The sequence below is a fragment of the Emticicia sp. GW821-FHT11C11 genome (assembly GCF_058808615.1).
Genome location: NZ_JBXARV010000001.1, coordinates 1 through 115,343, shown reverse-complemented (window position 1 = coordinate 115,343; position 115,343 = coordinate 1). Strand labels below are relative to the sequence as shown.

The following is a 115,343-nucleotide window of genomic DNA, read 5'->3' as shown; positions in this document are numbered from 1 at the left end:
GGGCATCAGGCCTACGGCCATAAGATTCTTACCGGACGAAGAAAACAATTTCATACTAACCGCTTTTATGGCGGTATATCTGGTTTCCCTAAACGCAAAGAGAGTATCTACGATACTTTTGGCGTTGGGCATTCTTCTACTTCTATTTCTGCTGCTTTGGGCATGGCTGTTGGCTCTTTGCAAAACGGTAATAAAAAACGCCAGCATATTGCAGTAATCGGTGACGGCTCCATGACAGCCGGAATGGCTTTTGAAGCGATGAATCACGCCGGGGATTTAAAAGATGCTAATCTTTTGATAATCCTGAACGACAACTGCATGGCCATTGATCCCAATGTTGGGGCGCTGAAGCAGTATCTGACCGATATTACCACTTCGCAGACCTATAACAGAGCCAAAGACGATATCTGGAACCTGTTAGGCAAAATGAGCACCTTTGGCAAAAGTGCAAGAGAAATTGTGCAAAAGGTAGAGAACGCCATGAAGGGCGCTTTACTGAGCCAGAGTAATTTATTTGAAGCACTGAATCTCCGTTATTTCGGCCCCATTGATGGTCATGACCTTGACCACATGGTGAGTGTAATGGAAGATTTAAAGAATATTCCTGGCCCTAAAATCCTGCACTGCCTTACAGTAAAAGGCAAAGGATACGGCCCTGCCGAAAAAGATCAGACCAAATGGCACGCCCCCGGTCTTTTTGATAAAGTAACCGGTGAAATAAAGAAAAAAGTTTATGACAGACCCATGCCTCCTAAGTATCAGGATGTATTCGGGCATACCATAGTTGAGTTGGCCGAAGTCAATTCTAAAATTGTAGGGGTTACTCCTGCCATGCCGTCGGGTTCATCATTAAATATCATGATGAAAGCCATGCCGGAGAGGGCCTTTGATGTGGGTATTGCTGAGCAACACGCCGTAACTTTTTCAGCCGGAATGGCCACACAGGGCATGGTGGTTTATTGCAATATCTATTCTACATTTATGCAACGTGCGTACGACCAGGTGATTCATGATGTGTGTATTCAGGAACTACCGGTTATCTTCTGCCTTGACCGGGCCGGATTTGCAGGTGCCGACGGGCCTACGCATCATGGCGCTTATGACATTGCTTATATGCGGTGCATACCGAATATGGTGATAGCTTCGCCGATGAATGAAGAGGAACTGCGCAATATGATGTATACCTTCCAGTTGGATGAATCACAAAAGCTGAAAACCGCTTTTACGATTCGCTACCCGCGCGGTGAAGGCGTTTTGCCCGACTGGAGGCGATCACTAAGAAAAATAACTATCGGCCAGGGCCGGAAGATAAAAGACGGAAACGATGTTGCCATTCTGACTATCGGGCACATAGGCAACTATGCCATAGAAGCCTGCGAAATGCTGAAGAGAGAGGGCATCAGTGCAGCACATTACGACCTCAGATTCATAAAGCCATTAGACGAAGCCCTCTTACATGAGGTATTCCAACAATTCGATAAAGTAATTACGGTAGAAGATGGCTGCGTGAAAGGTGGTATGGGGAGCGCCGTGCTTGAATTTATGGCCGATCACGAATACACTTCTAAAGTAAAACGCCTGGGCATACCTGACCGGATAGTAGAACACGGCGAACAGATTGAGCTACACCGTGAGTGTGGCTTTGACCCTGAAGGCATTGCCGAAGCCGCCAGAGAAATGATAAGCAATAAGGTTCTGGTGTATTAAGATTCTGATTATTTAAATATTGAAATTAAGCGGCTATAGCCGCTTAATTCGTTTTAAACAGGAACCACAAGCCCCTATTTTTCGTTAAATCTAAATAATCTGCTTTATAATTGTGAGCGAAAAACAACTGAATGACATCGACCTGACTGGCTTTGACCAAATAGAGGTTTTAGGTGCCCGAGAACACAATCTTAAAAATATTGACGTCAACATTCCCCGCAATAAGCTCGTGGTTATCACGGGTATTTCGGGTAGCGGTAAATCTTCCCTGGCTTTCGACACCATCTATGCCGAAGGACAAAGGCGCTATATGGAAAGTTTCTCTGCCTACGCCCGTAGTTTTATAGGTGATATGGAACGGCCCGATGTTGATAAAATCAACGGGTTGTCGCCGGTAATCTCAATTGAGCAGAAAACCACTTCCAAAAACCCGCGCTCTACTGTTGGTACTACCACAGAAATATATGATTTCCTTCGTCTGCTCTTTGCGCGTGCCAGCGAGGCATTCAGCTATGTATCTGGCGATAAAATGGTGAAGCAAACGCAGGATCAGATTATCGACCAGATTTTGCAGCAATTCGAAAATCAGAAAATCACTCTGCTTGCACCTCTTGTCAAAGGGAGAAAAGGGCATTACCGTGAGCTGTTCGTTCAGATAGCTAAGCTGGGTTATAATAAAGTGCGTGTGGATGGAGAGATAATGGAGATAACTCCGAAGATGCAACTCGACCGCTACAAAATTCATGACATTGAAGTAGTGGTAGACCGGATTATTCCGAAGTCGGACGACAGGTATCGCCTGAACCAATCGGTAAGTACTGCCTTAAAACAAGGCAAAGGCTCTATGATGTTGGTAGATGTACAGGATAAAGCTCAGTATTTTTCACAGAATCTGACCGATCCGAAATCGGGTATTTCTTATGAAGATCCTTCACCCAACAGCTTTTCATTTAATTCCCCCTACGGCGCCTGCCCTACCTGCAACGGTTTAGGCACCATTGAAGAAATAACTGAAGACTCGATCATTCCTGATAAATCACTAAGTATTAGTCGCGGGGGGATTGCTCCTTTAGGCGAATACCGTGATTTATGGATTTTCAAACAGATAGAAATTATTCTGAAAGGCCTTAAAGCCAATATTTCCACCCCGATAGATAAGCTTCCGCCAGAGGCGCTGAAAACTATTTTATATGGGAGCGACGAACCCGTAGCGGTGCCTTCAAAAAAATACCCGGGTACCGATTGGAACACTACCTTTGAAGGAGTCATTACTTTTCTGAAACGTCAGCAGGACTCCGACAACGACAAAATTCAGGATTGGGTGCGCGACTTTCTGGTAATCAGAACGTGTCCTGATTGTAATGGCTTGCGTCTGAAAAAAGAATCGCTGCACTTCAAGATTGACCATAAAAATGTTGCCGAACTGGCAGAGATGGATATCCGCGAAATTGCGGATTGGTTTGAAAATCTGGAAAGCAGGATATCAGACCGCCAGAATACCATTGCCCGTGAGATACTGAAAGAAATCCGCAAGAGACTAGGCTTCCTTTTGGGAATAGGATTGGATTACCTGACACTGAACAGGCCGTTGAGAACCCTTTCAGGCGGTGAGTCGCAACGGATTCGTCTGGCCACTCAGATAGGTACTCAATTGGTTGGTGTGTTGTATATTATGGATGAACCCAGCATTGGCCTGCACCAAAGAGATAATGTAAAGTTGATTCAGGCATTAAAAGACCTGCGTGACCTGGGCAATACGATATTGGTAGTAGAACACGACAAAGACATGATGCTGGAGTCGGACTATATTCTGGACATCGGCCCCGGAGCCGGCAGACATGGCGGAAACATTGTAGGCCAAGGCACTCCCCAGGAGTTTCTTGAAAACAGAAGTACAACATCTGACTACCTCAGCGGTCGGACAAGCATTGAGATTCCGAAAGAAAGAAGAAAAGGAAACGACAAAGCACTGGTAATTAAAGGCGCTACAGGGCACAATCTGAAAAACGTTACGTTGAGAATACCATTAGGCAAAATGGTATCTATTACCGGCGTAAGTGGTAGTGGTAAGTCGTCGCTGATTCATGAAACTTTGTTTCCGATTCTGAATCGCCATTTTTATAACTCGAAAAGAGAACCTCTTCCTTATAAATCAGTCGAGGGGCTTGAGTTCATCGATAAAGTAATTGAGGTAGACCAAAGTCCGATCGGACGGACACCGAGAAGTAATCCTGCAACCTATACCGGGATGTTTTCAGACATCCGGGTTTTATTTGCCGAATTGCCCGAAGCGAAAATCAGAGGTTATAAACCGGGGCGTTTTTCGTTCAATGTGAAAGGCGGGCGTTGTGAAGACTGTGAAGGTGCCGGTATGAAAAAGATTGAGATGGAGTTTCTGCCTGATGTGCACGTAGCCTGCGAAACCTGCAAGGGCAAACGTTTTAACCGTGAAACACTGGAAGTGCGCTTCAAAGGTAAATCAATTGCCGATGTACTCGACATGACCGTAGAACAGGCATTGGATTTCTTCGAGTTTCAACCTAAAATTTTCAGAAAAGTACAAACGCTTTTCGATGTAGGGCTTGGTTATATTACTCTGGGGCAACATGCCACTACGCTTTCAGGCGGTGAGGCACAAAGGGTGAAGCTGGCTGAAGAACTATCTAAAAAAGATACGGGAAAAACCCTCTATATATTAGACGAACCCACTACGGGTCTACATTTTCAGGACATCCGGAAACTATTAGAGGTATTGCAGAAGCTGGCCGACAAAGGTAACTCGGTATTGATTATTGAGCATAATCTGGATGTAATCAAGGTATCAGACCATTTGATTGATCTCGGGCCTGAAGGAGGCACCAAAGGAGGACAGATTATTGCAGAGGGCACGCCTGAGCAAATTGCCAAAGTAAAAGGAAGCTACACCGGGTATTTCCTGAAAGAAGAGTTAAAATAAAACTTGTAAAGCAAAAAGAGCAATAAACGGGGTTTATTGCTCTTTTTATGAACGAAATCTAATATTCATCTTCATTGAAGAAAAAGTCATCTTTGGTCGGATAATCCGGCCAAATCTCTTCGATGCTTTCATACGGTTGCCCGTCGTCTTCTAATTCTTGTAAATTTTCAATAACTTCAATGGGTGCTCCTGAACGAATCGAAAAATCTATCAACTCATCTTTTGTAGCGGGCCACGGAGCGTCTTCCAGATACGACGCAAGTTCGAGTGTCCAATACATAGTTTATTCCTTATTTAATGTTACAAAAAATTTGTGGCTGCAAAAGTATAACAATTTTTAATTTGTCAAGTATTTTGTTCCGGAAATGTACTAATTGTCAAACGTTTTTTTTAGAAAATATTATATACTCTTTAAAAAAACATGAATTCAGCAATTCAATATTGTGATTATCAACTGGTTACAAAAATAAAAAAAACTCCTTTTTTTCAAAATAAAAAGGAGTTTTTTTTATATCGACTCACCTAAAAGTATTTCTACTCTCTGGTAATCTTGCTGGCGCCGTTCGTATGAGAAGAGTTCAGATTTTTCACTCTTCCTAAACGCACCTGGCTGGCTCCTGATGCCTCAGCATTTACCTGATCAATGATCATATTGCGGGCATTAATCTGGCAGGCTCCTGTGGCATCAATATCCACTTTTTCAGCATAGCCGCGTAAATCTACATTCGAAGCGCCGGTAGCGTCCAGATCTATCTTTCGGGCATCCACATCTAGTGCCAGTTTCACTGCTCCTGATAATTCAATATTAATATCCTGATTCTTATCCTTGAATCCGAGTACTTTTACGGTTGAAGCACCTGATAAATCCAGTCCATCCAGTTTTGGCATGGTAATGTTAATCCGGGTTCTTTCACGTCTGCCATTGAAAGAAAACTTATCTCTGTATTCTATTTCAAGTGTTCCGCCTTTCAGGTTCACATCAAGGTCATCAATGTTATCCCGGCTATCAGAATTAGCGTCAACACTAAATACATCTCCCTGGCGCACGGTTACTATAAAGGCTCCTCCTACTTCAATTTCTTTGAAATTTTTCACATCAAACTTCTTCTCAAACTCACCTTTTCCGTCAAAAACCTCCGTGTCAAAAGAAACCTCATCATCACCATAATCATGTCTGTCTCTTAGTGCCTCACGCTCCTGATCGCTCAGCTTAGGGCAATCGCGACAAATCATTCCTGAATCAGCGTTCATCACAAAGGTATATTTGTCAATATCCTCATCGTTCACATCAAAGTTGGTGTTCCAGCGATTGAAAACTTCATAATAGAACCGTCTGGTTAGTTTAAACGCTTTGTTGTAAGGAATGTAAAGGGTCATGTCGAGGTCCTGGGCACGGAAACGCGCGCCATCAGCCAGTAGCATTTCTTCGTCGAAAATCAAGACCGAGTCTTTCTGTTTTACATCATACACTACTTTTCTGGCATTGGCTTCTGCATCTGCTCTATTGCGCCCCTGTGCTTCAAATCTTTGTTCCAGTTTCAGGTCTGTTCCTTCATAACCTTTCAATTCTACACTTACCTGATCTTTTACTTCAAGTCCGTCAAACTCATCATCATGGTTATCATACGAATCAATCACCAGTGTCTGGGTAGGTAGCGTGTAGTTTTTAATTACTTCCACTCTTCCTTTTTTCTTGAAGTTCATGGCATATTTAGTAGCCAGAATACCGGTTCCCATCAATCCGGCCACCCATAGGCCAAGCAATGAAATCCAGAAATTGCGGGTGCCGATTCTACGATTGGTAATGAATATCAAACCGGCCAGCAACAGAGCAAGGAATGGTGTAAACATGGCAAGGAATGCAAATAATCCTGTTACAGGGTGGATATCTTCTGCAAATACCCTGAAAGGACTGTTGTCAAAAAAGTCATTACCTTCCATGCCGCTCATCACTCCGAAAAACGCTGCAATAGAACCTATAACTGCTACCAGCGCTGACAAAGCAAAAATCATCAGTACAATACCTGCCAACACGCGCACCACCGGCCCTAAATTCTTCAGTATTTCGCCTACGCCTTTAATAACCACCGCTATTAACCGGAAAGGGAACAGCAATATCTTGGTTATTACATTTTCAGGGGCGCTCTTATCCACTTTCAATCCTTCTTTTATATTGGTTTCAATATTTGAAAGCGTAACCGGTTCGCCTTTCATTTCCATTTTCTGGGTGAGGGTCTGTGCCTTAGGAGCAACAATCCAGAGAATAATATAGGTTATACCACCAATAAATACGATAGGCACTCCAATAACGAACAATAATCGGATAACCGTAACATCAACCCCAAAATAAGCTGCCAGACCACTGGCCACACCACCTAATACCTTGTTGTCATTGTCGCGATAAAACTTCTTGATTTTCTCGTCTTCCACAAGACTGGCATTGGGTGGAAACACAATCCAGCATATAAAATAGCCCAGAAATACAAAGCCTGAAATCGGAGCCAGATCATCGATCAATGGAGGTATACCCAGAAAAAGGAATAGAAAGATGATGCGCATCCAGACTACATCAATATTGAAATAATGTGCAAGCCCGGCCAGAACCCCTCCTAATGCTTTGCGTTTTACGTCGCGATACAAGCGTTTCGGGCCTGATGACGCTGTTTGCTGGCTGCCAAAAGCTGGTCCTTCTTTTGATGCATCAGGTTGACTAAAGGCTGAACCTTCTGCTTTTTCGCTGGCAGCTCTTTTCAGGTCTTCGTCTTCCTGAAAAGCTTCAAAGTCAGCTACGCTACCCATTGATTGTATGAGGTCATTTACACCTTCAAGTGTTATTACCTGAGCGGCATTATCTGATTTCCCTTTGATCCAGAATTTCTCTGCAATACGGGCTTCAATATCAGAGACAATCTCCTGACTGCCCTCATACGATGAGAAGTATTGCTGGATGGAACGCAGATAGCTACTTAATTTGTCGTAGGCGTCTTCTTCTATATTGAAAACCACACCCGCTATATTTATCTGTATTGTCTTTTTCATTGTCTTAAACTGTAAATACCACAGGGAATTGCCTCAGTGGCTTATATGAATGAAAGGTAAGTCTTCAGTATTTTAAGTTTATTTGGTTTTCTTGCTGATAATGGTGCTTACTGATTCCGATAATTCATTCCAGGTACCATTCAGGCTATCTAAAAACAATTGCCCCGTTTCGGTTAATACATAGTATTTTCTTGGCGGGCCGGAAGTGGACTCAACCCACTTATAATCTAAAAGACCGGAGTTTTTCAGGCGTGTCAGTAATGGATAGAGCGTACCTTCAACTACCATGATTCTGGCATTGATAAGTTCGTCTAGAATTTCAGAGGCATAAATCTCGCCCCTCGAAATTATGTGTAAGATGCAGTACTCCAATATCCCTTTCCGCATCTGCACTTGGGCGTTTTCTAAATCCATATTATCTTATCGTTTAAAGCAGTATCTGCTCGAATTAATGATACAAAGTTAATAAAAGGTACTATGCAATGCAAGATACTTGGTCTAAAAAATTATACAATTATTATGAACGGTAAAAAACCATGAGCAGATCCGGATTTTTAAGGACGAATTTTATTCTTTTTTAAGTATCAGATTATTATTTTCATTCGTACTTTTGAATTCTTAATGATTTTTTGTGAAAACGCCGGATTTTGAAGTTTTTATTGGCATCACAAAACTGATGCAAGCACTTGGCTTACCGGATCCGTATTCGTCCGATTTTCAGCTTTACAGGTTTGAAGAAGCCATGAAGACCAGGCCTGCCATTAGCCCTGTATACAGAAGCGACAGCTATATCTTTGCGCTTGTTACAGGTGGGAAACTTTCTTTCAAAGTAGGTATTTCTGATTTCCTGATGCAGCCCGGCACTTTGTATTTTCTTAGCCCCTGGCATTTGCAGCAGTATCATCGGCTGGAAGACTTAACGGGCTACATCTGCTTTTTTAATGAGAACTTTTTCTCTGCTACACCTGAAGGCTTGCAGACGATCCGTGATTTACCCATGTATCAACTGGAAGGCCGGGCGGTATTTGACCTGATGCCCGACCAGCAACAACCCTTTATAGACTTATTTGAGCTGATGCTGAGAGAAGCCCGCAACCCTGCAGCTTCCCGTTGGGAAATCATACGTCATCTGATACACATCTTTTTTATAAAAGCCCAGGAAACCTGCCAGAGCCATGTAAAAAGCAATGCTGATTCCTCTAAGAACATAAGACTGACCAGCGCTTTTGAACGCCTGCTGGAAGAACATTTTCTATTGCTGTCAAAAGGACGGACGGGGAAAGTGTTTTCGGTCAATGAATTTGCCGAGCAACTGAACGTGCATCCGAATCACCTCAGCAATATGCTGCGCAAAGAGTTGGGTAAATCGGCTAAACAACTGATTAACGAACGATTGGTTTTCGAGGCCAAATCTCTGCTACATACTTCTGAACTTTCCGTAACCGAAATCGCGTATCGCCTACGCTTTGATGAACCTACCAATTTTACCAAATTCTTCAAAAAATCTACAGGCATGCTACCGCGTGAATACCGTACACAAACTATGTAGGTATTACCGATGCTGTTCATTGAATCCGGTTTTTCAGCTCAACATTCCGGTCGGTTATAGTTAATCTCAGTATAATTATATAATTATTCCCTTTTTAATCCCTGTATCTTTGATTTTTACCATTCTTCGTTCAAAACTTACCGTGACTAACCTCCTTTACAATCAGAACTTTGTAGGGTATTTTCTTTTAAAGCCTTCATGGAAATTTTTAATAAACAATTTACTATAGGTGATTCCCTAGTAATTAACCGCGTCGGTCTAGGTACTATGCGGGCTACTACAGGGGCAGGTTCATGGGGTGAACCAACCGACCGGCAGGCGGTGGTTAGACTGATACGAAAAGCCTATGAGCTGGGTGTCAATTTTTTCGACACTTCAGATGCCTACGGTCCGGGTTGCTCAGAGCTGATTCTTGCCGAAGCCATAGAGCCTTTTAAACATAAGGTAATAGTGGCTACCAAGGGCGGTTCTGTTAAATATGCACCCGGAAAAATATTTGCCAGCGGCAAGCCGGGGTATCTGAAAACCGCGGTTGAAGCCAGCCTGCGCCGCCTAAATGTAGGAACCATTGATTTATACCAGCTTGACCACGTAGATCCGGAAGTACCCATTGAAGAGTCGATATGGATGCTTGCTACTTTAAAGAAACAGGGGAAAATCAGAGAAATCGGTCTTTCGAATGTTACAGCCGGGCAATTGCGGTTGGCACAGAGCATTACCAACATTGTATCGGTTCAGAACTCACTGAGCATTGCTAACCAGACACATCTGAAATTTGCTCAAACCTGTGCCAGCGAAAACATTGCTTTTATTGCGTATTGCCCGACGGCTATGATAGATACCGAAAAAACACCCAAGTATCAACAAAAAGCTATAGAAATGGGCATCACGCTACCACAATTATCGTTGTTGTGGCTGCTGGAAAAATTGCCAAATATTATTCCGATTCCGGGTACGTCGTCGGAAAAACATTTGCAGGAAAATTTAGCTGTGTGGGAAATCGGCCCGTCTGTGCTGAACTAAGCAGCTATTGTATTACTTATTATTAAAACCTAAATATTTCTTATGTGGATTGTTCGATTAGCACTCAATCGCCCCTATACCATTGCAGTCATGGCTTTTTTGATGATGCTCGGAGGTGTTATGGCAATCCGTTCCATGCAAACGGATATTTTTCCAAAAATTGATATACCTGTAGTAAATATAGTATGGGCGTATCCGGGTCTTTCGGCTCAGGATATGGAGCGCCGGGTTGTGATTAATAACGAACGCGGTATCTCTTCTCAGGTGCAGGGGGTATCACGTATTGAGTCAAGCTCTATTCCGGGTATTGGTCTGTTACGTGTGTATTTTCAGCCCGGTACAGACTTAGGTCAGGCATTGGCGCAGATTTCGGCGGTATCTTCTACTGCCCTTCGTCAGATGCCCCCAGGTATGCAGCCACCCGTTTTGCTGCCCTATAATGCTTCTAACCTCCCGGTGTTACACATGATTATTTCGAGTGAAACCATGGGAGAAGATGCCGTAGCCGACTACACCAACAATTTCCTGCGCCTTCGTCTATTCACCATTCCGGGTCTTCAGACACCCGGTGTCTATGGGGGTAAACAACGCCAGATTAACATTGACATTGACCCCGCGCAATTGATTGCGAAGGGCCTGTCGGCGGCTGATGTTATCTCTGCCCTGCAAAGCTCAAACGTTATCCTCCCTGCCGGCACAGCCCGCATGGGAGAAACCGAATACAACATTGCCCTGAATGCCAGTCCCAGTACGGTTGAGCAGTTCTATGATATACCCGTAAAGGTAATTAACGGTCAGACTATTAAGATTGAAGACATCGGCAAAATATCCGACTCATTTGCAGACCCAACCAATATTGTAAGGATTAACGGCAAACATGCCAGTTATCTGACTATCCTACGGAAATCAAGTGCTTCTACCCTTACTATTGTGGAATCATCAAAAAACATGATTCCCAAAATAAAAGAAGTAGCACCGGAGGGGCTGGAAATAACAACTGATTTCGACCAGAGTTTCTTTGTGAGTGCCGCAATAGATAACGTATTACATGAAATGGTTCTGGCCATATTTCTGGTAGGTTTGATGATTTTCGGCTTCCTGGGCAACTGGAGAAACGTGTTTATCGTTATCACTTCTATTCCTTTGGCTATTCTGACAGCCATCGTTGTATTAGACCTGACAGGTAACTCGCTCAACATCATGACCCTCGGAGGTTTATCATTAGCCGTAGGTATGTTGGTCGATGACGCCACGGTGGCCATTGAGAGTATCCACCGCCAATTAGGCATGGGTAAATCACTCGTACGAGCCATATTAGACGGTGCCGCCGAAATTGCCACACCGGCATTGGTTGCCACCTTGTCTATCTGTATCGTGTTTATTCCGGTATTGTTCATTACCGGCCCGGCCGGATTTCTGTTTGTGCCGATGGCACTATCAGTAGTGGTAGCCATGCTTACATCTTATGTGCTGTCAAGAACGCTTGTTCCTTTGCTATCAAGATTGATGCTTTCGGCAGATTCGCATGAAGCGCATGCTACCAGATTCGACCGTTGGAGAGATGTGCAGTTTGAACGCTTACAGAATACCTATGCAAGCCGTTTAGGCAAAATGCTTAAACATAAAGGCTTCTTATTAATTGTTTCGTTGGTATTGGTGGTGCTTACGGTTGTATTAATTACACCAAAGGTGGGTACTGACTTTTTCCCGACTACCGATACAGGATTCATGAAACTGCATTTCAGGGCACCATTTGGCACCCGAATTGAAGAGACAGAAAAATATGTAGAAAGAATTGAAGAGGCTGTGCGGAAGATTGTTCCGCCGGAAGAATTAAGTACGATCAGTGCTAATATAGGTGTGCCGATATTCTTTAACCTCGCCTACGTTCAGTCGGACAACGTGAACGGCATGGATGCTGAAATCATGATTGCCCTGAAGAAAGACCACAAACCGACAGAAATTTACCGCAATAAAATAAGAGAAGTATTAAATAACGAATTCCCCGGAACGCAGTCATATTTCCAGACTGCCGATATGGTGGGTCAGGTACTGAACTTCGGATTAAGCTCACCTATTGATGTGCAGGTTGAAGTAACTGATTATAACAAAGGTTATGAAATGGCCAAAGTGTTGAGAGATTCGCTCAAAAAAGTAGCAGGATTAAAAGATGTTACCATTAAGCAGGTTCTGGATTACCCTACGTTAAAAGTAGACGTTGACCGTATCAGGGCAGCACAGGTTGGACTGAGCCAGAGAGATGTAGCCAGCAACCTGTTGGTGAATCTTTCGTCGAGTGGTTTGTTTGCTCCTTCTTATTTCCTGAACCCTGCCAATAATGTTAACTACACGGTGGTAGTAAAAACCCCATTGAGCAAGATTCAGTCAATCAGTGATTTGATGAATCTGCCGCTGACTACTAATTCGGCGGCCAGTGCGTTGAATAGTAATTCGACCTTGCAGCCTACAGATGTACCGCGACAAATTGCACAGACCGTACGAAATGTTTCTGACATAAAACCAAGTGTGATGCCCAGCCAGATTAACCATGAGAATATCCAGCGGGTACTCAATGTGTCTGCCAATGTGGAAGACCGGGATTTAGGTTCGGTGTCGGCAGATATCGAGCGTATCGTGAAAAACATGGGTCAACTGCCTAAAGGATTCAGTATCAATGTACGCGGACAGGGACAGGTAATGAATGAATCATTCACAAATATGGCACAGGGCCTTGTTTTGGCTATTCTGTTGGTATATGTGCTAATGGTGGTATTGTTCCAGTCATTAAAAGACCCGCTTATCGTACTGGTGTCTATCCCCGGAGCATTAATGGGTATTATTCTGTTCCTTTTTGCTACAAGTACTACTATCAACGTAGTATCGCTGATGGGTTCTATCATGGCAGTAGGTATCGCTGCTTCCAACGCAACGCTGTTGGTAAGTTATGCCAACGATTTACGGGCAGAAGGATATCCGGTGCTGAAAGCTGTTATAGAGGCCGGGAAAGTACGTATGCGCCCTATCCTGATGACAGCCCTTGCTATGGTGCTCGGTATGATTCCGATGGCTATTGGTTTGGGAGAAGGCTCAGAGCAAAACGCCCCCTTGGCTCGTGCCGTAATCGGCGGCTTGATTATTGCCACGCTCTTTACGCTCTTTATAGTACCAGCGGTTTATGCAGGTTTATATAGAGGTAAGGCAAAAGCTAGAGTGAGCCTTCTGGAAGATCAGGAAGATAAAGCTGAAGCAGTAGCATAACCTATTGAACAACGAAATAAAACAGACATTCAAAAACAATACATCAAATGAAAAATCAACAAAATCTTCGCCGGATAGGATTATTGACTATAATCCTGATTACCATCGGAGTTGGGTTTTTTGTGATTAACCGGGCTGATTCTGCCGAACCACCAGTTGCAAAGTCAAATGAGGCTACCTCGGTAACCACTATTACTATCAGCCAGCAAAAGTCAGGAAAAACCCTTATGCTATCGGCTGAGGCACGCCCGTATCAGTCGGTAACACTTTTTGCCAAAATAAGCGGTTACCTGCAAAAACTATATGTAGATAAGGGACAAAATGTAAAGGCAGGCCAAACGATTGCTGTCATCGAGTCGCCTGATTTAGAACAAGAAAAACTGGCTCTTGAAGCTGATTTGAAACAGAAGCAAAGCTACTTGCACAGGGTTGAGTCTTTACTGGCTAAAAAATATGTAACCGAACAGGAAACCGACAAAGCACGTGCTGATGTTGAAATGGCCAAAGCACGTCTGGACGCACAAAAGGAGAAACTCTCTTATACCACCATTAAAGCTCCGTTTGCCGGTAATGTTTCAGCGCGTTATGCTGACGTCGGCGCTTTGCTACAGGCGGCTACCTCATCACAAACCAGTGCCTTGCCTGTAGTTACGATTTCACAGGTCAATCGTCTGAGAATCACCATTTTTGTAGAACAGGCTGATGCCGGAACTGTCCGTCCCGGTACTCCTGTCGATATTCTTGTACCGGGGTCAGCAGATACCCTGCATGCGAACATTACTCGAATGACACACGAGCTTGATGCCCGCACACGCATGATGCTGGCCGAGATTGAATACAACAATGCCAATAATCAGATATTGGCCGGCAGCTTTCTGAAAGTATTGATTCGTTTGCCTGTTCAGGAGTTCCTGAGTATTCCGGCACAGGCATTGGTAGTAAAAGGAGATAAATACTTCGCACCTGTTATTAAAGATAACCGTATTTTCTACCGACCTATAAAAATCGGTACGGGAGACGGGCTGCAATATCGTGTTTACTCCGGCTTGAACGAAGGAGATGTAGTGGCTCTGAATATCGGGAATTCATTAATAGACAGCTCACTGGTAAAAGTGGTTAACAAACCTGCAATGAAATAATGAACAAAGTCATATTGTTTTTAGGTATATGGTGCTGTGGGTTTACACTTTCGGCACAGGTTAAAACATTAAGTTTTCAGGAGGCTCTTCAAACAGCCATGCAACAGAATGTTGGTATTAAAAAGGCTCAGAATAATGTAGAAACTGCCAAGTGGGATGTTTACGGCAGCAAGAATCTGTTTCTGCCCAATGCAACATTCAATGGGGGTTTCAATTTTCAATCCGGTAGCAACCTGCTTACCGTGGCTACACCATCATTGGTAGCAAGTACTTACACTGGGTTAACCCTACAGGCTAACAGTAATTATGTTTTAGCCGATGGAGCTGCCCGTAAGCATCAGGTGCTGGTATCTGAAAAAACAGAAGAAGCGGCTAATTCTCAGCTTAAGTTTACGCGCCAGCAACTGACGAACGATTTAAGTCTGGCTTTTCTGCAATTGTCGCTGGACAGACGACTGATTGAGATTACCACTCAGAACTGGCACCTTTCTAAAGAACGTGACACTGTACTGACAGATTTGGTGAAAGCTGGTTTAAGATTATCTAACGAACTTTACCAACAGCAAGCCCAGACACGTCTGGATGAACAACAGGTAATAGCTGCCAGAAACTTATTGCAAAGCCATAAGATTTTCCTGATTCGTCGATTGAATCTTCCGGCTGGAGAATATGATTTTCAGGAATTACCTGAAGAAAGTCTGCCAGACCATTCATCGCAGGAATTATTAAGTTCTGCTTATAGCAGACGAAACGATCTATTAACGCTGAAACAACAAAGAGAGGCTATTGCCCTGAGAACACCGATTATTCAGGCCAATTTAAAACCTCAGCTGGTTGCTTCCGGTGGATTGACCACCGCAGGCCGCCATCTGTTCCAACAGAATATCAATGGCAATGATGTGCTCAGCACCATTGAGCAGCGCAATATACTGCGCCAGTTAGGCAATCAGGTGAACGTATATGCGGGCTTAAGTCTGGTCTGGAATATTTTTGACCGCAACCAGACCAAAACGGCTGTAGCCAAAAACCGCATAGAAGAAACTAATCGCCTACTGGATATTCAGGACAGACAAGACCAGATCAGAGCCGAAATAAACCAAGCCTTGACCGACTACGAAACCGCACAACAACAACACACAACCGCACAGGCACAGCTATCTGCTGCACAAGCCGCCTTCGAATTACAGGAAGGTCGCTTTCAGAATGGGCTCGCCACTTTAATTGATTTATTCACCGCACAAAACTCTCTGGCATCTGCCAAAGTGAATGTAGCCCGGGCCACCATACAGGTGCGCTACCAGCAGAAATTGCTCCAATTCTATTCGGGTGATGTGCAGGAATAAACGCCAACAAAAAGAGAAACACCGGGTGTTTCTCTTTTTGTTTATTTAGTATCTGCTATTTGTCAGAGTTACCAATTTTTGGTACTTTTGTTTAAGTAACAATTTGAACCATGAGCAAAAATACATCCATATCTATAGGGCCTCATTTTGACTCCTTTATTCAGAGACAGATTGAAGCAGGTCGTTACGCCTCAACAAGTGAAGTGGTTAGAGCCGGGTTACGTTTGCTGGAACAGGAAGAAGAGAAGCTTAAGCTATTGAGACAAGCATTGATTGAAGGCGAGCAAAGCGGATTTATTGAAGATTTTAACCCAAAGGTATTTCAGGAAAAATTAAGACAAAAATCCCTGGGTTGATATGCCGGAATACAGAATTTCACAACTTGCTCAACAGGACTTAGAGGATATTTGGGAATATACGATTCGCGAATGGTCTATTGAACAGGCAGAAAAATATATCGAAGGCATATTATCTTGCTTCGAATTGATAGCCAATAGAAACATAATTGGAAAAACTATTGACCATGTGCTGCCTGGTTATAGAAAAACACTTTATGGCAAGCACTATATTTTTTATAGAATGGCCTCTGACAATATAATAGAAATCATCCGTATACTGCATGTACGCATGGATATAGAGAACCGCCTTCACTAAATTTCTATTATCTACCAGACATTCTAATCCCTGTAAGAAGTCCGCACTACACAAAAATTCTTAATAACTTTGAATTCCCCACTTTCCGATTTAGCTTTAAATCAGAATATTGATACTCCCTGACAGTTCCGCAATCCCAAACTGCCTTTTCAAAAGAAACTATTCAACCTTATAAAACAATGAAAAGAATTTTCTTTGTCCTGATGTTATTATCGGCAGGCGCAATGGCACAAAATGTTGCCTCTTCTGCCAGCGGTTTAACACCTCCGGTAACTTTTACCGATCAGCAAGACCGTGAAAACATGATGCAGCAATTGGGCATTAAACGCTTAAGACCCGGCCCTAGCGGCAATGAATCTGCTCCGAACCGTGCTAATTATGATGAGGCGTTGGCGAATCCATGTCCTGTGCTACCTGATGCGCTTACCCTCAAAAGCGGCAAAAAAGTAACTACTCCTGAGGACTGGTGGAATAAACGCCGTCCGGAACTGATAGAAGATATTGAAAGGGAAGTGTATGGCCGCTTACCGAAAAAAATACCTACTATAACCTGGACGGTGAAAATAACTGACAAAGAAGTAGTGAGCCGTATACCCGTGATAGCCAAGCAGATAATTGGCCATGTGGATAACAGCGAATACCCGCTCATCAATGTAGATATCAACATGATGCTGGTGGTACCGACCAATGTAAAAGGCCCGGTACCTGTATTGATGATGTTTGGCCGGCCGTCATTCCCTGCTCCGGCACAACCGGGCCCTGAGCACATGGAAAAGCTCAATGCCGTTTTTAAAGACATGATGATCAAGCATGACCCCTCTCTGAAAGCCATTTTTGACCAGTATCCTGCTTATACTCCTGTTACCCGGCTACCCGGCCCTAATTTCTTTGCACCGCCTATATCGGGTGAGTCGCCATCTACTGAACAATTGCTTGCAGCAGGCTGGGGATATGTAACCATTGACCCTGCAAGTATTCAGGCTGATAACGGAGCAGGAATGACCAGAGGTATCATCGGACTAGTCAATAAGGGGCAACCGCGGAAACCTGACGAGTGGGGAGCCTTGCGAGCTTGGGCATGGGGCGCAGCCCGCGGGCTCGATTATCTGGAAACTGACCCGGCCGTTGATGCCAAACGGGTAGGTATTGAAGGGGTTTCACGCTATGGCAAGGCCGCTTTAGTTACATTGGCTTTTGAGCCACGCTTTGCCATTGGGCTCATTGGCTCTTCGGGCAAAGGCGGTTCTACCCTGCACCGCCGGGTATTTGGGGAAGCCGTTGAAAACCTTACCGGAGGCTTCTACTACTGGATGGCCGGTAACTATATGAAATACGGAGCTGATGAAGCCTCTTCCGGTAAAAAAACGGGTTGTGATTTACCAGTAGATTCTCACGAATTAATTGCGCTTTGTGCACCAAGACCTACCTTTATCAGCTACGGAATACCCGAAAAAGGAGATGCCAAATGGCTCGACCAACAGGGCAGTTATATGGCAACCGTAGCCGCAGGTACTGTATTTAAACTATTAGGAGCCAAAGATATGAGTGTTTCGAATGACTACCAGAAGGAAAAAATGCCCCCGGTTAATACGGATATGCTGGAAGGACACCTGGCTTGGCGACAACACGACGGAGGGCACACCGATTGGCCGAATATGCAACATTTCATTCCCTGGGCTAACAGAGTACTGAAATATGAAAAGTAAAACAATGTGACACTAACTTATTAAGCTACCGGTCAGTTAAAATTGCAATAAATTTACAGCCCGCTGCATGTAATTGAGTATAAATTCTTTACATTAGCGAAGCAAAATTGGCGTGTACATTTAAACCGCATCTGCCGATACAAAGCGTAATTATTCAATCCTAAATACGGAATTCTAAAAATGAAAGAGAAATCAAATGAATCCCGGAGAGAATTTATTAAAAAAGGAGCTATTGCCTCTTCTTTTTTTATAGTTCCCCGGAATGTACTTGGTGGAATCGGGTTTATCTCCCCTAGTGACCAGCTTAATATTGCGGCTATCGGCGCCGGTGGCAAAGGCCGAAGCGACATCACCAATGCTTCTGTGAAAGGCAGAGAAAGAATTGTTGCCTTATGCGATGTTGACTTTTCAGGTTCTGCCAAAGAAACTGTCAAGCAATTCCCCAATGCCAAACTTTATGCTGACTACCGCGAAATGTTTGACAAACAAAAAGACATTGATGCAGTTACCATTTCTACACCAGACCACGTGCATGGCCCGGCAGCATCTTTTGCTATGGAGCGCGGCAAACATGTGTATGTGCAGAAACCTATGACGCATAACATCCGTGAGGCGAGGTTACTGACCGAAATGGCCAGAAAATATAAAATTGTAAGCCAGATGGGTAATCAGGGGGCATCGAATCCTTTGCTGAAAACTGTACAAGCCTGGGTGGATTCAGGTAAATTAGGTAAAATAGCTAAAGTACAAATCTGGACAAACCGACCTGTATGGCCACAAGGTAATGCTATGCCTAAACCAGACGACAGCCTGAAACCAAAAGATTTAGACTGGAACCTGTGGCTCGGGCCAAATGAATACAAACCTTATATACCGAATCTGCACCCTTTCGGCTGGAGAGGCTGGTGGGATTACGGTACAGGAGCTTTGGGCGATGTGGGTTGCCACTTAATAGACATTCCGTTCAGAACGTTGGGTTTAAAATATCCGACTGATGCTGAATGTAGCGTAGCCGCAGTTTATACAAAAATGTGGGCACCGGAGTATAATCCTGAGGGTTGCCCTGCTTCTTCGTTTATCACCCTTCATTTTGGTGCTACTGCTAAAAGCAAGTCGCCCATTGAAATGACCTGGAGCGATGGAGGTATCAAACCTGCTCACCCGGACATTATTCCGGCTAATGAAGACATAGGAGGAACCAATAGCAGCAACGGTGTAATGATTATTGGTGAGAAGGGTATCATAACTACTAACATTAATGATAGCTCTCCGATGATGCCGAAATTGTTTCTGAACGATGGTACCAGAGAATTGGGTCCTGACTTACCGAAAGATATTGAACCTGAATACGGCCACCAACGCAGATGGGTAGATGCTTGTAAAGCAGGATTTAACAGTACAGAACACAAAGGCTTAACTTCTTCTTTTGACTATGCCGGACCTATGACCGAAACAGTTTTGATGGGTAACTTAGCCATCAGAAGCTATATGCTCAAAAGAGAAAACAGTAAGGGACAAGCCGAGTTCTATGCACGCAAAAAACTGCTTTGGGATGGTGAAAACACAAGAATCACTAACCTGGAAGAAGCTAATCAGTTTGTAGGCAGAACCACCTACCGCGAAGGCTGGAAAGTTTAGTGTTATTTTTATGTTATATAGGAGGAGTAGCTTTCATTGGCTACTCCTCTTTTTTAATTGCTTTTTTGGCCGATCAGGGATTATTCCTCATTTTTAATTTTTTCCAGAAAATCTAATCTTGTTTTTTCCTTTTTGATAACATCCAGATTTTCTTTTGTAAATTTCACGATCAGTTTAGGAGAAATACTTGCTGCAGAGGATATAAAACGTCTGATTTTTTGTAAATTATCCTTAATATTATCTTCATAGTTTCCGATATTCAGAACAAACGACTGATTAGAAAAATCCGGGTCATTATACCCGACAATCATTGGTAATCCTTGTGACAAATATTGTCTTGATTTCAATGGACAGGCCTCCTTCATACTCTTCCTGTGCAAAGCCAAAGTAGATATACCTATTTGGCATTCCCGGATAATTTTTCTCGCAGCTATTTCATCTAAATACCCATAGACTTTCACGTTTATCTGATTTTTGTATTCGCCCAATGTTTCAAGATTCTGAAGGGGTGGGCCAATGATATGAAATACATAATCCTGGCATTTGGTTGCTAAATAAAGTATCTTATCCAGTCCATGCCATGTCTGATTTGGTGAACCAATAAATACGATATTCTTTGGGTTTAATTTATCATCATTTTGCCTGACGGCATCAATAAATTTAGTTGTATCTATCCCATTTCCAATAACACATCTAGCCTTTTTGAACTTCCGGAAAGAAGCATGAGATAGTATTTCATTTGTAACAGATATAAACGCCGAAGCATTTTGCAGAAAGAAATGTCTGGTAAGTAAATTGTAATAATAAGCAATTAAATTACGAATTTTGAGTTCTTCAACGTCAATTGTATTTAACTCAACTACATACCTGCACCTAGACTTTAAAGCACTGACAAGAAAAGGCCTGTAAAAAATAAATCTTGAATATATGATATCGGGACAAAATTCATCAATTTCAGCTTGAAGTAATTTCGCAACTTTAAAAAAATTAACTATTTTATTGAATACCTTTCTTTCAAAAAGAGACAAGACTTTTCCTTTAGGTATTGCACAATCCCAGCTTTCTGATCTCAACGATATTAATTTGACGGCGTGTCCTTCTTTTTCCCAAAAATCAATTTTAGATTTTATCTTTTGAACCACCCCCGAACTCGTTGAAATATTTTCATCGACAACATATAAAATTCTCATAAACCAACTCTTCAGTATTTTCCTTTTCAATAGCAATGTCTAAAAACTTTACTATAGCAAAGAAATTTTGTTGTGTTTTTTTAAATAACCGATATCTAATTTATCCGTACTGTGAAACTATTTCTTTTATATCCTGATCCAGGTTATAATAACAACAGACTTTGAAATTGTGGTTTTACACTTGCAACTTCTTTATTCTCATTTTGTTTCTCTTACCCGATTATTTTTATTGAATTTTAAAGACAATCATTAGTTATCCCGCCCAGTTTTCCCTATCCAGACTTCTGAACTGGATAGCCTCTGCCAGATGTTCTATACGGATTTCCTCAGAATCTGCCAGGTCAGCAATAGTACGTGATACTTTCAGAATTCTGTCATAAGCTCTGGCAGACAGACCGAGACGCTCCATAGCTTTTTTCAAAAGGGCTTTTCCTGCGTCTCCTATTTCACATATTTCTTTCACCATTTCAGGCGGCATCATTGCATTCGAATAGATGTCCGGGTATTTTTCAAATCTAAGTGTTTGTATCTCTCTCGCCCTGATTACTCTTTCTCTGATAACCGCTGATGACTCATTCTTACGGGTTGACGAAATCTGGTCAAAACTTACGGGTGTAACTTCAACATGTAAATCTATTCTATCCAGTAGCGGTCCGGAAATTTTGTTCAGGTATTTACCGACAGTTCCGGGAGGGCAGGTACATTCTTTTTCGGGATGATTATAAAAGCCACAGGGGCAAGGATTCATACTTGCTATCAACATAAAATTCGCCGGAAACTCAACCGCCTGCCGCGTTCGGGAAATCACCACTTTTCTTTCCTCCAGTGGTTGTCGCATTACTTCAAGTACTGTGCGCTTAAACTCGGGCAGTTCATCCAGAAATAAAACACCGTTATGTGCTAACGAAATTTCTCCTGGTTGAGGGAATCCTCCCCCTCCTACCAAAGCCGCATCTGAAATAGTATGATGCGGCGCACGAAAAGGGCGACGGGCAATCAGTGATGCTTTTACGCCCAGTTTTCCTGCTACAGAATGAATCTTGGTGGTTTCAAGCGCTTCATGAAGCGTCAATGGAGGTAATATAGATGGAATACGCTTGGCAAGCATAGTTTTACCTGCTCCGGGTGGGCCTATCATAATTACATTATGCCCACCGGCAGCCGCAATCTCCATAGCTCTTTTGATATTCTCCTGCCCTTGTACATGAGAAAAATCAGCTTCGTATTCATTCAACGAATTATAAAAAATATCGCGGGTATCGGTTATTAAAGGCTCTATTTCTTTTACACCCGTTATGAAATCTATGGCTTCTGTCAGGGTTTGTACACCGATAATATCCAGATTATTAACGATTGATGCCTCTATGGCATTTTCAACAGGCAGAATAAATCCTTTGAGTTTATCCCTACGGGCTTCTATAGCTATAGGCAGCACTCCCTTAATAGGCCTCAGTGTACCATCAAGAGCCAGCTCTCCCAGAATTACGTATTCTTCCAAATTTATAACAGGACTAATTAGCTCTCCGGCTGTCAGGATGCCTATCGCCATAGGTAAATCATACGCTGAGCCCTCCTTCCGGATATCGGCAGGTGCAAGGTTAATGACAGTTTTTTGTCTGGAAATCTGATAATTGCAGTTTTTTAGCGCAGCATCAATACGTTGTTGACTTTCTTTCACAGCTCCATCGGGAAGCCCTACTATTGACATACCGATGCCTTGTACTACACTTACTTCAACTGTTATCAAGGTAGCATTTACTCCATATACCGCTGCCCCAAAGGTTTTTGATAACATATTCTGGTTTTTTCTATCAAATTAAAACATCATTTTAATACTAAACAAATTCTGTTTCCAATCAGGCAAATATCTTCTGTCAGAGCATGTCCAATTGTCTATCTCAGAAAACTATTTCAATCAGAATGAGATTTTACTTAAGTAAAAATTGTTATTGCATTATTAAGATACAAAAGTAACAATATCTTTGCAGCTAAAATCTGGAAAGGTTTTATGTTTTATTGACAGTTATACGCAATTGAATCAAGATGGTAAAGGAAAATATTGATTATGTAGCTGAAATAGCACGATTGAAGAAAGAGAAGAACGCTGTTATTTTAGTGCATTATTATCAGGTAGCCGAAATTCAGGATATTGCCGATTATATTGGCGATAGCCTGGGGCTTTCGCAGCAGGCAGCTAAAACAGATGCCGACATGATTGTTTTTGCCGGTGTAAGATTCATGGCAGAAACAGCCAAGATATTATCTCCGCAAAAGAAAGTGATTCTACCTGACATGAACGCAGGTTGTTCTTTGGAGGAGTCTGCTCCTGCAGATGAATTTGCTGCGTTTAAAGCACAACACCCCGACCATATCGTGATCTCTTATGTGAACTGTTCTGCAGCGTTGAAAACATTGACCGATGTGGTTTGTACCAGTAGCAATGCGGTTAAGATTGTAGAGAGTTTCCCGAAAGACCAGAAGATAATCTTTGCACCTGACAAAAATCTGGGTGGATACATTAATCGGGTTACAGGGAGAGACATGGTTTTGTGGGATGGAGCCTGTATGGTGCATGAGACGTTCTCAGGCAAAATGATTCAGGATTTGAAAGCCAAACACCCAAATGCCAAAGTTGTAGCTCACCCGGAAAGCGAGCAATCGGTTTTGCAGCTGGCTGATTATATCGGGTCTACCACCGGCTTATTAAAGCACGTAATTACGAGCCCTGAAAAAGAGTTTATCGTAGCAACGGAATCGGGCATTTTGCATCAGATGAGAAAGGCCGCGCCCGACAAGAAATTCATTGTAGCGCCCACATCAAAAAATGGACATGCCTGCCAGGCTTGTTCTGATTGCCCGCACATGAAGCTTAACACCCTGGAGAAACTCTATTTGTGCCTGAGAGACGAAACGCCTGAAATAACTTTATCGCCTGAAATTATTGAAGAAGCCAGAAAACCTATTGAAAGGATGCTGGAGTTATCGGCCAGGTTTGGGTTGTAAGATTGCTCTTTGTCAAAAATGAAATTGGTTATACTTTTTCTAACATAACTGAGAGAAAGTAGGGAACAAGAAATAACAATATTATTCCGGATACAAAGAAAATAATAACCGTTCTCTTTTTATCATTTGTGCTTGATTCTTCAATATCAATAGTATCTAAAGGAGGAAGCAATCTATGAATGATATTAAGTAAAATCAAAAGTGGAGCAAATAGTATAATTCCATTGAAAATCAATGAATAGAAGTCTTTTCCCATCAATACAAACTTCAATTTCAGTTTGAATTGCAGCATAGCCACAATTGTTAAGAAAGTCATGTAATGCAAAAACAGAATTCCTCCAAACACATATTTGTATTCTCTTTTGGCATAGGTTTCACCGTGTTTTTTAAGCAAAAAACTGTAGAGGAAATTACGTAGAAGTAATAGGAATTTCAAATGTCGTTTAATTAAAGTGAATGGCTATTCAGCCGAATAATTCATTATACTATGTACACTAATTTATTGCCTGCTTAAAATAGATTCTATCTCTGATTTTCAATATAAATGACAGCATACCGGTTTATATGAAAAATGAATATATTGAATTTTAATTTTTAAGATAAAGTTAAAAAATTTATAACGATATTAAAATCGGCGCTTAATTTCTGACAGACTACTTTTGTACATTAAACCATTAATTATCTACTGATTTGGGTCTCACTTATCCTCTATACTCGCACGAATACTTTATGGCTAAAGCTCTTGATTTGGCCATACAATCAGGCGAAGCCGGAGAAATCCCGGTTGGCGCAGTAATAGTTGCAGGCGGCAGTAAAATTATAGGTAAAGGCACTAACCAGACAGAACAACTGAACGATGTTACGGCCCATGCCGAAATTATTGCCATTACGGCTGCTGCGCAATTTCTGGGTGCCAAATACCTGAAAGACTGCACTTTGTATGTAACACTAGAACCTTGCGTGATGTGTGCCGGAGCCTTGAATTGGTCTCAGATAGACAGAATAGTCTTTGGTGCTTCCGACCCCAAGCGTGGTTTTTCAAAGGTCACTCCAAATATATTACATCCGAAAACCAGTATTGTAAAAGGCGTTTTAGAAAAAGATTGTGAGGTTATGCTGAAGAATTTTTTCAGAGATTTGCGAACATAATTTATGTCGTTCGCGTTTAGCCAGTATACTTTAGTGTAATATTCAACACTAATTCATCAGGACATTCAATAATTAAAACTTAATTTAAGATATGGCATACACACTCGATCCTCTCCCTTATGCAAGTGATGCACTGGAGCCTCATTTTGATAAAGCAACAATGGAAATCCACCATGACCGTCATCACCAGGCTTATGTAACTAATCTCAATAATGCCATTGCAGGTACCGATTTAGAGGGTTTAAGCCTAAAAGAACTTCTGGCAGATATCAGCAAATATCCGGCTGCAGTAAGAAACAACGGTGGCGGACACTTCAATCATGACTTATTCTGGAATATTCTTTCTCCAAACGGCGGTGGTATTCCTCAAAGCACTTTAGGTAAAGCAATAGATGAGGCCTGGGGCTCATTTGATGCCTTCAAAGATGAATTCAAAAAAGCGGCTATCAGCCGTTTCGGTTCTGGTTGGGCATGGTTGGTTACAGATGGAGAAGGCAAACTTTTCATTACCTCTACTCCTAACCAAGACAACCCGTTGATGGATGTGGCAGAGAAGAAAGGCACGCCAATTCTGGGTCTTGATGTATGGGAGCACGCTTATTATCTGAAATTTCAGAATAAACGTCCGGACTATATTGATACTTTCTGGAACGTAGTTGATTGGGATGCCGTACAAAAACGTTACTCAAATACTAAGTAAAAATATTCAGAATTCGGTTCTTAAAGAGATGCTTACAGGCATCTCTTTTTGTTTAATAAAATATCTCCTTTTACGAAGCGCATAAGTAGTTGTCGGTTCTGTTCTTTTTTAGTTCAATCTTAACTACTTTTGTAGCGTAAATTGCTACTTAAACAACGAGCGGTACCTTAAAAATATCCTGAGTATAATGCGGCTGATTATATCTTTGGTATTTTTTGAATCAAAAAAACAGATTCTATGTCATTTACTTTAAAAGATAAATCAATCCTTATTACAGGAGGCACAGGCTCGTTAGGGAAAGCCCTTACGAAACATATCTTGTCTAAGCATCCTGAAATAAAGAAATTAATCATTTTTTCAAGAGACGAGCAGAAGCAATTTCAGATGGCTCAGGAGTATCCTGACAGCAAGTATCCTCAGATGAGATATTTCATTGGAGATGTGCGAGATTTTGAACGTTTGAAAAGAGCCTTGAGGGGTGTTGATTACGTAATACATGCTGCTGCCATGAAACACGTTCATATTGCAGAGTATAACCCAATGGAATGTGTAAAAACAAATGTTTTAGGTGCTGAGAATATCATTAATGCTTGCCTTGAAACAGATGTGGAAAGAGTAGTGGCCTTATCGACCGATAAAGCCTGCGCCCCTATCAATCTATATGGTGCTACCAAACTGGCATCTGACAAGTTGTTTGTAGCTGCCAATAATATTAAGGGATGGAATCCTATCAGATTCTCGGTAGTACGATACGGCAACGTAATGGGCTCTAACGGATCTGTAATTCCGTTCTTTATTAATAAAAGAAAAGAGGGGATCATTCCGATAACCGACCCGGATATGACTCGCTTCAATATTTCTTTGCAGGGAGGTGTAGACATGGTGATGCACGCATTGGAACACGCCTGGGGAGGAGAATTGTTTATTCCTAAAATTCCTTCCTACCGGATTCTGGATGTTGCCAAAGCAATAGCCCCTGAATGCGAAATTAAGATTGTAGGTATAAGGCCCGGTGAAAAAATTCATGAAGAAATGATTACCGAGTCAGACTCTTATCTGACCTACGATTTAGGTAAGTATTTTACCATTCTGCCGTCAACACATAAATGGAAAATCGAAGATTTCATTGCGCAGTTCAATGCAGTAAAAGTACCTATCGGATTTAAGTATACGTCTGCTGAAAACACCGATTGGGAAACTGTTGAAAGCCTGAGAGGATTAATTAAAGAACATGTCGACCCAAACTTTGAAGTTTAGATGAACGCTATTCCATATGGAAAACAACATATAACAGAAGAAGATATAGCTGTTGTTATTGAAACACTTAAAAGCCCTAATTTGACACAAGGGCCAAAAATAAAAGAGTTTGAAGACAATTTCGCTAAATACATTGGTGCTAAATATGCCGTTGCTGTTTCAAACGGTACCGCTGCTTTACACTTATGTGCTTTAGCTCTGAATGTAAAGGAAGGAGATAAAGTAATTACTACTCCCATCACTTTTGTTGCATCCGCCAATTGTGTGCGTTATTGTGGCGGAGAAGTAGTGTTTGGAGAAATAGACCCGGAGACCTATCTGTTAGATATCAATTCCGTAAAAAAGCTCCTAGAAGAGGCTCCTAAAGGCACTTACAAAGGAATTATTCCGGTTGATTTTGCCGGAAGAGCCGTAGATCTGGAAGAATATCGCAAACTGGCAGATGAATATAATCTTTGGATTGTTGAAGATGCCTGCCATGCACCGGGAGGATACTTTATTGACTCCAACAACACAAGGCAAAATTGCGGTAATGGTAATTTTGCTGATTTAGTGGTTTTTTCTTTTCATCCGGTCAAGCACATTGCGTGTGGCGAAGGTGGTATGATAACCACTAACGATGAAAACATGTATCAGCGGTTGCTTCAACTGAGAACTCACGGCATTGTAAAAGCTAACGATCTGTATTTAAACAGTATAGAGCAAGCAGAAGGACAGGATGCCTACCCCGGCTGGTATATGGAAATGCAAACTTTAGGATATAACTATAGGCTTACCGATTTCCAGGCAGCACTGGGCAATAGTCAGTTAACAAGAATAGACGATAACCTTGCTAAAAGAAGACAAATTGCTGCCCGTTATTTTAATGCATTTAAAGACGCTGAATTTATTAAGGGCCAGTCAGGAATAGTAGATGGCCACGCGTATCATTTATATATAATTGAAGTAGACAACAGGTTGGGTCTTTACAAATATTTGCATGAAAAGGGAATTCTGGCGCAAGTACATTATATACCTTCACACATTATGCCTTATTATCGTAATCTTGGCTGGAAAGAAGGTGACAGACCATTAGCAGAGCATTATTATAAAGGCTGTATTAGTATACCGATGTATCCGACCTTGTCGGAAGAAGAACAAGCGTACGTTATTAATTCAATTCTTGGATTTTTTGAATAGAAATTAATAAAGCAGCAACCGGTGAATTCAGTGAAATGATTGATTCATAAAAAAGGTTGATTCAACAATGAGCAATATCGCGATTATTCCGGCACGTGGTGGCAGCAAGAGGATTCCCCGAAAAAACATAAAAGATTTTTGCGGTAACCCTATCATTGCCTATTCAATAAAAGCCGCGCTTGCCAGTCAATTGTTCGATGAAGTAATGGTTTCTACCGATGATGCCGAAATTGCTGATATCAGCCTGCAATATGGTGCAAGTGTACCTTTTTTTCGATCAAGTGAAAACGCGGGCGACTATGCAACAACGGCCGCTGTCATTACCGAAGTGCTGAACAATTATTCAAATCTTGGTAAAAACTATCAATATGCCTGCTGTATTTATCCTACAGCGCCGTTTGTAACTGCAGAAAAAATAACAGAGGCTTACAAGCTATTACATAGCAATAATTTTGACACGGTACTGACCATTCAGCCTTTCTCATTCCCTATTCAACGGGCGTTTTATAAAGAACATAACACGATCAGATGGGTTGATTCTGAACACGCACTGACCCGTTCTCAGGATTTACCCAAAACATTTCATGATGTAGGCCAATTTTACTTCTTTAATACCCATACATTTCTTCAATCCGGGCAATTAATATCGGCTAACACCGGCGCTATTGAAATAAATGAATTAGAGGCTCAAGACATTGACAATGAAACAGATTGGAAACTCGCTGAACTGAAATTTAGATTGATGAATCCATGAGAAAATACGCTTGCTTGAGTAGACAAACTTATAGTTCAGACAAATATTCCATCGTTCCTATCAGAGACGAGGATAAATATGCTATTATGCAATGGCGCAATGAGCAGATTTATCATTTAAGACAGCCTGAGCCCCTCACAGCCGAGCAACAGGATTGGTATTTCAGCCATGTGGTAAGTAAATTATTCAGTACAGATAAACCCACCCAATTGCTTTTCTCGTATCTTGAAAACGGCACTTGCATTGGTTATGGTGGTCTGGTTCATATTAACTGGACTGACAAGCATGCCGAGATTTCGTTTATCATGCAGACTGCTCTGGAAACAGATTCTTTTGAATTTCACTGGCAAACCTACCTGTCGTTAATAGAGAAAATTGCTTTTGAAGAACTAAATTTGCATAAGATATTTACTTACGCATTTAATATAAGACCCCATCTGTATGAGGCTATTGAAAAAAGTAACTATCGGTTAGAAGCAAGATTACCCGGGCACTGTTTATTTGAGGGCAAATTTATTGATGTACTGATTCACTCTAAGTTTAATTCTGTTAACATAAGAAAAGCCAACGAAAACGACCTTGAGCTCTATTATGAATGGGCAAATGAAGAGGAAGTCCGAAAGCAATCATTCAATAGCGAGGCCATTGCTTTTGATAATCATTCGAAATGGTTTCAGAAAAAATTAGCAGATAATAATACCTTAATGCTTGTTTTTGAAGATGAACAACAAAATCCAATCGGTCAGGTAAGGTTTGATAATAATGATGGTCAAAGAAAAAGTATCATAGGTATATCGATAGATAAACAATACAGAGGCAAAGGCTTTGCGGGTAAAATACTAAAATTAGCAACCGGTTATTTCTTTCAGGTAAACTCTGATTACACCATTGAGGCTTATATTAAAACAGAAAACAAAGGTTCAATTGAGGCATTTAAGTACGCTGGTTTTTCGTTCAGCAAAAACTTAGAGTATCAGGGTTATACAACCGTATTATATACAAAGGATCACAGATGAAAATTGGAAATTATCATATTGGGCAGAATTATAAGCCATTTATCATAGCAGAAATGAGTGGTAATCACAACCAGTCATTAGAAAAAGCGTTGAAAATTATTGAAACGGCTGCTCAATGCGGTGCTGATGCCGTTAAGTTGCAAACTTATACTGCAGATACCATTACGATTAACCAGAGAGGCGGTCTTTTTGATATTAAAGATGATACCTCTCTATGGAAAAACCGGAATCTATATGAGCTGTATCAGGAGGCACACACTCCTTGGGAATGGCATGAAGCTATGTATAAATGTGCGGCAGATAATAATATTATCTGTTTCTCTACTCCTTTTGATGATACTGCCGTAGATTTTCTTGAAAACTTAGGTACTCCTGCCCATAAGATAGCCTCTTTTGAGAATAATCATTTTCCTTTATTGAAAAAGGTTGCTCAAACTGGCAAGCCCGTGATTATGTCGACAGGTGCAAGTACACTGGCTAACCTTGACGAAGCCGTAAATGTATTGCGGGAAAACGGCTGTAAAGATCTGGTGCTGCTTAAATGCACCAGCAATTACCCGGCAAGCCCGGAGAATTCGAATGTGCGTACTATTCCTCATTTACGAGATTTATTTCAATGCGAAGTTGGTTTGAGCGATCATACAATGGGTATCGGAGTACCATGTGCCGCAGTTACCCTCGGTGCCACAGTAATAGAAAAACATTTTTGTCTCAGCCGTGCCGAAGGAGGTGTGGATTCTGCATTCTCGCTAGAACCCGATGAGCTGAAATCGCTGGTTATTGAAACTGAAAGAGCCTGGCAATCAATAGGACAAATCCAGTACGGAGTGCAAGAGTCAGAAAAGAAAAGTCTTTTATTCAAGCGATCAATCTATGTTGTAAAAGATATCAAAGCAGGTGAAATATTTACAGAGCAGAACATCCGGGTAATCAGACCGGGAGACGGAATGGCACCTAAGTATTATGAGTCCTTACTCGGGAAGACTGCCTATGTTGATCTGAAGGCCGGCAATCCATTAAATCTGTAAAGTATCAGGAAAACCTAATGCTTTCTCCGCATTGTAAACATATTATCCGATAATTAGGATAACTGACCTGAACATAAATAATTCGGAAATTTTATACAGTTTTGTTATATCATTACGTTTGAAAGATTTAACTTGCAACGGAAAACTGTTTTTGAATTATTTTTTGAGATAGTGCAGTCTTGTTGTGGCTTCTTAAAGTATAATTTCGGGTTAAAAATTTAATTTAAAAAATTCATTTTGTTGTTCTATTTACCTTGTTATGAAAGGAATTATTCTCGCCGGAGGTTCTGGAACTCGCCTACACCCTCTCACCCTAGCTGTTAGCAAACAATTAATGCCGGTATATGATAAACCAATGATTTATTATCCTTTATCAATACTTATGCTGGCAGGAATCCGGGAAATATTGATTATTTCTACTCCTCATGATTTGCCTCATTTTAAAAAACTGTTAGGCGACGGAAGCAGAATAGGATGTACCTTTAGCTATGCAGAACAACCAAACCCTGACGGGCTTGCACAAGCTTTTATAATAGGAGCCGATTTTATAGGTAATGACAACGTGGCATTGGTGCTGGGAGATAATATTTTTTATGGCAGTGGCCTGAGTAAACTATTGCAAAGCAGCACAGAGCCTGAGGGCGGCATAGTATTTGCCTACCAAGTTCATGACCCTGAAAGATACGGTGTGATAGAGTTCGATGAAAACCGCAAAGCGATTTCTATTGAGGAGAAACCTCAACAACCTAAATCTAATTTTGCTGTACCCGGTCTATATTTCTATGATAACAATGTTGTAGAAATTGCCAAAAATATTAAACCCTCGCCACGTGGTGAGCTGGAAATAACCGACATCAACAGAGTATATCTTGAAAACGGGAAACTAAGTGTAGGCATTATGAACAGAGGCACTGCCTGGCTGGATACCGGCACCTTTGTTTCTCTGATGCAGGCTGCCCAGTTTGTACAGGTTATAGAAGAAAGGCAAGGTCTTAAAATAGGTTGTATAGAAGAAGTAGCTTACCGAATGGGCTTTATTGATTCTGCAAAATTAGAAATAATTGCTCAACCTCTGGTTAAAAGTGGATACGGCCAATACCTGCTAAACCTGATATAATTTCTGAATTACTATCGGTCTTTTCAAATCCGCCATTTTATAATTTCTCTAATGTTTATAAAACTTCTGTATTTTAAATCAGATTATGACTTCTCTTAAAACTATCCTAACGATTACTGTACTATTTTTAATAGGCTTTTTCGAAACAGGTTATTCGCAACAACCTCAGCTTCCCAGTAACCTACCATCAAATGTTGATAAACTTACAGACAAACAGCTGGAAGCGTTTTTGAAAGCCGCAGAGTCGAGAGGTTTAAATGAAACCCAGATTCAAACGCTGGCTATGTCAAGAGGTTACACCAGTGAAGACATTGCTAAAGTAAGAGAAAGAATAAATCGTTTAAAAACCGGAACCGCGGAAGTTAAACTTACGAGTGATAGTGGAACAGTGGTTAAAACTGATAATGTAACCCGTGAACAAATAGGTGAAGTTGCTAAAAGAACATCTACGGAGGTGTCAGACGAAACTGAAGTTGGGAAGAAATCGGAAATTTTTGGAAGTCAATTATTCAATAACAAGAATCTTACTTTTGAGCCTAATCTTAAGCTGCCCACACCAAAAAATTATATTTTAGGGCCAGATGATGAACTTAGAATTGATATAACAGGCTACGCTTATCAGCACTATGAGACGAAGGTTACGCCAGAGGGAACGATAAGAATTGAGAATCTTGCTCCGATCTATGTAAATGGAAATACAATTGAACAGGCTAAAATAAAAATTGTCGATCGTTTGAAAGTTATTTTTGCGGGCTTACGAAATGGCTCTTTAAATGCCGATGTAACCCTCGGGAATGTTAGGACGATTAAAGTTACAATAATAGGCGAAGTTCAGAACCCGGGTACTTATTCTATTTCATCTTTAGCTTCGGCATTCAACGCACTTTATTTGTCAGGGGGGCCGAATAACAGTGGTTCATTCAGAAATATTCAGGTTTTACGGAATAATTCGGTCGTCAAGACAATAGACGTTTATGATTTCTTATTAAGTGGGAAACGTGAAAATGACATAATTTTAGTGGATCAGGATGTAATATTAGTACCTGTTTTCCAAAAGAAAGTAAAAGTCGAAGGGGAAGTTAAAAAGGCAGGAGTTTTTGAATTGAAAGCCGATGACAATTTCAAAAAGTTAATGGAATATGCGGGTGGTTATACTGAACAAGCTTATACTGCATCGGTAAATGTTAGAAGAAATACACTGACAGAAAAAAAGATTATAACGTTTGATCCGCAATCTACTGATGACTTTACAGTTCAGAATGGCGACCAGTTTATTATTGGCGCTATCATAGATCGTTTTGAGAATAAAGTCGAGATCAGAGGGGCCGTATTCAGACCCGGTGAATTTGCATTAGGAGAAAACATAAAAACTGTAAAACAGCTAATACAAAATGCACAAGGTTTGAGAGAAGATGCCTATTTAGAACGGGCATTTTTAATCAGAAAAAAAGAAAACCTTGATATTGAATACATAGCGATTGACCTGAAAAAACTTTTAAATGGTGAGGTTAATGACATAGAGTTGAAAAGAGAAGACCAGTTACTTGTGAAATCAATAGTTGAGATTCGTCAGCAAAGGCTCGTTTATATTGAAGGAGCCGTTAATAATCCGGGATTTTATGACTATGCCGATAACATGGAAGTGAAAGACTTAGTTGTACTGGCCGGAGGATTTAGTGACGGAGCTGCAATGAAAAGGATTGAAATTGCCAGAAGATTACATAATGATGAGTCTAACAACAAATCGACTGAAATCATATCTGTTAACCTGAACAGTGAGTTAACTTCAAATCAAGACGTTCCGAAACTTAGGGCGTTTGATAATATTTTTATTCGTAGCCTTCCTAATTATGACGATCAACAAATTGTTCAGGTTAACGGCGAGGTAAATTACCCTGGTTCATATGCTATAGAGAATAAAGGTGATAAGCTTTCGGATATTCTTACCAGAGCCGGAGGGCTCCGTAAAGAGGCTGATATTACCGGCGCGAAATTATTCAGAAATAACCAATTGATTTTTGTTGATTGGGAAAAAGCATTGAAAAATAAAAATACCCCGTCTAACATTTTTATCGAAAAGGGCGACAGAATAGAGATTCCTAAAAAAAGACAAACAGTTACCATTATAGGACAAGTACTTAACCCAACTACTGTTGCTTTTCAACCGGATTTTTCTTTCAAAAGCTATATAGCACAGGCCGGTGGTTTTACAGATAGTGCTTTTATAAGAAAAACTTATGTAAGATATGCCAATGGAAGTACCGATAGAACCCGTAGCTTTTTGGGGATGAAGTCTTATCCCAAAGTTAAATCGGGTATGACGGTCCTTGTTCCCAAAAAGAACAGAGTCCGGATGAGCCCTACAGAAAAAATTGCATTAAGTACAAGTTTTGCCTCATTGTCTGCCATAATATTAACAATTATCAGACTTATCTAAATTAGTTTATTTAAGGTTAAAAGATTTTAAAAGCGGCGAAGCCAAAATTGAAAATATATAGAATTGCTTTGTTTTATAGATTCTGGGCTCTGCTGTAGCCCTGAAAAAAACAGGTAATTCACAAACTAAAATTATGTTATGAGCGAATCGAAAAGTGAAGTTGTTAGTATCAATTTCAAAGCTTTTTTTCAGATTATATGGAAAGAGAAATTGGTAATTCTACTTATTTTAACGGCTGCTGCAGGTCTTGGATTCTGGAAAAATTATTCCAGCCCGGACGAATTTACTTCTTCCGGCAGAATATTGCCTGAGTTTGTTGGCAGATCCAACAGATTTGGTGGTTTAGCAGGACTGGCCAATATAGCTGGTTTAGAAATGTCTGGTGTTGATGGCGTTGAAGCCATCAGGCCCGATTTATATCCTGATGTACTGTGGAGCGCTCCGTTCTTTTTAGAATTATTCAAACAAACGGTTACCACAAAAAATAACAAAAAAATTCTTTTTAAAGAATTTTATATTAACTCAGTTTTAGAAGGTGATACATCTATTGTTAAAATTGCAGAAACTGTTGTTAAAGCCCCGGGGTATTTAGTCTTGAATCCCCAGGATATGCATATGATTAACGCGTTAAAATATAGAATTGCAGCAAATATTGATAAAAAAAGCATGGTTATTGACATTACTGTTACAATGCCAGACCCCGTTGTAGCTGCCGAAGTGGCAAGTTTTTCTATGAAATACCTTACGAACTATGTTACGGGTTATAGAATAGATAAAGCCAAAAGAGATTTAACTTTTCTCGAAGAAAGACTTGACGCCGCCAAGGGAAAATTTTATACCACTCAGAACAAAAAAGCGCAATACAGTGATCAGTTTCAAATATCTACTATGCGTTCGCAATCTGCTGACGTTCAAAGAGAGCGGCTTGAATCTGATTACCGCATGTCTTCTACGTTTTATAGTGAGCTTTTAAGAAAATACGAAGAAGCCAAAATAAAAGTGCAACAGGAAACTCCTGTTTTTAAGGTTCTTGAACCACCAGTAGTTCCGATCATGAGAAGTTCGCCCGTTACACTGATAATCTTAATAACCCATCTGTTTTTTGGAGGGTTAATTGCACTGATCGTTGCCATATCAAAAAGTGGTAACTATAAAAAAATTCTTACAAGCTAATTTCATGATGATCCTGCTATGAAAGCTTAATTAAAGCACAGGATGATTCATCTCTATTTCAATACCTTATAAGTTATTTATTACAACTTCTTACTACCCATTTGAAACAGTAATAAATAACTTATATTATTTAAAGGCCGGTTAATCCTGAATCAATACCCATTCATATTAAGTTATGTGCAATTGTTTTTCTGAGTATATCATCAAAGCAGCACTTAATTAATGATTATTTTCGAATAAATGTCTAAGAAAATTGCATACGTCGGAGAGTTTGTTTTCCCGTATGGTGCTGCAACTACTAAGAGGGCTCTTGGGCTGGCACGCTTATTCTCTGCTTGCGGTTATGAAGTTTCATTTTATGGCTTAATTACAGAAGCCGAGAGCAAGAATTTAGCAAGCGGAAAATTCGAGAATTTCTCTTTTTCTAATCAGATTCTGAAAGATGGAGAACGGAATATTCTATTGAAGCTTTTTAACTGGTTAGTTAGCGGCTATAGAATGATCAAACTGTTTGCTCCTACAAAGCCTGACTATATAATCTTAACAGAGGGATACTCCAGATATTTACTGCCATTGCTTCTTTACTCTAAAAAACATAAAACTAAAGTTATTGTTGACATAGAAGACTGGCACGAGTACCAGCATCTACCATTTGGAAGATTTGGGCCTTTTGCATTGGATTGCCATTTGGCTATAACCAAACTGATAAAAAAATGTGATGGCGTCATAGCCATAAGTTCATTTTTTGAAAACTATTATAGGCGTTCAGATGTAAAAGTAATAAGGATTCCGGTTCTGATTGACAAAGAAAAACATCACGCCAATTCTGAAAAAATTGATTGCTTCGACAAAGATCATTTGCATTTAATTTATATAGGTAACCATAACAACAGAGATATACTTGATACGGCCATCATTGGAATACACTCACTTGTAATGGATGGTGTTAAAGTTAAACTCCATTTGGTTGGCCCTTCAAAGCAATCAATCGAAGAGCTTCTTGGTAATAAAAGCTATTTATTGGAAGAATTACCAGAGTCTATTGTTTTTCATGGTTGGGTAGACTCAGAAAGGGTTTCTTTATTACTTGCTAATGCCGATTTCTCCTTTTTTATACGACCAGACAAAAGATATGCGAATGCCTGTTTTCCAACTAAATTTGTGGAGAGTATGAGTGCCGGTTTACCGATTATTTGTAATCTGACAAGTGACCTTGGTATGCATGTGAAAGACGGAGAAAATGGATTTATTATGAAAGACGAATCTGTTCAAAGTTTTATAGAATGTGTAAAAAAGGCAAGTCGAATTTCTGAAGAAAAGAAAAAACAGATGAAATTGGCAGCAAAAGCTGAAGCTCATAAATCGTTTGACTACAGAGATTTTATGGCTCCGGTTAAAGAGTTTTTCCGGGAGATTGACTCCCGGTCTTAAATTGCCTGCGTGCGGTTTAGTAATAAAGTATGATTCGCAGATAGAATGAATAATTCCGTCAATCATTCTGAAATATTCATTACTTTATAAAAATATAAACCGACTTATATTAAGTTAAATGTTATATTAACTAAATTTAGATCGTCAGAGGACTAAGTCGCTTTCTGTTTGGATTAGGAAAATACCGCAAGCAACTATTGAAATATCCATAACTTTTGTATTACTATTCTTCAAAAATATAAAGCAAAACTTAAGACTACTGTCTCTATAATCTATTAAACTTTTGATCTGAAAATCGCTATTGATTCGTTTATAAAAGAGTTATAATCATTGAGAATTTTACTATTATGAATAATCATAACTATAAATAAATCTTAGCGCACTCGTTTAATAATGATCATAAACAATATACAAATTACTATTATCGGGCTTGGGTATGTTGGTTTGCCACTTGCAGTAGAGTTTGGAAAAAAATATCCAACTCTAGGTTTTGATATTAATGAAAGTCGTATAACAGAGCTTACAAAAGGGCATGACAGAACTAAAGAACTAACCGAAGAAAAACTGAAGGAAGCTGATTTTCTCACTTTTACTACCGAACTGAATTCTACTTCAAGGTCATCGACCGCTACGAATATATACATTATTACAGTTCCGACACCAATAGACCAGTTTAAGAAACCCAATCTAAAACCATTGTTAAGTGCGTCACAATTGGTTGGGCAGGTTTTAAAAAAAGGCGATATTGTTATTTACGAAAGCACCGTTTATCCAGGGTGTACAGAAGAAGACTGTGTTCCGGTATTAGAACAATACAGCCAACTAAAATTCAATTATGATTTTTACTGCGGCTATTCTCCTGAGAGAATTAATCCCGGAGATAAATTACATACTGTAACCAAAATCAAGAAGGTTACTTCAGGAAGTACTGAAGAAGTGGCCGAATTTATTGATTCTTTGTATTCGTCTATAATTGAAGCCGGTACTTTTAAAGCATCGTCTATTAAAGTTGCTGAAGCTGCCAAGGTGATTGAAAACTGTCAAAGAGATATCAATATTGCTTTTGTTAACGAATTGGCTCTAATTTTTGATAAAATGGCGATAGACACCTTATCAGTTCTGGAAGCAGCCGGCACCAAATGGAATTTTTTACCGTTTAAACCGGGTTTGGTCGGCGGCCACTGCATAGGTGTAGACCCGTATTATCTGACATATAAGGCAGAGTCGCTGGGATATCATCCTCAGGTAATATTAGCCGGTAGAAGAATCAACGACAATATGGGGAAACACGTAGCCGCTGAGACTGTCAAATTGTTAATAAAAAATAATATTGTTCTTAACAAGGCTAAAATACTAGTGTTAGGTATTACTTTTAAAGAAAATTGTCCGGATATCCGAAACTCTCGTGTTATTGATATTATTTGCGAGCTAAAAGATTACGGTATTGATGTTGATGTTTTTGATCCGTGGGCGTCTCACGAGGAGGTAAAAGAAGAGTACCAGATAGAGATAAAAAGGGAATTGGACTTTAATGATTACGTAGGTGTTATTTTAGCCGTGAATCATTATCAGTTTTCAGAATCTTCTATTCTGGAATCTTTGGGCGATTTTAAAGGAATAGTTTTTGATGTGAAAGGGCAGTTAGAGCCTCATCTGGTTTCTAAAAGACTATAATGTACGAAATTGCATATCATAACGTAGATTTAAACTCTTTTTCTGTCTTAGTTACGGGAGGAGCCGGGTTTATTGGTTCAAATATTGTTGAGTATCTGATAAAATATAATATCGGTAAAGTCAGAATCCTAGACAACCTGTCAACAGGATATTTGCTTAACATTGAAAAATACCTGGCCTTACCGAATGTGGAATTTATCCATGGTGATATACGGGATCCTGAAATTTGTGAAAGAGCCTGCGATGGTATAGATTATGTGCTTCATCAGGCCGCTTTAGGCTCAGTCCCGCGGTCAGTAATTGATCCTTTTACTACAAATGAAGTAAATATTACCGGCTTTCTGAACATACTCATAGCTGTTAAAAACAGTTCGGTAAAGCGAATGGTATATGCTGCTTCTTCATCTACTTATGGTGATAGTAGCGAATTGCCTAAGATAGAAGCACGCATTGGCAAACCACTGTCGCCCTATGCAGTTACAAAGTATGTCAACGAGTTGTATGCTGATGTTTTCAGCAAAACCTATGGTGTAGAGCTAATCGGATTACGATATTTCAATGTATTTGGCCCTCGTCAAAATGTAAAAGGTCCGTATGCTGCTGTGATTCCTTTATTTATTGAAGCGGCCTTAAAAGCAGAAGCTCCGACTATTAACGGCGATGGAGAAACAAGCCGTGATTTTACATTTATAGAAAACGTTGTTCAGGCTAACATTAAAGCTATGTTAGCACCCGATTTAAAAAAACATGAGGTATGTAACATTGCTTTCGGAGAACGAACGACTCTGAATATGCTTTGGGAATACATCACCAGAATTGCAGGAATCGATATTAAACCTAATTATCTGAAAGAAAGAGTTGGGGATATTAAGCATAGCCATGCCAGTATTACCAAGGCGCATGAGCTTTTTTCCTATTCTCCCTCAATAGACATCTATAATGGCGTAAGTATCACTTTCTCCTGGTATAAGAATCACTTGAATTACGGACCATAATTCACACAAACCATTATAATAAACATGACATCATTTCTGATCATGTCAGTATAACCTATTATTTCATTATCCGACAATACGAAATGTACAGTGCGTTTTTTAAGCGATTGGCTGACTTTATAATCTCTCTTGCAGGATTTATCGTTTTGTCTCCAATATTCTTGCTTGTTGTTATCTTATTGCTTATTCTGAATCAAGGAAAAACTTTCTTTTTTCAGAATAGACCAGGGGAAAATGAAAAGATTTTTAAAGTAACCAAGTTCAAAACTATGAAAGATAAGCGTGATGCCCGGGGAAATCTGCTACCTGACGCCACACGTTTAACGATAATCGGCACATTTATCCGAAAAACCTCATTAGATGAACTACCGCAACTCATTAATGTAATAAAAGGTGACATGAGTCTTATTGGCCCCAGGCCTCTCTTGGTTGAGTATCTACCCATTTATAATGAAAATCAACGAAAAAGGCATAATATACGGCCAGGTATAACCGGCTGGGCGCAAGTGAATGGCAGAAATTCTATCAGTTGGCAACAAAAGTTTGAGTATGATATTTGGTACGTTAATAACCTTTCTTTAATATTGGATATAAAGATTGCTTTGCTAACTATAAAAAAAGTTTTGGTTTCTGAAGGTATAAATCAAGATAGTAACATAACAATGGAAGAATTTAAAGGCAATAAAAATGAATAATTTATTAATCACTTCTGCTGGTAGACGAGTATCTCTTGTTCGTGCTTTTAAGAAGGAATTAGCTTTGGTTTTTCCTGATAGTAAAGTTTTTACTACAGATTTAAATCCGGAGTTATCAGCAGCTTGCCATGTTGCAGATTCTTATTTTAAAATTGGCAAAGTAACTGATGTAAATTATGTAAGTCAGCTATTAGAACTGTGTCTGAATCACCAGATTAAACTTGTTATACCAACCATTGATACAGAATTAAAAGTACTAGCTCAAAATAAGCACTTATTTCAAGAAAATGGTATCTCTATCATTATCTCTGATTTAAGTTTTATCAATAAATGTAGGGATAAACGGATAACTAATGATTTTTTCAATAACGTCGGGATTTTAACTCCAAAACCGATTGATAAATCTAGCCCAACTTTTCCTTTGTTTATTAAACCTTATGATGGTAGTTTAAGTAAAGACATTTTTATTATTAACAAACCCGAAGAACTGACCCCGTATCATCTTTCAAATCCTAAGTTTTTGTTTATGGATTATATTGACCCGAAACTCCATGAAGAATATACTATAGATATGTATTATGATAGACATAATCTTTTAAAGTGTTTGGTTCCCAGAAAAAGAATTGAGGTAAGAGGAGGCGAAATAAGTAAGGGTATAACGGTAAAAAATGAAATTATTAAACTCGTAAAAGAAAAATTAAATTACATTAAGGGTGCCATTGGTTGTTTAACTTTTCAAGTCTTTTTCAATTTGAAACAAAAAGAAATTATAGCCATTGAGATAAATCCTCGTTTCGGTGGGGGTTACCCTTTAAGCTACCTGGCTGAAGCTAATTACCCTAAATTTCTGATTCAAGAATACTTACTGAATGAATATATAACTTACTTTGAGGACTGGAAAGAGAATATTCTGATGCTACGATATGATCATGAAATAATTGTTCAACTATGAATCCGAAAGTTATAATATTCGACTTGGATGATACTTTATATAAAGAAATTGATTATTTAAAATCTGCGTATTTTACAATTGCCCATTCATTTTTTGTTTCGGATGAAGCCGATAAGGTTTATCTTGAAATGATTGAATGGTATTATGCCAGAGATAACGTCTTTGCTAATCTTATTGATAGATACACCCTTGATATTGAAATACCTGCTCTTATCAATAATTACAGATCTCATTTCCCTGATATAAGGCTTGACGATGAATTAAACGATTTATTGTATAATCTCAAAAACGAAGGACACAAAATGGGTTTAATTACCGATGGGTTTTCAATAACTCAAAGGAACAAAATTAAAGCATTGGGGTTGGAATCATTTTTCGATTTAATAGTTATTTCAGAAGAATTTGGTTCTGAAAAACCCCATCCGAACAATTTCGAGCATTTTCATCAGTTTGGTTCTGCTGATTATTTCTATATTGCTGACAACCTCACGAAAGATTTCATCGTTCCTAATCAATTAGGCTGGCATTCTATCTGCTTACTGGACAACGGACAGAATATTCATAAACAAAGCTTCAATCAGGATACCGCATATCTGCCCAAATACACCATATCTTCAATCAAAGAATTGCTGCCTTTAATCAACTCATAATTTAAACTTAGAGGTAGCTTCTAATTTCCAAGAAAAAAGTCTCGGCTATTATTACTCTTAAGACGTTTTATTAACCTGATAAATCAGATTAATAAAATTTCAATCTTTTATCGTCTAGATAAATACCAGTCTTATTCGTAATTTTGAAAGTTTCCTTACAACAAACAATTCTTATTGATATCCGGAAGGGGTATTAAGGTTAAAAAATACAAACCAACTTTCAAGGTTATAATGGATAGTAAAATATGGCTCTCTTCGCCTCATATGGGCAGCAAAGAATTTGAATTTGTAAAATCCGCTTTTGACTCAAACTGGATAGCCCCCCTGGGGCCAAATGTAGATGGATTTGAACAAGATATTTGTGATTTTACCAGCACCCCAAACACCGCAGCATTAAGCTCGGGCACGGCTGCTATTCATTTAGCACTGATATTGCTAAATGTAAAAGCAGGAGATGAGGTTCTTTGTTCAAGTTTTACTTTTTCAGCTACTTGTAATCCCATTGCGTATCTGGGAGCAACCCCTGTTTTTATTGATTCTGAAGAAAAAACCTGGAATATGGACCCGGAAGCTTTAGAAACGGCCATTAAGGATAGAATAGTTAAAGGGAAAAAACCTAAAGCCATTATCTTAGTACACCTTTATGGTATGCCTGCGCAATTAGATGAAATAGTATCGATAGCCAATAAATACGATATTCCCCTCATTGAAGATGCTGCTGAGGCCTTAGGCTCTGCTTATAAGGGAAAAAGCCTGGGTATATTCGGCCAGTTTGGTATTTATTCATTTAACGGCAACAAAATTATAACTACTTCCGGTGGGGGAGCGTTGATATCTGCCGACAAAGAATTGATTGAGAAAGCCCGCTTTTTAGCGACACAGGCGCGCGATAAAGCCCCTCACTATCAACACTCTGAAATAGGATACAATTATCGGATGAGCAATATCTGTGCAGGCATTGGCCGTGGGCAGATGCTGGTGTTAAATGAACGAGTAGCTCAAAGGAGAAACAACTATAATTACTACAAGACATCCTTAGAAAAGTTTGATCAACTGGAGTTCTTAGAAGAGCCTTCTTCTGATTTTTTCTCAAACAGATGGTTGACTTGTGTTCTTATCAAAAGCTACGAAAAAAGGGAGTCCATACGATTGGCTTTAGAAAAAAGGAACATCGAATCCCGTCCGTTGTGGAAACCCATGCACCTTCAGCCTGTTTTCAAAGATGCTCCTTTTTATGGCTCAGGCATATCTGAAGCACTGTTCGATCGTGGGTTATGTTTACCTTCAGGCTCAAATCTGGAAGAAAATGATCTAGAAAAAGTTGTTGAAGTTTTACAAGAAAATTTGAACGCAAACGCAGTTTAGGCATTTACAAACGGGTCATAATCACAGATTCAATATCTTATAAAATGAGCCGACAATGACTCTCACTATGTTGTTCTCATCTGGTAGTCAATGTTATATGTAAAAATTAAAAGTGTATCAGTAAAAAGTTATATGAATGTACTTTTAAGTACATGAGCTACAACCATTAAATAAAAATTTAGTTTAATAGTTTTGTTTGACACAAAAACCTGTTTAATTTAGCAGATAATCATCGATTCCATTACTATTAAATTCTCCGCGGAATGAAAACAATCTTTACCAGATCGTTCTATATACTTTCTCTCTTTTCAGCAACCACTCTAGCCGGCTTTGCTCAAAAAGAAAGAGCCAATGTGGGTATAGGTACTTTGCAACCACATGAATCAGCAGTACTGGATATTAAATCTTCTACGCAGGGGCTCTTAATACCCCGTATGTCTTTGCAACAACGTAACGCTATACAAAACCCGGCTAACGGGCTAATGGTCTATCAAACCGATTTGATCTCGGGCTTTTACTTTTATAGTGGCAATGAGTGGAAAGCATTGAATGCAGGCTCTGATTATCTGAGCCCACTTATTAAAGGAGAATTTGATAATAAAAACGTTAGAATTAATCTGGGGTCTTCAAAATCAAGTTCGTTAGGATTCCTTGCCGTTGGTAATTTTGATGAGACGTTCCCTATGCCGACCAACAACGAATATAGGCTGATTGTGCAGGATGGTATCATTACAGAGAAGGTAAAAGTGGCTTTAAAGAGCTCAAAAGACTGGGCAGATTATGTTTTTGATCCTTCCTATCAATTAATGCCTTTAGATAAGGTTGAGTCTTTTGTGAAAGAAAACAAGCATCTTCCGAACGTGCCTTCTGCCGAAGACATGCACAAAAATGGCTTGGATGTTTCTCAGACAAGTGCCAAATTAATGGAGAAGATTGAAGAGCTTACATTATATTTAATAGAGCTAAATAAAGAGGTAAAAGCATTAAAAGCAGAAAATGAGAAGCTGAAATCTTCACGTTCTGAAAAACCTATTAAGTAATTATTTAAACGAATCTGTTTTTATTAAACAGATTCGTTTACGCTTTAACCAAAGCTATACCCGGTATTTCGTCATTTAACATACTGCATTCTTCAGGTAATTAATCTTCTACTTACTATTTCATACATACTTATGAGAAAACATTATTCAATATAAGATTATATACTTTTTGAATAATAGTATAAAAAGAGAAGATTCGTTTTTATTAACCAGACCTCACCTATGCAGCCATTAAAGGCGTAATTTCTTATCTGATATTTATTAATCTTAAACCAAAGCTTCATAATTCTGTATTTCGTTAGCATTCCATTTAATTATTTAACTATTGCTTTATTTGGAAGACCGTTTTAACTTGCTAGCATTTGATTTTACGCGAATAGTAAATTTTTTCCGCCCGAATCCCACCACTGTAATTGTATCTTGATCAATAAATTCTATATTTGTTTTGCTTTTTGCTTTCCAACTAATGACACTAAACATTCTGTTATGATTACCTCTCCTCGTAAATATACTGAGAAGTTTGCTTCTAAGTGGTTGATTTTTTTGGTTGACTTTATTACATGTTCAGTAGCATTTACGCTTGCAATTTTTGTTCATTTCAATTTTGAATTAACGTACGTTGAACCTCAATTTTACAAATATCACTTACTCTTTGTCCTGTCTGTTCACGCTTTCTTTTTTATTCTTTTCAAATCTTATGAAGGTATTATCAGACACACCAGTACTGAAGATGCTACCTTGTTATTGAAAGTTGTATCATTGAGTAGTGCTTTAATATTCCTGCTTTCAAATTTTGGTTGTTATCATAATATCTTCTATCTCTGTATTCCTCCAAGAATTACATTGATCAGCTATTTTATAACGCTTTTTGCACTGATATTCAGCAGATTTCTTGTTAAAGGTTTATATGATTCATTCTTCAGGAAAATTAAACTAACAAGCCCTATAATTATATATGGAACAGGTAATCTGGGCCGAATTACAAAGAATAGCTTGTTGAACGATAAAGCAAAAAGCTATAAACTTCTGTGCTTTATTGACGATAACCCCCAAAAGATTAACAAAACCATTGAGGGGATAAGAGTATTATCAAGAAGAGATGCGATAGAGAAATACATTACGAATCCGAATTCAAAGGAAGAAAATCTGGAAGTTATTTTCGCTATACAAAAAATCAGTCCTTTGGCTAAAGCCAAAATTGCAGAGGTTTTTCTAACAAAAGGTATAGTTCTAAAGTCAATTCCGCCGATTAATAAATGGATAAAAGGTGAATTAACTACCAAACAAATTCAAAGTATTGAAATTGACGATCTTCTGGAAAGAGACCCCATCACAATTAATAACAGATTTGTAGAACGATTCATAAACGATAAAAAGGTTTTGGTTACCGGAGCTGCCGGTTCAATAGGCAGCGAACTAGTAAGACAGCTGATAAGATTTTCTCCTAAAAGAATCGTTTTAGTAGACCAGGCAGAATCGGCACTTTATGACCTGGAAAGTGAAATTCTGAGAACCTCGAATTCAGAAAAAGATAAACTACCGGATATAAGAGTTGAAGTTTATGATGTAACTAATGAGGGGTTGATGGAAACATTATTTACTGAAGAGTTTCCTGAAGTAATTTTCCATGCTGCTGCCTATAAGCATGTGCCGCTAATGGAAAAAAATCCTTATCAGGCGGTAAGAGTAAATGTATTAGGTACTAAAATCGTTTCAAACCTTGCATCAAAATATGGCGCAGAGAAATTTGTTATGATTTCGACCGATAAGGCGGTGAATCCTACAAATGTAATGGGGGCTTCTAAACGTTTGGCAGAAATGTACGTACAAGCCCTGGATAGCCATCATCTGAACAGAACAAGATTTATTATAACCAGATTTGGGAATGTCCTTGGGTCTAACGGGTCTGTGATACCTCTATTCAAAAGACAAATAGAAAACGGTGGCCCGCTTACGGTTACTCATAAAGATATTATTCGGTATTTCATGACAATTCCTGAAGCCTGTCAGCTGGTTTTGGAAGCAGGTACGATGGGAAAAGGTGGTGAAATCTATGTTTTTGATATGGGTAAGCCTGTAAAAATCTTCGATTTGGCGGTAAAAATGGTTCAATTGTCTGGTTTAGAGTTAAACAAAGATATCGAGATTGTATTCACGGGGCTAAGACCTGGAGAAAAGCTTTATGAAGAGTTACTGAATAGTAATGAAAACACGCAACCGACTTATCATAACAAAATCATGATTGCTAAGGTTATAGCGGAAGACTATGATTTATTCAATACTGCCGTTAAAAATCTTGAATCTACCATAAACAGTATGGATAGCAATCATATTGTATTGGAATTGAAAAAATTAATTCCTGAATACATCAGTAATAATTCAGTATTTGAGGGTCTTGATGAGTTAGAAGAAAGTTCTTTGAATCCCTAAATAAGCACCAATACTTGTGGGGAAAAGTGTTCCTTCATCAAAAGCTAAAGAGGACACCAAAGAAAACTTAGGTAATTTATATCTCGCCTTGAACAAAAAGCCAAATTGTCTTAGATTAGTCTCAGCTCCATAAAATCCTAAACCAATCTGAGCTCCATAAGTTCCTAAATTAGTGTTTATCAATATTTTCGTATAATAGTCCAGGTTCTTTGCTTTCCCTTCAAATGCCAGAGAAAAGGCCTGCACTCTGCTCAGAATAAAAGTAGATAATTTGTCAGGTAAAACTCCCGGTATGTTTTTACTGCTGATTGTCCAGGCCGGCACTAATAATGGTGTTCCTATCGTATTCTTTTGGTAAGTCCACCCATTAGTATAAAGGTTATTTTGAAAATAATTATCAGTTCCTCTCAATTCAGGAATTGTATTTTCGCTACTGTAAGGTCCCCCCTGGCTTCTGGTGTCAAGATATTCTACTGAAACTCTGACCAACCCGCGGTCAACAAATTTTCTCTTCAATGAAATACCCAGTAAACCGTCAGTTATATTATTTAAGTAAAACAAAGAGCCATCATCATATATACTTTGTCTGTAAATGAAAATGCTATAATTCTTAGAATCAATTTCAGTAGCAAAATCAATAGTTCCGAGGTGATTCCCTGGTCTATTCCAGGCTTCAGTAAGGGGGAGAGTCGTATTTAAGTCACCTCTATTAATGCTTATTCCGGCAATAATTTTGAGATACGAAATCAAATCGGCTGGATATCTTGTTATTAATACTTTTGTAGCTTTATCTATATAGGGTTCAGCGGGCCTACCTCCCCATTGAACCTGGTGGTTAGCGCCTGCATACAATTTGATTCTCCAATTGGGTCTTCCGATTCTTACATATAAATTCTTCTGATGAAGATAGAAATTTTTTACCTGCCCATTATCAAACCAACCGTGTGCATACGCTCCTTTAGCTGATATCAGACCCTTGCCAAGTATCGGAAAATAATTTGGAATCGCAATTTGTATTTTCGGAATTGGAAGGGCATTTCCTGACCAAACATATGAACCTGAGCTTAAAACAGTATCTACTAAGCCTACTATCTCTTTTCTGCGGCCTCCATAAAGCTCAAATACACCATATCTTACTTTAAAATAACCTTCAGGAAGCAATACTTCATTTGATTTGCCCACATTACCCACCACATTCACCCCGTATCCGACCGAAAATCTATTCAATTTATGGTTATCGGCACTATAAGTAGAGTCATACTCTTTATAAAGACCACCACTGATTGCAAAAATCGGATTTTCTAAAGGTACCGTTCCATATTGATTTGAGCGCAGTAAAAACGGTGTTTTACCGGATGTTGAAATATATGCACCACTTTCGGCCTGATATTTTATACCATCGAATAGTTTTTGCCCGAAAGTAAATGACAAGGAAAGAAAGTATAAAATACCGGTTCTGTATAAAAAACTCATATCGTTTTTTTTGCAAATTTAGCGCATTTAAGAAAATAAAAACTGGCTCAATTAATTGTCAGACGTTATTTCATTTCTGACAATCCCTCAATATCATTAATACCATTTTGACCAATTTTTTAATGGATGCAATATAAGAAAGTTACGGTCTCTAACAAAGCCTCAGTAGCATGGTTTTATATTCTACAATTAGATAGATACTCTGTTCCTTCAGCATTTTCAAACAATTATCTGATAGAAAATCATCGTTTATGCTTTAATGTTAACCGGCTTGTCAGAAGATATTTAATTCATAAATACCATACAAACCCTTAATTAGCTAAAACTCTTTATTCAATTATTTCTATGGGTTAAAAATCCTTATCTTTGCACTCTATTTCAGGCAGTGTATCAAAACCTGCCATTTCCGCTTATTGATATGCATTACAAAGAGTATAAATCGGTCAACTACGCAGCTATTGCTGACGAGATTCTTGAGTTCTGGAAAGAGAATAAGATATTCGAACAATCGATTGAAGTGAGAGAGGGTTCACCTGCTTTTACTTTTTACGAAGGCCCGCCATCGGCTAACGGCACACCGGGTATTCACCATGTAATGGCGCGAACCATTAAAGATATTTTCTGTAGATATAAAACCCTGAAAGGGTTTCAGGTAAAACGTAAAGGTGGTTGGGATACCCACGGCCTGCCGGTAGAATTGCAGGTGGAGAAAGAACTGGGCATTACCAAAGAAGACATAGGTACTAAGATTTCGGTGGAAGAGTATAACCGGAAGTGCCGTGAAACAGTAATGCGTTTTACTGACCAATGGAATGACCTGACTGAAAAAATGGGTTATTGGGTTGATCTGGGTGACCCCTACATTACCTATAAAAATGAATACATTGAGAGCATCTGGTATCTGATTAAGGAGTTCTACAAAAAAGGTCTGCTTTATAAAGGTTATACCATTCAGCCATACTCGCCTGCAGCCGGAACGGGACTCTCGTCACACGAGCTTAACATGCCGGGTACTTATAAGGAAGTGAAGGATACTTCGCTCACAGCTCAGTTTCAAGTGAAAAAATCTGAGAAATCGGCCTTTTTATTTGAAGCTGCCAAAAGTAGTGAAGTATTTATATTGGCATGGACGACAACCCCCTGGACACTTCCTGCCAATTCGGCGCTTACAGTGGGCAAAAACATAGATTATGTATTGGTAAAGACATTTAACCCATACACCTATTTACCTGTAAATGTGGTGCTGGCTAAAGTGTTGGTCAATAAATACCTTTCGGACAAAGGCCAGGACGGAGATTTTGATGGCTTTGAAGCCTCAGATAAAAAGGTAATTCCGTGGAGCATCCTTACCGAATTTAAAGGGGCTACATTAGAAGGCATTGAATACGAACAATTGCTGCCTTATGTGCAACCAGATGTAGCTGCTTTCAGAGTAATTATCGGTGATTTTGTAACAACTGAAGACGGTACAGGAGTTGTACACACCTCTCCTACTTTCGGTGCTGACGACTTCCGGGTTGCCCAGCAGAATGGTATCCCTCCGATAATGGTGAAAGATGAAAACGGCAGAGAAGTGCCAATCGTTGATAAACGCGGCCGCTTTGTTAAAGAGATTTCTGATTTTGCGTTAGAATATGTAAAAGAGGCATACCTGACTGACGAGGAAAAAGAAACAGAGCGCCAGAAACAGGGACGAGATAAATATTTATCAGTCGATGAGCGCATCAGTATCAAACTGAAAACAGAGAATAAAGCTTTTAATGTTCAGAAGTTTGACCACCCTTATCCGCATTGCTGGCGTACTGACAAGCCTGTATTATATTACCCGCTGGACAGCTGGTTTATCCGTACCACTGCCATGAAAGACCGCCTGGTGGCTTTAAACAAGACCATCAACTGGCAGCCTGAAAGTACCGGTACCGGTCGCTTTGGCAACTGGCTTGAAAATGCCGTAGACTGGAACTTGTCACGCAGCCGTTATTGGGGAACTCCACTGCCTATCTGGAGAAGTGAAGACGGAGAAGAGGTCTGTATAGGCTCGTTGGAAGAACTTAAAAACGGTATTCTGCATGCATTAAAAGATGAGGCACTGTCTGCCGAACAGAAACAGAAAAACGAGTATTTCCTTGAATTGCTTGCCGATAATAAAGAAGACTTACATCGTCCTTATGTAGATGAGGTATATCTGGTTTCGACCAGCGGAAAGGTAATGCAGCGTGAAACTGACCTGATAGATGTGTGGTTTGATTCGGGCGCGATGCCATTTGCACAATGGCATTACCCGTTTGAAAACAAGGAGATTTTCGACAATAACTATCCTGCTGATTTCATTTCGGAAGGTGTTGACCAGACCCGTGGATGGTTCTTTACACTACATGCCATATCGGGCATGCTATATGACTCTATTGCCTTTAAAAACGTAGTATCGACTGGATTAGTGCTTGACAAAAACGGCAATAAAATGTCGAAACGTTTAGGCAATGCTGTCAATCCGTTTGAAACACTTGGACAATATGGTGCCGACCCAACCCGCTGGTACATGATTACCAATGCCGAGCCGTGGGATAATCTCAAGTTTAATATTGATGGTATCACCGAAGTGCAACGTAAGTTTTTTGGTACATTAACCAATACTTACAATTTCTTTGCACTATATGCCAATCTTGACAATTATAAAATGACGGAGTCTGACCGTGTTCCATACGAGCGCCTGCCGGAAATGGACCGCTGGATTTTGTCTAAGTTATATACGCTTATCAAAGAAGTTGAAGAACAATACGAGACCTACAACCCTACCAAAGCAGGACGCTTGATACAAGATTTTGTATGTGATCAACTTTCTAACTGGTATGTGCGCTTGTGTCGCCGTCGTTTCTGGCAAGGGGAAATGACCGAAAACAAGAAGGCTGCTTATGAGACACTACAACACTGTCTGGTTGCGGTTTCGCAGTTGATGTCGCCGATTGCTCCTTTCTATGGCGATTGGTTATACAGGAACATGACTGACTGTATTCGTGAGGAAGCTAAAGCCAACAAAACCCGCTTCTTGCATGAGTCGGTACACTTTACTGAATGGCATAAATATGACGAAACACTGGTAGATACAGAACTGGAAGAGTCAATGGATCTGGCACAGAGAATTTCTTCTCTGGTGCACTCGTTGCGTAAAATCCATAAAATTAAGGTTCGCCAGCCACTACAAAGAATCCTGATTCCGGTATTGTCTGAAAGTACACGTGAAAAGATCCGTCATGTAGAAGAAATCATTAAGTCGGAAGTAAATATCAAAGCGGTTGAATATCTGGATGACGACTCGGGTATCCTGAAAAAGAAGGTGAAGCCCAACTTTAAAGTACTTGGCCCGAAATACGGCAAAGATATGAAAGAAGTTGGCAGCTTTATTAATGCCATAACCCCTGAACAGCTGAAAGAACTGGAGAAGAGTGGAGAATTAGCTACGCAATCAGCATTAACTGCGTTTACCCATCTGAAACTGGAAGATGTGGAGATTCTGACTGAAGACGTACCGGGCTGGTTGGTAGCCAGCGAAGGCGGCCTTACTGTTGCCCTAGATATGACTATTTCTGACGAACTGCGCTACGAGGGTATTGCACGCGATTTCGTGAATCGTATCCAGAATTACAGAAAAGATAATGGATTTGAGGTAACTGATAAAATCAGCATTTTGTTAACCAACAACAACGAAATACTGGTTGAAGCAGTGCAGGCTAATAAAGATTACATTTGCCAGGAAGTACAGGCACTTTCGCTAGATATAACTGATTCTATTGAACAGGCCAGTGAAATTGAAATGGATGAGTTCCTGCTGGTTGTTAAGGTTGAAATAGTGAAATAAAACATATCAGACTTATAGCAAAAAAGGTGGAGAAATCTCCACCTTTTTCATTTATGTTTTGGCTATATGCTTTATACCGTCAAGCAGCCTGTCAAGGTCATTCAGCGTAGTATAAACATGAGGAGTTACACGGACCCCATCCAGCTTTTCCCATTTAACAGGCGAGGTATGAATCTTAAATTTACCCAGCAATTCACCTTCTATTTTACCTGCCTCCATGCCTTCAATACCAAAATGTGCCAGTGCTCCTGAATAGTCAGGCTTTAATGAAGTATTCAATTTAAACTTCGGAATCCCCAACGCTTCTTTCGCCCAGTAGTTTTTAAGGTATCTCAAACGTGCTTCCTTGCGGGCATTGCCTATTGCCAACTGGAAATTAAGCGCTTGTCCGATGGCCTGCTCAATCATAAACGGTCTGGTACCGAGGTTTTCGAATTTACGGATATTGTCGGAAGCAGGCTTGTCGTTGGGAATCAACGGAAACACTTTACTGATTTTCTCTTTCTTTATCCATAGCATTCCGGAACCAATAGGCGCCGACAGCCATTTGTGCAGGCTGGTTCCGTAATAATCACCTCCCAGGTCAGGTATTTTATATTCCAAATGAGCAAAAGAGTGCGCTCCGTCTATCAGTACTTCAATTCCTCTTTTGTGGGCTTCATCGGCTATGCGTCTGGCAGGTAAAATCTGTCCGTTCCAGTTAACAATATGCGTGATATGTACCACTTTGGTTCGGGGAGTCATTTTCTCCACAAATTTCTTTACAATGAAATCGTTATCTTCTGACGGCAGGTCTAAATCAACATAATTGATTTTCAGGCCGTCTCGTAGCTCCCGCATCCGCCAGGCATGCAGCATATTCGGGTAGTCATAGCGTGTCATTACTATCTCGTCTCCTTTTTGTAGCGGTAAGCCTAGAATCACCGTATCTATTGCCTCCGTTGCATTGCGGTTAATGGCTATTTCTTCAGCTGAAACACCTGCATATTTTGCCAGATTCTCTCTCAGAGGTTCTCTCCCCTGATCTAATATGCGCCACATGAAATAGCTCGGCGCTTCGTTGGCAAACTTGCCATAACGCTCTACCGCATTTTGTACTACTAATGGTGCCGGGCTTACGCCTCCGTTGTTCAGATTAATAATCTGAGGTGACACAGTATATGCCTGCTGAATCTGATACCAGTAGTCTTCATCAGACGCCAGATCCAACGGTGATTTAGTAGGATTTAACGATCCAATGGTTAAAAGTTCGCCAGCCGAGAGCGCTTTTAACGACGGGATGAGCGATGCTCCGGTAAAGGCAGATAGTTTCCGGATGAAGTGTCGGCGAGAGTCCATTGATTCAGTAGTTTAGGAATTGAGTGCTTGCGAATATAGGAAAAAGCAGTAGGTATACAAATGCCTGACAAACAATTATTATATACATACAACAGAATGTATAAATGTTACTATTCGGCAAAAAAAATCCCGGTCGAATGGCCGGGATTTTCAATTACGCTATTTCTGCGTCACTCACTATTCCAAAGTTACACCATAACAAGTTGTACGTGAAGCACTCTGATAGATACCACAAATCAATACGCCCTCATCTCCATTTTCTTTAGATTGCTTAATGGCAGCTTTAAATTCACTTACCGTATTTACTTTGCGTTCACCTACTTTAAACACTACAAATCCTTCACGCATTTCAGTATAGTCTGCAATGTCTCCATCATAGATTTTTTTCACTATCACACCACCTGAAACACCTAGCTTTTGCTTATCTGCAGCCGAGAGATCAGACAATTCCACACCTAGTTTTTCGAAAGTTCTGTTCGATTCTACTACTTCTTTCTTCACTATGTCTTTACCGCCATCTCTGTTACGCAACACTACATCGAAATCTTTTAGTTTGCCATCTCGGGTTATAGTAACTAAAGTTGACTCACCCGGGCGTTTACGACCAATCATTTCCTGTAATCTTGGGCCGCTTTTTGTTTCAACACCGTCTACTTTCACAATTACATCGCCTTTTTTGATACCGGCAGCTTTAGCGGCTCCATTTTCAAGTACATCGGCTACATAAATACCAGAGGTTTCTTTCGATCCTACTTCTTCTGCTCTTTTGCCATCCAGTTCTACCAGGTTGATACCCAAATAGCCACGTTGCACATTACCGTATTTCACAATATCGGCAGTTACTTTTTTTACAATGCTCGACGGCACCGCAAAGGCATAACCTGCATAGGCACCATTAGGGCTGGCAATTGCTGTATTAATACCTATCAATTCTCCTTTCAGATTCACTAAAGCACCACCACTGTTACCCGGATTTACGGCTGCGTCAGTCTGAATGAATGACTCGATGGCATCAGATGTTCTTTGTTGACGGTCATCGCCGTAACGTCTGAACATTTGTTGTTTCTGAGCTAAAATACCAATATTACGCCCTTTCGCACTTACAATACCAGCTGTTACGGTCGACTCCAGATTAAAAGGATTACCCACTGCCAATACCCACTCCCCTACTTTTACGTTGTCTGAGTTAGCAAAAGACATTGCCGGAAAATTTGCACCCTCTATTTTGATAACCGCGATATCGGTTGATGGATCTGTGCCCAATACTTTTGCCTTAAAGGTTTTGTGGTCAGAAGTAATAACTTCCAACTCATCGGCGCCTTCTACCACGTGGTTGTTAGTGGCAATGTATCCATCATTAGAAATGATTACACCAGAACCCGAAGACTCCTGTTGTTGGCTTCCGCCTCGCGGATTACCAAATCCGAACGGAGAGTCGTCTCCGAATAAATCATCAAACATTGAACGTTGCTGACGCACCGTACGTGATGATTTAGCTTTAATGTGCACTACAGATGGGGTAGAGATTTCTGCGGCGTAGGTAAAATCACCGGGTACCGCTGCTCCTCCTGTATAGTTGGCCAAACGATTAATAGCAGGTGTTGAGGCTTCGCTAAAAATAACATCTTTTCCTTCAAGGCCCAGCATTCGGTAACCACCTATGGTAACGATACTACTGGCAAGAGCAATACCGATTGTTTTTAATGTGTTGTTCATAGTTTGTAAAGCTAATTTAAAACTGAATTATTCTGATTACACTGATTGAATACCAATCATTAGTAAAATATTCTCAAATAGGGGTCCTCACTCTTTTTAGGGTACAAATAATATTATCTTATCGTAATGTACAAATTTAACGCAAAAGTATTTATGAAAATTCGTGTATATATGGATTTTTAACAAATTTTAACTACGCTTGTTTCGGGTATCAAATAAAAGGCAAGAAACCTTTCAGAATCTTGCCTTTCAATGATTTATCCCGTGATTACGCGATTTCTATCAAGCGTGGTTCTTTTGGTTTTGCTTCCTCTTTTTTAGGTAATTCTAATCCCAGAACACCCTCATTATAAGCAGCTGCAATTTTTTCGCTATCTACGGTTTTTGGTAATGTAAACGAACGCTTAAATGAAGAGTAATTGAACTCTTTGCGTGTATATTTATCATTGCTTTTAGTTTCTTCACTTTCGCTCTTTTGTTCAACTGAAATTGTCAGTACGTTTTCGTGAACGTTTATTTTGAAATCATCTTTCTTCAATCCCGGAGCTGCCAATTCAATTTTAAATGAGTTTTCGTTTTCCAATACGTTTACGGCAGGAAATGAATGGTGATGTGTTGGCGCAACGCGCTCGAAATCATTGAAAAAGTTTTCTAATAATGAAGGAAATGCCGGTGCGAAACTTCTAACTAATGTTGCCATGGTTTTATTAAATTAATATTGTTTAACATTTTATTCGCCACGTCGTTGTGGCTACGCATTCACAATTATCAATTTGTGTACCAGCACAAAAATAATGACAATTTGTCTTATTTTCATTTCGAAGCTTTTTTAGAATAAGACAAATTGTCACCTTTGTTTCGACTAACTGTTAAAACGTCATAAAATAAAACGGGTGAATGGATTCGAGAGCCATTCACCCGCGCCAATGCAGAAGGAGTTAACCTATCATCATTCTAACATAATCATTAAAAAAGGCTGGTCTGCATAAACTCCGGATAAGTATACGGCTTAAGTACGCCTGGCATATCTGAGTTTTTTTCTGAAATTAAGCGGCTGATGGTATAGGCATCCATCCGATGCTCATCGAAGGGTTTTATAAATGCCTCTATCGTTGTTGAATCAAATCCTTTCTGAAGCCAGTCCTGTTCGGTTTCTTTAGGTAGTATAACCGGCATTCTTTGTTTTAAATTGTGGATTCGCACCATAAGAGGGTTCGCTTCCGTTGTAAGAACCGAAAAGGTCTCTTTTGTTACACCACTTTGCTTGTCTGTCCACTGTTCCCATATTCCGGCCATACTGAAAATCTCTTCACCTTTCAGATGAATATAGTACGGGTATTTTTTGCCTTTTACTGTTTGCCATTCAAAGTAACCCGTTGCCGGAATCAGGCAATGCCTTTTGCTTGCTGCTTCTTTAAAAGATGGCTTCTCAAAAACACTCTCAATACGCGCATTGACCGTGTTTTTTTTCATCTCCTCAGCATCTTTCACACTTCTTGTCCAGGAAGGTATAAATCCCCAATGCATTAATTGTACAGCCTCGGGTTGGGTATTGGTAATGACAGGCCAGGTTTGATAATTAAAAGCATTGCTATGATATACTGCCGGACGATCTTTTATATTATCCCATTGTTTTAATCTATATCGTTCGGCAAGCCTTTCTGCTTTTTCTTTTAGTGATAAATGATGACACATCTTTAAACTCGGGTAAAAATAAACGATTCATGAAAAGCTACCTAAAGGTAAAACATTCCTGCGTCATGTCATCTCGTTGGCATAAAAAAAGACACCTATAAAGGTGTCTTTTCAATTCTTGTTCCTGACAAATTTTAAGAAATTATTCTGGTATTCCAAAGGCTTTAGCAACAGCTTCGAAGTCTGTGTAGTCGATGTTTGCTCTTGCCTGCACACCACCCGGAATAATCACGTATCGCAATTGTAAATTATCTATCGGCTTACCTGACGGTTCAAGCAACTCCAGAAAATTGAATATTACTTTTCCTGCACTTGCCCCAACATTATAATTACTAATGCTTGAATTGGTTGTTAGTGTGAGAGGCAACAAATAACTTGCTCCACTGGCACTTTGCCGGCCATATGCCAATACAACCCCTTTATCGACAACATCCTGAGTTATTTTAGATTCAGTTATAGTGAAAGTATAATTGATATCTGATACTTTTTGCCAATCGCCGGCACTTGGCGTAACCCACGCCGAATAAATAACATTGGCAGTTCCTGGGTCTCCTTTTTCCCCCGTATTCCCGGTAGCTCCGGTTGGACCGGTTGCACCAGTCGGGCCGGCAGAACCAGAAGGACCGGTCGGTCCTGTGGGGCCGGTTGCGCCTACGGGTCCGGTATCTCCTTTTTCTCCCTGAAGCCCCGGTGCCTCCTTACAAGAGACGAACATGAAAGAGCCTAAAGCGATAATAAATGATAGTCTTTTTATCATAATGTGTTTCAAAGGTTAGAAAATCAACAAAAATTTATTCTCTGAATTTTACTCCTTACCTGTAATACAAAAAAACCTCCAGGTTTCTTCTCTCAGAGGGTTTCTGTCTTAAATGCTTTTATATCGGCTTGGGGGTCTGAGAAAATTTCACCTCCAATCCACGATCCAGTTTATTCTTAACTAATTTAATACTTACTTGTCCTGATGGTTTAATTTCCCAAATAAGAATCGGGTTTTCTGACACAGGTTTTCCATAACGTACCGTAAACATATTGACCAATTCTTGTTTCAGGCTTTCATTGGTTGCATCAGTGTTCATGTATATATCCAGCCCTATACCCGAAACACGGTTCTGGCTATTTCTTTCATAAAGGATGTCAACTGTTTCAAGATTTTCTGTATCAAAAGAGTATCCGATATGAGAATCGTCTTCTTCAAAAAGCTCGCTGGTCTCTTTCTTTTTAACTTCTTCTATTGAGTCGCCGAATTTTACACCTCTTAGAAGTCCTTCTCCTGTACCCATAATTGACCGTGCCAGATTTTGAACATTAGTAGTTGATGGCGCTGTGGATGGTGGCAGATCATTAGATTCCACTTTTTGATTTTCTTTTGGATTACTGCAAGCAAGGATAAACAAAAATAGTACGAAAATGTAGCTTTTCATGGTTATGAGCGAATTATGTCAATATTTAGCTTAAAAATCTCTTGTTACTGCAAAAAATACACGCCTTTCTCCTAAACCGTTTAATGAGTAATTAATCCTGCCAACAAGGTTATAAAACGTGACGACATCAAGACCCAGACCTGTGCCGGCAATGATTTCATTGGCTAGCCGGCTGTTATTTAAAGTCGGAAAATAGTTTCTAACGTACCCAACGTCAATAAATGAATTTAAGTATGCTGTTAACGGAAAAGTATTGAACTGTCTTATTTTAAGGTATTTTTGTAAATCAAATGTCCGGTTAAAAAACCTATACTTCAGGTTGGTTTTTAAAAGTCCATACCTTTGTCCGTCAATCACATAAAGCTCGTAGCCTCTCACTAAATCGTTTCGATAGCCCAATCCTAACGTTTGCAAAAACGGTTGTTTATTGGGGAACGAGATTCTTCCTCTTACACTGTAATTGGCATAGAACCTTTTACCCAACGGGAAATATTGCGTATACCCTGCTGAAAGGCTAAACAAATTAACGTTATCGCTTGGTAATAAACCATATTTAGTAGCCTGAAAGCTCAGATAATATCCATCGAGTGCATATTGGCGGTTATCCCGTTTGTCGTAAACATAGGCATAACTGGCAAGGAAATAACTCTGTTTTTGCCGGGCATCCAGAAAATAATCCGGATTCAGCACCGCAATCGTATCACCTATTTGTGTTTGTGTATAGCTGAATTCCAATTGCTGACTCTGATAAAAGCCCTTTCGCTGGCTAAACACCGAATACACATAAAGCCGCTCCCTCTGTTTGGCTTCACTCTGCACAAATTGCAGCTTGTCCTGCCAGGTTCGGTATGCCATGGTTTTGTTTAATACATACAAAGCACCTACCGAAATTCGTTTCGTGAGTTTTTTATCAAGATAAGGCGTTGAATAAGCGATTTCAAAATTAGGAACAAACCCAAACTCTGCTCTTAGTTTAAGCTGGTCGTTGTTTCCGGTCAGGTTTGAATGCTTCGTGTATATTCCGTAAATTGTTCTTCGCAAATCTCTTTTTCGTTCATACCACCATTCATTAATATTGCGATCGGCAAGATAAAAAACCGGATAAGCTAAAAAATAAAGCCTCTCTTTCACTTCAATTTCAATATCAATTACTGACTCGCTCACATCTGCCACCGCTATATTTACTGCAATAAACAGGTTGGTATTCACAATTTTTCTGCGGTCTGTTTCAAGCACATCTGTTAAGGTAGATTTTTTTAAGCTGTCGCCCTCTTTTACGGCTACTTCCCTCAGAATGATTTTGTCTTTGGTACGAATATTCCCTTTTATTATCAGCTGCCGTACATAGACCGAGTCACTCTCAAAACCAAGACAGCAGAGATGTTGCAACAAACAAAACAGAAAAAAAAGGCTGAATTTATTCATTCAATGGGGGCAGATAGGAAATTTCGTTTCAGAACAGACAGGTGGATTCTCATTCCGAAACTCAAAATTAAGGTATTTTCTATGAAAAATCTTAAAATTTCAGAAATCAATACAGAAAAACTAAATTATTACCATATTTACGAATTCAACCTAAAAACCATACTTCATGGAGCGTCTGTTTATTACCGAAAAAATCAGCACACTACTGCCTAAAATCAAAGAATTTGTTGTCAACGAATTATATCCGCTTGAAACTACTGAAAATCTGACACACAATTTCTCTTATATAGAACCTGTTTTGCAACAAAAAAGAGCACTTGTAAAAAAAGCAGGACTCTGGGGCTTGCATCTGCCTAAGGAGGACGGAGGACTAGATTTGAGCCTTTGTGAATTCGGGCAGATCAGTGAAATACTTGCCATGACGCCTTTCGGACATTTTGCGTTCAATACTCAGGCACCAGACATCGGAAATACAGAGCTGATGCATAAGTATGCCCCCAAGCACTTGAAAGACCAATATTTAAAACCCTTAATGGATGGGGCTATCAGGAGTTGTTTTTCTATGACAGAACCTGAATTTGCGGGGTCTAACCCAACCCGTCTGGGTACAACTGCGGTAAAAGATGGGGACGATTATGTGATCAATGGACACAAGTGGTTTACATCTTCAGCAGATGGGTCGGCTTTTGCCATAGTGATGGCGGTTACCAGTCCGGATGCTGCTCCGCATAAAAGAGCCAGCCAGATATTGGTACCTACCGATGCGCCGGGGTTCAGACTTGTAAGAAATATTCCTATTATGGGCCATGCAGGCGACAGCTGGGCAAGCCATGCAGAAGTAACCTACGACAACGTGCGGGTGCCACAGGCCAATCTGATAGGCGTTGAGGGAAGCGGTTTTCTATTGGCGCAGGAGCGCTTAGGCCCCGGTAGGATTCACCATTGCATGCGTTTTATCGGTATTGCCGAAAGAAGTTTTGAACTGATGTGCCAATATGCTGTTTCGAGAGAAATGGAAGAAGGCGTGGTATTAGGTGAAAAACAGTTTATTCAGGGATTCATTGCCGAAAGCCGCGCAGAAATTGACGCCGCCCGGCTTCTGGTTTTAAGAACCGCCAAAAACATTGATGAACAAGGCGCCGCCGCTGTACGAGACGAAATATCGATGATTAAATTTTTCACGGCCAATATGATGCTGCGGGTAATTGACAGAGCCATACAGACACATGGTGCACTGGGTATGACCAACGATATATTGCTGGCGCACTGGTACTCGCATGAAAGAGCTGCCCGGATCTATGACGGTGCCGACGAGGTACACAAAGCGGCACTTGCCCGTGGTATACTAAAAAGCTATGGTTTGGATATCAGAAAAAACAAATCTTGACCTTATGAAAACCCTGTTGTTGTTCCTTCTATTTCCGGTAAGTGTCTTTGCTCAAAATGAGCGGGAACCATTGTTTACGTCGTTCGATGGTACAAAAATTCACTATGAAGTTACAGGCGAGGGTACGCCTGTCGTGTTGCTTCATGGTTTTATGAGCAGCAGTAAATCGTGGAAAAGAGGGGTGTTGATTCAGACATTAGCCGATAACGGGTTTAAAGTAATTAATGTCGATTTACGCGGAAATGGGTTGTCTGATAAACCACATTCATTAGAAGCTTATCAGCATAATGCTGAACTAAAGGATGTGATGGCATTAATGAAGCATTTAGGCTACAAAAAATATCATGCGGTAGGGTATTCAAGAGGAGCCATTCTGGTGGCCAAACAGTTAACATTAGATAAGCACTTAATGAAAGCGGTAATTGGAGGCGCAGGTGTTGACTTTACAAACCCGAACTGGGAAAGAAGAAAAATGTTTGCCGAAGCATTTTCAGGCAAAGCACATTTGTATCCTGAAACCAAAGGCGCTATAGAAAGTGCTAAAAGAAACGGGGTTGATACATTGGTGATGGGGTATCTGCAAAAAGTACAGCCTACCACCCTGCCATCTGAATTAAAGAAAGTTAAAAAGCCGGTATTGGTTATCTCCGGCGATCAGGATAGCGATAACGGAAACGTGCCGGCATTGGCAAAAATGATACCCAAGGCTTCTCTGAAAACCGTACCGGGGAATCATGGCAACACCTCTCAATCAGAAGCCTTTGCTAAAGAAATAGCAGCGTTTTTGAAAGCTGAGAAATAGAGACCAGACTACACCTCATGCAACACAATTCTGAAGGTCGTGCCTTTTTCCAATTGTGTTTCTTTCACAAAAAGTTTGCCCTCATGGTAGTTTTCAATAATACGCTTGGCTAAAGTGAGCCCAAGCCCCCAGCCTCTTTTTTTGGTACTAAAGCCCGGTTTGAAAATTTTCCTGAGATTAGCCGGAGTAATACCTTTGCCGGTATCGCGGATATCAATCGCTATGCGGTTTTTGGTTAAGGGAGTCAGACTTATAAATAGCTCGCCTTTTCCGCTCATGGCATCAACGGCATTTTTGCAAAGGTTTTCAATCACCCACTCAAACAAATGCCGGTTTACTTCTACCTGAGTTTCGGTGGATATCTGGCTTGCAAAATGTACTTTTACTTTGGTAGAAATTCTTCTTTCCAGGTATCTTAGAGACTGCTCAACCATTTCAGAAAGTTTTTCCTGACTCATTTGCGGAATAGACCCGATGTTCGAAAAACGTGTGGTGATGGTTTCCAGGCGTTTTACATCTTTTTCCATTTCATCCCCAATGCTTGCATCAAAATCAGGATTCGACCGCAATACTTCTACCCATGCCATTAAGGCCGAAATAGGCGTACCCAGTTGGTGCGCTGTTTCTTTAGCCAATCCTACCCATACACGATTCTGCTCAGCTTTGCGCGACGAACTATAAGCTATGTAGGCCAGAGACCCGAAAATCAGAAAAGTGCCAAGCAATATATAAGGGAAGTATCTCAACTGTTTCACCACTACCGAGTTGCTGTAGTATACATAACCTATGTCTCTGCCTACCACAAACTCAATCGGAGGGTGCTCCTGAGCCATAGCAGCTACCATTTTATATTTAAAATCCATTTTTTCATCCGGAGTCCATTTTCTCTTTTTGTCTTCCAACTCGGGTATATTCTGTGAGTATTCAGAGGGTACACCATTCAGCACGATAAGCATAGGCACGGTCTCATTTGCTTCCAGCATTTCCTGTACATAAGTATACTGGCAATCTTTTCCGTTTTCCTGTATGGTAAAACCAATACCTGCCGCATATAACGAGGCATATTTTTTTTCTCTGTCTTCAACCTGCTGCCCCAGTTGGTTAAAATAATATAATACAGCCGCGCCGATTATCAGCAAAAGAAAAATCAAAACAAATCGCCATCCTGTGATTTGCTCATAGATATTAACAAATACCTCTCGTCGTGCCATTGATATGATGAATTTGGATAGTTTTCAGGATAAAAGTGTTTATTTTCTGCATCGCAGGTTTAATCCTAACGAATACCTTATCGGTTTTAGTTTGGGTTTAGTCTTAAACCATAAGCAGATAAGCACGAATATTTCCTTTTTTCACTACTTTTGCAATTATTATTAATATTAAAGACCCATTCATGTCCACCTATCATATACCTGTTATGCTTAAAGAATGCCTTGACGGCCTGAACATTAAGCCCGACGGAATTTATGTAGATGTAACATTTGGTGGCGGCGGCCATTCAAGAGCCATTCTCGAGCAGCTCACCACAGGTAAGCTTTATGCATTCGATCAGGATGCCGACGCCAAAGCAGAATCAAAACTGATAGATTCTAAAAACTTTACTTTTATTGATGCGAATTTCAGGAATATCAGGCAATATCTGCGTTTATTCGGCGTAAAAAAAGTAGACGGTATTCTGGCAGACCTGGGTATTTCTTCGCACCAGATTGACACACCCGAGCGGGGTTTTTCAACCAGATTCGATGCAGAGTTGGATATGCGCATGAATCAGAAAGCCGATATTACAGCTAAAAATGTTGTAAACGAATATTCGGTTGAGCAATTGCACAAGATTCTGGGCATGTATGGAGAGATACAAAATGCCCGTACGGCAGCACAGGCCATCTATACGGCGCGTCTCAATAAAAGTATTGATACTATTAATGACTTAAAGAGTACTTTACAGAAATTTGCTCCGCGGGGCAAGGAAAACAAGTATTTTGCTCAGGTTTTTCAAGCGCTTAGAATTGAAGTAAACCAGGAAATGGCTGCTCTGGAAGAGTTTTTGCAAGAGACCCCTGAAGTATTGGAAACTGGAGGCCGATTAGTGGTGATGTCGTATCATTCGTTAGAAGACCGCCTGGTGAAGAATTTTATCAGAAGCGGTAAGTTTGGTGGAGAAGTAGAGAAAGATTTTTTTGGAAATGATTTAAAACCTTTAGAAGCTGTTAATAGAAAGGCGATTGAAGCAAGTGAAGAGGAGATACTTCGCAACCCAAGAGCCCGGAGCGCCAAATTGCGTATTGCAGCGAGTCTAAAATAAGATGTATCCGATGATAAAAGTAAGTGTGACGGTTCTGACTTATAACCAGGAACAGTTTATTCGTAAAACGTTAGATTCAATTCTCAGCCAAAAAGTAAATTTTCCGTTTGAAGTAATAGTAGGTGACGATGCTTCCACAGACAATACCCAGGCTATTATTAAAGAATATCATGCGAAATATCCGGATATAATTGTTCCATTGCTCCACAAAAAAAACCTGGGGGGATTTGGAAAAAACAATACATTGAATGCTCTGGAAGCTGCAAGAGGCCTGTATATTGCCCACATGGATGGCGACGATTACTGGACAAATGACAACAAACTGCAAAAGATGGCAGATTTTCTGGACTCACACCCGGACTTTGTAGCCTGTTTTCATAATGCAGAAATCATTTATGACGATAATTCTCATCCGAATCAATTTGTTAATCCACCTGACCAAAAAGAAATAGTAACCATAGAAGATCTCATTGGTGAAGATGAAGTTTGGTTCATTGCTACATCTGCTGCTTTATTCCGCAACGGAATCATAAATCATTATCCGAAGTGGTTTCACGAATCAAAAAGTGGCGATATCCCCCGGTATATTCTATTAGGGAAAAACGGAGGCAAATTCAAATATATAAATGAGGTGATGTCGGTCTACCGTAAAAACCAGCAAACCGGTATGAGTTTTACCGATGGCTATAACGATGAAACGTTTTTAAAAAACCGAATAGACATGTACAGAGGCATTGACCAGGAACTCAACTACCGGTTTCATGCAACACTCAATAAAAACATTGCGCGTTATTATAGAATGCTGCTTGACAGCAAACAATATGCCGATAACTATTTTAAAAAGGCTTTTGCCGGCATTCAATATATTCGCTTAGGCAAACCATCTTATGTTGTTGCCAAAGGAATTGTTTTGGACTATATACTCCCAAAATGGCTCAGAAAAACATATGGCTTCTTTGCCTTGTTAAAACATCGACTCAAAAGTAATTTTTAAATAGATGGAACCCACCCGGCCTAAAGTTAGTGTTGGTGTACCTACCTACAATCATGAGGCGTTTATTCGCCAGACACTGGACGGAATCCTGATGCAAAAGACCGATTTTCCGATTGAAATTGTAATCGGTGACGATGCTTCTACAGATAACGCTCAGGCTATTATAAAAGAGTATATTGAACAATATCCTCATCTTTTCAATGCGTTTCTGCATCAGGAAAACCAGGGGCCTGAAACACCTAAAGAATTTGCAGGCCGCAACAACGTAGAAACTATAATTAAAGCCTGCAAAGGCGACTACGTGGCTTTATGTGAGGGTGATGATTACTGGACAGACCCTTTAAAATTGCAAAAGCAATTTGATTTTATGGAGGCAAATAAAAACTATATGATTTGCCATCATAACATGAGGGTTATTTATGAGGACAACTCCCCCGAACATTTTTTTAATTTGCCAGACCAGAAAGTACATTCAACCATTCAGGATATTCTTAAAGACACATGGTTTATTGCTACTGCCAGCATTTTTTACAGGAATTGTTTCCGTGATCAGGACTTTGCCGGCTGGCGTAACAGAGCTGCTGCCGGTGACTGGGCCCTGGTAATAGAATTAGCCGCGCGTGGAGATATTCATTATATACCCGAAACAATGGGGGTTTACCGCAAACACCGCGGAGGTTTAAGCAACGTACACTCCAACACCAATATAGAATTTCTCAAAAACCGAAGGCAAATGTTTGCTGACGTAAATAAATGGCTGGAGTTTAAATATGACGCAACTATTAGAGAGACCTTAAAAAAATACGATCAACAAATTGCATAAATACCAAATTAACGCAAATACATGAAATTAAATATAATAGGTGGCGGAATGACCGGTCTGGCTGCTGCATATATAGCAGCCAAACAAGGAATTAAAGTAACTGTAATAGAAGGTAGTGATAAATTCGGTGGACTACTCAATACTTTCGAGATCGGAGGTAATCAGCTGGAATACTACTACCACCATTTTTTTACACAGGATGCCGAGCTGCGCTGGATGTTACAGGATCTTGGTATTGCCGACAAAGCTTTCTATAAAAAGACAACCATGGGGGTTTTCAGAAATGGCAAAATATACGACTTTAACTCCCCTATTGATTTATTGAAATTTAAGCCTGTAGGGTTTATCGGTAAGATAAGGTTTGGTCTGACCAGTATTTTTCTGGGGAAATTTGCCAAGTGGCGTGAAAACGAAGGTATTTCTACCCTGCAGTGGTTTTATAAATGGGCGGGTAAAGATATAACCGATGCCCTTTGGAAACCCATGCTCAACATCAAATTCGGGCCTTATGCCGGGCAGGTGCCTCTGTCATGGATGATAGGCCGCATGGCTCAGCGCCTCGGTTCACGTAATAAAGGAGACGAAAGCCTGGGGTATATTCAGGGTAGTTGGAAAACACTGATAGATGCCCTTTTGAAAAGGCTGGAAGAAATGGGTGTTGAACTCATTAAAAACGAACCGGTTGATGTTTTCAGCATTGAAAACCATGAAATAAAAAGTATTAAAACCAAAAACCTGACCATAGAAGGCGATAAGTTTTTATTGACTATACCATCTATCTATTTCGATAAAATCAAAAACTCACCGCTTGATGCTAACGGCATTGAATACTTCGGGGCTGTGTGTACTATTCTGGAGCTGAAAAAATCGTTCAGTCATATCTACTGGATGAACGTAGCTGACCAGGGTTTTCCGTTCGGTGGAGTTATAGAACATACCAATTTTATTCCGAAAGAACAATACAATGGCTCACACATTCTGTATCTGTCGCGTTACTTTGCCATGAGTGAAGACCTGGCGAAAATGAGTAATGAAGAGATAAAAGCGGTGATGGTTCCGCCATTGAAACGCATTAACCCTGAGTTTTCTGAAGACTGGATTAAAAATGTGTATATCTTCAAAACCAATACGGCCGCAACTGTATGCGACCTGAATTTCTCAGAAAAAGTACCTGCCTGTGAAACCCCGACCAAGAATCTCTATATAGCCAATATGGCTCATATATACCCTGATGAAAGAAGTACCAATAACTCTATCAGAGTAGCTGCTGAAGCCTGCAAAGTAATGGATATAAACGCCGATTTTGTTCCTTACGGTGCCTCTCTTTCAGGCAAGATTGGATTTGGAGAATAAGAATATCTAAATTTATATTAAAGGGACTGACTAAAATAATCAGTCCCTTTTTTGTTATTCTGAAACCTACGAAAGTTTTAATAATATAAGAGCGCGCCTATTTGCTTCGACGAGCATTTATACCTCCTTATAGCAATACCTCTTGTAAAGTATTTTTCATGCGGTTTTTCTGTGCATACCACCCTTTTTACCTTTTGTTCGTCTTTATCATCGACAGCAAACAAACTATTTTTTATAACAATCACCAATATGAATAAAAGAGGGATCGCTTTGGTTGGTCTACTACTAACTGTTGTTTTCTTTTTCGAGTCTTGTAAGACTGACGAACTAACAAAAACTGCAACCATTTCTGCTATTGATTGCACAAATGCTACATTTTCGGCACCTGCTTCCAGTGGGGTGTCTTTTACGGCTACTGCTACGGTTCCTTATACGGGAGGTAATGCGGTCGAGTATCCTTCAGGAACAGCTATTGCTTCGTCAGGTGTAACCGGACTAACTGCTACTCTTTCCGCCGGAACTTTAGCCAACGGAAGCGGAACAGGCAGTTTTATTATCACTGGAACTCCTGCCACAGCAGGAACAGCCAGTTTTCCGATTGTATTAGGCGGGCAGACCTGTACACTGGCCTTGCCTGTGGCGCTTTCAAAGGCCAGTATTTCAAGTTTGTCAGGTAAAGGCACTGCTTCCGGTGGAACAAGCGGAACTGCCTATACCGGAACAGCTACGCTGGAATATACAGGAGGTAACGGAGCGAATTATGATGCCTCTGCAGTTGCTTCAACCGGAGTTGAGGGGCTTACTGCAACATTAACAGCCGGTACATTAGTTAATGGCTCAGGAAACCTGACCTATACCATTTCAGGCACACCAACATCGAACGGAACGGCCACATTTAATATTAGTTTTGGCGGGCAAACCAGCACAGTTACTATCTCGGTAGCTGCTAATACTTCCGGCACCGCTAATCCTGCTAAAGATACTGTTGTTATCGCCTATTCGGGCACAAGCGCTGCTGTGAGTAATGCGTTCGCAAGCGATGGTGTCAGTGTAGCGGTGAGTGGTGCAGATGTAACCGTAACATCTAAAAACACTACCAAAGAAATTGTTTACCTGTTATCAGGAACAGCCAGCAAGGGCAGCTTCAAGATTTACAGTGATTACAAGTTCAACATAACCATGAAAGGGTTGAACCTGACTAACAGCAACGGCCCGGCTATTAATATACAGTCAGGCAAAAAAGTAACTGTTAACATCCTGAGTGGAACCACCAACTCGCTGGTAGACGGCACTATCTACGCTACCAATAGCGAAGACCAGAAAGGAACATTTTTTAGCGAAGGCCAACTGCGTTTCATGGGAGCGGGTACGCTCAATGTAACCGGCAATTATAAGCATGCCATAGTTTCAGACGATTACGTTTATGTATCAGAATCAAACATCGTTGTGAAATCGGCAGTGAAAGATGGGATACACGCCAATGATTACTTTGTGATTGATAACGGAACCGTTAATGTAACAGCCTCTAAAGATGGTATTGTGGCAGAAGAAGGTTACATATCTATCAATGGTGGTTCGGTAACAGTTAATAGTGTAGATGATGGCATCAGTGCCCAGTATGACGGAACCGATGCAAGCATTACCCCTTATGTATTAATTAAAGGCGGAACTATAAAGGTAACCACTACAGGAGACAAAGGCAATGCCATAAAGAGTGAAAGCTACACCTCAATCGGTACAGCAGATATTGTAACCCTGAATGTAAGTGGCAAAGGAGCCAAAGGAATTAAAACTGATGGAGACTTCACACTGTCGGCTGGTACGGTAAAAATAACGGTGTCGGGTGCGGCTTATTATGTAACTGCCGATACTGACATTGCTGCTTCTGCCGGTATTAATTGTGATAAAAATCTGGCCATTAAGGGTGGGAATCTGACCATTACTAATACTGGTACAGGTGGCAAAGGGATAACCGTTGATGGCACTGCCGCTATCAGCGGTGGTACTACTACTATTTCGGCTACCGGAGCCAAATATACTTATAGTAGTTCGTTAACCAGCGAAGCCAAAGGCTTTAAGAGCGACGGCAGTTTCACAATCACCAATGGCGAATTGACTATTGCAGCTACAGATGATGGCATCAAATCTGAGACTTCGGTCACTATAAGTAATGGTACTATCAATATCACTAAATCGACAGAAGGAATTGAAGCCCCGATTATCACTTTTGATGGAGGGATAACAAATATAACGGCTTCAAATGATGGCATTAATGTAACTAAGGGCACGGTTGCAGGTGGAACCGAATCAAACGACGGAAGCCATTTATTTATCAATAATGGTATCATTATCGTAACAGGTAGCGATGCCATAGATAGTAATGGCAATATTACCATAAACGGCGGTATTACCATTGTAAATGGCCCGACAAACCAACCCGAAGAAGCCATTGATTTTAATGGTGCTTTTCTTGTTAACGGAGGCACTCTGATTGCTGCAGGATCAAATTCTGGTTTTAATAAACCTATGAGTGCAACATCTACACAGGTCGGCATGTACATCAAATCAAGTGCACAACTGGCAGCCTCTTCTTTGTTACATATCGAGAATGCGTCAGGCACAGAATTGGTAACTTTCAAACCTAAAAATGCGGTTTATTCTTTTCATTTTTCTTCAGCCGGTTTAGCAAAAAATACGCAGTATAAGATTTACTTTGGCGGAAGCTATACAGGTGGAAGTTTCGTGGGCGGGTCTTCAGGATGGGGTTTATATACCGGAGGAACCTACAGTACAGCAGGGGGTACATTAAAAAGCACCACAACTACATCGGCTTCAAATACTGTAAATACTATAACATTTTAAATAGAAAAATCCTTGAACAGAGGCTGTCCATATGGTGACTGCCTCTTTTTATTTCAGGATAATTTGCGGTTTTGAAAAATTAAAAACCTGATTCAGCGACCTTAGAAAACTGTGTTGGTTCTAATTCTTTCATATTGAAAACAATTTTGAAAAATAATACGATAATTTTTCAAACACGAAACTTTCCGTTAATGAAGTTCGTTTCTACATCATACGCATTTAAAAAGCCAGAGTCCTGCCCGCAAAGCAGGACTTTTTTTATTGCTATATTTTTTCTCTTTGCCCTTTTGTGTTTCAAATACTCTATCTTTGCGACTTGAACATTTGCACTAAGCCCTTGTTATAATGATTTCAATTGTCATTCCTATCTTTAACGAAGAAGAAAATCTACAAAATCTTTATAATCGACTGACTTCCGCTGCTCCATCGTGGGGTGAGGATTACGAAATTGTGCTGGTAGATGATGGGTCGAGAGATAAGTCATTGACAATGATGCGGGTGATGGCTGCAAAAGATACCCGGGTACGAATAGTAAAGCTTTCGCGTAATTTTGGGCATCAACCGGCTATTTCGGCAGGTATAAAAATGGCCAAGGGCAATGCAATTGTCATTATGGATGGCGATTTACAGGATCCACCTGAAGAACTCTATCGATTCTTAGACAAATGGCGCGAAGGATACGATGTGGTGTATGCCATAAGAACCAAACGGAAGGAAAGTTTTTTTAAGAAAATAGCTTACACCGCCTTTTATCGGCTTTTGGCATGGATTTCAGACATTGAAATTCCGCTGGATTCAGGTGATTTCTGTGTAATGGACAGAAAAGTAGTGAATGTATTAGTGGAAGAAATGCCGGAACAGATAAGGTTTGTGAGAGGCATGCGGGCTTATGCCGGGTTTAATCAAATAGGCGTTACTTATGAACGAGCCGAAAGAGCAGCCGGAGAAGTAAAATATACGTTCAAAAAATTGGTACAGCTTGCGCTTGATGGCCTTTTTGGTTTCTCGAGTTTCCCACTTCGGTTGGCCACTTATATGGGTTTTCTTATTTCTATTCCTGCATTCTTTTTAGGAATCTTCTTTATTCTGCACCGCTTGATAGGCTTTAAGATTTTCGGACATGCGCCCGAAGAAACACCGGGCACCGCAACGCTGGCTGTAGGAATCTATTTTCTGAGTGGAGTAATTCTGATTATTCTCGGCATTTTAGGCGAATATATAGGCAGAATTTACATTGAAGTGAAAAAGCGGCCGTTTTTTGTAATTGATGAAGTAATTGAGGATAAATAAAATTGATGCTATTAATAAGTATATGCCATGCTCTGAAAAGGCGTGGCATATTTTGTTTCAGGCGTTTCTATTCTAACACGAATAAAAAACCACGGATTACCAATCTGTGCTACTGATATTGACGCCAATATAATTTAATACTGATTTATCTAATCCGTTTGATAATTTCCTAACTTTGTGCTTTTGAATTAAATGATTGATAATGCTTACTCATACACTTAAACTCCGAAAACCTCTTGCCGTAATTGACCTCGAAACCACAGGAGTTAATATTACCAAAGACAGAATTGTGGAATTGTGTATTGCCAAAGCCAAACTGGACGGAACCGTTGAGGTAAAAACGAAACTGATCAATCCGGGCATACCGATTCCGCTGGAAACGAGCCTGATTCATGGCATTTATGATGAAGACATAAAAGATGCGCCAACATTCAAGCAAATAGGTAAATCACTTGCTCAGTTTATAGAAGGCTGCGACCTGGCCGGGTTTAACAGCAATCGGTTTGATGTACCCATGCTGGTAGAAGAGTTTTTAAGAATTGATGTGGACTTTGATATAAAGAACCGTAAACTGATTGACGCCCAAAGGATTTTCCACCTGATGGAACCCCGAACGCTTTCAGCTGCATATCGTTTCTATTGTCAAAAACAACTTGAAGGAGCACATAGTGCAGAAGTTGATACACTTGCCACACTTGAAGTGCTATGTTCACAAGTTGAAAAATATGATGGTGTAAAACTGAAGAATGATAAAGGGGAAGAATACGAACCTGTAAAAAATGACATGGATGTATTGCATCAGCTGACATCGGCCAATATTGTTGATTTCGCGCAACGCATGACCCTCAACAGTAAAGGTGAAGTGTTATTCAACTTCGGCAAACACAACGGCAAGCCTGTCAGGCTCATATTAAAACAAGAACCCCAGTATTATGATTGGATGATTAATGGGGATTTCCCGCTGGACACCAAGAGAAAATTAACTGAAATAAAGCTAAAAATGATGCTTGAAAAGTGATTTTCCGGCTTATTAAGTAACTTTTTCTTCTATAAATAATAGTATTTTGTTAAGACCTGATCAGGCGTTAAAATTCAGGTCGATAATTGTTTATTGATAATTGTTCATTATTTTTGCGAAAATTTTTTTCGGAAAAACAACCATAAATCTGCAAATGCAAAGTAAAATACCAGACATTATCCAGACCGTTCCTTTGCTAAATTATGTCTTACTGGCAAGTATTTTATTCATCATCGGGATGGTAGGTGTATTGATACGCCGCAATGCGATTATCATATTTATGTCGATTGAGCTAATGCTCAACGCCGTTAATCTTTTATTGATTGCATTTTCTTCGTATCGCGCTGATCCGTCCGGGCAGGTTTTTGTATTTTTTATTATGGCTGTAGCCGCAGCTGAAGTAGCCGTCGGGCTGGCCATTATCGTGATGATTTATAGAAATATCCGCTCAATTGATGTCGGTTTATTGGATAAATTGAAGTGGTAAGCCCTTCCTGCAATATAGTATATTTAGTTTACTAAACCTTATTCATGCCTTTGAGGCTGAGGCTATTAATATGTCAATCATTACTCTAATACCTTTATTTCCACTCATTGGTTTTTTAATCAACGGTCTTGGGTTTCGTAAAATTTCTAAAAGTTTAGCCGGACCCATAGGTGTTGGGGCTTCTTTGTTATCATTTATTGGTACTATTTTAGCCTATACCCAATTTGCTGAAACCAACCAGCCTATCGTTGTTAATGTGTTCGACTGGATTACCGTCGGATCTTTACAAATCAACTTCGCGTTTCAGATAGACCAGCTTTCTATTCTCATGCTCTTCGTAATTACAGGTGTAGGTACATTGATACACCTCTACTCGATGGGTTATATGCATGATGATGAAGGATACGGCAAATTTATGTCCTTCCTTAATTTGTTCCTGTTTTCGATGCTTTTGTTGGTAATGGGTTCAAACTATGTGGTTATGTTTATCGGTTGGGAAGGTGTCGGTTTGTGTTCTTATCTGTTGATAGGATTCTGGAATAAAAATACTGAATACGGCAATGCTGCCCGAAAAGCCTTTATTATGAACCGTATCGGTGACCTGGGCTTTTTAATAGGGATCTTCCTGATTATATTAAATTTCGGGTCGGTTGAATACACGGAGGTATTCGAAAAAGCAAAAGGCTTTACCATTGGCGACAGCACCATTATTGCCATTACAGGCTTTCTGTTCATCGGTGCAATGGGTAAATCGGCACAGATTCCGCTCTATACCTGGTTGCCTGATGCGATGGCCGGCCCTACCCCGGTTTCGGCTTTGATTCACGCCGCAACCATGGTTACGTCGGGTATTTACATGATCGTCCGCTCGAATATTCTATATACACTTTCTCCTGAAACACTTGAATTTGTAGCCTGGATAGGCGTAGCCACTGCAGTTCTTGCCGCTACCATCGGTATCTTCCAGAACGATATCAAGAAAGTACTCGCTTACTCAACTGTCAGCCAGTTAGGTTATATGTTTATGGCATTGGGAGTTTCGGCTTATACGTCGGGCTTTTTCCATGTGGTTACACATGCTTTCTTCAAGGCTTTGTTATTCCTTGGCGCTGGTAGCGTGATTCATGCCATGAGTGGAGAACAGGATATCCGCCGGATGGGTGGCTTGTGGAGCAAGATAAAAATTACTGCCATTACTTTCCTAATCGGAACCATCGCTATTTCGGGTATTCCGCCATTTGCCGGTTTCTTCTCTAAAGATGAAATTCTGGCGCATGTATACGAGCACAATAAATTAATGTGGGTGTTGGCTGTATTAGGCTCAATGATGACCGCCTTCTACATGTTCCGTCTGTTTTTCCTTACTTTCACAGGACCTTTCAGAGGTACCCATGAGCAGGAACACCATTTACATGAATCGCCTGCGAGTATGACTATCCCGTTGATGGTGCTGGCAGCATTATCTGTTGTTGGTGGTTTTGTAGGTATGCCGGAGATCTTCCACTTCCCACATGCTTTAGCAGACTTCCTGAATCCGATTTACGAGGGTTCAAAAGCCGTTAATCCTGAGTTCGGCGCACATCCAATCGATCATTCTACCGAATGGATACTAATGGGCATTTCGGTAGCCGCAGCAGCCATTTCAATTTTTGTAGCTTATACCAGATTTGGCAACAGCAAAAATGTACCTGTTGAAGACAGCGAAATAACAGGAATCCAGAAGGTTATTTATAACAAATACTATATTGATGAAACCTACTGGGCCATTTTTGTGACTCCTGTTAAGGGTTTATCAAACCTGTTTGCGGGTCTGTTCGAACCAAAAGGATTTGACGGCATTGTAAACGGTGTAGGTAGTCTTGTGAACTCGTTCAGCAGTTTAACCCGCAGATTACAAGCCGGCGGCACCGGTTTCTATCTGTTTGCCATGGTTATCAGTATTGCGATAATTTTGGGTATTAATCTGGGGTATCCGGTTCTGGAAACAATCAAAGCATTTGTTGGAATAAAATAACGGCTTATTTCAACCAAACATTACGACTTAAAAATTAAAAATAATTACGGATGTTAGCACTAATCCTTATACTAATTCCCCTTATCGGCAGTCTTATTCTGTTTTCTTTAAGAGGTAGTAATGCTGGAGTATCAAAAAATGTGGCATTGTTGACTGCGCTGCTTGAGTTTGTAATAGCTGCATATACTTTTCTTTCGTTTGACTCTCAAACCATTATAGAAGTAAAATATGCCTGGATGAAAGACCTGAGAATCAATTTCCATTTAGGTATTGATGGTATCAGTCTTTTAATGATTGCCCTGACAGGCTTTTTAACCCCACTTATTATTCTTTCTACTTTTAAGAATACCTATCAAAAACACTTTTCATTCTATTCGCTTATCTTATTGACAGAAGCGGCGCTGATGGGTGTTTTTATGGCAAAAGATATTTTTCTGTTCTACTTCTTCTATGAAGCAGCGCTGATACCGGTTTACTTTCTGGCAGCACTTTGGGGAGGAGCAAATGCTCCGAAAATCACTTTCAAAATGTTTGTTTACACCATGTTTGGAAGTTTGTTTATGCTGGTAGCTATTGTTTACCTATATGTAAATGCTTCTACTGCCAATATACAGGAATTATACAACGCCGCTAAGTTTATATCGCCAGCTAACCAGAATCTGTTGTTCTGGGCTTTCTTTATAGCATTTGCCATTAAGATGCCGGTGTTGCCATTTCATACCTGGCAACCTGATGCCTATAGCGAATCGCCTACACCGGCTACTATGTTATTGTCGGGCCTTTTATCGAAAATGGGTGTATATGGCTTGATCCGTATCTTATTGCCGCTTACGCCGGTAGGCCTTTCAAACTTCGGCATGATAGCCATGGTATTATCTGTTATCGGTCTTATCTACGGTTCGGTTATTGCTATTCAACAAAATAATATCAAACGTCTGATAGCCTACTCATCATTTGCACACATGGGTTTAATGGCCGCAGGGGTTTTATCAGGCACAGTAAGCGGTGTGCAGGGTGCTTTATTACAAATGGTTGCACACGGTATCAATGCGGTTGGCTTGTTTTTCATTGTGAAAATTATCTATGACCGCACCCAGACAAGAGACCTGCAGGCATTAGGGGGTATCACTCAAAGTACACCTGCGCTAAGCATCTATTTTATGATTATTATGTTGGGCAGTGTGGCTCTGCCGCTTACCAATGGCTTTGTGGGAGAGTTCTTATTATTGAAGGGTGTATTTGATAAAAACGCCTGGTTGGGAGGTATTGCCGGACTAACCATTATTCTAGGAGCCGTTTATATGCTGCGCCTGATGCAACGCTCTATGTTTGGTGAGCGTAATGAAGTAACAGCGGAATTCAGTGACGTGAAGGGTACCGAAGTAGCTGTTCTGTTGCCTATTGCTGCTGTGGTATTGTTGATGGGTATTTTCCCTAATGTGTTTCTGAAAATTACTGAACCTGCGGTAAATAGTTTATTACAACTGATTCATCCTTAATTCATGGTTCATTTCTGGCAGCTTATGCAATTGCCATTGAACTGATAATGATAAATAGACCTTATGTATCCTATACTCGTACTTTCTATTACCGGAATTATCACTCTGTTCTTGGGTTTTCTTAAATCGAAGAAAGTTTTACTTCCTGCCTCATTGTTTTTTGTAACGCTTGCCTTTCTTGCCAATTTCTATGATTGGAACAAGCCGGGCTTGTATTTCAGTAATATGATGCAGGTAAATAATCTGTCTATTTTATTTACGGCTGTCCTGCTGATTTCGGCCTTTCTGATTATGGCCTTATCAAAAGGGTTTATCGACGATGACCACGCTCAACCGGCAGAATATTTTGCGATCTTGCAGTTCTCGCTTGTAGGGGCCATCATCATGACAGGCTTTCAGAACCTGATTATGCTTTTCATTGGTATCGAAATCCTTTCGGTTTCAATGTATGTACTGACCGGAAGTGATAAACGGAATTTGAGAGGAAACGAAGCCGCGCTTAAATACTTCTTAATGGGGTCTTTTGCAACGGGTATTATGCTGTTTGGTATAGCCATGCTTTATGGTGCCAATTACTCTTTTAATATTGATACGGCACGTGCTGTTATTTCTCAGACACAAGCCGCAGGTCACCCGGTATATCTGTATATAGGAGTTACTTTCTTATTAATAGGTTTGTTATTTAAAGTTTCTGCGGCACCTTTTCATTTCTGGACACCAGACGTTTATGAAGGAGCCCCGACTATTTTTACAACGTTCATGTCGACTATTGTAAAAACAGCCGGATTCGCAGCTATTTACCGTATATTGGAAGTTTCATTCTCGCCTATCTATACTTTCTGGTGGGTAATGGTTATTGTAATGACCATACTGAGCCTTGTTATCAGTAATGTTACTGCCGTATCACAGACCAGTTTCAAGCGCATGCTCGCCTTCTCGAGTATTTCTCATGCCGGATATATGTTGCTGGCAGTGATAGGCTTAAGTAATAAATCAGACGATTCTATCATATTCTATTCACTGGCTTATTCTTTGGCTACCATCAGCGCCTTTGGTGTATTGATGGCTGTATCGAGAGAAAAACTGGTAGACGGAAGGCCGGATGAAAGTATTGCCGTATTGAATGGCCTGGGTAAAAGAAGTCCTTTTCTGGCTTTTGTTTTAACTGTTTCAATGCTTTCGCTGGCGGGTATTCCGCTTACAGCAGGATTCTGGGGTAAATTCTATGTTTTTGCAGATGCCGCTTTCAGAGGATACATCTGGCTGTTGGTTATAGCCATTCTGATGTCGGCAGTAGGTATTTATTATTATTTCAAGCCCATTATTGCTGCTTATATGAAAGAAAGTGAGGGTGAAAGTATCAGCCTGAAGCCTTTTCATAAGATTATTCTAGGAATCACCGCATTCGGTACCATCTTACTTGGGTTATTCCCTGATTTATTAAGAAGCCTCATGTAATTGAAATACTTTTTTAAATGATACCACCTTGCTTAGCCTATTGAAAAAAATAAAGAACAAAGAACTGAGAGGCTTTATTTCCTTTTTTTTGACTGCTGTTTTAGGTGCCGGTACTAATTTTATTACACAAATACCGTATAAGCATCTTTTTCTTGGTTTGGGTTTTGCTGATAAACCGGCTTTCAATCTTAGCGTTTCGGCAGGATATCTGACAGCAACGGTGGTAAGTTTTATTCCCGCTAAAGTTTTTGCTTTCTCTGCCAAGGAGTCGGGTAATACACGACGTGAATCGCTTAAGTTTCTTATCATTGCCCTTATAGCCTGGGGAATACAAGTAGGCGTATCGTCTCTTACCTTCGATCACCTGGCCAATAAATACTTTACCGACCAGTCTCTTTTTGTACGTGAAAAGAGCTCGCATGTAGTCGGCATGGGCTTTAGTTTTCTTGCCAATTACTTTGGCCATAAATTTCTGACTTTCAGGAGTACCGGAATTTATGATAAAATTAAAACCCGCAACAATCACTAAAATTGAACAAAAGCAAGATAATTTTGTTCTTTTAAGCAACATTTAAGATGATTTTAAAAAAAATTTAAGAACTACTTGCATTGTATCTTAAAATAAACTTAAATTTGCAATGCGTTTCAAACCTTAAACATCATAAAGAAATGAAAAAAGTATTTGCAATCTTATTCGTAGCCGGTATCGCTTCTCTTGCAGCTTGTACTTCTAAATCAGAAACATCAGCAGACTCAACTACTGTTGATACTACTGCAACTGCAGTTATAGCTGACACTACAGCTACTACTGACACTACAGCTGCTGCTGACACTACTAAGAAATAATTATTACTTAGATAGCATGAAGGTCTTATTCGTACAACGAGTAAGACTTTTTTATTTGGCATCTATAACAAAAAAAGGTATCGGGTTTAACACCCGATACCTTTTCTATTGATACACAAACATATCATTTTCATTTTAGAAATTATCACTCCATCTGTAGGCCTCTATCAGTTTCTTTTCACCATCTGCACCTTTGTAGGCGTTCCCATGTTCCATGCCTAAGATAAACTCCTGATTGTTGGCCTTTGATTTATCATAAATGTGCTTGAACAGGCTTTTATAATTTACTTCGCCTGTAGTAGGCTCATTACGACCCGGTTCGTCACCAATCTGGAAATACCCGATTTCGCTCCAGCACCAATCCATATTTTGTGTCAGTCGGCCTTCGTTACGTTGCATGTGCCACATATCAAACAGAATCTTACATGACGGGCTGTTAACGGCTTTACAAATCATATAGGTCTGGTCTGAATTACGCAGGAAAAGCTCAGGCGTATCGCTTAATGGTTCGAGAACCATCGTAAGATTATGAGGCTCCAGAATATCGCAGGCACGGCGTAAGGCATCAATTACATTGGCGGTCTGAATACCTATCGGTAATCTTCTTTCAAAAAAACCGGGTACAACTGTTGCCCATCTGGCATTGACACGCTTGGCAACTTCTACCGACGCACGACAGGTTTTAAGAAAGTTTTCGAGGAATTCCTTCTTGCCGGTTGCCAGAGATATTTTCCAGTTATCGCCTCCGTCAATTACAAATACGCCCATCTTCATATTCAATTGGGCAAGGGTCTCTCCTATCTTTTTTTGTACGTCAACCGGGCGGCCAAGCATTCCGTTATCTTCCAAAGCCATAAATCCGTTATCAGCCATAAATTTCAACTGATCGATCAGGTCTTTTCCGGCCAGGTTTTCGAACATACCAAAGTGTGGAGCATACAAGAGTTTATACTTGTCGGCAGCATTGGGCTGAGGCCCATTATGTTCTGTTTCTGCTGCCAATGCAGCGCCCATAGGCAAGGCTGATGCCCCTGCTACCATAGCACTTTTAGAAATAAAATTTCTGCGATTCATTTTAATAAGTTAAGGAGTTGATTGATGCGGACAAATTACGAAAATATTACCAAAGGGCTTGTTGATACCCGGCAAAATTATGACCTCCTGCTTAATACAGGAAGTCCAGATTTTCAGTTTTGATTTCTTCAGAATCCAACTCAAGGAACTCTTCCCAGAAAGGGTTTTCGGGTAGTGGTGCTATGCACAGAATCGGTTCTTTTTTTACCGGATGAACGAAGTATAAACGACGCGCATGAAGATTGATATTACCCTCAGGATTAAGTCTTGGGAAGCCGTATTTCACATCACCTCTAATCGGACAGCCCATGTTGGCCAATTGAACGCGGATCTGATGCGGACGCCCCGTAACCGGGTTTACCTCTAACAAGTGGAAGTGGTTGATTTCGCCCATATACCGGTAATTCAGTTCTGCTTTTTGTGAACCTTTCACTTCTTCATCAAAGGCTGCAACTGTATTTTTCTCTTCGTTTTTAAGAAGCCAGTCCGTCAATTTACCACTTTTCTTTTCGGGTTTTCTGCCCACAACGGCCCAGTATATTTTCTGAACGTCTCTCCGGCGGAAAAGCTCGTTCATGCGTTCGAGTGCCTTTGAGGTACGGGCAAACACAACTATACCACTCACAGGCCGGTCAAGGCGATGGACGGTACCTAAAAAAACATCACCGGGCTTGTTATATTTTTTTTTAATATACTCCTTTACGTAATCTGATAAGGTCTTATCTCCGGTAGCGTCTCCCTGTACTAACACTCCTGGTGCTTTATTGACAACAATGAGGTGATTGTCTTCGTAGAGAACATAAAAAGGCTGTTTCATATCTTTATAATTTGGCACAAAGATACTTAGTTTTTCGAAGTTTAACTACAAAACTCCGTTAGTAGCGGTTTTCATCCGCAACGAAGTGTCATTAGCTTGTCCGGGAAGCCCCGGATATCCACCATTCTTTTACCAGAAAAATTTATTGGCTTAAAAAGAAAACTCCAATGCAATGCGGCGGGTTTCTTCATCTGTCCGGATGTAGTCTTCCAGTGTCGGTGTTTTAACAAAACTGACTCTGTTCATACACGCTTCTATGAGGTCAGACATTTCAAGAAAACCAATTTCGTCTCTTAAAAAAGAGGCGACGGCTATTTCATTAGCGGCGTTTACTATACAGGCCATATTACCACCTTTATGAAGTGCCTCGAAAGCAAAGCCCAGATTTCTGAATGTTTCAGAGTCTGGCTTCTGGAAAGTAAGTGCAGGATATTTACTGAAATCGAACCTGGGGAAATCAGATTTTAAACGGTTTGGATACGCCAGCGCAAATTGGATAGGCACGCGCATATCAGGCAGACCCATCTGTGCCTTGATGCTCCCGTCCTCAAACTGCACCATTGAGTGGATAATGCTTTGCGGATGCACTACCACCTCTATTTGTGAAGGTTGCAGCCCAAACAGCCATTTGGCTTCAATCACTTCCAGGCCTTTGTTCATTAAAGAGGCTGAATCAATAGTGATTTTGGCGCCCATGCTCCAGTTAGGGTGCTTCAGCGCCTGCAGCTTGGTAACGGTTTTGAGAAACTCCCTGTCCTTGCCCAGAAAAGGGCCTCCGGATGCCGTGAGAATGATTTTTTCAATCGGGTTATGGAATTCACCTACCAGACATTGAAAAATGGCTGAGTGCTCAGAATCAACCGGTAGAATATCCACCTTGTTCTCATTAGCCAGAAAGGTTACCAGTTCTCCTGCCACTACAAGTGTCTCTTTGTTGGCTAATGCAATATGTTTACCTGCTTTAATAGCTGCTATTGTCGGAATAAGACCCGCATAACCTACCAGTGCGGTAAGAACCATGTGTACGGACTCCATTTGTACTACTGAGGCCAGCGATTTCTCTCCTGCATACACTTTAATATGCAGTGGGTCTAGTGCTGAAAAAACCTTGTCATAGAGTGCTTCGTTCGATATCACCACTACATTAGGTCTGAACTTTGCCGCTTGCTCAATCAGTAAATCGGCGTTATTCTGGGCTGTGAGAACTTCTATTTCAAAAATATCAGGGTTTGCGGCTACCACCTCTATTGCCTGTGTTCCTACTGATCCTGTTGAGCCTAAAATAGCTATATTTCTTTTCATGTAGTATCCTGAATCTTTTAACCTTAGAATAAAAATTATCGCATTTGCGTTATTACCACTCAAACTATCGGTCGGTAAATAAAGAGATTTTCAACAATCCTCTTAAAAATATGGTTTAGGACGAAAACAAGCCTTTACACCATGTGCACCATAATTTGAACGCCAAAGTTCGGAAAATTTAACGAGAAAGTTCTTATTTTGCTAATTGTATTGATATAGGCTCAGGAGGAGAATCCGGTTTTTGTCAAATCAAAAACCGAGGTATGAATCTGATAAAATTTCGAGGGAGATTCGGATTATGCAAATGACAGAAGATCAATTCCAGTTTTTTGAAGGTGTCTTTTTTGAGACTCTGGGACGCGACGTACAAGTGACCGAATATCGTCTGCTTCAGGGTGGCAATATTAATGTAACTGTGCAAGTAGATACCAACGAAGGCAAGTACTTTATAAAGTATAACACCCGTAATCTTGACGGCCTGTTTCAATCGGAAGCAGCAGGATTAAATTTGCTACGTGACGCCAATATCATCAGGGTTCCCGAAGTAATCAACTGGGGCCGAAGAGACGGGCAGGATTACCTTATTCTGGAAAATATAGAGTATACCAAGCCCGGTTTCGATTATTGGGAAGTATTAGGACAAAACCTGGCAGCCTTGCACCGAAACACCAATGATTCATTCGGCCTTCACTTCAACAACTACATTGGGTCATTAGAACAATACAACGAAACGAGTACCGACTGGATAAGCTTTTTCATTGAAAAGAGATTGAATGTGCAGGCAGGGCTAGCGTATTACAATGATCTGATAAGCAAAGAGGTTTATGACAAGTTTCAAAGATTCTATAAAGTATTGCCTGACTTGCTACCCGATGAAAAACCTTCATTGTTGCATGGAGATTTATGGTCGGGCAATGTAATTACTGACGATAAAGGTAAGCCCTGTCTGGTTGATCCGGCTACTTATTATGGCAACCGGGAAATAGAAATAGCTTTTACCGCACTTTTCGGCGGTTTCGACAATCGGTTTTATGAAGCCTACCACGAAAGTTTCCCTTTGCAGCCCCGATTTGATGAAAGAGTATCTATATACAACCTCTACCCGTTGATGGTACACGTAAACATTTTCAGTACCAGTTATTTGCCGCCGGTGTTACGGACACTGAACAGATTCTTATAAACTCAAAGCACCAACAGGTTACAACCCCGGACATCAGAGTTATCGAAACGCCCAATGACGCTGAATTGCTGGCTGCCAATCTGATACGCCCCCAGGTCTTGTGTTTCTATAAAACTACATGAATCAATATTTGCCAGATCAATTACATTAATGCCCCCCCTAACGGTGGTTTCTTTAGAAAGGCCCGAATGAAATTGGGTAAGGATTATCTTAAACGGGTCATTTATTTCCCGCAGCAGTATTTTAAGTGTTGCCGGGAGTTCGAATACGCCCTCGCCCTTAGAGTATCCCTGCGAAAGAAGTTCTGTCATTCCATATTCTGAATGTATTTGTTCAACCGGCAACCGGTCTTTCAGTATCTCGTGTACTTCTTCGCGCAATAGTTCTTTTCTTCGCCCTTTCATGCCTCCGGTTTCCATCACAATAAGCCGGTCTTTCAGGCTCGTCATAAAATCGAGGTTGTGTTCTTCTTCCACCAGATCAAGTAAGGCAAAAGTTACACCCATGAGCAAAACTTTCCGGTGCGTTTGCGTGTTTTCTGAAAGTTGTTGCAGCTTTTCAAGCAATTCTGTCGTATTATGGAGGTAGAAACCTGATTCTCTTGAGTAAGTGCGATAAATAAAACTCTGCACCATATACACCAACGACGAGTTATTTCGTTCAAGATACGAAGGGAGCAACGCTAAAATGTGATAGTCGGTTACCGGGCCGTAGAATTGCTCAAAGATTTTCTGACTTACATGCTCATAAAAGGGTAAATCGCTTACGTAGTGTTTGCTGACATTTTGTTGGGTAGTACCGCTGCTTTCAAAAACTATTTGTGTCGGGGCGTTGTCGCTGATAATTTTATGGTGCTTGAAAAACTGAATAGGCAGAAAAGGTATTTTTTCCAGGCGGTCAATCTTCTGAGGATTAATGCGCAGAAAACCCAAATACTCTTTATAAACAGGATTGGCAAATGCCTGAAAACGGAAAATTTCGAGAGCCAATTCTTCAAAAGCCTGTGGGTTTTGAGAATTGTCATTCAATTGAAGCACTGCCGATTTAAGTTCGTCGCGGATACCCATGTAAAAGATTAATTAATAGTTTATGAGTACATCAACAAAAAATTATTGTTTCAAACTCTAAACTATCTTTTTTATACTAAATTGCTTATAAAATTACAGATTAGAAATGAAAAAGGTTTCAGTATTGGTTGTTTTTAGTGTAGCCGCTTTATTAACAGGTTGTTATAAAGATGTATCTTTTGATACAACACCCTATATTGAGTTCAAAAATTTACGGAAGGAAATAAGACTGGATGAGTTTTCGGGTTCAAAGAAAGATTCGGTCATATTAACCATCAAGTTTGAAGACGGTGACGGTGATCTGGGACTGAATGAAGAGGAAAAAAAAGCAGCAGTAGAAAAACAAGACTTTAATTACATAATCCGGATTTTTCGCCGGGATAAAGGCGTTTTTAAAGAAGTAGAGCAGAAGATACCCTACTCGGGCTTTTTCCCACGCCTTAAAGCAGACAATAAGAAAAGGCCAATAGAAGGAACGCTCGATTATTCAATCGTCTACTTCCATAATTCTATTCCTGCTAAGGATTCAATCAAATATGAGATTACTATCAAAGACCGTTCGGGGAATGTTTCGAATATGGTAGAGTCGAAGGTGATTGTTCTGAATGAGTTTTAATTGACTTATCATAGTATAAAAAAATGCCCTTTGTATGCTTTTTGTGCCGGGGTATTTTCTTGTTTTGTATCAGCTTAACTATTTTATACGGCTTTCGTATATACTTTATTAAAATAAGCACTCCCTAAAAACACTCCATTTTTTGTATTTTTCCTATTAACAATTTAATAATCATAGGATTATCTACCAAAAACAAGGTTTTCTCATTGTATTTTTCTAATTTTGCAGTTTATTTTAAAAAGGTGTAGTTCGTTAGTCATTTATCCGTGATGTGTTAGGGTAAAGATTGACGCATTACGATAACTTTAGACTTCATGCAAAATATTAGAAACATTGCCATCATTGCCCACGTTGACCACGGTAAAACAACTCTGGTTGACAAAATTATTCATGCTTCAAAAATTTTCAGAGAAAATCAGGAATTTGGTGATTTAATTCTTGATAACAACGACCTTGAACGTGAACGCGGAATCACCATTGTGTCGAAAAACGTATCAGTACGTTACAACGATGTTAAAATCAATATTATAGATACTCCAGGCCACGCCGACTTCGGAGGCGAGGTTGAACGTGTTTTGAAATTGGCCGACGGTGTTATTTTATTAGTTGATGCCTTTGAAGGCCCGATGCCTCAAACGCGTTTCGTATTAGGCAAAGCCTTACAATTAGGTTTGAAGCCTATTGTAGTAGTAAATAAGGTAGATAAAGAAAACTGTCGTCCGGATGAGGTACACGAGCAAGTGTTCGATCTGATGTTTAACCTTGACGCTACTGAAGACCAGCTTGATTTCCCTTGCTTATACGGGTCGTCAAAACAAGGTTGGATGAGCACCGACTGGAAAAAACCAACGACAGATATTATACCTTTGCTGGATGCCATTGTTGCCAACATACCAGCATCGCCAGTAGTAGAAGGTTCTGCCCAAATGCAGATTACCTCTTTAGATTACTCTTCTTTTGTAGGTCGTATTGCGATCGGCCGTGTTGCCAGAGGTGTGTTGAAAGAAGGTATGCAGGTAGCACTTTGCAAAGCAGACGGCAGCGCCAAAAAGATGCGTATCAAAGAACTTCACGTTTTTGAAGGCTTAGGTAAAGCAAGAGTTACAGAAGTGAGTTCAGGTGAGATTTGTGCCGTAACAGGTATTGAAGACTTTGAAATTGGCGATACCGTTGCCGATGCAGAAAATCCTGAAGCATTACCACGTATTTCTATTGATGAGCCAACTATGAATATGTTGTTCACCATCAATAACTCTCCGTTCTTCGGTAAAGAAGGTAAGTTCGTGACCTCGCGCCACCTACGTGACCGCCTGATGAAAGAAACTGAGAAAAACCTTGCATTACGTGTTGAAACAGGTGATACTGAAGATAAATTCATTGTGTTTGGTCGTGGTATTCTTCACTTGTCGGTTTTAATTGAAACCATGCGCCGTGAAGGATATGAACTACAGGTTGGCCAGCCACAGGTATTGTATAAAGAGGGTGAAAACGGTGAAAGACTTGAGCCAATTGAAACCCTGGTTGTAGACGTGCCTGACGAAACATCAGGAAAAGTAATTGAGTTAGTAACCCAACGCAAAGGCGAGTTGTTAATTATGGAACCTAAAGGTGATTTACAACACCTTGAGTTCAACATTCCGTCTCGTGGTTTAATTGGTCTGCGCTCAAACGTACTTACAGCTACTTTTGGTGAGGCAATCATGAATCACCGCTTTAAAGCATACGAGCCATTTAAAGGAGCAATTCCGGGACGTATCAATGGTTCATTGATTTCGATGGGTAATGGCCCTGCCACACCTTATTCAATTGATAAATTGCAAGACAGAGGCGTATTCTTTATCGACCCGAATGAAGACATCTATATGGGTATGGTAGTAGGCGAGCATAACCGTCAGAATGATATTGTTATTAACCTTCAGACAGCCAAGAAACTGACCAACATGCGTGCTTCGGGCTCTGATGATAACGTACGTATCGCTCCGAAAATTAACTTCTCTTTAGAAGATGCTATGGAGTATATCCAGAAAGATGAGTATCTGGAAATTACGCCTAAGTCGATTCGTATGCGTAAAATTTACCTTGACGAAAACGAGCGCAAACGCAACGAAAGCAAAGGTGTTTTTGCACTGGCTTAATTCGTTCAGAAATTATATCAAAAAAACCCTGTCAGTCGGCAGGGTTTTTTCGTTTATCAAATTTCTCAATCCTCAAAACTTGTCTCACGTTTCTGGGTTTTGGCCACGAAAGCCTCCTGCAAGTCGTTCGATAGCAGCATGGCGGCATTCCAGGTTGCCATGTAGTTCAGGCCATCGGCTACCGAATGGTCTCTTGTGTGCAGCAAAATATGCTTGGTACCACGGATAGATAAAGGCGATTTAGCAGCGATGGTAGTTGCCAGTTTAAATACCTCTTCCATCATAGTAGTTTTATCAACAAAGACCCGGTTTACAATACCTATTTTCTCGGCTTCTTTGCCATCCACATGGCGTCCGGTGTAAGCCATTTCACGCACCCACCCCTCGCCTATCAGCTTAGGCAGACGCTGTAATGTGCCTAAATCAGCCACCATACCCATGTCTATTTCCTTAATGGTAAAGTAGGCGTCTTCCGTGCAATAGCGCATATCGCAGGCGCAAATAATATCTAACCCACCTCCTATACAACCGCCATGCACCGCTACCAAGACAGGCTTGGAACAATTCTCAATGGCATTGATAGGCGCTTGCAGGCGGAAAACATCCTTTCTCACTTTTTCTCTCCTTCTCCCCTCACAAGTAATATCTGTCTGCGAAACCGACATCAGCAGGCTTAAATCAATGCCTGCACAAAAGTGGTTGCTTTCACCCCCTTCAAGTATAATCACACGCACATTGGGGTTCTCATCCAGGTTCTCAAACAATTCCTCGATTTCATCCCAGGCCGATTGGTTTAATGCATTTGCTTTTTCGGGCCTGTTTAATATTATGTGTGCAATGTGGTTTTCAATCGAAAGTTTCAGTGTTTGCATAGCCGTGTACATGGTTTGTTGAACAAAAAAGCCGGAGAGCAATCTCTCCGGCTAAATTTAACACTATTTCTGTAAGAATTGTTATTTCTTGTCTCCACTTGTCTGCACGCCAGAAGGTTGGCTTTTTTTAGCCTCCTGCATAGGATTCGGACCTGCATTAAAGCCTTTTTGCTTGAAAGCCTGGAAGCGGGTTGGCTGCTGCGGCTCTTTCGGGAACGTGTTGTCTGAAGTATCTATGTCAGGAATTTCATGATAAGGATCCAATTTAAACTTCGCTACTTTTTTGGTAGTAACTAAAGTTTTTTTCACTTCTTTGTCATTCAATCTCCACAATTCCACAGGTATTCTTACATCTTCAAAGGTCCCGTCTTCAAATTCCATTCTTATAATTACCGGCATTACCAAACCACCTTTGTTTTTCAGGCTCAATACATAAAAGTTTTTGCCTTCATCTACCATTTTGCGCTCATCAGCCGTAAGGGTAGAAAGATATTGATCATATTTCTTCTTGTCGGCATCAGTTACTGCAAACTTATCATAAGAGTTATAGAAATCCCTCATGGTTGAATCGGCCTCAACTACCGTCTGTTTGATATCAGTTTTATTGCGGATATTGCTCAATGTCTCTCTCTTGGCATCTGCATCTGTTCTGGCTACGGCTTTTTGCTTAGAAGGGTCCTGAGAATCAATGCTATACCACTCTACGTTGGCAATGGCCTGGTCAACCGGCTCAACACCGTAAAACCAGCCTTTCCAGAACCAATCGAGGTCAACACCTGAGGCATCTTCCATGGTACGGAAGAAATCGGCCGGTGTAGGGTGTTTAAATGCCCAGCGGCGTGCGTATTCTTTAAATGCGTAATCGAATAGCTCACGACCCATAATGGTTTCACGCAGGATATTCAGACCCGTAGCAGGTTTTGAATAGGCATTAGGCCCGAAAGTACCCGGTAAGATGTTATCCGAACTACTCATGATTGAATTCTGCTTATCGGCATCCAATTTCATATAACCTGTTATGTACTGCGGCTCGATACCTGTAGCCGGAAAGTTTCTGTCCCACTCCAGACAGGTAAGACCTTCAAGGAATGAGTTTAAGCCTTCGTCCATCCACGACCATTGGCGCTCGTCAGAATTCACAATCATCGGGAAGAAGTTATGACCCACCTCGTGTATAATAACCAGAATAAGGAAATTCTTTGTGCCTTCTGAGTAAGTGCCGTCTGCTTCCGGGCGTGCACCGTTGAAACTCATCATCGGGTATTCCATACCCCCTACAGTACCGTGTACAGAATAAGCAACCGGATACGGATATGCAATGGTACGCTTTGAATAGTTAACCAGCGTATGTGCTACTACACGGGTAGAATACTGGCCCCAAAGCGGATTGGCCTCTTTCGGGTATAAAGACATTGCCCATACTTTTTTGCCTTCAACATCTACCTGCATGGCGTCCCAGATGAATTTGCGCGAAGTGGCAAAGGCAAAATCACGTACATTTTTAGCGGTATACACCCATGTTTTTTTGCCCGTTGGTTTACCTTTCTCAGCGGCTTCGGCTTCTGCCTGAGTCACAATCAACACAGGCGTTTTAGATGTTTTGGCCTGCTCTAAACGTTTCTGTTGCGTTGGTGTCAATACATCCTTCGGGTTTTGCAATTCTCCTGTTGCTCCCAATACCATATCGTTAGGCACGGTCAGTGCAACTTTGTAGTCTCCGAAAGGAAGAGTAAATTCACCCTGCCCCAGGAATTGCTTATGCTGCCATCCGTTTACATCATCATAGACAGCCATCCGGGGGAACCACTGTGCAATTTCATACAGCACATTTCCGTCTTTCGGGAAAAGCTCAAACCCGCTTCTGCCACCAACTGATTTCAAATCTATAATATTGAATTTCCAGTCGACCTGAAACACAAAGGCCACACCTTTAGCCAAAGGTGCAGGCAGGTCTATGCGCATCATAGTTCCGTTGATGGTATATCTTAAATCTTTACCTGTGGCATCTTTCACAGCCAGAATTTTGTACCCATAGTCTTTATCATTAGCCCCACTCAGGTTTCCTAATGAAGTAAAACTTGAACCGCTGGTTGGATTGATAGCACTCTGGCGGGTAGTGTTTCCATCAGAGTTTTTTGCGAATACATTCTGATCCAGTTGTAACCACAAATAGCGTAGTTCTTCGGGAGCGTTGTTCGTATAAGTAATTTTCTCGGTACCGGTAATGCTCTGGTTAGTGTCGTCTAATTCAGCTTTAATATCGTAGTCAGCCTTTTGCTGCCAATAATCTTTACCGGGAGCACCCGCAGCCGTTCTGAAGGTGTTTGGGGTAGGTAAAGAAGTACCCATTTGTTCAAATTTTGTATTGGCGTTGTATTGTGTGGTTGGCGCTTGCTGCGCTTTCACCGACCATATGCCGCACAAAACCGACCAGATAAGAATGGAGATTTTTTTCATGCTTTGATGAAGGTTTAATACTCTGTTATTTTAAACGTTTGCGATTTATACAAAATAATTGATTCACTAAAGTTATATCAGAAAAACCATTTTTCTGTCATCAGTTTGAATGCTACCCCAGCTACAAAACTGGATAGTATCAAATTCCAGGTATGTTTTTTTACATGAAAAACATTTAAAACCAGAAATGACAATACCAGGGTAATGGCAACAATCAGTAACTGGCCAAACTCAAGCCCTACGTTAAACGCCAATAACTGCTGAATAATGTTCTGGTCTTTCCCCAATAAGCTACGCAGATAACTAGAGAAACCCATGCCGTGAATAAGGCCAAAACCCAGAGCTAAAAAGTATCTGACCGGCGAAAACTGCTCAACAGCCAAGACACTGGTAGTGCTTTTATGAAATAAATTGGCAACACAGGTAAAAATGATAGTAACAGGAATCAGGAACTCAATAAGCTCGGTACTGTAATCAATTATCTGCAGGGCAGCCAAAGCTAATGTAACCGAATGGCCTATAGTAAACGCAGTGACAAGAATCAGTATTTTCCTCCAATCGGATATACGATAAATAGCACATAAAGCCACTACGAAAAGAATGTGATCATAGCCATTGATATCGGTTATATGTTGGTAACCCAATTGAAGATAAATTGAAAATTCAGTCATTAGTTTAGGGGTTAAGCAGAATGATAAGTGATTAGTAATAACAAAAATACAAGTTTTGTAAAACCTTGCCCATAAAGCGCCGTAAATTTTTAAAAATACTGCTTCTCTGAAAAATTATTCACTCTGCTGTTTTTTAATCTGGTATCAAAGAAGAAGCCCCCCTGCAACTATTCGTCCATAATATACCTATAAAACAAAAGTAGCAACCTGCGTGCAGGTTGCTACTTTTGTTTATTTCAAACGCTGGTTTATCAGAAAAACTTAGCGCGGTTATCTTTGATATTCGCGTTGTCGCGGATAGCCTGGTTTGCCATGTATGATGCGCCAAAACCACCACTGCGTTGCAATACCTGAGCTTTATACTGGCTGTAGTCGGCAATAGCAGGTGCGTTTTCAACTCTGGTTGTTTCTACTATAAACACTCCGTTTTCACCTACAAACGGTTTCGAACGTTTGCCAGCCTGTAAGCTGAAGATTTTACCGATAGCGATCGGGTCAACACCCGGTGTAGTCAATAAGCCTGTTGCAAAGCTGATTCCGTTAGCGGCTTCGATAATAGCACCAGCACCGTATTTTGCGGCAACCTGTTCTAATGTTCCGGTAGCTCCTGTTAGTTTTTTCAGGATCTGCTCACCTTTAATTTCGTTGCGCACTTTAGCAGTTAAAGCATCTCTGAAGTCGTCAACCTTTGGACTATCTTTATCTGATTTGGCTGTAACGGCGGCTATAATAAAGTTATCACCGATTTCAAAAACCCTGTTTGAAACCGAGCCTACTTTGGTATCATCATTAAATGACCATAATACTACTTCGCGTGCATTTTGAATAGTATTAAATGCTGTAGCTTCCGGGAAAACTCTTTCGGCTTTCAGTAATACCAGTTTAGGGTCTTTCTTAATTGCTTCCTCAAATTCTTTGTCCGAATCTACACTTGCACGTAGCGTTTCTGCTTTCTGATAGATTGCATTACGCGTTGCTTCGCTGGCTTGCAATTCGCGACTGATACTGGCAACTTTATATTTTACGTTTGATTTTGGCTCTGTAACTTTAATGATATGATAGCCGAAATCGGTTTCTACTGCATTCGGAATTAAACCTGTACCACTAAAACCAAACACGGCGTTGTCGAATGGTTTTACCATTGCACCTTGTTTAAAGAAACCAAGGTCTCCACCTTGCTGAGCCGAACCGTCCTGGCTGTTGGTACGAGCCAGAGTTGCAAAATCTGCACCATTTTTCAACTGATCCAATATATCCTGCACTTGTTTACGAGCCTGGGCTTTAACCGAGTCAGGAGCGCTTTTATCTGAACGAATCAAAATATGACTCGCACGGACAGTATATGCGGTATCAGTGGTAGTACCTTCATATTTATGAATTGAATAGGTGCTTCCTTCTTTAAACGGCCCGATTACAGCACCCGGGATAGCTGTTGACAGGGCTGTCTTTAATTCAGGACTTAATTCGCTGGCTGAACGCTCAAACGGCAATCTGATTTCAGAGTTGATCGTTGCGTAATCCTGCGGATCTTTAGCTGCTGCCAATCCTTTAGCAAAAGATTTGATGTCTTCATACAATGAAGCACTGTCTTCTTTGGTAGGAGCTACCTGATAAACAATGTAATCGAAAGAACGGCTGTCGTATCCGGTATACTCACCTTTGTGTTTGCTTAGGTAGTCTGACAGCTGACTGTCCGTTACTTTAATGGTAGTATCGTTTACACTGAAGAATGGCACATACAAATAGCGTGCATCTGCTTTACTCACCTGGCCTTCATACTCTTTCTTTGCTTCGGCAGTAGTTACAAAAGAAGAAGAGCTAAGCAAAGCGTTGTATTTTTCTAACAAACGTTGTTTGATGGCTTGTTCTTTGATTTGATCCCAGGCGAATTTTTGCGGTGCAGGTAATTGATTCTGTGCCGCAGCATTGATAAATTCGATATGACGGTTACGGTCGTATTGTCCGGTCTGAGGATCAGTAAATTGTTGCTTGATCAGCGGACTAAGGTTCTTGGTACCCTGAATCATCTCGCGAAGTTCGTCAGGAGTTACTTTTAAGCCTAATTTTTCAAATTCTTCCTTGTAGGCAATATCAAAAATCATTTCCTCCCAAACCTGATTGCGGAGTTGTTGTACTTCTTGTTCCTGTAATGCTCTACCTGCCTGCTGTTCGTAGTTAGAACGAGCTACATCTAATTTTGCCTGAAATGCTTGCGCATCAATGGTAGTTCCGGCTATTTCACCGATTTTATTTCTGTTACCACCAAAAAGGCCTCCACTTCCGCCACTTCCGTAGAATAAGTCTCCTCCAACGATAAATAGAATAAGGGCAATTGCAATCACTGCAACTGCGATTCCCGAACGCTCCCGAATTTTGTTAATTAAAGCCATTAGTTTTTATTTTATACTTAGATTTTAGCCCGTGTTTTTAGGTAAATGAGTGTTAAAGGTAAAACCCTTAAAAAAACGAACCGCAAAAATACACACAATCATACATATTATCAAAGAAATCCAATTAGTAATCTGTGTTTTTTAACAAGTTTTATACTCCAGGGTCAAAGCCGTTAATTCTGTGACAATGCAAAAACCCTTACTGGGGGCTGTTCAATCCGTTTTTCATATTATAATCAAAGAAATGTGCCCTTCTAAAATCTTTATTTTCAAGCGCTTGAACAATACAAAATAGCCGTAAACTTACCATCCATATATCAATGCCACGCTATTGATAACCTCTTGTAGAATTTCTCCATTATCAGAATTAACCATTACTACTACTCCGTTGCCTCCTTCCAGGCTTCCATAATACTGGCACCTGAAACCCTCATTGGCACCACCATGCCCAAAGTAACTACCGGTGTTGTCGGTTCTTATAAAGACACCTAGAGCCGCACTCTTGTCCAGATAGGGCTTGAGCCTCAGCTGTGTCATTTCTTTAGAAAGCACTTTATTAGATTTACCCAACAGGACAAGCTGTGTTTCAATAATATAATGCGCCAGATCAGTTGGGTTGGTCCACAAGCCGGCGGCAGCCTGCTCGGGGTATACATGGTATTTACCTTCAATCTCTTTCTGATTGGCCCGGTATCCGGTAGCTAATTCCTGTGGCTTCTTATTCAATGGTGGCTGTTCGTAGGTGCTGTTTTTCATGCCCAGGGGTTTCAGAACGTTGTTCCACATGTATTGTGCGTAAGGTACTTTGGTAATATCCATCACTATTAATTGTGAAATAGTTGTACCTCCACCTGAATATTGCGTTTTAAGGCCGGGTTCAAACTGTGACCGGACTGCCCGGGTATTGGCCGGTTGCTTGCCATCCAGTATATCAGTAATTGTTGGAAGCGGCTTGCCCCTTTCATAACCGGGGAATCCGTGGATGGTTAATCCGGCCGAATGGCTCAGCAGTTGTTCTATATTTATTTTCTTGTCTTTCGATGCGGCATCGTACGGGAACTTCCAAGTGGTGAGATAATTATTGATGTCAGCGTTGATATCCAGTTTTTTATCCTGTACCAGTTTCAGGACTCCTACCGCATTTAAAGATTTACTGATTGACGCCGCCTGAAAAAGCGTCTGCTCGGTTACAGGTCGCTTTGTTTCAAAATCTGCCCATCCATAAGCCTTCACCCATTCTATTTTATAATCTTTAATAACGGCAATACTAAGCCCGAATACACCCTGTTGACTCATGCGCTCTTTGATCGCCCATTTCTGCTTGTTTTCGCCGGGCTTATCGCCAGGCTTAATGCTAAACAGGTTTTGTTCTACCTGTTTTATTTTCTCTTGTATCTCGTTGCTGTAGGTAGGCTGCTGTGCATGTACATCAGAAATTATCATACAGGCAACCATGGCGGATAGAACACCGAAGATGTGCTTTTTCATAATATAGGGGTAAATAGATTAAAAACTACTTATAATTACGAATCTACATGATTAGAGCCAAATAATTGCGTAATTTTGTGCGTTTTTCGAAAAACTACTCATTTATCGTATGAAATATCGTATTACCGGATTTTTCTTTCTGATTGCTTCCGTTTTTTATGCATGCCAGAATTCAGAATCTACCACTGAGGTATCAGGGGCTGATGTTTCGGGTATAAAAGTAAGTGTCAACATCGAAAGACTGGAAGAAGAACTGATGAACCTGAAAAACAAGGAAGAAACCAAAGCTTTTCTGGAAAACCACCCCGCATTTGTTGAAGCATTCTACCAGACTCCCGCCAATGACCCTGTGCTGATTGACAGGCTTGACATGCTGATTCATCACCCTGCTATTCATGAGTTGTATCAACAAACACAGCAGACATTCGGGAATTTAGATACACTGAAACAACAATTTGAAATAGCATTTAAGCATATTAAGTATCATTATCCCGACTTTAAAGAGCCTAAAATCATTACTACTTTTGCCGGGCTTGATAACGAACTGGTTGTAACCGACAGCCTCGTTGTAATTCCTCTGGAATCATTCATAGGACCAAAAGCCAAATATCGCCCTCAGCATCCTAATTATATGCTGAAACGCTACGACAAACCCTACATCGTGCCTACTGTTATTACGCTTTTGTCAAGAAAATATAATCGTATTGACATAAACGACCGAACCTTACTGGCTGATATGCTATTTTATGGTAAGAGTTTCGAGTTTACCAGAGCGGTTATTCCGAACATTCCTGACTCTCTCGTAGTGGCTTATGCAGATTCTAATCTTGCGAAGGCCTGGCATAATCAGGAATATGTGTGGGCGCATTTTCTTGATAACAAGTTGTTGTTTGAAACCAACGACAAAATTAAAGATAAATATATTGGTGAAAGACCTTTTGTAACTGAAATAGGAACTGATTGTCCGGGTCGTATCGGTCAATGGCTGGGGTGGCGGCTGGTGAGTCGCTATCGAACCGAAAATCCCTCGGTTACGTTAGTACAACTAATGGAAAACACCAATGCTCGAGAGATTTTTGAGCAATCGAAGTATAAAGGGCAAACAGAAGACTAGTCTGCCGACGCATTACCTTTTTAATTTTAAAGTCCCTGGTGTTATCAGAGGATAAAGTATTATGGCAAAGAGAACGCAAAGTTTTGGAGATGAGGCTTCAGAAAAAGACAAGAAAAAATTAAGTAAAGACGGCTTTAAAAAGGCCTTGAGTGTTTTCAGATTTACATTGCCCTACAAATGGACATTTGTAATTGGTTTTATTTTTCTGATACTTTCGCAGCTCACTTCCATGAGTATCCCGCTTCTGATGGGGCAGATGGTCGGAGCGATTGTGTCACCCGATAAAACCACTTCATTATCTGCTGCGAACCCTGCCGGAAATACCACCGCATTGGGCGATAAACTACAGAACGTATTTCATTCTGCACCTGATTTTACTTTAAACGAAGTCACTTTCCTGTTCATTGTTTTATTGATTCTACAGGCAGCTTTTTCTTTTCTGAGAGTTTATACTTTTACGAGGGTGTCAGAACAATCCATGCGTGACCTCCGGAAAGAACTTTATGCGAAGATCATCACATTACCTATTACCTTTTTTGAGAAAAAACGAGTAGGCGAACTGATGAGCCGTATTACGTCAGACGTATCTCAATTACAGGATGTGCTGTCTACGACACTGGCCGAATTATTCAGACAAATATTTACGCTGGTCGGAGGAGTGCTGTTAATCACTCTTATATCGGGTAAGTTGACTCTCTTCATGTTGTCCACGTTTCCATTTCTTGTGGTGGCAGCCATTATTTTTGGCCGATTCATTAGAAAAAACGCTAAAAAGGTACAGGACGAACTGGCTAAGACAAATATTATAGTAGAAGAGACCCTCCAGTCGGTTAATGTGGTGAAAGCTTTTACCAACGAACGCCTGGAAGTGGGTCGTTATACTACTTCCATACAGAAGGTAGTAGACTACGCTCTGAAAGCGGCTACTTTCAGAGGCGGTTTTATTTCTTTTATCATTTTCGTGCTCTTTGGTGGGGTGGTAGGAGTAGTATGGTACGGTGGCAACCTGGTGCTGAATGGAGAACTTGATTTCAAAGACCTTTTTACATTTATTATTTACACGGGTTTCATTGGTGGTTCGGTCGGTGGCCTGGGTGATATGTATGCCCAGATTCAGAAAACCATCGGGGCATCTGAAAGGGTATTGGAGATTTTAGGAGAGAAATCGGAAGTAGATGTTTCCCATAACGTTGAATTTAAGAAAACTGCTGGAAATGTGTCTTTTCAGCATGTGGGTTTTGAGTATCCGTCAAGAGCTGATGCAAGAGTGCTGAAAGATGTGTCGATACATGTGAAAGCCGGAGAAAAAATTGCTTTGGTTGGACAAAGCGGAGCTGGCAAGTCGACACTGGTACAATTGCTCATGAAGTTGTATCCGCTTACAAAAGGTAAGATATTGATTGATGACATAGATATTTCAACGCAGGATGTAACCGAGTTACGAAGCAATATTGCTATCGTGCCTCAGGAGGTTATGCTTTTTGGCGGGTCTATCCATGAAAACATAGCCTATGGAAAACCCGGAGCCACAGAAGCTGAAGTTTACGAAGCAGCCAGAAAAGCCAATGCCTTTGATTTCATTACTTCGTTTCCTGATAAATTCGAGACCATTGTTGGTGAAAGAGGCTTAAAATTATCGGGTGGACAAAGGCAGCGTGTGGCCATTGCAAGGGCTATTCTGAAAGACCCTTCGATTCTGATTCTTGACGAAGCCACCAGTGCCCTGGATTCTGAATCTGAAAAACTGGTACAGGATGCGCTCGACGAGCTGATGAAAAACCGTACGACCATTATTATTGCGCACCGATTGGCAACTATCCGCAATGTAGATACTATCTATGTACTGAAAGACGGGGAGATTGCGGAATCGGGCTCACATGATGAATTGATTTTAAAAGAAGAAGGAATTTACGCAAATCTGGTTAAATTACAGTTTGATAATGTAAATTTGCTGGTAGAATAGCCCTTGTAGTTAATATGTTCAAAAGTGCTGAAAGCTACAAGTCAAAGCGACTTTCATCAATTTATTATTTGTAAATTATGAATCTCTCAAAAAATACACTGAAAGAATACGACTTGCGCCATACGGGCTGTCGTGAAGATATACTGGCGTCTTTTCAGACTTACAGCCATGCGCTTTCGCATGGGGATCTGGAAAACCTCTTCGGGGAACGCTTCGACAGGGTAACGATTTACAGAACCCTGAAAACCTTTGTTGAAAAAGGCATTATTCATAAAGTGCTGGACGACGAAGGTGGTACCAAATATGCCCTTTGCCGTGCCACGGAATGCACGCACGACGAGCATCATCATGACCATGTACACTTCAAGTGTTTATCTTGTGGTAATACAACCTGCATTGAAAGCGTACATATTCCGAAAATCAATTTGCCGGAAGGTTATAAGCTGACCGACATTAATATGCTTATGCAGGGTACCTGCCCTATGTGCCGCTTATAAAATTCTGTTTTTTTATAGCCTGTTATTAACGGGTATTTGCTTTCTACGATTATATATCCATGTCTTATAAAACCAAGCTTATCATAGCGCTCGGCCTCGTCTACGTGGTCTGGGGTTCTACTTTTTTAGGTATGAAATATGCCATTGAGGTGCTTCCACCCATGATGGTTTCCTGCTTACGATTTCTAACCGGAGGGGTTCTGCTATTTATATTTACGCTATGGAAAGGCTATGGCATACCCGATTTGAAACAGATACGCAACGCTGCTTTTGTAGGTATGATGCTGAGTGGCATTGGTAACTGTGCAGTGGCTTATGCGCTGCGTTTCATGCCGTCGGGCCTTGTTGCGCTTTTAGTTGCTACCTTGCCGGCCTGGATGATCATGCTCGACTACCTGCTTTTCAGCAAAACAAAACCTACACTTATAGGACTGATCGGACTTGTGATAGGCTTATTCGGAATGGCTTACCTGCTTGACCCGATGAATCCGGCTAATACAGCCAACCGGGAAGTGGCTGTTTTTCCTGCCTTACTGGTGTTTGCGGGTTCGGTGGCCTGGGCGTACGGTTCATTGAAATCCCCCTACATGTCTCTTCCGAAACCCATTCAGTCTACTGCCATACAGATGATAGCCGGCGGATGCTTTTCTTTTGTGATGAGTCTGGTATTTGAAGATAATCACCTGCAGGCTTTTCAAAGCATGACTCGGGAAACCTGGCTGGCACTGATTTACCTGATCGTAGTGGGCTCTTACATTGGTTACAGCGCTTATTTGTGGTTGATCAACAATGCTCCTCCACAAGTAACGGCCACCTATGCGTATGTGAACCCGGTAGTAGCTTTTTTTCTGGGATGGCTCTTTAAAGGTGAAGTACTCACTCCCCGTTCATTGATTGCCTCAGCTATTGTTTTGATTGGCGTGATATTAATGACCTTAGGCCGAAGAAAAAACACTGCTGTCAGCACTTCTATTGAGTAAGCCGGACACCAGATAAACTCAGGCGGTAAACTTGTCTAACTGTTTAACCAGTACGTCAAAATCTTTCGGGTAAGGCGCTTCAATCTTCAGTACTTCTCCGTTCAATAAACGGAAAGTAAGTGAGTGTGCATGCAGGGCTACGCGTTTCATCAACGGTAATTCTTCTGTACCTTTCTTTAAATTGAATTTCTTGCTTTTGAGTTGCGACAGGAAGATGTCGTCTCCGCCATAGGTAGGGTCACAAACAATCGGCGCTTTCAGGCACTGTAAGTGCACACGAATCTGGTGCATACGGCCTGTAACCGGAATACACTCTACCAGCGTATGATGGCGGTACGCTTTCATTGTGAAGAAGATGGTTTCTGCAATCTTGCCTTTCTCACGATCTATTCTAACTGCGGTACCATCCTTTAGCTGTGCAATGGGTAAAAAAACCGAAATGCTGTCGAAATCATGTACACCATTTACCACTGCATGGTAGCGCTTGGTTACCTCGCGGCTTTCAAACTGCATGGCCAGGTTTCTATACGCCGCCGGATTTTTGGCAATAGCCAGTACACCCGATGTCTCTTTATCTAAACGATGACACAGTTGGGCATCATCTGAATATGCCTTAGCTAAACGCAGAATACTTTGATGTTTGTCCTGAGTACGTTCATCAAGACTGGCCAGAAAGGGGGGTTTATTGATAACAATATAATCGTTGTTTTCGAAGATAATCAGGTCTTCAAAAACAACATTTTTGGGAGTAGTCTTTACCTTGGGGGGTTCCTGAAATTCAAACTCGTAATCCATACTGCAAGCGCGATAGTAAATTTTTATGCAAAGGTAAGTTTTTATTATGAAAACATGCCTAATATTTGCATGACGACGAATGAATCGTGTATGAGAGAGCGCTTAGCTTACAACAGGTAGCCTGAAAGAAAATCTGGTACCTTTATCTATTTTGCTGGTAACCGTTATTTTAGAATGGTGTGCATTTAAAATGTGCTTCACAATGGCAAGACCCAGACCGGTACCGCCGGTTTCGCGTGAACGGCTTTTGTCAATGCGGTAGAAACGCTCAAAAATACGAGACAGATGCTCAGGAGCAATACCGGGGCCATCGTCTTCAATAGAGACCTGAAAGTACTTTTTCTCTTCTTCTATTTCTACTATTATTTTCCCGTTTTCCTTACCATACTTAATGGCGTTGTCGACAAGATTGGTCAGCACCTGCGATATACGCTGTTTATCTGCTATCACCCACGCTGCTTGTAAATCTTTGGGTTTTACTTTCAAGGTTACTCCCCTTGTGCCGGCTTTAGACTCCAGTTGTTCAAATATTTCTTCGGTTATGTGCTTTAGTTCTATCTTTTCGAAGTGCATTTTTAAATCTCCCTTTTCAACCTGAGACAGTGTAACCAGATCTCTTACCAGGGCATCGAGTCCATCCAGACTTTTGGCGGCTTTATTCAGAAATCGGTCTAAAATAACCGGATCTTCTTTTGCCCCGTCAATAAGTGTATGTATAAACCCCTGTGCTGCAAAAATGGGAGTTTTGAGTTCATGCGACACATCGGCCACAAACTCACGCCGGAACTGCTCCATCTTTTTCAATTCGTCAATCTCCTGCTGCTTACGGCTCACGTAGGTCGAAATCTCAGAGTTGAGCATCTTGATGGGGTTCACACTTTTAATGAGCGACTTACGTGAAATATCAAAATCACGGATTTTCAGTTTCTGAATACTTTTGTATATCTGCTCTACCTCTCTGAACACCAGAATATCAATGGTATAAAAGACAAAAAAGAAAGAAGCAAAAAAAGAAGATACACCAACCACAAACAGCATGGCAGCGCTTACATTAGGTACAAAACTCAGAAATACTATAGAGACAGTCGTAATGAGTACGGCGAGAAAAAACGCAATAATTCGGGGGCTGAACGACATGCTTACTTGAGAGATTAAATACAAATAATTATCAGTGCATGAAACACTACGACAAAATTAACTGATAATTATTTCATAAACTTACAGATTTATTATTCATCTGTAAACATATACCCTACACCTTTTAGCGTTTTGATGTAGTTTTCACCAACTTTTTCTCTAACCTTACGTATGTGTACATCAATCGTACGCTCTACAACGAAGATATCAACCCCCCAGATTTTCTGAAGAATTTCATCACGGCTAAATACTTTGTTGGGATATTGAGCTAAGAAGAAAAGTAATTCAAATTCCTTTTTAGGGAGTACTATGGTGGTTCCGTCTGGTTTGGTAACGGTATAATTCTGGCGATTAATGTTTAACCCGGCTACCTCCAGCGAATCACTGGTATCGGTCTTTTGGGCTTCTCGGCGGAAGAACGCATTGATACGGCTCATGAGAGCCCGGGGCTTAATGGGCTTGTTGATGTAGTCGTCGGCACCTACTTCAAAGGCTGCAATTTCAGAATACTCTTCCGAACGGGCAGTCAGATACAGAATATAGGTATTTTTCATTTCAGGAGTACTTCGCAGGGTTCTGCCTACTTCTATGCCATCCAGATGCGGCATCATGATGTCAAGGATAACTAATTCAGGTAGAAACTCTCTTGCGACTTCGATTGCTTTTTTTCCATCGGGGGCAGTAGCGACCTTATACCCCTCTTTTTCAAGGTTGTAGCTTAACAACTCCACTATATCAGCTTCGTCGTCAACTACTAAAACACGGTGAGCAGAACTCATAAAGGCGTTTTTAATTAGTGCGGTGCAAATTTATGATTAAAAAATCGCTAGATATGTTAAGCCAATGTTAAATCTTATCAAATAGTACAGTAAGCCTTCTATTCATAGCATTTTTACACTAATATATGGTATACTCTTTTCTTCTTCCTGCCAGTGTAATGAATTTATTATCAGTTTCTTCCGGCTAAAGTTGCCGGATTTATCATTTGTAAGATTTTTAGAAAATACTTTGAGCTTTTTTTGCAAAACAAATCTAAAACTTCTACTTTTGCAGTCCGATTTTCTAGAGGTGTGTAAATACTTTTCGAAACGGCAGAAATCAGTCTTTATCTTGATGTCTCTTCCGGGAGATGTCGCTTCCCCTGGTAACAGGCGAAATTTCTGAACCAAATCAACGGAAATGATTGATAATGAGGCAGGAATGTGAGCCCTTCTTCAAGACTCAAACAAATCTTTTTGTAAAATTCCTTAAAATCTGAAAGACAATGGCGAAAGACATCGCAGGATATGTGAAACTTCAGGTAAAAGGCGGTCAGGCTAACCCTTCACCACCGATTGGTCCGGCGTTGGGTTCTAAAGGCTTGAACATCATGGAATTTTGTAAACAATTCAACGCCCGTACTCAAGATAAAATGGGTATGGTGTTGCCGGTGGTAATTACTTACTTTACCGACAAATCGTTTGAGTTTGCCATCAAAACTCCGCCCGCTGCTATCATGCTGTTAGAAGCAACGAAGCTAAAAACAGGTTCAGACCAACCCAACCGTAAAAAAGTGGGCTCGGTTACTTGGGATCAGGTAAAAACTATTGCCGAAACCAAAATGCCAGACCTGAATTGCTTTACTGTAGAATCAGCAATGAAGATGATTGCCGGTACTGCCCGCAACATGGGTATTACTATCACAGGCAACGCACCGTTTTAAAGACAACGAGTGATTTCTGATCATTCATTATTATTCATGGGAGTTATGCACGGCATAACGCTATAACCAAACAAAAAGCAATGGCAAAATTGACCAAAAAAAGAAAGGAAGCCATGTCGAAGTATGATGCTTCAAAGGCTTATTCTCTACAAGAGGCAGCTGATGTTCTGAAGCAAATTGCATACACTAAATTCGACTCTTCTGTAGATGTTCACGTTCGTTTAGGTGTTGACCCTCGTAAGGCTGACCAAATGGTACGTGGTGTGGTTGCATTACCACACGGAACCGGTAAAACTGTTCGTGTTTTAGTATTATGTACACCTGACAAAGAAGCTGATGCAAAAGCTGCAGGCGCTGACTATGTAGGCTTGGACGAATACATTCAGAAAATCGAACAAGGCTGGACAGACATCGACGTAATCATCACGATGCCAACTGTTATGGCTAAACTTGGTAAGTTAGGTAAGATTCTCGGACCCCGCGGATTAATGCCAAACCCTAAGTCTGGTACTGTAACGCTCGACGTAGCAACAGCTGTAAAAGAAGTGAAAGCAGGTAAAATTGACTTCAAAGTTGATAAAACCGGTATCATTCACGCTTCCATCGGTAAGGTTTCTTTCTCACCTGAGAAATTAGCAGAAAATGCTACAGAATTGATTCAAACTTTGTTGAAATTGAAACCATCTTCAGCTAAAGGTACTTATGTGAAAAGCATAGCACTTGCCAGCACAATGGGACCTGGTATTCTAATCGACAAAACAACCATTAATGGATTGTAATCATGACAAAAGAAGAAAAAGGAGCAATAATTGAAGAGCTTGCAGAGAAATTTGCAGCTACGCCCTATTTCTATATCACCGATGCAAGCGGATTGAACGTTGCTAAAACCAATGAATTACGTCGTTTGTGTTTCGAGCGTGGTATTGAGTATCGTGTAGTGAAAAATACATTGATCAGCAAAGCTCTGGAAAGATTGGATACCGATTATACGCCATTTGACGGAACTGTTCTTAAAGGTTTTTCAGGTGTGATGTTCCACGAAGAGTCGGGCAAAATAGCTGCTAAATTGATTAAGGATTTCCTTAAAGCGAATAAAGAAAGCATCAAATTAAAAGGTGCTTCGGTTGATTCAGCTTTGTTTATAGGTCACGACCAACTAGATACGTTGTTGAACCTGAAGTCGAAGCAGGAATTGATTGGCGAAGTTATCGGTTTGTTGCAGTCACCTGCCAAAAATGTTATCTCTGGCTTGCAAAGCGGTGGCAACAAATTGGCTGGCATTCTCAAGACTTTGTCGGAGAAAGAAGCAGCATAATCCGTTTACCTGGTTAAACATGGTAAACACCCAACAGTCATATCGACTGATTATTCATTAAAATTATTTATCAAAAACAAGTATTAACTTTTAAATTCTATACAAAAATGGCAGATTTGAAAGCATTTGCAGAACAATTAGTAAATTTGACTGTAAAAGAAGTAAACGAATTAGCACAAATATTGAAAGATGAGTATGGCATCGAGCCTGCAGCTGCTGCTCCTGTAGTAGTAGCCGGTGGTGCTGGTGGTGGCGAAGCTGCTGAAGCTCCGGTAGAAAAAACATCTTTCGACGTAATCTTGAAAGCTGCTGGTCCTAACAAACTTCAAGTTGTGAAATTAGTTAAAGACCTTACTGGCCTTGGCTTGAAAGAAGCTAAAGATTTAGTTGACTCTGCTCCGAAACCATTGAAAGAAGGTGTTGCTAAAGACGAAGCTGAAGGTTTGAAAAAATCTCTAGAAGAAGCTGGTGCAGAAGTAGAAGTAAAATAATTTACTTGCACAGTCATAAACAAAGCCCGGTAGGTATCTACCGGGCTTTTGTCGTATAAGGCATTCTTATCTTCTTGTTTATTTATTGCTGCGAACTGAAAGTTCGCGCCACATTACATTATTCTTCAATATAATTTTGTATTTTTCAGCAGAAATTTCCTCTATTCAAGCGTATAACAAGATAACATCTTTCAAACTCCTTTTACCTATGAAAAACTCTGAAAAAAAACTGAGCAACGCTACCAGACGCAGTTTTATTAAAAGTACAGCATTAGCATCGGCAGGCTTCATGATTGTGCCGCGCCATGTGCTGGGCAAAGGCTTTGTTGCCCCCAGCGATAAACTCAACATTGCCGCAGTAGGCTGCGGTGGCAAGGCCGATGTGAACATCAGATTCGCTTATAACAATGGCTCCGACAATATGGTGGCGCTCTGTGATGTTGACGACCGCATGTCTCAAAAATTCCGTGCACAATTCCCGAAAGCCCCCTACTATCGCGATTACCGCCAGATGCTTGAAAAAGAAGCCAAAAATATTGATGCGGTAATTGTAACCACCCCCGACCACATGCACTATCCCATAGCTATGACAGCCATGCAACTGGGCAAGCATGTATATGTAGAAAAACCACTGACACATGATATCTGGGAAGCCAGACAACTGACCGAAGCCGCTAAAAAATACAAACTGGTGACACAAATGGGCAACCAGGGCAGTAGTGGGAAAGGCACGCGTATTACCGAAACTATTATACAAAGCGGAATGATTGGTGAAGTACATAAGGTTGAGGTATGGACTAACCGCCCGGTATGGCCGCAGGGTGTACAATCGCCTAAAGATAAAGGTGAAAAACAGCCGGTGCCTGGCGAAGTAGACTGGAACCTGTGGCTGGGTACTGCCCCGATGCGTGATTACCACGAAGCCTACATGCCATTCCGCTGGCGTGGGTACTGGGACTTCGGTACCGGTGCTTTGGGAGACATGGGCTGCCATTTTATAGATGTGCCTTTCCGTGCGTTGAAACTGGGCTACCCGACTTCGGTGGAGTGTTCGGTAGGTCAGGTATATGCCGATTTCTTCAAAGAGGCTTTCTATGATGATGTTTGCCCACCTTCGGCAGCGATTCACCTGAAATTTCCGAATCCAACCGGAAAACTACATAAAGAGATTGGTCTTTCGTGGTATGATGGTGGCATCCGCCCTGAACTACCCGAAGGCTGCGATTACGACAAAGTATTTACGAGCATAGATGGCGGTATTCTGTTCATAGGAAGTAAAGGTATACTGGCAACTGAGTTGTTCGGTAATAATCCTAAGTTTTTCCCGGAGTCTAAATTCCTGAATGCAAAAATTCCGGCTCCGAAACGTGCGTTGGTAGAAGGCGACACTGAAGGGCATCAGCAACAATGGGTGAAAGCCTGTAAAACAGGGTACGGCGCTTATACGAGCTCCGCTTTTGCCGAGTCAGGCCCGCTTACTGAAACTGTGCTGATGGGCAATCTGGCCGTACGTTCATTTTTACTCCGTGATTCGAACAACAAGTTTATAGGTCGCAAGAAATTACTTTGGGATGGCACAAACATGAAAATTACCAATTTCGATGAAGCCAATGCTTTTGTAAAAAGAGAGTATCGCGCAGGAGGCTGGATATAACTGAATAAATACATAAAGAGGGCATGTAACCATGCCCTCTTTTGTTATCTACGCCTATCTTTACATTCTATATCTTTTGAAACGATAAACCATGTATCTAAAAGCACTCATCTTTCTGTTAGTAATTTTGCAGTTGTCCTGCAATAACGCTACCCGTTCTGAAACAGACTCCAAACCCCTTGTTGAAAACGAGGGAGTTAAAATTGCTTACAACGACACACAGAAAGGAGACACTACATTGCTATTTGTACATGGCTGGGGTATAAACCGGAGTTACTGGGACAATCAGCTGGCTGCCTTTGAAAAGCAATACAGGATTGTTACACTCGATTTGCCCGGTTTTGGTGAATCAGGCAGAAACCGCCAGAACTGGACAGTAGAAAACTACGCCAAAGATATTTCGGCTGTTATCAATACCTTACAGTTGAAGCAGGTGATTCTGATTGGGCATTCTATGAGCGGTGCAATTGTTCTGGAGACTGCGCTCACTAATCCAAACACCGTGATTGGCATTGTAGGTATTGATAATTTTAATGCCTATGGTTGGACTGAAACGCCTGAATCTAAAAAGGAAACGGACGAGTTTTTCAGAATGGCAAGAGCCCATTACAAAGAAGTGGTATCGGGTTTTGTTAACCAGACATTGTTTGCGCCCTCTACTGACAGCCTGATTAGAAAAAGGGTATCAGGTGATATTATTCAGTCAGATTCCGTCATAGCTATAAATAGCCTTGAAAAAAATATGCATTATCCGGTTGATGCCCAATTGAAAAAATGGCCTAAGACTCTATATCTGATTAATAGCTCTATGAATTCTACTGATACGCTGTCGTTCAGGAAAGGTGGTATTGACGTACACTTATTTGATGTAGGCAAAACAGGGCATTACCCCATGATTGAAAGCCCCGATCAGTTTAATACCCTTTTAGCACAGGCTATTGAAAGAATCAAAAAACAATAGGATCGAAGCTCCTTAAAATATATGGCATTTGTCCACCTATCTAAGCTGTTTGTCGGACAAAAGCCATTTCCAGCTGCAGTACCTTTGCCTAATAAATGAAATAAAATGGCAAATATTCTGGTAAAAGCAGTATCAAATCTGATGGATCAACTGTTGAGTCCGTCACCGGTGGTAGCAGTTAGGGCATGGAATCCGGCAACAATCTATGAAATAGACATACACCTCCCTACAACTGACTTCAATAAATGGAATACTATCAAACGGGTAAAGTGTAAAGTAGATAACCTTCAGTACAGAGATTATACACCTGCGCTGTGGAACGCTGAGACGAAAGTATGTACACTATATGTAGAAGCCGGTCATAACGGTGCCGGGAGCCGCTGGGCTCAAAGCCTGCAAGTAGGCGACGATGTTTTATTGGGCGTTGCCCATGCAGCACAGTTACCAGTATCTGAAGGGAAAATTCTGTGTTTGGCAGACGGCAGTGCATTAGGTCATTGTTTAGGTCTGAAACAATTAACCGACCGAGAAGATTATCCGATAGATGCAGCGGTAGTCTTACATGACAATTACCAAATCCCTGCTTCTCTTTCGGTCGATAACCCCGATTTTGAATTCATAGCTAATCCAGCCGGTGATATGATTGACGTACTGGAAAAATGGTATCTGTCAAAAGATTTAAGTAACTATACTTCTATTTATATTGCAGGGTATATACCAATGGTAACCGGACTGCGGAAAAAACTGAAAGCTATACCGGAAGTACGTGCTAAAATATATGCCTACGGATTTTGGTCATAAACAGAGAAGCATGCCGAAAGAGAACATACATATATTGCACTTACCTGAAAGGCATATAGGAGTAGAGGTTTTTCAGATGACGGAGATTCCTCCATGGGAACATCTGGAAGAAGAAATTGCCGTTCCGCATCGCCATGATCATTATACCTGCTTTTTTCTTGAAGAAGGGCAATTGAACTTTAATATCGACTTCCAGAATATAGACATTATTGCTCCCTCTCTTTTAGTTTCATCGCCCGGACAGGTTCATCAACCTGGCCTGGGGGATATTCAGGCAGGATGGCTTATTGCATTTGACCCCAAATTTATAGATGAAAATGCCCGCACCATTATCGAACAATCATTTACTAAAGTTGCCCTTCTGCAATTAGATGCTATTGAAAAAAAATGGTTTGCCAATATCTTCGAACTGCTCTTTTCATCTTTGAAAGAAAAGAAATCAACTACTTTTCATCACCAACTTATACAGACACTGTTGAACTCTTTCTTCTATAAAGTGGTCGATATTTTCCAGCTACAGGAAGATACCCGGATACAAGAGCACTCGTCCAGAAGTATTGAAATTGTAAAAACCTTTAACCAATTAGTAAAAAAACACTTTCTTACACTTAAAAGACCTGCCGACTTTGCCTCCAGAATGAACATCACTGTCAGTTACCTGAATGATACCGTAAAGGCAATAACCGGGTTTCCGTCAACTTATTTTATACAACAGGAAGTTATTCGTGAAGCGCAGCGCCTGCTGCTATATACCAGCAAAAGCATTAAAGAAATTGCCTTTCAATTAGGGTATGACGACTATAAGTACTTTATGCGGCTATTCAGTAAAACGATAGGCATGTCTCCATCCAATTTCCGGAACAGTCATCAATCTGCACAATCGTAACAGATAAAGATATGCCTATCTGATCTTATATCACTTTTGCATCAAAAGCACCTGTCAGAATCTTCCCGTTTCTTTTAACCTGCAACCAGATGCGGTAATTACCCGGAGTCGGAAATACGTAAGGGAAATGGACGCTCCCGCCATGATGGCCGTTTACTTCATGGGTCATTCCTCCCATTAGCAGCTTGTCTCTCTGGGCTTCAGGTAATGTCTGTAAGTTAAATAAAACGTTGTCGACACTATCTCTGAATTGCTTTGCACCAGCCAAACGGTAACCAGGATTAGTGCTTTCGCTCACGCGTTTTTCCATCACTTGCTGAGAGGTGGCCGAAAAAGTACCGTTAGGATGCAAGTGTATATACACTGAGCCGTCATCTTTTAACACCATTGCGTGACCCATCATACCGAGATAGGTTTGTAGCTCTGCCGATTTACCGTCCGGACTCATCACAGAAAACTTCAGTGTATTTAACTGCCCTGCCCTGAGTACCTGATTGGGTTTCTCTTCCCACACAATGCTTGACCCATCCTGTAAGGGTGTTTTCACTCCGGGCGAACCACATATACTGATACCGGCATCAGACCCGGCAGATGCTTTTACATTAATAGGATTGTTGACCACATAGGTATCATCAGAATCTCCGGTTTGTTTCTCAGAACTTTCCTGAGAAATTTTCAGTGCCGGAATATCCACTGTATCGGCAATGGTATATTGTAAACCATGAAAACGGAGGATATCGGCATAAACCAGGTATTTACCGGCCGGGAGATTAGGTAGTGGCGCCTCGAAAGTAAGCGTATCTTTTCTGCTCGGATGCAGGTGTGCAAAACCATCCAGCGTACCCTGCCTTACCAGAAAGAGGTGCATCAGTTTACCATGATCAGGAATCAGGAAGCTGGTCCAACGTCCCTGAACTGAGTTAGAGTCAATCTTGAAACTCAATACCCGTTGGGCATTTTCTATTTTTATGCCTGATGTAGCCGTATAAGGCTTATACATGTAGTTTTCTCTGTATTCTTTTGATATTGATGTCCACCATGTATTGCCCACAAACAGCAGAAGTCCGCAAAAACTCAAACCGATGGTAGAACCCACCACCCTTCGGCGTCTCAAATTTTTCCCTACTTCTTCACCGGGTTTTACCAGACTATCACTGTTGCTGGCACCTACAATAGTAGTCATGATACCTATCAGAAGTACTGCCAACCCAGCTAAAATCCATCCTAATGACTCAGGCAAATCGCGCTTGGCCGTGGCCAATGCGGCAATAGGTATTAATGCCTCACCTGTGCCCCGTTTGCCGGATATCCGTACTTTTACGCTGGCTGCTCCAATCTCCATCAGCCATATATTTCCTTCATATCTGCCGGTTTCACCAACTACAGGAAGCGCCTCATCTTCTTTGGGTGACCCCTCGTCGCCAGTCCAGTAATAAATCGGGCTCAATTTTACACTTTCAATATCTGTACCGTCTACCGACACCGATACTTTCGCCACTCCCGGAATTACATCCGGAGGTTCTACATATACCTGTATCTGGTAATTTCCGGCTTTGCCTTCCTGCACTACCCCAGCGCTTCCGATATGCGCATTTACCTGTGTTATGAAACAGATATTCGCCAGAATAAACGTTATTATCTTTGTTTTGAATGTCATTTGCTTTTTCATTAATAATGTCAATTAACCTTTATGCCATCAGCGTTGCACTTTTTGCATCCATTTACCCCATGATAACCCGATGCGGGTAGAAAGAAGACTGATTAATAGCGCGATGCCCAGGCCTTCGGCCCAGTTACCAAAACCCCGGGTAGTACTCCAGTCGGTAAATTTATAGCGGAACTCCCAATCAGGACTATTCTGAAATGACCAGGAACTACTACCCCAGAACCAGCTACGTGCCATAGGTGACTCAAGGATAAAATTGCCAAAAGGATAACTCACTGCCAATAAAATAAACAGATAAGCCACACCCAGCATTAGCGCAAGCCACCAGTCATTTAAAGATTGAAACTTCGCTCGCAACCAATCGATACCCAAAGCCGGAAAAACCAGTAATATCGGGAAACCGAGTGTCTGGTAAGTAGTGATTCTATTATGAACTGGCCCCAACAAGGGTTCGGCTGGTAGTAGGCGTAAAATGGCATTGACCGCCCAGAAAAATACCATAAAAGTAAGAGCAATGTAAGTGGCTCCCCATTTCATGCCCGACCCACGTGCCGTTGCCAACAAAAAGCAGGGGAATGCTACAGATGCAATCTGATAATACGAGACATTGTGCAATTGCCAACGGTCGAGAAATTCAGAGAGGGCAGTAAACAAAGTGGTAATCAGAAACCCTGCTGTAAAAACGAACATCCATTGCAAACGTTTATTACGTTGCCTGCTCTGGCGGGCTGACAAATACCCAAATGTTTCTTTCCTGTTTAAAAAGGCCAGTACAGAAACCATAGCCCCTACCTGCACGCTCATTAAGCCCAGTAAAAGAACTGTATGCGGGGGTGAGAAAATCTCAACGTCGAGCCCATAGGTATTGTGCCACCAATCATCAAAAGGGGCAGAAGTAATGGCCGCAATGCCTCCCCAGATACAGAAAAGCCCTCCTAATGAGCTATAAAAAATATGCCAGAAGTTAACCATTTTACCTTTTTCGAGGCTACTACCCCAAAAAGAGGTTTTCAATACCTGAAAGCCCGAAAAAATTCCGGCTGTAGCGGCACCAACATATATTACTACATGTGGAGCTGAGAAGAGCCCGTCGCGACCAATGCTCATGTGCCAGGCGATATCCCACAGAATACCCAGAATAACCAGTTTAGAGGCAATTACACTTACATAAACATATAGCGGGATACCCAATAGAATGGTTTGTATGGATGATGAAGCCCGTTTACCTCCGAGCGATTGATTAACAGTTGTTTCCATTCAATAAGGTGTGTTTTACTAATAGACAAGCACGATTGATATTTCCCCTAAGATAATTAAAAAAAAAGATTCAGGATTTTTATACAGCCAATAAAATAGGTGTCTGCCAAAAGCGGAAACCGTTTTGCAGATAATACCTGTCTGTTTTAAGGAAGGGCTACCGTTCAGACTATTTCTTTTACTTTTCTGTTAGCTTTGCGGAGAGTCCTGATAAGATATCGGGTGAAATACCGGTTTGTGGGGTATCTTCTATGCGAAGTGATATTGTTGAAAATAAGCGCTACTACCAGTAGTATCAATGCGCCTGAAAGCACAGGAGAAATGACATACAGAAAACCTAATGCCTTGATTTTCTCAGAGCCCGCTACGGCTATCAGTGCCGTTGCTCCGCCCGGAGGGTGTAGTGTTTTGGTAATCTGCATGACTACTATAGAAAGCGATACCGCGAGAGGAGCTGAAAGCCAGAGCACATCGGGAATAATACGATAGACTGAAACCCCGATAAAAGCCGAAATTACATGCCCACCGATAAGGTTGCGGGGCTGAGCCAAAGGACTCTGGATAGCGCCATAGATTAATACGCTCGATGCTCCGAAAGAGCCAATCAGAAATATATTTTCGAAATCGGTCAGAATTTTGCTCTGAAAGAACGCTATCAGGCCTATGCCGATAAATGCACCCAGAAACGACCAAAAATGCTCTCTGAAATCAACTAGAGTTTCTTTATATATGATGTACCGAGATACCCTGAGCCCTCGCTTGATTCTGTTTCTTATCATTGCACTGTTGTAAACCGGAACAAAGTTACAACATTTACTCTACCAACCCTATCAACTTATAGAATTTCAGGCTATGGTATATTTCAATGATACTAATCCGGTTTCATACGTTTTTGTTTCCGTTAATTGAAGGTGTACCCGGGCTTTAATACCCTGAAACAATGGCTTTCCTTCTCCTAACAAGATTGGATGAACTGACAACCACAATTCATCAACCAGACCCAGATTCATCAGAGAAGCGGTCAGGCTGCCGCCGCCGAAAAGCCAGATATCCTTTCCTTCTTCCTGCTTTATTTTATCTACTGTTGATTTAATGTCTCCCGAAACCAGAGTTGTACCTTCTTTTACTTCTTTTAGCGTATTGGAAAAGACATACTCTTTCATTTTCGGAAACCCGAAGTCATTGTTTTCAAGCCCGAATGACATTTCATAACTTTTTCTGCCGACGAACACGGCATCTATTCTTTGATAGAACTCGTTCAGTCCGTAATCCTGATCCGTAAAGCACCAGTCATATTCTCCATTGGGGCCTTCAATGAAACTATCCAGGCTAACAGCCAGACCTAAAATAACTTTTCTCATATCATTTGTTTTTTCTGCAAAACTAAGCGCCGGACAGATAAGGAAATTGTATAAAACGGACACTTGGACAATCAGCAGATAATATTGTTTTGATGCAAAACTGCTTTAGGGGTAAGCCCCGCAAAAGTTTTGTAGTCATGAATAAAATGTGCCTGGTCGTAGTATCCGCTTGCATAGGCGATATCCGTAAGGGTGCAGTCAGGATGCTTTTTCAGATTAGTCAGAGAATTGATAAAACGATTAATATTGATGTATTCTTTGGTAGAAAGCCCAAGACTGTGATTGAATTTACGACTCAGTTGTCTCTGGCTCAAACCCGCTTTATCGGCCAGCGTCTTTACGGTAAGATGAGCCCCTCCCCGACCGATTTGATGCATGCAGTATTGCAGCGTTGCATCATGCCTGGTACTATTCAGCTGATGAAGCAGATACTTTTGAATGATATCCACCTTTTGCTCATTCGTATGGGCATTGTCTACTTCTTCTTCTATTTCCCCTGCCAGCGAACCCCACAAATGATGCAGATCTGTCAGGCTATCTACTATCTCGGTCATGGGTAAATGAAAGAACAGACAGGCCGTAGACGGATAAAAGCAGATAGATATGAATCCGGTTTTGTTTTTCATCTGAACATCCATGAAATTGCTCATGCGCGACACAACAAAGCTCCGGCTGTTTTCAAATATTTTTTTGCCTGTAACAGTCGACAGGGTATCCGGATTATCGCTGAAATTGACAAACAATTCCACACAGGCATCGGGCAAAACCCTCAGTGGCGGGATGAGCGCAGTGCCTGAATCGCTTTCCATTGAGCATATTTCCTTTACATAAGGCCGGAGTTCTGGGCAAACGGGGTAAAGATGCATTTCCATAATAATACAGACAGACTATGAAACAAAAATACTAACATTTCTATGCTTTGAAATGTTAGTATTAATGAAAAATCTATACAATATAATTTATTATCTGATGAGTTCAATCCATCCCTTCATCGTAATAGGTGTCTCGTCTTTCTTATCCAACCGCATCAACGATACCCGGGCCAGATAATAATACGTCCCAGAGGGTAACTCAATCCCACTACTGCTCTTCCCATCCCAACTCAATACATTGCTCTGGCTGCTCTCATATATCTTTAAGCCATACCGGTTGTAGACTTCTATGTCTATCTGTTGTATGAACGCTGTACACGTCATCGGACTGAACGTGTCATTCTTCCCGTCTCCATTCGGCGTGAATACATTCGGTAGTTCTACCGTTGCACAGTTGTCCTTGCAGATCTTGTTGCTCGCTCCGCTCTCTATGTTCAGGCTGTTCACCGCTGTTATATAGTAACACCCTGCAAAGCCGTCTGCCAATGGCCGTGTGTGGGTATAGCTCGTCTCTGG

95 protein-coding genes (1 of these 95 running past the window's edge) are annotated in these 115,343 nt (G+C 40.7%); 62 read left to right on the top strand and 33 right to left on the bottom strand.

All coding sequences use genetic code 11. The features are described 5' to 3' along the window. Both dxs and uvrA read left to right on the top strand, forming a co-directional pair. A protein-coding gene (gene dxs / locus AC1RRY_RS00475; RefSeq protein ID WP_492819070.1) for a 1-deoxy-D-xylulose-5-phosphate synthase crosses the window boundary here: on the top strand, window positions 1–1,707 show its 3' portion. It extends 228 nt beyond the left edge of the window; the window shows 1,707 of its 1,935 coding nt (coding positions 229–1,935); the start codon falls outside the window, past its left edge; the stop codon is at window positions 1,705–1,707. A 112-nt stretch (window positions 1,708–1,819) separates the two neighbouring features. Continuing rightward, window positions 1,820–4,663 carry an excinuclease ABC subunit UvrA gene (gene uvrA / locus AC1RRY_RS00470; RefSeq protein ID WP_492819072.1) on the top strand — a complete coding sequence of 948 codons (2,844 nt, stop codon included), beginning with the start codon at window positions 1,820–1,822 and terminating at the stop codon, window positions 4,661–4,663. 58 nt (window positions 4,664–4,721) lie between these two features. Here the strand turns inward: uvrA and AC1RRY_RS00465 are convergent, their stop codons facing one another. From AC1RRY_RS00465 to AC1RRY_RS00455, 3 genes are all read right to left on the bottom strand, one after another. Beyond that, entirely contained in the window at window positions 4,722–4,943 is a 222-nt protein-coding gene (locus tag AC1RRY_RS00465) for a DUF2795 domain-containing protein (RefSeq protein ID WP_015028821.1), read from the bottom strand. A gap of 254 nt (window positions 4,944–5,197) precedes the next feature. After that, window positions 5,198–7,702 (bottom strand): PspC domain-containing protein, encoded by a 2,505-nt coding sequence (locus AC1RRY_RS00460; RefSeq protein ID WP_492819074.1) that lies wholly within the window; start codon window positions 7,700–7,702, stop codon window positions 5,198–5,200. A 78-nt stretch (window positions 7,703–7,780) separates the two neighbouring features. Beyond that, a complete protein-coding gene (locus AC1RRY_RS00455; protein ID WP_492819076.1) occupies window positions 7,781–8,116 on the bottom strand; it encodes a PadR family transcriptional regulator in 336 nt (111 codons plus the stop codon). A gap of 262 nt (window positions 8,117–8,378) precedes the next feature. On the opposite strand from AC1RRY_RS00455, the gene AC1RRY_RS00450 reads away from it, so the two are divergent. The 9 genes from AC1RRY_RS00450 to AC1RRY_RS00410 all read left to right on the top strand — a co-directional run bounded on the left by AC1RRY_RS00450 (window position 8,379) and on the right by AC1RRY_RS00410 (window position 20,012). Next, window positions 8,379–9,251 carry a helix-turn-helix domain-containing protein gene (locus AC1RRY_RS00450; protein WP_492819077.1) on the top strand — a complete coding sequence of 291 codons (873 nt, stop codon included), beginning with the start codon at window positions 8,379–8,381 and terminating at the stop codon, window positions 9,249–9,251. A 198-nt stretch (window positions 9,252–9,449) separates the two neighbouring features. Further along, on the top strand, window positions 9,450–10,274 hold the full coding sequence (locus AC1RRY_RS00445) for an aldo/keto reductase (protein ID WP_492819079.1): 825 nt from the start codon (window positions 9,450–9,452) through the stop codon (window positions 10,272–10,274). 42 nt (window positions 10,275–10,316) lie between these two features. Next, on the top strand, window positions 10,317–13,532 hold the full coding sequence (locus tag AC1RRY_RS00440) for an efflux RND transporter permease subunit (RefSeq protein ID WP_492819081.1): 3,216 nt from the start codon (window positions 10,317–10,319) through the stop codon (window positions 13,530–13,532). A 47-nt stretch (window positions 13,533–13,579) separates the two neighbouring features. After that, window positions 13,580–14,671, top strand: a complete 1,092-nt coding sequence (locus tag AC1RRY_RS00435; protein WP_492819083.1) for an efflux RND transporter periplasmic adaptor subunit — start codon at window positions 13,580–13,582, stop codon at window positions 14,669–14,671. Continuing rightward, entirely contained in the window at window positions 14,671–16,014 is a 1,344-nt protein-coding gene (locus tag AC1RRY_RS00430; RefSeq protein ID WP_492819085.1) for a TolC family protein, read from the top strand. Before AC1RRY_RS00435 ends, AC1RRY_RS00430 begins: the two co-directional genes overlap by 1 nt. A gap of 110 nt (window positions 16,015–16,124) precedes the next feature. Continuing rightward, window positions 16,125–16,370 carry a type II toxin-antitoxin system ParD family antitoxin gene (locus tag AC1RRY_RS00425; RefSeq protein WP_492819087.1) on the top strand — a complete coding sequence of 82 codons (246 nt, stop codon included), beginning with the start codon at window positions 16,125–16,127 and terminating at the stop codon, window positions 16,368–16,370. A gap of 1 nt (window position 16,371) precedes the next feature. Beyond that, complete coding sequence (locus AC1RRY_RS00420) at window positions 16,372–16,668, top strand: type II toxin-antitoxin system RelE/ParE family toxin (RefSeq protein ID WP_492819088.1); 297 nt, start codon at window positions 16,372–16,374, stop codon at window positions 16,666–16,668. A 179-nt stretch (window positions 16,669–16,847) separates the two neighbouring features. After that, complete coding sequence (locus tag AC1RRY_RS00415) at window positions 16,848–18,374, top strand: alpha/beta hydrolase family protein (RefSeq protein ID WP_492819090.1); 1,527 nt, start codon at window positions 16,848–16,850, stop codon at window positions 18,372–18,374. 180 nt (window positions 18,375–18,554) lie between these two features. Next, window positions 18,555–20,012: a Gfo/Idh/MocA family protein gene (locus AC1RRY_RS00410; protein WP_492819092.1), complete on the top strand. Its 1,458-nt coding sequence runs from the start codon at window positions 18,555–18,557 to the stop codon at window positions 20,010–20,012. Window positions 20,013–20,092: 80 nt separating this feature from the next. Here AC1RRY_RS00410 and AC1RRY_RS00405 read toward each other — a convergent pair whose 3' ends face one another. Both AC1RRY_RS00405 and AC1RRY_RS00400 read right to left on the bottom strand, forming a co-directional pair. Then, window positions 20,093–21,202 carry a glycosyltransferase gene (locus AC1RRY_RS00405; protein ID WP_492819094.1) on the bottom strand — a complete coding sequence of 370 codons (1,110 nt, stop codon included), beginning with the start codon at window positions 21,200–21,202 and terminating at the stop codon, window positions 20,093–20,095. Window positions 21,203–21,455: 253 nt separating this feature from the next. Further along, the gene (locus AC1RRY_RS00400; protein WP_492819095.1) at window positions 21,456–22,997 is read right to left on the bottom strand and encodes a YifB family Mg chelatase-like AAA ATPase; all 1,542 of its coding nucleotides are present in this window, start codon (window positions 22,995–22,997) and stop codon (window positions 21,456–21,458) included. Window positions 22,998–23,245: 248 nt separating this feature from the next. Between AC1RRY_RS00400 and nadA the strand changes: the two genes are divergently transcribed. After that, window positions 23,246–24,205: a quinolinate synthase NadA gene (gene nadA, locus AC1RRY_RS00395; protein ID WP_492819097.1), complete on the top strand. Its 960-nt coding sequence runs from the start codon at window positions 23,246–23,248 to the stop codon at window positions 24,203–24,205. Between the two features lie 28 nt (window positions 24,206–24,233). Here the strand turns inward: nadA and AC1RRY_RS00390 are convergent, their stop codons facing one another. Next, window positions 24,234–24,641, bottom strand: coding sequence for a hypothetical protein (locus AC1RRY_RS00390; protein ID WP_492892818.1), 408 nt, complete (start codon window positions 24,639–24,641; stop codon window positions 24,234–24,236). A 254-nt stretch (window positions 24,642–24,895) separates the two neighbouring features. On the opposite strand from AC1RRY_RS00390, the gene AC1RRY_RS00385 reads away from it, so the two are divergent. The 19 genes from AC1RRY_RS00385 to AC1RRY_RS00295 all read left to right on the top strand — a co-directional run bounded on the left by AC1RRY_RS00385 (window position 24,896) and on the right by AC1RRY_RS00295 (window position 47,247). After that, the gene (locus tag AC1RRY_RS00385) at window positions 24,896–25,354 is read left to right on the top strand and encodes a nucleoside deaminase (RefSeq protein WP_492819101.1); all 459 of its coding nucleotides are present in this window, start codon (window positions 24,896–24,898) and stop codon (window positions 25,352–25,354) included. Window positions 25,355–25,445: 91 nt separating this feature from the next. Continuing rightward, window positions 25,446–26,054 carry a superoxide dismutase gene (locus tag AC1RRY_RS00380; RefSeq protein WP_492819103.1) on the top strand — a complete coding sequence of 203 codons (609 nt, stop codon included), beginning with the start codon at window positions 25,446–25,448 and terminating at the stop codon, window positions 26,052–26,054. A 237-nt stretch (window positions 26,055–26,291) separates the two neighbouring features. Beyond that, window positions 26,292–27,311, top strand: a complete 1,020-nt coding sequence (gene pseB / locus AC1RRY_RS00375; protein WP_492819105.1) for a UDP-N-acetylglucosamine 4,6-dehydratase (inverting) — start codon at window positions 26,292–26,294, stop codon at window positions 27,309–27,311. After that, on the top strand, window positions 27,312–28,490 hold the full coding sequence (gene pseC / locus AC1RRY_RS00370) for a UDP-4-amino-4,6-dideoxy-N-acetyl-beta-L-altrosamine transaminase (RefSeq protein WP_492819107.1): 1,179 nt from the start codon (window positions 27,312–27,314) through the stop codon (window positions 28,488–28,490). A gap of 67 nt (window positions 28,491–28,557) precedes the next feature. Next, the gene (gene pseF, locus AC1RRY_RS00365; protein ID WP_492819109.1) at window positions 28,558–29,244 is read left to right on the top strand and encodes a pseudaminic acid cytidylyltransferase; all 687 of its coding nucleotides are present in this window, start codon (window positions 28,558–28,560) and stop codon (window positions 29,242–29,244) included. Window positions 29,245–29,258: 14 nt separating this feature from the next. Further along, window positions 29,259–30,260 (top strand): GNAT family N-acetyltransferase, encoded by a 1,002-nt coding sequence (locus tag AC1RRY_RS00360; RefSeq protein WP_492819111.1) that lies wholly within the window; start codon window positions 29,259–29,261, stop codon window positions 30,258–30,260. Continuing rightward, on the top strand, window positions 30,257–31,288 hold the full coding sequence (gene pseI / locus AC1RRY_RS00355; protein ID WP_492819113.1) for a pseudaminic acid synthase: 1,032 nt from the start codon (window positions 30,257–30,259) through the stop codon (window positions 31,286–31,288). Before AC1RRY_RS00360 ends, pseI begins: the two co-directional genes overlap by 4 nt. Window positions 31,289–31,547: 259 nt before the next feature. Then, a complete protein-coding gene (rfbA, locus tag AC1RRY_RS00350) occupies window positions 31,548–32,405 on the top strand; it encodes a glucose-1-phosphate thymidylyltransferase RfbA (protein ID WP_492819115.1) in 858 nt (285 codons plus the stop codon). Window positions 32,406–32,490: 85 nt separating this feature from the next. Continuing rightward, on the top strand, window positions 32,491–34,842 hold the full coding sequence (locus tag AC1RRY_RS00345) for an SLBB domain-containing protein (protein WP_492819117.1): 2,352 nt from the start codon (window positions 32,491–32,493) through the stop codon (window positions 34,840–34,842). A gap of 138 nt (window positions 34,843–34,980) precedes the next feature. After that, the gene (locus tag AC1RRY_RS00340; protein ID WP_492819119.1) at window positions 34,981–36,015 is read left to right on the top strand and encodes a Wzz/FepE/Etk N-terminal domain-containing protein; all 1,035 of its coding nucleotides are present in this window, start codon (window positions 34,981–34,983) and stop codon (window positions 36,013–36,015) included. Between the two features lie 240 nt (window positions 36,016–36,255). Next, entirely contained in the window at window positions 36,256–37,446 is a 1,191-nt protein-coding gene (locus AC1RRY_RS00335; RefSeq protein WP_492819120.1) for a glycosyltransferase family 4 protein, read from the top strand. 393 nt (window positions 37,447–37,839) lie between these two features. Further along, the gene (locus tag AC1RRY_RS00330) at window positions 37,840–39,120 is read left to right on the top strand and encodes a nucleotide sugar dehydrogenase (protein ID WP_492819122.1); all 1,281 of its coding nucleotides are present in this window, start codon (window positions 37,840–37,842) and stop codon (window positions 39,118–39,120) included. Beyond that, window positions 39,120–40,115 (top strand): SDR family oxidoreductase, encoded by a 996-nt coding sequence (locus tag AC1RRY_RS00325; protein ID WP_492819124.1) that lies wholly within the window; start codon window positions 39,120–39,122, stop codon window positions 40,113–40,115. The genes AC1RRY_RS00330 and AC1RRY_RS00325 overlap by 1 nt, the downstream gene beginning before the upstream one ends. 83 nt (window positions 40,116–40,198) lie before the next feature. Beyond that, window positions 40,199–40,810 carry a sugar transferase gene (locus tag AC1RRY_RS00320; protein ID WP_492819126.1) on the top strand — a complete coding sequence of 204 codons (612 nt, stop codon included), beginning with the start codon at window positions 40,199–40,201 and terminating at the stop codon, window positions 40,808–40,810. Further along, on the top strand, window positions 40,803–41,762 hold the full coding sequence (locus AC1RRY_RS00315) for an ATP-grasp domain-containing protein (protein WP_492819128.1): 960 nt from the start codon (window positions 40,803–40,805) through the stop codon (window positions 41,760–41,762). Before AC1RRY_RS00320 ends, AC1RRY_RS00315 begins: the two co-directional genes overlap by 8 nt. Further along, on the top strand, window positions 41,759–42,412 hold the full coding sequence (locus tag AC1RRY_RS00310) for an HAD family hydrolase (RefSeq protein ID WP_492819130.1): 654 nt from the start codon (window positions 41,759–41,761) through the stop codon (window positions 42,410–42,412). Before AC1RRY_RS00315 ends, AC1RRY_RS00310 begins: the two co-directional genes overlap by 4 nt. 231 nt (window positions 42,413–42,643) lie before the next feature. Further along, window positions 42,644–43,777, top strand: a complete 1,134-nt coding sequence (locus AC1RRY_RS00305) for a DegT/DnrJ/EryC1/StrS family aminotransferase (protein WP_492819132.1) — start codon at window positions 42,644–42,646, stop codon at window positions 43,775–43,777. 263 nt (window positions 43,778–44,040) lie between these two features. Then, a complete protein-coding gene (locus tag AC1RRY_RS00300; RefSeq protein ID WP_492819134.1) occupies window positions 44,041–44,817 on the top strand; it encodes a phage tail-like protein in 777 nt (258 codons plus the stop codon). Window positions 44,818–45,303: 486 nt separating this feature from the next. Beyond that, complete coding sequence (locus AC1RRY_RS00295; RefSeq protein ID WP_492819136.1) at window positions 45,304–47,247, top strand: polysaccharide biosynthesis protein; 1,944 nt, start codon at window positions 45,304–45,306, stop codon at window positions 47,245–47,247. On the opposite strand, the gene AC1RRY_RS00290 is transcribed toward AC1RRY_RS00295, so the two are convergent. After that, complete coding sequence (locus AC1RRY_RS00290; RefSeq protein WP_492819138.1) at window positions 47,221–48,720, bottom strand: capsule assembly Wzi family protein; 1,500 nt, start codon at window positions 48,718–48,720, stop codon at window positions 47,221–47,223. The genes AC1RRY_RS00295 and AC1RRY_RS00290 overlap by 27 nt on opposite strands. Window positions 48,721–49,138: 418 nt before the next feature. Between AC1RRY_RS00290 and ileS the strand changes: the two genes are divergently transcribed. After that, window positions 49,139–52,576 carry an isoleucine--tRNA ligase gene (gene ileS, locus AC1RRY_RS00285; protein WP_492819140.1) on the top strand — a complete coding sequence of 1,146 codons (3,438 nt, stop codon included), beginning with the start codon at window positions 49,139–49,141 and terminating at the stop codon, window positions 52,574–52,576. A 51-nt stretch (window positions 52,577–52,627) separates the two neighbouring features. Here the strand turns inward: ileS and AC1RRY_RS00280 are convergent, their stop codons facing one another. The 7 genes from AC1RRY_RS00280 to AC1RRY_RS00250 form a co-directional block, all read right to left on the bottom strand. After that, complete coding sequence (locus tag AC1RRY_RS00280) at window positions 52,628–53,914, bottom strand: aminotransferase class V-fold PLP-dependent enzyme (RefSeq protein WP_492819142.1); 1,287 nt, start codon at window positions 53,912–53,914, stop codon at window positions 52,628–52,630. A gap of 177 nt (window positions 53,915–54,091) precedes the next feature. Then, on the bottom strand, window positions 54,092–55,630 hold the full coding sequence (locus AC1RRY_RS00275; RefSeq protein ID WP_492819144.1) for a Do family serine endopeptidase: 1,539 nt from the start codon (window positions 55,628–55,630) through the stop codon (window positions 54,092–54,094). A 268-nt stretch (window positions 55,631–55,898) separates the two neighbouring features. Continuing rightward, window positions 55,899–56,330 carry an Hsp20/alpha crystallin family protein gene (locus AC1RRY_RS00270; RefSeq protein ID WP_492819146.1) on the bottom strand — a complete coding sequence of 144 codons (432 nt, stop codon included), beginning with the start codon at window positions 56,328–56,330 and terminating at the stop codon, window positions 55,899–55,901. 266 nt (window positions 56,331–56,596) lie between these two features. Next, window positions 56,597–57,325, bottom strand: a complete 729-nt coding sequence (locus tag AC1RRY_RS00265) for an SOS response-associated peptidase (protein ID WP_492819148.1) — start codon at window positions 57,323–57,325, stop codon at window positions 56,597–56,599. 142 nt (window positions 57,326–57,467) lie between these two features. Beyond that, window positions 57,468–58,082: a collagen-like triple helix repeat-containing protein gene (locus AC1RRY_RS00260; RefSeq protein WP_492819150.1), complete on the bottom strand. Its 615-nt coding sequence runs from the start codon at window positions 58,080–58,082 to the stop codon at window positions 57,468–57,470. A gap of 118 nt (window positions 58,083–58,200) precedes the next feature. Then, window positions 58,201–58,746, bottom strand: coding sequence for a hypothetical protein (locus AC1RRY_RS00255; protein WP_492819152.1), 546 nt, complete (start codon window positions 58,744–58,746; stop codon window positions 58,201–58,203). A gap of 30 nt (window positions 58,747–58,776) precedes the next feature. After that, the gene (locus AC1RRY_RS00250; RefSeq protein WP_492819154.1) at window positions 58,777–60,171 is read right to left on the bottom strand and encodes a BamA/TamA family outer membrane protein; all 1,395 of its coding nucleotides are present in this window, start codon (window positions 60,169–60,171) and stop codon (window positions 58,777–58,779) included. Window positions 60,172–60,337: 166 nt separating this feature from the next. Between AC1RRY_RS00250 and AC1RRY_RS00245 the strand changes: the two genes are divergently transcribed. Together AC1RRY_RS00245 and AC1RRY_RS00240 are read left to right on the top strand one after the other, a co-directional pair. Next, window positions 60,338–61,558 carry an acyl-CoA dehydrogenase family protein gene (locus tag AC1RRY_RS00245; protein WP_492819156.1) on the top strand — a complete coding sequence of 407 codons (1,221 nt, stop codon included), beginning with the start codon at window positions 60,338–60,340 and terminating at the stop codon, window positions 61,556–61,558. A 4-nt stretch (window positions 61,559–61,562) separates the two neighbouring features. Then, entirely contained in the window at window positions 61,563–62,360 is a 798-nt protein-coding gene (locus tag AC1RRY_RS00240) for an alpha/beta fold hydrolase (RefSeq protein WP_492819158.1), read from the top strand. A gap of 8 nt (window positions 62,361–62,368) precedes the next feature. Here the strand turns inward: AC1RRY_RS00240 and AC1RRY_RS00235 are convergent, their stop codons facing one another. Beyond that, window positions 62,369–63,571, bottom strand: a complete 1,203-nt coding sequence (locus tag AC1RRY_RS00235; RefSeq protein WP_492819160.1) for a sensor histidine kinase — start codon at window positions 63,569–63,571, stop codon at window positions 62,369–62,371. A 182-nt stretch (window positions 63,572–63,753) separates the two neighbouring features. On the opposite strand from AC1RRY_RS00235, the gene rsmH reads away from it, so the two are divergent. From rsmH to AC1RRY_RS00170, 13 genes are all read left to right on the top strand, one after another. After that, window positions 63,754–64,662 carry a 16S rRNA (cytosine(1402)-N(4))-methyltransferase RsmH gene (gene rsmH, locus AC1RRY_RS00230; RefSeq protein WP_492819162.1) on the top strand — a complete coding sequence of 303 codons (909 nt, stop codon included), beginning with the start codon at window positions 63,754–63,756 and terminating at the stop codon, window positions 64,660–64,662. A gap of 10 nt (window positions 64,663–64,672) precedes the next feature. Then, complete coding sequence (locus AC1RRY_RS00225; protein WP_492819164.1) at window positions 64,673–65,656, top strand: glycosyltransferase family 2 protein; 984 nt, start codon at window positions 64,673–64,675, stop codon at window positions 65,654–65,656. Between the two features lie 4 nt (window positions 65,657–65,660). After that, entirely contained in the window at window positions 65,661–66,479 is an 819-nt protein-coding gene (locus AC1RRY_RS00220; RefSeq protein WP_492819166.1) for a glycosyltransferase family 2 protein, read from the top strand. A 21-nt stretch (window positions 66,480–66,500) separates the two neighbouring features. After that, complete coding sequence (locus tag AC1RRY_RS00215) at window positions 66,501–67,832, top strand: NAD(P)/FAD-dependent oxidoreductase (RefSeq protein WP_492819168.1); 1,332 nt, start codon at window positions 66,501–66,503, stop codon at window positions 67,830–67,832. Window positions 67,833–68,081: 249 nt separating this feature from the next. Further along, entirely contained in the window at window positions 68,082–70,694 is a 2,613-nt protein-coding gene (locus tag AC1RRY_RS00210; protein ID WP_492819170.1) for a carbohydrate-binding domain-containing protein, read from the top strand. A 345-nt stretch (window positions 70,695–71,039) separates the two neighbouring features. Beyond that, the gene (locus tag AC1RRY_RS00205) at window positions 71,040–71,984 is read left to right on the top strand and encodes a glycosyltransferase family 2 protein (protein ID WP_492819172.1); all 945 of its coding nucleotides are present in this window, start codon (window positions 71,040–71,042) and stop codon (window positions 71,982–71,984) included. A 202-nt stretch (window positions 71,985–72,186) separates the two neighbouring features. After that, window positions 72,187–73,002, top strand: a complete 816-nt coding sequence (locus AC1RRY_RS00200; protein WP_492819174.1) for an exonuclease domain-containing protein — start codon at window positions 72,187–72,189, stop codon at window positions 73,000–73,002. Window positions 73,003–73,156: 154 nt separating this feature from the next. Beyond that, window positions 73,157–73,489 (top strand): NADH-quinone oxidoreductase subunit NuoK, encoded by a 333-nt coding sequence (gene nuoK / locus AC1RRY_RS00195; protein WP_492819176.1) that lies wholly within the window; start codon window positions 73,157–73,159, stop codon window positions 73,487–73,489. 70 nt (window positions 73,490–73,559) lie between these two features. Then, a complete protein-coding gene (nuoL, locus tag AC1RRY_RS00190; RefSeq protein ID WP_492819178.1) occupies window positions 73,560–75,503 on the top strand; it encodes an NADH-quinone oxidoreductase subunit L in 1,944 nt (647 codons plus the stop codon). A gap of 50 nt (window positions 75,504–75,553) precedes the next feature. Beyond that, window positions 75,554–77,002, top strand: coding sequence for a complex I subunit 4 family protein (locus AC1RRY_RS00185; protein ID WP_492819180.1), 1,449 nt, complete (start codon window positions 75,554–75,556; stop codon window positions 77,000–77,002). Window positions 77,003–77,065: 63 nt separating this feature from the next. Then, entirely contained in the window at window positions 77,066–78,460 is a 1,395-nt protein-coding gene (locus AC1RRY_RS00180) for an NADH-quinone oxidoreductase subunit N (RefSeq protein ID WP_492819182.1), read from the top strand. A gap of 40 nt (window positions 78,461–78,500) precedes the next feature. After that, complete coding sequence (locus tag AC1RRY_RS00175) at window positions 78,501–78,989, top strand: GtrA family protein (protein WP_492819184.1); 489 nt, start codon at window positions 78,501–78,503, stop codon at window positions 78,987–78,989. A 140-nt stretch (window positions 78,990–79,129) separates the two neighbouring features. After that, window positions 79,130–79,306, top strand: a complete 177-nt coding sequence (locus AC1RRY_RS00170) for a hypothetical protein (protein ID WP_492819186.1) — start codon at window positions 79,130–79,132, stop codon at window positions 79,304–79,306. Window positions 79,307–79,441: 135 nt separating this feature from the next. Here the strand turns inward: AC1RRY_RS00170 and AC1RRY_RS00165 are convergent, their stop codons facing one another. The 3 genes from AC1RRY_RS00165 to AC1RRY_RS00155 all read right to left on the bottom strand — a co-directional run bounded on the left by AC1RRY_RS00165 (window position 79,442) and on the right by AC1RRY_RS00155 (window position 82,499). Then, a complete protein-coding gene (locus AC1RRY_RS00165) occupies window positions 79,442–80,380 on the bottom strand; it encodes a hydroxypyruvate isomerase family protein (protein WP_492819188.1) in 939 nt (312 codons plus the stop codon). 91 nt (window positions 80,381–80,471) lie between these two features. After that, window positions 80,472–81,197: an RluA family pseudouridine synthase gene (locus tag AC1RRY_RS00160; RefSeq protein WP_492819190.1), complete on the bottom strand. Its 726-nt coding sequence runs from the start codon at window positions 81,195–81,197 to the stop codon at window positions 80,472–80,474. A gap of 150 nt (window positions 81,198–81,347) precedes the next feature. Beyond that, window positions 81,348–82,499 carry a 1-deoxy-D-xylulose-5-phosphate reductoisomerase gene (locus AC1RRY_RS00155; protein ID WP_492819192.1) on the bottom strand — a complete coding sequence of 384 codons (1,152 nt, stop codon included), beginning with the start codon at window positions 82,497–82,499 and terminating at the stop codon, window positions 81,348–81,350. A 304-nt stretch (window positions 82,500–82,803) separates the two neighbouring features. Here AC1RRY_RS00155 and AC1RRY_RS00150 point away from each other — a divergent pair, with 304 nt between their 5' ends. Beyond that, the gene (locus AC1RRY_RS00150) at window positions 82,804–83,679 is read left to right on the top strand and encodes a fructosamine kinase family protein (RefSeq protein WP_492819194.1); all 876 of its coding nucleotides are present in this window, start codon (window positions 82,804–82,806) and stop codon (window positions 83,677–83,679) included. Window positions 83,680–83,681: 2 nt separating this feature from the next. Here AC1RRY_RS00150 and AC1RRY_RS00145 read toward each other — a convergent pair whose 3' ends face one another. Then, window positions 83,682–84,746, bottom strand: a complete 1,065-nt coding sequence (locus AC1RRY_RS00145) for a LuxE/PaaK family acyltransferase (RefSeq protein ID WP_492819196.1) — start codon at window positions 84,744–84,746, stop codon at window positions 83,682–83,684. A gap of 106 nt (window positions 84,747–84,852) precedes the next feature. Between AC1RRY_RS00145 and AC1RRY_RS00140 the strand changes: the two genes are divergently transcribed. Beyond that, entirely contained in the window at window positions 84,853–85,362 is a 510-nt protein-coding gene (locus tag AC1RRY_RS00140) for a hypothetical protein (RefSeq protein ID WP_492819198.1), read from the top strand. 314 nt (window positions 85,363–85,676) lie between these two features. After that, entirely contained in the window at window positions 85,677–87,497 is a 1,821-nt protein-coding gene (gene typA, locus AC1RRY_RS00135) for a translational GTPase TypA (RefSeq protein WP_492819200.1), read from the top strand. Window positions 87,498–87,562: 65 nt separating this feature from the next. On the opposite strand, the gene AC1RRY_RS00130 is transcribed toward typA, so the two are convergent. From AC1RRY_RS00130 to AC1RRY_RS00110, 5 genes are all read right to left on the bottom strand, one after another. After that, on the bottom strand, window positions 87,563–88,369 hold the full coding sequence (locus AC1RRY_RS00130; RefSeq protein WP_492819202.1) for a crotonase/enoyl-CoA hydratase family protein: 807 nt from the start codon (window positions 88,367–88,369) through the stop codon (window positions 87,563–87,565). Window positions 88,370–88,450: 81 nt separating this feature from the next. Next, the gene (locus AC1RRY_RS00125; RefSeq protein ID WP_492819204.1) at window positions 88,451–90,826 is read right to left on the bottom strand and encodes a M1 family metallopeptidase; all 2,376 of its coding nucleotides are present in this window, start codon (window positions 90,824–90,826) and stop codon (window positions 88,451–88,453) included. A gap of 77 nt (window positions 90,827–90,903) precedes the next feature. Continuing rightward, window positions 90,904–91,497, bottom strand: a complete 594-nt coding sequence (locus AC1RRY_RS00120) for a HupE/UreJ family protein (protein WP_492819206.1) — start codon at window positions 91,495–91,497, stop codon at window positions 90,904–90,906. A gap of 251 nt (window positions 91,498–91,748) precedes the next feature. After that, complete coding sequence (locus AC1RRY_RS00115; RefSeq protein ID WP_492819208.1) at window positions 91,749–93,887, bottom strand: peptidylprolyl isomerase; 2,139 nt, start codon at window positions 93,885–93,887, stop codon at window positions 91,749–91,751. Between the two features lie 303 nt (window positions 93,888–94,190). Continuing rightward, window positions 94,191–95,375, bottom strand: coding sequence for a serine hydrolase domain-containing protein (locus AC1RRY_RS00110; protein ID WP_492819210.1), 1,185 nt, complete (start codon window positions 95,373–95,375; stop codon window positions 94,191–94,193). A gap of 109 nt (window positions 95,376–95,484) precedes the next feature. Between AC1RRY_RS00110 and gldB the strand changes: the two genes are divergently transcribed. The 4 genes from gldB to AC1RRY_RS00090 all read left to right on the top strand — a co-directional run bounded on the left by gldB (window position 95,485) and on the right by AC1RRY_RS00090 (window position 99,929). Further along, window positions 95,485–96,489, top strand: coding sequence for a gliding motility lipoprotein GldB (gene gldB, locus AC1RRY_RS00105; RefSeq protein WP_492819212.1), 1,005 nt, complete (start codon window positions 95,485–95,487; stop codon window positions 96,487–96,489). A gap of 61 nt (window positions 96,490–96,550) precedes the next feature. Continuing rightward, window positions 96,551–98,452, top strand: coding sequence for an ABC transporter ATP-binding protein (locus AC1RRY_RS00100; protein ID WP_492819214.1), 1,902 nt, complete (start codon window positions 96,551–96,553; stop codon window positions 98,450–98,452). A gap of 77 nt (window positions 98,453–98,529) precedes the next feature. Further along, the gene (locus tag AC1RRY_RS00095; RefSeq protein WP_492819216.1) at window positions 98,530–98,949 is read left to right on the top strand and encodes a Fur family transcriptional regulator; all 420 of its coding nucleotides are present in this window, start codon (window positions 98,530–98,532) and stop codon (window positions 98,947–98,949) included. A gap of 59 nt (window positions 98,950–99,008) precedes the next feature. Next, entirely contained in the window at window positions 99,009–99,929 is a 921-nt protein-coding gene (locus AC1RRY_RS00090) for an EamA family transporter (protein ID WP_492819218.1), read from the top strand. A gap of 18 nt (window positions 99,930–99,947) precedes the next feature. Here the strand turns inward: AC1RRY_RS00090 and AC1RRY_RS00085 are convergent, their stop codons facing one another. The 3 genes from AC1RRY_RS00085 to AC1RRY_RS00075 form a co-directional block, all read right to left on the bottom strand. Continuing rightward, window positions 99,948–100,724: an RluA family pseudouridine synthase gene (locus AC1RRY_RS00085; RefSeq protein ID WP_492819220.1), complete on the bottom strand. Its 777-nt coding sequence runs from the start codon at window positions 100,722–100,724 to the stop codon at window positions 99,948–99,950. A 102-nt stretch (window positions 100,725–100,826) separates the two neighbouring features. Beyond that, window positions 100,827–101,861, bottom strand: a complete 1,035-nt coding sequence (locus tag AC1RRY_RS00080) for a sensor histidine kinase (RefSeq protein ID WP_492819222.1) — start codon at window positions 101,859–101,861, stop codon at window positions 100,827–100,829. A gap of 92 nt (window positions 101,862–101,953) precedes the next feature. After that, window positions 101,954–102,640: a response regulator transcription factor gene (locus AC1RRY_RS00075; RefSeq protein WP_492819224.1), complete on the bottom strand. Its 687-nt coding sequence runs from the start codon at window positions 102,638–102,640 to the stop codon at window positions 101,954–101,956. 485 nt (window positions 102,641–103,125) lie between these two features. On the opposite strand from AC1RRY_RS00075, the gene rplK reads away from it, so the two are divergent. The 8 genes from rplK to AC1RRY_RS00035 all read left to right on the top strand — a co-directional run bounded on the left by rplK (window position 103,126) and on the right by AC1RRY_RS00035 (window position 109,671). Beyond that, window positions 103,126–103,563, top strand: coding sequence for a 50S ribosomal protein L11 (gene rplK / locus AC1RRY_RS00070; RefSeq protein WP_492819226.1), 438 nt, complete (start codon window positions 103,126–103,128; stop codon window positions 103,561–103,563). 80 nt (window positions 103,564–103,643) lie between these two features. Next, window positions 103,644–104,342 carry a 50S ribosomal protein L1 gene (gene rplA, locus AC1RRY_RS00065; RefSeq protein WP_492819228.1) on the top strand — a complete coding sequence of 233 codons (699 nt, stop codon included), beginning with the start codon at window positions 103,644–103,646 and terminating at the stop codon, window positions 104,340–104,342. Between the two features lie 2 nt (window positions 104,343–104,344). After that, on the top strand, window positions 104,345–104,878 hold the full coding sequence (gene rplJ, locus AC1RRY_RS00060; protein ID WP_492819230.1) for a 50S ribosomal protein L10: 534 nt from the start codon (window positions 104,345–104,347) through the stop codon (window positions 104,876–104,878). 107 nt (window positions 104,879–104,985) lie between these two features. Further along, window positions 104,986–105,369: a 50S ribosomal protein L7/L12 gene (gene rplL, locus AC1RRY_RS00055; protein WP_492819232.1), complete on the top strand. Its 384-nt coding sequence runs from the start codon at window positions 104,986–104,988 to the stop codon at window positions 105,367–105,369. A 208-nt stretch (window positions 105,370–105,577) separates the two neighbouring features. Continuing rightward, window positions 105,578–107,023, top strand: a complete 1,446-nt coding sequence (locus AC1RRY_RS00050) for a Gfo/Idh/MocA family protein (protein WP_492819234.1) — start codon at window positions 105,578–105,580, stop codon at window positions 107,021–107,023. Window positions 107,024–107,114: 91 nt separating this feature from the next. Continuing rightward, window positions 107,115–107,984, top strand: a complete 870-nt coding sequence (locus AC1RRY_RS00045; RefSeq protein ID WP_492819236.1) for an alpha/beta fold hydrolase — start codon at window positions 107,115–107,117, stop codon at window positions 107,982–107,984. 105 nt (window positions 107,985–108,089) lie between these two features. Further along, window positions 108,090–108,785 carry a ferredoxin reductase domain-containing protein gene (locus tag AC1RRY_RS00040; RefSeq protein ID WP_492819238.1) on the top strand — a complete coding sequence of 232 codons (696 nt, stop codon included), beginning with the start codon at window positions 108,090–108,092 and terminating at the stop codon, window positions 108,783–108,785. A gap of 10 nt (window positions 108,786–108,795) precedes the next feature. Beyond that, the gene (locus tag AC1RRY_RS00035) at window positions 108,796–109,671 is read left to right on the top strand and encodes an AraC family transcriptional regulator (protein WP_492819240.1); all 876 of its coding nucleotides are present in this window, start codon (window positions 108,796–108,798) and stop codon (window positions 109,669–109,671) included. A gap of 25 nt (window positions 109,672–109,696) precedes the next feature. Here AC1RRY_RS00035 and AC1RRY_RS00030 read toward each other — a convergent pair whose 3' ends face one another. The 6 genes from AC1RRY_RS00030 to AC1RRY_RS00005 all read right to left on the bottom strand — a co-directional run bounded on the left by AC1RRY_RS00030 (window position 109,697) and on the right by AC1RRY_RS00005 (window position 115,274). After that, window positions 109,697–111,340, bottom strand: a complete 1,644-nt coding sequence (locus AC1RRY_RS00030) for a DUF8832 domain-containing protein (RefSeq protein WP_492819241.1) — start codon at window positions 111,338–111,340, stop codon at window positions 109,697–109,699. Window positions 111,341–111,367: 27 nt separating this feature from the next. Then, on the bottom strand, window positions 111,368–112,594 hold the full coding sequence (locus tag AC1RRY_RS00025) for a hypothetical protein (protein ID WP_492819243.1): 1,227 nt from the start codon (window positions 112,592–112,594) through the stop codon (window positions 111,368–111,370). A gap of 164 nt (window positions 112,595–112,758) precedes the next feature. Beyond that, window positions 112,759–113,373: an HPP family protein gene (locus tag AC1RRY_RS00020; protein ID WP_492819245.1), complete on the bottom strand. Its 615-nt coding sequence runs from the start codon at window positions 113,371–113,373 to the stop codon at window positions 112,759–112,761. A gap of 66 nt (window positions 113,374–113,439) precedes the next feature. Next, a complete protein-coding gene (locus AC1RRY_RS00015; protein ID WP_492819247.1) occupies window positions 113,440–113,955 on the bottom strand; it encodes a dihydrofolate reductase family protein in 516 nt (171 codons plus the stop codon). 71 nt (window positions 113,956–114,026) lie between these two features. Beyond that, entirely contained in the window at window positions 114,027–114,821 is a 795-nt protein-coding gene (locus tag AC1RRY_RS00010; RefSeq protein ID WP_492856540.1) for a helix-turn-helix domain-containing protein, read from the bottom strand. 96 nt (window positions 114,822–114,917) lie between these two features. Next, the gene (locus AC1RRY_RS00005) at window positions 114,918–115,274 is read right to left on the bottom strand and encodes a T9SS type B sorting domain-containing protein (RefSeq protein ID WP_492819294.1); all 357 of its coding nucleotides are present in this window, start codon (window positions 115,272–115,274) and stop codon (window positions 114,918–114,920) included. Window positions 115,275–115,343: the final 69 nt, after the last annotated feature.

What these genes read in the sequence shown, in the direction of transcription:
- AC1RRY_RS00465 (WP_015028821.1), bottom strand. Translation starts at nt 4,943, where the DNA reads ATGTATTGGACACTCGAACTTGCGTCGTATCTGGAAGACGCTCCGTGG.
- AC1RRY_RS00460 (WP_492819074.1), bottom strand. Translation starts at nt 7,702, where the DNA reads ATGAAAAAGACAATACAGATAAATATAGCGGGTGTGGTTTTCAATATA.
- AC1RRY_RS00455 (WP_492819076.1), bottom strand. Translation starts at nt 8,116, where the DNA reads ATGGATTTAGAAAACGCCCAAGTGCAGATGCGGAAAGGGATATTGGAG.
- AC1RRY_RS00450 (WP_492819077.1), top strand. Translation starts at nt 8,379, where the DNA reads ATGCAAGCACTTGGCTTACCGGATCCGTATTCGTCCGATTTTCAGCTT.
- AC1RRY_RS00445 (WP_492819079.1), top strand. Translation starts at nt 9,450, where the DNA reads ATGGAAATTTTTAATAAACAATTTACTATAGGTGATTCCCTAGTAATT.
- AC1RRY_RS00440 (WP_492819081.1), top strand. Translation starts at nt 10,317, where the DNA reads ATGTGGATTGTTCGATTAGCACTCAATCGCCCCTATACCATTGCAGTC.
- AC1RRY_RS00435 (WP_492819083.1), top strand. Translation starts at nt 13,580, where the DNA reads ATGAAAAATCAACAAAATCTTCGCCGGATAGGATTATTGACTATAATC.
- AC1RRY_RS00430 (WP_492819085.1), top strand. Translation starts at nt 14,671, where the DNA reads ATGAACAAAGTCATATTGTTTTTAGGTATATGGTGCTGTGGGTTTACA.
- AC1RRY_RS00425 (WP_492819087.1), top strand. Translation starts at nt 16,125, where the DNA reads ATGAGCAAAAATACATCCATATCTATAGGGCCTCATTTTGACTCCTTT.
- AC1RRY_RS00420 (WP_492819088.1), top strand. Translation starts at nt 16,372, where the DNA reads ATGCCGGAATACAGAATTTCACAACTTGCTCAACAGGACTTAGAGGAT.
- AC1RRY_RS00415 (WP_492819090.1), top strand. Translation starts at nt 16,848, where the DNA reads ATGAAAAGAATTTTCTTTGTCCTGATGTTATTATCGGCAGGCGCAATG.
- AC1RRY_RS00410 (WP_492819092.1), top strand. Translation starts at nt 18,555, where the DNA reads ATGAAAGAGAAATCAAATGAATCCCGGAGAGAATTTATTAAAAAAGGA.
- AC1RRY_RS00405 (WP_492819094.1), bottom strand. Translation starts at nt 21,202, where the DNA reads ATGAGAATTTTATATGTTGTCGATGAAAATATTTCAACGAGTTCGGGG.
- AC1RRY_RS00400 (WP_492819095.1), bottom strand. Translation starts at nt 22,997, where the DNA reads ATGTTATCAAAAACCTTTGGGGCAGCGGTATATGGAGTAAATGCTACC.
- nadA (WP_492819097.1), top strand. Translation starts at nt 23,246, where the DNA reads ATGGTAAAGGAAAATATTGATTATGTAGCTGAAATAGCACGATTGAAG.
- AC1RRY_RS00380 (WP_492819103.1), top strand. Translation starts at nt 25,446, where the DNA reads ATGGCATACACACTCGATCCTCTCCCTTATGCAAGTGATGCACTGGAG.
- pseB (WP_492819105.1), top strand. Translation starts at nt 26,292, where the DNA reads ATGTCATTTACTTTAAAAGATAAATCAATCCTTATTACAGGAGGCACA.
- pseC (WP_492819107.1), top strand. Translation starts at nt 27,312, where the DNA reads ATGAACGCTATTCCATATGGAAAACAACATATAACAGAAGAAGATATA.
- pseF (WP_492819109.1), top strand. Translation starts at nt 28,558, where the DNA reads ATGAGCAATATCGCGATTATTCCGGCACGTGGTGGCAGCAAGAGGATT.
- pseI (WP_492819113.1), top strand. Translation starts at nt 30,257, where the DNA reads ATGAAAATTGGAAATTATCATATTGGGCAGAATTATAAGCCATTTATC.
- rfbA (WP_492819115.1), top strand. Translation starts at nt 31,548, where the DNA reads ATGAAAGGAATTATTCTCGCCGGAGGTTCTGGAACTCGCCTACACCCT.
- AC1RRY_RS00345 (WP_492819117.1), top strand. Translation starts at nt 32,491, where the DNA reads ATGACTTCTCTTAAAACTATCCTAACGATTACTGTACTATTTTTAATA.
- AC1RRY_RS00340 (WP_492819119.1), top strand. Translation starts at nt 34,981, where the DNA reads ATGAGCGAATCGAAAAGTGAAGTTGTTAGTATCAATTTCAAAGCTTTT.
- AC1RRY_RS00335 (WP_492819120.1), top strand. Translation starts at nt 36,256, where the DNA reads ATGTCTAAGAAAATTGCATACGTCGGAGAGTTTGTTTTCCCGTATGGT.
- AC1RRY_RS00330 (WP_492819122.1), top strand. Translation starts at nt 37,840, where the DNA reads ATGATCATAAACAATATACAAATTACTATTATCGGGCTTGGGTATGTT.
- AC1RRY_RS00325 (WP_492819124.1), top strand. Translation starts at nt 39,120, where the DNA reads ATGTACGAAATTGCATATCATAACGTAGATTTAAACTCTTTTTCTGTC.
- AC1RRY_RS00320 (WP_492819126.1), top strand. Translation starts at nt 40,199, where the DNA reads ATGTACAGTGCGTTTTTTAAGCGATTGGCTGACTTTATAATCTCTCTT.
- AC1RRY_RS00315 (WP_492819128.1), top strand. Translation starts at nt 40,803, where the DNA reads ATGAATAATTTATTAATCACTTCTGCTGGTAGACGAGTATCTCTTGTT.
- AC1RRY_RS00310 (WP_492819130.1), top strand. Translation starts at nt 41,759, where the DNA reads ATGAATCCGAAAGTTATAATATTCGACTTGGATGATACTTTATATAAA.
- AC1RRY_RS00305 (WP_492819132.1), top strand. Translation starts at nt 42,644, where the DNA reads ATGGATAGTAAAATATGGCTCTCTTCGCCTCATATGGGCAGCAAAGAA.
- AC1RRY_RS00300 (WP_492819134.1), top strand. Translation starts at nt 44,041, where the DNA reads ATGAAAACAATCTTTACCAGATCGTTCTATATACTTTCTCTCTTTTCA.
- AC1RRY_RS00295 (WP_492819136.1), top strand. Translation starts at nt 45,304, where the DNA reads ATGATTACCTCTCCTCGTAAATATACTGAGAAGTTTGCTTCTAAGTGG.
- AC1RRY_RS00290 (WP_492819138.1), bottom strand. Translation starts at nt 48,720, where the DNA reads ATGAGTTTTTTATACAGAACCGGTATTTTATACTTTCTTTCCTTGTCA.
- ileS (WP_492819140.1), top strand. Translation starts at nt 49,139, where the DNA reads ATGCATTACAAAGAGTATAAATCGGTCAACTACGCAGCTATTGCTGAC.
- AC1RRY_RS00280 (WP_492819142.1), bottom strand. Translation starts at nt 53,914, where the DNA reads ATGGACTCTCGCCGACACTTCATCCGGAAACTATCTGCCTTTACCGGA.
- AC1RRY_RS00275 (WP_492819144.1), bottom strand. Translation starts at nt 55,630, where the DNA reads ATGAACAACACATTAAAAACAATCGGTATTGCTCTTGCCAGTAGTATC.
- AC1RRY_RS00270 (WP_492819146.1), bottom strand. Translation starts at nt 56,330, where the DNA reads ATGGCAACATTAGTTAGAAGTTTCGCACCGGCATTTCCTTCATTATTA.
- AC1RRY_RS00265 (WP_492819148.1), bottom strand. Translation starts at nt 57,325, where the DNA reads ATGTGTCATCATTTATCACTAAAAGAAAAAGCAGAAAGGCTTGCCGAA.
- AC1RRY_RS00260 (WP_492819150.1), bottom strand. Translation starts at nt 58,082, where the DNA reads ATGATAAAAAGACTATCATTTATTATCGCTTTAGGCTCTTTCATGTTC.
- AC1RRY_RS00255 (WP_492819152.1), bottom strand. Translation starts at nt 58,746, where the DNA reads ATGAAAAGCTACATTTTCGTACTATTTTTGTTTATCCTTGCTTGCAGT.
- AC1RRY_RS00250 (WP_492819154.1), bottom strand. Translation starts at nt 60,171, where the DNA reads ATGAATAAATTCAGCCTTTTTTTTCTGTTTTGTTTGTTGCAACATCTC.
- AC1RRY_RS00245 (WP_492819156.1), top strand. Translation starts at nt 60,338, where the DNA reads ATGGAGCGTCTGTTTATTACCGAAAAAATCAGCACACTACTGCCTAAA.
- AC1RRY_RS00240 (WP_492819158.1), top strand. Translation starts at nt 61,563, where the DNA reads ATGAAAACCCTGTTGTTGTTCCTTCTATTTCCGGTAAGTGTCTTTGCT.
- AC1RRY_RS00235 (WP_492819160.1), bottom strand. Translation starts at nt 63,571, where the DNA reads ATGGCACGACGAGAGGTATTTGTTAATATCTATGAGCAAATCACAGGA.
- rsmH (WP_492819162.1), top strand. Translation starts at nt 63,754, where the DNA reads ATGTCCACCTATCATATACCTGTTATGCTTAAAGAATGCCTTGACGGC.
- AC1RRY_RS00225 (WP_492819164.1), top strand. Translation starts at nt 64,673, where the DNA reads ATGATAAAAGTAAGTGTGACGGTTCTGACTTATAACCAGGAACAGTTT.
- AC1RRY_RS00220 (WP_492819166.1), top strand. Translation starts at nt 65,661, where the DNA reads ATGGAACCCACCCGGCCTAAAGTTAGTGTTGGTGTACCTACCTACAAT.
- AC1RRY_RS00215 (WP_492819168.1), top strand. Translation starts at nt 66,501, where the DNA reads ATGAAATTAAATATAATAGGTGGCGGAATGACCGGTCTGGCTGCTGCA.
- AC1RRY_RS00210 (WP_492819170.1), top strand. Translation starts at nt 68,082, where the DNA reads ATGAATAAAAGAGGGATCGCTTTGGTTGGTCTACTACTAACTGTTGTT.
- AC1RRY_RS00205 (WP_492819172.1), top strand. Translation starts at nt 71,040, where the DNA reads ATGATTTCAATTGTCATTCCTATCTTTAACGAAGAAGAAAATCTACAA.
- AC1RRY_RS00200 (WP_492819174.1), top strand. Translation starts at nt 72,187, where the DNA reads ATGCTTACTCATACACTTAAACTCCGAAAACCTCTTGCCGTAATTGAC.
- nuoK (WP_492819176.1), top strand. Translation starts at nt 73,157, where the DNA reads ATGCAAAGTAAAATACCAGACATTATCCAGACCGTTCCTTTGCTAAAT.
- nuoL (WP_492819178.1), top strand. Translation starts at nt 73,560, where the DNA reads ATGTCAATCATTACTCTAATACCTTTATTTCCACTCATTGGTTTTTTA.
- AC1RRY_RS00185 (WP_492819180.1), top strand. Translation starts at nt 75,554, where the DNA reads ATGTTAGCACTAATCCTTATACTAATTCCCCTTATCGGCAGTCTTATT.
- AC1RRY_RS00180 (WP_492819182.1), top strand. Translation starts at nt 77,066, where the DNA reads ATGTATCCTATACTCGTACTTTCTATTACCGGAATTATCACTCTGTTC.
- AC1RRY_RS00170 (WP_492819186.1), top strand. Translation starts at nt 79,130, where the DNA reads ATGAAAAAAGTATTTGCAATCTTATTCGTAGCCGGTATCGCTTCTCTT.
- AC1RRY_RS00165 (WP_492819188.1), bottom strand. Translation starts at nt 80,380, where the DNA reads ATGAATCGCAGAAATTTTATTTCTAAAAGTGCTATGGTAGCAGGGGCA.
- AC1RRY_RS00160 (WP_492819190.1), bottom strand. Translation starts at nt 81,197, where the DNA reads ATGAAACAGCCTTTTTATGTTCTCTACGAAGACAATCACCTCATTGTT.
- AC1RRY_RS00155 (WP_492819192.1), bottom strand. Translation starts at nt 82,499, where the DNA reads ATGAAAAGAAATATAGCTATTTTAGGCTCAACAGGATCAGTAGGAACA.
- AC1RRY_RS00150 (WP_492819194.1), top strand. Translation starts at nt 82,804, where the DNA reads ATGACAGAAGATCAATTCCAGTTTTTTGAAGGTGTCTTTTTTGAGACT.
- AC1RRY_RS00145 (WP_492819196.1), bottom strand. Translation starts at nt 84,746, where the DNA reads ATGGGTATCCGCGACGAACTTAAATCGGCAGTGCTTCAATTGAATGAC.
- AC1RRY_RS00140 (WP_492819198.1), top strand. Translation starts at nt 84,853, where the DNA reads ATGAAAAAGGTTTCAGTATTGGTTGTTTTTAGTGTAGCCGCTTTATTA.
- typA (WP_492819200.1), top strand. Translation starts at nt 85,677, where the DNA reads ATGCAAAATATTAGAAACATTGCCATCATTGCCCACGTTGACCACGGT.
- AC1RRY_RS00130 (WP_492819202.1), bottom strand. Translation starts at nt 88,369, where the DNA reads ATGCAAACACTGAAACTTTCGATTGAAAACCACATTGCACACATAATA.
- AC1RRY_RS00125 (WP_492819204.1), bottom strand. Translation starts at nt 90,826, where the DNA reads ATGAAAAAAATCTCCATTCTTATCTGGTCGGTTTTGTGCGGCATATGG.
- AC1RRY_RS00120 (WP_492819206.1), bottom strand. Translation starts at nt 91,497, where the DNA reads ATGACTGAATTTTCAATTTATCTTCAATTGGGTTACCAACATATAACC.
- AC1RRY_RS00115 (WP_492819208.1), bottom strand. Translation starts at nt 93,887, where the DNA reads ATGGCTTTAATTAACAAAATTCGGGAGCGTTCGGGAATCGCAGTTGCA.
- AC1RRY_RS00110 (WP_492819210.1), bottom strand. Translation starts at nt 95,375, where the DNA reads ATGAAAAAGCACATCTTCGGTGTTCTATCCGCCATGGTTGCCTGTATG.
- gldB (WP_492819212.1), top strand. Translation starts at nt 95,485, where the DNA reads ATGAAATATCGTATTACCGGATTTTTCTTTCTGATTGCTTCCGTTTTT.
- AC1RRY_RS00100 (WP_492819214.1), top strand. Translation starts at nt 96,551, where the DNA reads ATGGCAAAGAGAACGCAAAGTTTTGGAGATGAGGCTTCAGAAAAAGAC.
- AC1RRY_RS00095 (WP_492819216.1), top strand. Translation starts at nt 98,530, where the DNA reads ATGAATCTCTCAAAAAATACACTGAAAGAATACGACTTGCGCCATACG.
- AC1RRY_RS00090 (WP_492819218.1), top strand. Translation starts at nt 99,009, where the DNA reads ATGTCTTATAAAACCAAGCTTATCATAGCGCTCGGCCTCGTCTACGTG.
- AC1RRY_RS00085 (WP_492819220.1), bottom strand. Translation starts at nt 100,724, where the DNA reads ATGGATTACGAGTTTGAATTTCAGGAACCCCCCAAGGTAAAGACTACT.
- AC1RRY_RS00080 (WP_492819222.1), bottom strand. Translation starts at nt 101,861, where the DNA reads ATGTCGTTCAGCCCCCGAATTATTGCGTTTTTTCTCGCCGTACTCATT.
- AC1RRY_RS00075 (WP_492819224.1), bottom strand. Translation starts at nt 102,640, where the DNA reads ATGAGTTCTGCTCACCGTGTTTTAGTAGTTGACGACGAAGCTGATATA.
- rplK (WP_492819226.1), top strand. Translation starts at nt 103,126, where the DNA reads ATGGCGAAAGACATCGCAGGATATGTGAAACTTCAGGTAAAAGGCGGT.
- rplA (WP_492819228.1), top strand. Translation starts at nt 103,644, where the DNA reads ATGGCAAAATTGACCAAAAAAAGAAAGGAAGCCATGTCGAAGTATGAT.
- rplJ (WP_492819230.1), top strand. Translation starts at nt 104,345, where the DNA reads ATGACAAAAGAAGAAAAAGGAGCAATAATTGAAGAGCTTGCAGAGAAA.
- rplL (WP_492819232.1), top strand. Translation starts at nt 104,986, where the DNA reads ATGGCAGATTTGAAAGCATTTGCAGAACAATTAGTAAATTTGACTGTA.
- AC1RRY_RS00050 (WP_492819234.1), top strand. Translation starts at nt 105,578, where the DNA reads ATGAAAAACTCTGAAAAAAAACTGAGCAACGCTACCAGACGCAGTTTT.
- AC1RRY_RS00045 (WP_492819236.1), top strand. Translation starts at nt 107,115, where the DNA reads ATGTATCTAAAAGCACTCATCTTTCTGTTAGTAATTTTGCAGTTGTCC.
- AC1RRY_RS00040 (WP_492819238.1), top strand. Translation starts at nt 108,090, where the DNA reads ATGGCAAATATTCTGGTAAAAGCAGTATCAAATCTGATGGATCAACTG.
- AC1RRY_RS00035 (WP_492819240.1), top strand. Translation starts at nt 108,796, where the DNA reads ATGCCGAAAGAGAACATACATATATTGCACTTACCTGAAAGGCATATA.
- AC1RRY_RS00030 (WP_492819241.1), bottom strand. Translation starts at nt 111,340, where the DNA reads ATGAAAAAGCAAATGACATTCAAAACAAAGATAATAACGTTTATTCTG.
- AC1RRY_RS00025 (WP_492819243.1), bottom strand. Translation starts at nt 112,594, where the DNA reads ATGGAAACAACTGTTAATCAATCGCTCGGAGGTAAACGGGCTTCATCA.
- AC1RRY_RS00020 (WP_492819245.1), bottom strand. Translation starts at nt 113,373, where the DNA reads ATGATAAGAAACAGAATCAAGCGAGGGCTCAGGGTATCTCGGTACATC.
- AC1RRY_RS00015 (WP_492819247.1), bottom strand. Translation starts at nt 113,955, where the DNA reads ATGAGAAAAGTTATTTTAGGTCTGGCTGTTAGCCTGGATAGTTTCATT.
- AC1RRY_RS00010 (WP_492856540.1), bottom strand. Translation starts at nt 114,821, where the DNA reads ATGCATCTTTACCCCGTTTGCCCAGAACTCCGGCCTTATGTAAAGGAA.